Origin of the sequence: Mesorhizobium sp. Root554 (genome assembly GCF_001427025.1) — a bacterium.
Classification (GTDB): domain Bacteria; phylum Pseudomonadota; class Alphaproteobacteria; order Rhizobiales; family Rhizobiaceae; genus Mesorhizobium.
Genome location: NZ_LMGA01000001.1, coordinates 1,726,361 through 1,841,703 on the forward strand (window position 1 = coordinate 1,726,361; position 115,343 = coordinate 1,841,703).

Below are 115,343 nucleotides of genomic sequence, written 5' to 3' on the forward strand. Positions count from 1 at the left end.
CGCACTCTTGCCGCGATGGCCAGAAACTCCGGCGTCTCGCGGATATCCAGCGGGCGTTCCTTCGGCAGCGTCGATTCGATCACGTCGGTCACCCGGCCCGGCCGCGGTGACATCACCACGATGCGGGTGGAGAGATAGACGGCTTCCGGAATCGAATGGGTGACGAAGCAGATCGTCTTGTTCGTGCGCGCCCACAATTCCAGCAGCTGCTCGTTGAGGTGATCGCGCACGATCTCGTCCAGCGCCCCGAACGGCTCGTCCATCAAAAGAAGGTCCGCATCGAAGGCGAGCGCGCGCGCGATCGAAGCGCGCTGTTGCATGCCGCCGGAAAGCTGCCAGGGATATTTCTTCTCGAAACCGGCAAGGTTGACCAGCTCCAGCGTGCGGCGGATGCGCTCTTTCTGCTCGGCCTTGGGCAGCCCCATGATCTCCAGCGGCAGCGCGACATTGGCGTCGATGGTGCGCCAGGGAAACAGCGCCGCCGCCTGGAACACATAGCCGTAGGCCCGCGCCTCGCGCGCCTGCTCCGGCGTCATGCCGTTCACGGCAATCGTGCCGGAGGTGGGCTTTTCCAGATCGGCGATGACGCGCAGCAAAGTGGTCTTGCCGCAGCCGGACGGGCCGATGAAGGAGACGAACTCGCCCTTGCCAATGGTGAGATCGACATCGGCGAGCGCCTGCACGGGGCCGTCATTGGTCTGGAAGGTGAGGCCGAGCTTGCTTGCCGCAACCACGGCTGGCGATGCTGTTGTCATGGGCGGCTTCTATCCTGCCATGCCCATGGGCAATCACCGGTCATTTCAGCAGTCATGGGATCGGCCTTGTTCATCGGGCTCGTCACTTGCATAGCGATACTTCGCCCATGGTGAAGCCCGTATCGTCCGAGATCACAAGGATTTTTGGGTTCTTGGGGCTCTGCTTGATGACGAAGGTCGCCGGCGAGGTTCCTTCCTCGCCTTCGCTTTCGCAATCCGCCCCCACCTTGAGCGAGCCATCGGCTTGCGGTTCCTTGGCCGTGAAGGTGCAGGCGCTTGTGATGGTGACAAGGGACTCGCCGGTCAGGAGCAGCATGTCCTCGGCATAGACCTCCTGCCCATCCTTGTTGATGCAGCCGGACTTGTTTCCGTGCGGCCTGGACAGGTCCACGGACGCGGCCAGGGCAGAACTGGCAACCAGTAGCGACAGCGCAGCAGCGAGAACCGTCAGACAGCGCACCGTCAAACCCCGCTCGCCGGGATGCCGCTGCGCTCGACCTTGCGCGGCGCGACCAGTTCCTTCCAGGTCGAAAGCGCCCGGTTGACCGCCTGGTGCGGCTGGCGGGCGACGAACTCGCCATGGCCGGGCTTCGTCTTCACCTCGTTCTCCTGGATCGCCAGTTCGCCGCGCGTGAACACGAAGCGCGGCAGGCCGGTGACTTCGACACCCTCGAAGACATTGTAGTCGATCACCGATTGCTGGCCCTTGGCCGAGATCGTCTTCCTGCGCTTCGGGTCCCAGACGATCAGGTCGGCGTCCGCGCCTTCGACCACCGCGCCCTTCTTGGGATACATGTTGAGAATCTTGGCGATGTTGGTGGAGGTCACCGCGACGAACTCCTCCTTGGTCAGCCGCCCGGTGTTGACGCCCTTCGTCCACAACACAGGCAGCCTGTCCTCCAGCCCGCCAGTGCCGTTCGGGATCTTTGTGAAATCGTCGACGCCGGTGCGCTTCTGTTGGGTGGTGAAGGCGCAATGGTCCGTCGCCACCACCTGTAGCGAACCCGCAGAGAGACCGGCCCACAGCGAATCCTGATGCTGCTTGTTGCGGAAGGGCGGGCTCATCACCCGGCGCGCCGCGTGGTCCCAGTCCTTGTTGAAATATTCGGTTTCATCCAGCGTCAGGTGCTGGATCAGCGGCTCGCCATAGACGCGCATCCCCTTCTGCCGCGCCCGGCGGATCGCCTCGTGGCTCTGCTCGCAGGATGTGTGCACGACATAGAGCGGCACGCCGGCCATGTCGGCGATCATGATGGCGCGGTTGGTCGCCTCGCCCTCGACTTCCGGCGGTCGCGAATAGGCGTGGCCTTCCGGCCCGTTATTGCCTTCGGCGAGCAGCTTCTGCGACAGGGCCGCGACCACGTCGCCGTTCTCGGCATGGACGAGCGGCAGCGCGCCCAGTTCGGCGCAGCGCTGGAACGACGCCAGCATCTCGTCGTCATTGACCATCAGCGAGCCCTTGTAGGCCATGAAGTGCTTGAACGAGGTGATGCCCTTGTCGACCACGGTCTTCATCTCGTCGAAGACCTGCTTGTCCCACCAGGTGACCGCCATGTGGAAAGAGTAGTCGCAGGCGGCCTTGGACGTCTTGTTGTCCCACATCTGCAGCGCCTCGAGCAGCGATTGCCGCGGCGCCGGCAGGCAGAAATCCACCACCATCGTCGTGCCGCCGGCCAGCGCGGCGCGCGTGCCGCTCTCGAAATCGTCGGCCGAATAGGTGCCCATGAAAGGCATTTCGAGATGCGTGTGCGGGTCGATGCCGCCCGGCATCACATAGCAGCCGCTGGCGTCGAAACTCTCGTCGCCCGACAGGTTTTGGCCGATCTCGACGATCCTGCCGCCGTCGATCTTCACATCGGCCTTGTAGCTGCGGTCCGCGGTGACGATCGTGCCGTTCCTGATGACCCTGGACATGACTTTCTCCTTACCCCAGGCGCCGTGAGCGCCAGTTCCGCAAATCCTTCATCAACGCATCCAGCGTGCCGAACACCGGCACCGCCACGGCAAGCGTCGCAGGCTTCAGTTCCTTGGTCGGCACGCAATCCATGGCGATCTTGCGCTGGTGCTCCTCGCTGCACCAGATGCGCGAAAACTCGAGAATTTCGGCGATGATGTCCTCGCGCAGCCTGTTGATGCGCTGATGGTTCATGCGGAAGATCGACAGGATCGACAGGAACACGGTGATGATCGCCACCGCGAAGATGATCAGCAGGTAATGCGGGTTGCCGGCATACCGTCCGCTCAGTTCGGCGTAGATCCACATGCCCAGCGAAAACACCACGAACGACTTGGAGATGCGGAATGTCGACAATGTGCCCTGCACCTTGTTCTTGGTGTAGTCGTCGCTGGCGATCTCGATCTCCCGCAGCTTCTTCGAAAAATCGTAGAGCCGCTGGTTTTCTTCCTCGGTGTGCTCCTCGCCGCGCGCCTCGCGCAGCGTCTGGAACGCCTTCCAGGTGATGTCGTCGATCGCCGTCCAGCCGGAGAGCGGGATGATCGCCGGCGGCAGGTAGAAACCCACACGCTCGAACGCGACATAGACCAGGTGGATCGTCGTCAGGAAGATGAACAGGATGAGCAGGATGGCGAAATCGGACACGCCGAGCGTGTCGAAGATGTTCTGGTAGTTCTGCACCACGCCGTTCAACAGGTCGATGCTGGGCAGGAAGCCGTCCGTCGTGTTGCCGATCGGGATGAACCCGGAAATGACGTAGAACACGACGCCCGCCACCAAAAGGCGCGACGTCATGAAGTTCGAGAACCGGATGACGCCCTGGAGGAGGAGCTCGACGTCCATTCAGGTCCTCAATGTGGCGAGTTTGATGCCGAAGCCAACGAACACCGCGCCGGTCAGCGCCTTGACCGCGCGTTGCACCCTGCCGCTCCGCGCCACCTTCGACAGCCGCTCGAACAAAAGCACCATCGGCCCGAACCAAAGCATATTCAAAAGCGCATGAACGGCGACGAGCATGAACGCGCTGAGAGGCGAACTGCTATGTGGAACGAACTGCGGAAAAGCCGCGATATAGAACATCGCGACTTTCGGGTTGAGTGCGTTGGTCAGGAACCCCTCGCCGAAGGCCTTTGCCAGCGTGCGCGGATTGCGCGCCGGAGCAACTTTCAAAACGTCCGCCGGCCTGCCGCGCAGCGCCTCGATCAGCGCCTTGACGCCGATCCAGATCAGATAGACCGCGCCGACAAGCTTGACGGCCAGGAACAGATTGGCCGACTGCAGCACAAGCACCGACAGGCCGAATATCGCAAACGTGCCGTGCATGAAGAACGCAGTGGCAAAGCCGGCGATATTGGCGAAACCCGCGGCTTTTCCCGATGTCGGCACGGTCTTGGCGATCAGAACGCCATTCGGTCCTGGCGACATGATCAGCAGGGCCGCCATAGCGGCGAAGGCGAGGATCGTGGAAGAGGTCATGTCTTCACCCTACGATCTCCGCCGTTTCCACAACCGCATGGAACAGCACGTCCGTGCCGGCCGCCGCCCACTCCTTGGAAATCTCCTCCGCCTCGTTGTGCGAAAGCCCGTCGACGCAAGGACACATCACCATCGCCGCCGGCGCCACCCGGTTGACCCAGCAGGCGTCGTGCCCGGCGCCGGACACGATGTTGCGGTGCGTATAGCCCAGCCGCTCGGCCGCCTCGCGCACCGCGCGCACGCAATTCTCGTCGAACGTCACCGGGTCGAAATGGCCGACCTGCTCGACTTCGAAACCGATATCCAGCGCCTCGCAGATCAGCGCGATGCCGCTGCGGATGCGCTCATCCATCTCGTCCAGCACCTCCTTGTTCGGCGAGCGGATGTCGATGGTGAAGACGGTGCGGCCGGCGATGATGTTTCGGGAGTTCGGATAGACCTCCATGTGGCCGATCGCGCCGACCGCGTCCGGCTGGTAGTCCATCGCCACCTCGTGCACCAGTTCGGTCACCCGCGCCATGCCGAGCCCGGCGTTGCGCCGCTTCGGCATCGGCGTCGAGCCGGTGTGGCTTTCCTTGCCGGTCAGGGTCACCTGCAGCCATTTGAGGCCCTGGCCGTGGGTGACGACGCCGATCTCGATGTCCTCGTCCTCGAGGATCGGACCCTGCTCGATATGCAGTTCGAAATAGGCGTGCATCTTGCGTGCGCCGACCTCCTCGTCGCCCTTCCAGCCGATGCGCGCCAGCTCCTCGCCGAAGCGCTTGCCGTCCTTGTCCTTGCGGTCGTAGGCCCAGTCCTGCTCATGCACGCCGGCGAACACGCCGGACGCCAGCATCGCCGGTGCAAAGCGCGCGCCTTCTTCGTTGGTCCAGTTCACGACGACGATCGGATGCTTCGTCCTGATGCCGAGATCGTCGAGCGTGCGGATGACCTCCAGCCCGCCCAGCACGCCCAGCACGCCGTCATACTTGCCGCCGGTCGGCTGCGTATCGAGATGGCTGCCGACATAGACCGGCAGCGCCTCCGGATCGGTTCCCTCGCGCCGCGCGAACATGGTGCCCATCCGGTCGAGGCCCATGGTGAGCCCGGCCTTCTCGCACCAGCTCTTGAACAAATGCCGGCCCTCGCCGTCCTCGTCGGTCAGCGTCTGGCGGTTGTTGCCGCCGGCGACGCCCGGGCCGATCTTCGCCATCTCCATGAGGGAATCCCACAAACGATCTGGATTGATTCGAAGATTTTCGCCCGGTGCCGCCATGTAGTCTCCTATTTCAGTTCGACCTCGATGAACGCCATCGGCTCGGTTCCGCCATTGACGACGTTATGCTCGACGCCCTCCTCGCGACGGTATGCGAGCCCCGCCGCCATGTCGACGGTCCGCGTTCCGCCGCCCGGCTCTTCCAGCAGGAAGGTGCACGGCGTCAGCGTCGTCACGACGTAATCCATGCCGTGACGGTGCCAACCGGTTTCCGCGCCCGGCGCGAAGTCCCAACGCGTGACCTTGACGCGGTCGTCGTCAACCAGGACCGTCGGATTGGCGACTTCCCGCGCGCGCAGCATAGGGTCAGGACCTGTCAATCTGGTCGAAATGGTGTGCGGCCATCTGGCCGGATACGCGGAGCGAAGACGCAGGAAGCCAAATGGCTTTCAAGTTCTTCGCGACAAAGTCGCGGGCCAGATGGAACACGTCCGAAGGACGCCGAAACGGCTTCGAGCTGCCGCGTCGAAGCCCTCGGCCGATGGAACCACATCGACCCTCGGTCCTCTCTTTGCATCTCTTTGCCGTTTCCGGCGCCATTTCGATCATATTAGCAGATCCTGACCCTAGTCCACCGCCCTCAGCACCTCGCGGACGTGATCGATCAATTCATCGATCTGTCCCTTGCTGATGATGAGCGGCGGCGACAGCGCGATGATGTCGCCGGTGGTGCGGATCAGCGCGCCGCGCTCGAACGCCTTCACGAAGGCCGAGAAGGCCCGCTTGGTCGGCTGTCCGGCGATCGGCGAAAGCTCGATGGCGCCAATCAGGCCGATGTTGCGAATATCGATGACGTGCGGCTCGCCCTTCAGCGAATGCAGCGCATCCTCCCAATAGGGCGCGAGCTCGGCGCCGCGCGTCAGCAGCCCCTCTTCCTTGTAGGTGTCGAGCGTGGCGAGCGCCGCGGCGCAGGCGATCGGGTTGCCGGAATAGGTATAGCCGTGGAAGAACTCGATCATGTGCTCGGGGCCGTTCATGAACGTGTCGTGGATTTCCCTGGTGGCGAACACCGCGCCCATCGGGATGACGCCGTTGGAGACACCCTTGGCGGTGGTGATGATGTCGGGCGTGACGCCGAAATAGTCGGCGGCAAACGGTGTGCCGAGCCGGCCGAAGCCGGTGATGACCTCATCGAAGATCAGCAATATGCCATGCTTGGTGCAGATGTCGCGCAGCCGCTTGAGATAGCCCTTCGGCGGCAGGATGACGCCGGTCGATCCCGCCACCGGCTCGACGATGACGGCGGCGATGGTCGAGGCGTCGTGCAGCGCGACGATGCGCTCCAGCTCGTCCGCCAGCTCGGCGCCGTGCTCGGGCACGCCGCGGGTGAAGGCGTTCTTTGCCGGCAGATGCGTGTGCGGCATGTGATCCACGCCGGCCAGCAGCGTGCCGAACATCTTGCGGTTGGTGACGATGCCGCCGACCGAGATGCCACCGAAGTTGACGCCGTGATAGCCGCGCTCGCGGCCGATCAGCCGGGTACGCGACCCCTCCCCGCGCGCCCGGTGGTAGGCAAGCGCCATCTTGAGCGCCGTATCGACCGATTCCGATCCGGAATTGGTGAAGAACACATGGTCCATGCCTTCCGGCGCGACGTCGACCAGACGGTTCGCCAGTTCGAACACGATCGGATGCCCCATCTGGAACGCCGGCGCATAGTCAAGCTCTGCCGCCTGCGTCTGGATCGCCTCGGTGATCTTGGGCCGGCAATGGCCGGCATTGACGCACCACAGGCCGGCCGTGCCGTCGAGAATCTTGCGGCCGTCGCTGGCGGTGTAGTGCATGTCCTTCGCGGCGACCAGCATGCGCGGCGCCTGCTTGAACTGCCGGTTCGCCGTGAAAGGCATCCAGAATGCGCTGAGATCGTTCGGCGTGACCTTGAGCCGGTTTGACATGACCAAGCTTCCCTTTTCCGTACCTGTTTCGCTGCTGCCAACGCTTGGTCTTCGGCGCGTTTTCGTGCTACGAAAATTTTGACCGGATGGACAAACGTTAGCACCGCCATGACGGCGGTCAAGGGATTACTAGCGGAAATGCAGGAACCTCAAAGCGCTCCACAGGCTGGCAAAAACTGGTCCAGAACATTGGTCCAGATAGATCGCCGGAACCGGATCGACAGGCAATGACCACGACCGTCAAGGCGGCCGCGCCCCGCCGCACCCGCATCCAGACGGAAAAGCGCGAACTCATCCTCGAAGCCGCGCTCGAAGTGTTCTCGGCCAACGGTTTTCGCGGCGCCACCATCGACCAGATCGCCGAGGCCGCCGGCATGTCGAAGCCGAACCTGCTGTATTATTTCCACCGCAAGGAAGACATCCACGAGACGCTGATCCAGCGCCTGCTCGACACCTGGCTGGCGCCCTTGCGCGAACTCGACGACATCGGCGACCCGCTGACGGAATTGCGCAGCTATATCCGCCGCAAGCTGGAGATGGCGCGCGATTTTCCGCGCGAAAGCCGGCTCTTCGCCAACGAGATCCTGCAGGGCGCGCCGCGCATCATGCCGCTGATCGAGGGCGAGCTGAAAACCCTGGTCGACGACAAGGTAGCGGTCATCAAGGGCTGGATGCGCGCCGGCAGGATCATGCACACCGACCCCTATCACCTGATCTTCTCGATCTGGGCGACGACCCAGCACTACGCCGATTTCGACGTGCAGGTGCGCGCCGTGCTCGGTCCCGACCGGGGCAGCGACGGCCGCTTCGAGGACGCGGCGCGGTTCCTCGAGCAGCTTTTCATCGAGGGTCTGAGACCGAAGCCTGAATAGACGAGCGATGGAGGAGATGACAGCAGGCTGGGCATTGCGAGTTGACAAGCAATCCACCCCTGCAACATGCTGTCTTCTTTGAGTGAAAACAGGGAGGCTTATGATGACGTTCTCAATCACCCGCCGCACATTCTCCGCCGGCGTCGGCGCTTTGGCGCTGGCAGCGGCGACAGGCGCAGCGAGGGCGCAGCAGGCGTTCTTCCGCATCGGCACCGGGGGAACCTCCGGCACCTACTATCCGATCGGCGGCCTCATCGCGAACGCCATCTCGGCCACCAGCGGCAGCGGTGTCGAAGGCCTCGTGGCCAGCGCCGTCGCCTCCAACGGATCGGTCGCCAACATCAGCGCCATCCAGTCCGGCGCTTCCGAATCCGGCTTCACGCAGTCGGACGTCGCCTACTGGGCCTATTCCGGCACCGGCCTCTATGAGGGCAAGCCCAAGGTCGAGGATTTGCGGCTCGTCGCAACGCTCTACCCGGAAACCATCCACCTCGTCGCCCGCGCCGACGCCGGCATCAAGTCGGTCGCCGACCTCAAGGGCAAGCGCGTCTCGATGGACGAACCCGGTTCCGGCACGATCGTCGATGCGCGCCTCGTCCTGTCCGCCTACGGCATCACCGAAAAGGACATCCAGCCGGAATATCTGAAGCCCGGCCCGGCCGGCGAAAGGCTGCAGGATGGCGCGATGGATGCCTATTTCTTCGTCGGCGGCTATCCGACCGGCGCTATCGTCGAACTGGCGGCGACCAACAACATCACCTTGGTGCCAATCACCGGGCCGGAGGCGGACAAGCTGCTTTCCGAGCAGAAATTCTTCTCGACCGACACCGTGCCCGCCAACACCTACAAGAACGTCGGCGAAACCAAGACGATCTCGGTCGCGGCACAGTGGGTCACCAGCGCCAAGCAGACCGACGATCTCGTCTACAACATCGTCAAGGCGCTCTATAGCGAAGCCAACCAGAAGTCGCTGCAGGCCGGCCATGCCAAGGGCAAGCTGATAACGCTGGAAAACGCCACCACCAGCGCCGGCATTCCCTTCCATCCGGGCGCCGAGCGCTTCTACAAGGAAGCCGGCGCGCTGAAATAAGCTGTCGCCTGCCGAACGCGAGAAAAACGATGAGGCGGAAGGCAAACCTTCCGCCTCATTCATGAAAGGGGAGCGGCCGCAGCGATGAGCAACGAAGACAACCAGAAGATCCGTCTCGAGGCGTTGGATATCGACGTGGAAAAGACGCGCGAGCTGGAAGAGAAATTCGATTCCGAAATCCGCTTCCGCACCCTGACGACAAACGCCGGATATCTCGTCGGCTTCCTTCTTCTCGCGCTGTCGATCTTCCACTACTACACCGCCGGCTTCGGCCTGCTGCAGGAGATGGTGCATCGAGGCATCCACCTTTCCATGGTGCTGGCGCTGGTCTTCCTGGTTTTTCCGCTGACCAAGACCGGCTACGACCGGCATCCGAAATCGACGCTGCTCAGTCCCCTCGGCATTCCGCTCTACGACTGGCTGCTGGCCATCGCCGCGGTCATTGCCGTCGCCCACGTCCCGCTCATTCCGCTCGACGACCTCGCCTTCCGCGTCGGCAATCCGACGACGCTCGATGTCGGGCTGGGCCTCACGCTGATCGTGCTTCTGCTGGAGGCGACGCGCCGCTCGGTCGGCATCCCGCTGCCGATCATCGCCGTCGTCTTCATGCTCTATGCCCTGTTCGGCCAGTACATGCCGAGCATCCTGATCCATCCCGGCAACAGCATCTCGCAGCTGGTCAACCATCTCTACCTGACGACGCAAGGCATATACGGCATCGCCCTGGGCGTCGTGGCGACCTACGTCTTCCACTTCGTCCTGTTCGGCGTCTTCGCCAATCGCATCGGCCTTGGTCAGCTGTTCCTCGACTGCGCCGCGTGGGTGGCGGGGCGATATGCCGGTGGACCGGCCAAGGTTTCGATCTTCGGCTCGGCGCTGTTCGGCATGATTTCCGGCTCGTCGGTGGCGAACACCGTCACCGTCGGTTCGCTGACCATCCCGGCGATGATCAAGCTCGGCTACAAGCGCAACTTCGCCGCCGCCGTCGAAGCCGCCTCCTCGACCGGCGGCCAGGTGACGCCGCCGATCATGGGCGCGGCGGCCTTCCTGATGATCGAGTTCCTCGAACTGCCCTATACGACGATCATCGTCGCGGCGATCATCCCGGCCTTCATGCACTTCTTCGGCGTGCTGATGCAGGTGCATTTCGAGGCCAAGCGCACCGGCCTGCGCGGGTTGCGGCCCGATGAAATGCCAGACATCAAGGAGGCGCTGAAACGGGACTGGCCGACGATCATCCCGCTGGTCGTGCTGATCGGCGTGCTTTTGTCCGGCTATACGCCCTATCTGGCCGCGTTTTGGGGCATCACGCTCTGTATCGTCGTCGGCCTGCTCAACCCCAGGCGGCGCATGTCCGTCTCCGATATCGTCGTCTGCCTGCGCGACGGCGCGAAATACGCGCTCGCCGTCGGCGCGGCCGCGGCGACCGTCGGCATCGTCGTCGGCATTGTCACGCTGACCGGCGTCGGCTTCAAGCTCTCCTACATCGTGACGTCTACCGCGGCACAACTGGCCACCCAGTTCGGCGATATCCTGCCAGCCTCGATCGTGGCTCCCACGACGCTGACCCTGCTGTTCACGCTCATCATGACCGGCGCCGTCTGCATCCTGATGGGCTGCGGCATTCCGACAACGGCGAACTACATCATCATGGTGACCATCGCCGCGCCGGCGCTTGTCCTGCTCGGCACCGAACCGATCGTGGCGCACTTCTTCGTCTTCTATTACGGGTTGCTCGCGGACATCACACCGCCTGTTGCGCTTGCCGCCTACGCGGCGGCCGGCATGGCGGGCGCCGACCCCTTCAAGACCGGCAACACGGCCTTCCGGCTAGGCCTCGGCAAGGTGCTGGTGCCCTTCGTCTTCGTCTTTTCGCCGTCGCTGCTGCTGGTGACGAAAGACTTCAACTGGCCGGATTTCTTCCTCGCCTTCTTCGGCTGTGCCTATGGCATCACCTGTCTCGGCGCGGCGCTGTCACGCTTCATGCTGGTGCGCACGAAGCCATGGGAAAACGTCTTGCTGGTGGTGGCCGCATTCCTGATGGTTGCGCCGGAACTCTATTCCACCTTGATCGGCGTGGCGCTGACGATACCGGTCCTCATACGCCAGATCATCGAAAACCGGGCACAGGCGGCGATTGCCTCCTGATGCTGGAGGTTGCCGGCCGCGAGCGTTCGCGGCCGGCGCTTGCTTCATGAATCTGCAAGCAGCACCAGCAGACCGCCCAGCAAGGCGATGTTGCCGACGACGCCATTGATCTTGGCGCCGCGCTCGGCGCCCTGATAGTTCCAGAAATTGTGGAAGATCGGCGTCGCGACGATCAGGAACGCGATCAATCCAAGGGTTGCATAGCCGGTCCGGACCCCGGCAATCATGAGCGCTCCCGCCGCCACCTGCAGAACGATGCCGAGCCACAGGACGGTGCCTCCCAGTGGCACGTCGCGCGCTGTCATCAGCCCGGTCAGCAGGGCGCGGTTCTGGATGTTGCGGAGGCCGGCAAAGACGAAGGCACCGCCAATCAGCAGACGCCCGGCAAACTGAATCAAATCGGTAAAATCCGAAAACATGTCCTTGTTCCCAAATGAAAAGCCGGGGCGCTGACAGGCCGCGCCCCGGCGACGCATTTACGCAGCCTTGGCCGCCGCCACCGGATGAATGGCGTGGAACGGCACGCACAGCCGGTTCCAGACATTGATCGTGCCGATCGCCACGCTGAGCTTGACCAGCTCTTCTTCCGAAAAGTGCTTCAGTGTCGCCTCGTAGAGCGCGTCCGGCACGCCGGCGTTCGAGATCAGCGTCACCGCTTCGGTATAGGCGAGCGCGGCGCGCTCGCGCTCCGAAAACAGCGGCGATTCCTTCCACGCTGAAACCATGATGACGCGCTGCAGGGTATCGCCGTCGGCCAGCGCTTCCTTGCTGTGCATGTCGACGCAGAAGGAACAGCCATTGATCTGCGAGGCGCGCAGCTTGACCAGATGCAGCAGGCTCTTTTCGAGGCCGCTTTCCTCAACCGCCTTGTTGAGCGCCTGCACCTGCTTCATCAGCTCGGGCGCCTTGGCGAAGAATTGCAATCTCTGTTTCATCATCTTTCCTTTCTTACGGCTTGGATGGTTGGGGTTTTTGCGGTCGCTGATGACGCGCGACGAAGGCGCATCCGGCGGCGACCGAACGGGGATCGGCGTCGGTCATGAAGTCATGCACGATGCCGGAAAGCTTCTCGCCGGCAAGCGCGGCGCGGTAGGCCTTCTCGGCCCGCAGCATGGCGGCATTGATGCCGCAGGGTTTTACATAGGCCGAGGCCGGCAGCTTCACCGGCCCGTTGCGGCGGATCTCGCCGCAGCGGAACGCCGGCTGCGGTCCATCCACCGCCAGCACGATGTCGAGCAGCGAGATCGTCTCCGCCGGCCGCGCCAGGCGATAGCCGCCTGCCGGGCCGGGCACGGATTCGAGAATGCGCGCCGCGGTCAACGCGTTGAGGTGCTTGAGCAGATAGCTCGGCGACAGGCTGAACTGTTCGGCAAGCGCTGCGCCGGGAATGGTCGCGCCGGCTTCGACGCCGGCCAGTGTCGCCGCGCAGTGGATGGCCGCTTCTACGCCTTCGCTGAGCTTCATTGCTTTCGTCCCTTAATCATGGATTCAATATATCCTGGATATTTTTTATCGTCAATAGGCGCAAAGAAAAACTCCTGCCCCAGCAGACGAAACCGCCCATACGCAACGCGGCGATTTCGTCTGCTTCGGGAGGAGTCCCTATTCCGCCGGTTCCGGCATCTTTGGCTTGGCCATCGGATTGTTGGGATGCGTCGTCCAGTTGGCGTAGACGGGCGACACCGGCTTGCCGGTGCGCTGGTCCATCACGCCGGCGGCGAGCGGCTCCATGGTGATGCAGCCATCGACCGGGCAGACATTGACGCACAGATTGCAGCCGACGCACTCGTCTTCCATGACTTCGAAATGGCGGACGCCATCGACCATCGAGGTGATGGCCTGGTGCGAAGTGTCCTCGCAGGCGATGTGGCAGCGGCCGCACTGGATGCAGGCGTCCTGGTCGATATGGGCCTTGGCCACATAGTTGAGGTTGAGATACTGCCAGTCGGTGACGTTGGGCGTGGCGCGGCCGACGATGTCGCCCAGCGAACGGTGGCCCTTCTCGTCCATCCAGCTTTCCAAACCGGAGATCATCTCCTGCACGATCTTGAAACCGTAGGTCATGGCGGCGGTGCAAACCTGCACATTGCCGGCCCCCAGCGCCATGAATTCGGCCGCGTCGCGCCATGTGGTGATGCCACCGATTCCGGAGATCGGCAGGCCGCGCGTCTCGGGATCGCGGGCGATCTCGGCCACCATGTTCATGGCGATCGGCTTCACCGCCGGGCCGCAATAGCCGCCATGCGTGCCCTTGCCGTCGATCATCGGCTCCGGTGAGAATGAATCCAGATTGACGCCGGTGATCGAATTGATGGTGTTGATCAGCGACACCGCGTCCGTTCCGCCGGCCTTCGCCGCGCGCGCCGGCTTGCGGATGTCGGTGATGTTCGGCGTCAGCTTGGTGATGACCGGCATTCGGGTGTACTGCTTGCACCAGCGCACGACCATTTCGATATATTCCGGCACCTGGCCGACGGCGGCGCCCATGCCGCGCTCGCTCATGCCGTGCGGACAGCCGAAATTCAGCTCGATGCCGTCAGCCCCGGTTTCCTCGACCAGTGGCAGGATCGCTTTCCAGGCGTTTTCTTCGCACGGAACCATGATCGAGGCGACCAGCGCCCGGTCCGGCCACTCCATCTTGACCTGCTTCATCTCGCGCAGGTTGGTCTGCAGATCGCGGTCGGTGATCAGTTCGATGTTGTTGAGGCCGAGCAGACGACGGTCGGCGCCCCAGATCGCGCCGTAGCGCGGGCCGTTGACGTTGACGACCGGCGGGCCTTCCTCGCCCAGCGTCTTCCACACCACGCCGCCCCACCCTGCCTTGAAGGCGCGGATGACATTGTAGGCCTTGTCGGTCGGCGGCGCCGACGCCAGCCAGAACGGATTGGGCGACTTGATGCCGACGAAATCGTTGCGGATGTCTGCCATGCTCATGCCCTCCCGTTCGAGGTGAGTGCCCGGTGAATGCTCTCCGCCGCATCGCGGCCGGCGGCGACCGCCGAGACAGTCAGATCCTCGCGGCCATCGACGACGCAGTCGCCTCCCGCCCAGACCTTGGCCATGGAGGTGCGGCCTTCGGCGTCAACCTTGATGCGCCCGCCGTCCAGTTCGATTGCGGCGCCCGAGCCGTTCAGCGCCCCAGGCACGAAGGACTGGCCGATCGCCTTGAACACCTGGTCGGCGATCAGCGTAATCGTTTCGCCTGTTCCAGCCAGCGTCTCGCCCGTCAGCGCGGTGTATTCGAGTTCGATACCCGAAACCTTGCCGCCATCGGCGATGACGCGCTTCGGCTGCAGCCAATGGCGGATGGTGACGCCGTTGGCCGCGGCCAGATCCTGCTCGAACTCGGAGGCGTTCATATGCTCCTGGCCGCGACGGTAGCAGATCGTCACTTCCTCCGCGCCCAGCAGCTTCGATTGCACGGCGGCGTCGATAGCGGTCATGCCGCCGCCGATGACGACGACGCGGCGGCCGACCGGCAATGAACCGAGATCGCTCGCCTGACGCAGTTCCGCGATGAAATCCACGGCGTTGGCGACGCCGTCGGCCCCCTCGCCTTCCGCCCGCAGCGCGTTGACGCCGCCGAGGCCCATGCCGAGGAACACGGCGTCATAGTCCCTCACCAGATCGGCGAGTTGATAATCGACGCCGAGCGCCTTGCCGTTCTGGATGTCGATGCCGCCAATGGCCGTCACGTAGTCGACCTCCGCCTGGGCGAAATCGTCGACGCTCTTGTAGGCGGCGATGCCGTATTCATTGAGGCCACCCGCCTTCGCCCTTGCATCGAGCACCGTCACGTCGTGACCATGGCGCGCCAGCCGGTGCGCTGCGGCGAGCCCTGCCGGCCCTGCCCCGACGACAGCGACCGTCCTGCCGGTCGACGCCGCGCGCGGATAGAACTGCTTGTTTTCCTCCATGGCGATATCGGTGGCATAGCGCTGCAGCCGGCCGATCTGCACCGGCTTGCCTTCGGCGATCTCGCGCACGCAGACCTCCTCGCACAGCGTCTCGGTCGGGCAGACGCGGGCGCACATGCCGCCAAGGATGTTCTGGTCGAAGATCGTCTTGGCCGAACCGAGCGGATTGCCGGTCGAAATCTGGCGGATGAACAGCGGAATGTCGATCGAGGTCGGACACGCATTCATGCAGGGCGCGTCGTAGCAGAAATAGCAGCGGTCGGATTCGACCAGCGCCTCGTGATGATCGAGCGGCGGATGCAGGTCGGAGAAATTGTCCGCATATTCCGCAGGGGAAAGCCGTTCCCCGGCAATGCCTTCCTTGAAATGAGCAGTCGCCATGCAGGTCCCCATTTCCTTTCCAGTCGGCAAAGGCTAGCACGTTTTATTTTTTTATCAATTGGTCAACTTTCAGCGCAACGCAATGTTTTCATTGTAAAAAAATATGACAGTTATAGTCATGTTTCCCGCCTCTGCTGGTCAAAGAATCTCCAATTCAAATGTCGGATTCCTGTTGGCGGTTTCGTCCTAGGGTGACGTCCACCGTCGGACGGATACAAGGAGACTATCCATGCCGAAAACCCCTTCATTTTTCTGGTACGAACTGATGACGAGCTACATCGACGTGGCCCGGGATTTCTATGCGGGCGTCGTCGGCTGGCATCCTGAGCCGTGGCCCGCTAACGACATGTCCGGCAGACCCTACATCGTCATGAATTCGGCTGAGCGCGGCGTCGCCGGCATCATGAACCTGCCCGATGGCGCCAGGGGTATGCCGCCCGCATGGGTTGGGTACATCTATTCCGCCGACACCGATGCGTCGGCCAACGCGTTGAAGAAGGCCGGCGGTATGGTGCATCGCGGGCCGGCTAATATCCCCGATGTCGGGCGCTTCGCCGTTGTCTCCGATCCGCAGGGCGCGATGTTCATGTTCCTGAAGCCCGAGGGTCCCGACCAGCCGGAAATACCGATGGACACTCAGGGGCATATCGGCTGGCACGACCTCTACACGGACGACTGGCAGGCCGCGTTCGATTTCTATTCCGACCAGTTCGGCTGGACTAGGGATGAGGCGATGGATATGGGGCCGATGGGCACCTACCAGATTTTCGCCGTCGACGGCGTCCCCGTCGGCGGCATGATGAACAAGAGCGACAAGAGTGCGCCGAACGGCTGGCTGTTCTACACCAATGTCCCCGACATCGACGCGGCGGTGAAGAAGACGCGCGACCGTGGCGGCAAGACGCTGATGGAGCCGATGGAAGTGCCCGGCGGCCAGTGGGTCGCGCAATGCCTCGACCCCCAGGGCGCCCGCTTCGCCATGGTCGCGCCCGGCCGCGCCGGCGCCTGACATACAGGACCGCTGCGATTTCATCGTCTTGGGCCGTTGTCCGGATTCTCCGCGGCAACGGCCTGATTCAACGTCTCAGGAGTGCCGGCCAAAGCCCGTTAAGGAATCGCGAAAGATTCCTTTTATGATTCAGGACTATTGCTCGGCGCATGGTTGCGTACAGGTTTAGTCGAGTTTTAGCGGTTTGCGCGGTGCTGGCCCTTTCGGCCTGCGCCACGGCGCCCAGCCATATCAACGATGTCTGCGCCGTTTTCGACCAGCAGGACGGCTGGTTCAACAACTGGCAAAGCCACGCGCAGAAGGCCGAGCGCAAATACGGCGTGCCGGTTCCGGTGCTGATGGCGACACTGCGCAAGGAATCCGGTTTCAAGAGCAACGCCCGCCCGCCGCGCACCAAGCTGCTCGGCTTCATCCCCTGGAAGCACCAGTCCAGCGCCTATGGCTATTCGCAGGCGCTTGACGGCACATGGTCGCAATATCAGATGGAAAGCGGCAACTGGTCGGCCCGCCGCACAAACTTCAGCGACGCGGTGGACTTCGTCGGCTGGTATCACTCCAAGACCGCCGACACGCTCGGCGTCGCCAAGAACGATACCTACAATCTCTACCTGGCCTATTACATGGGCTGGACCGCCTACAAGCGCGGCGAGTGGCGCAGCAACGCCAGCCTGCAGCGCTATGCGCGGGATACCGATGCGATGGCTCGGAAGTATGAGGCGCAGTTGCGCCAATGCGGCAGCTGAGGCAGCTGAGGCAGCCCTGGTCAGGCCAGCGAGACCGCCGATCCTATTTCCGACGCGGCTTCCCGTTTTCCTTTTCCGTCGGCTCGAAAGCTGACGGTGCGTCCGGATCTACCGCCTGGCGGCCGCTGCCGGCCTCGGCCTGTTTGAACGGCGCCACCGTTGAATTTTCGGTTCGCCGCGGCGCACCCGCCTTCTGACCGCCGCTTTCGTCGCGCGTCTCCTGGCGGCGAGTGCGGCCACGGCTTTCCGCTTCCTCCGCCGCGTCCCCCAGCCTGCCCGCCGCGGGCGCGGCGCGCTTGCCGCGAGGCCGCTTGGGCGGCGGTGCGGCAAATCCCGGATCGCCGCCAGGAACCGAACGCTCCCGATGCGGAACAACGTCCTCCGGCTCACCTTCATGAGCCGCATGGTCGCGGTCGAAGCTGATGACCGGCTCCATCTCGGCCAGCACATCGTCTGCGAGCCAGCAAAGACTGGCGTGACCGTTGCCGAGGTCCTTCAACGGCGGAAGCTGCGTTTCGCACAGATTGTCCGGCACCAGGCTCTTGTAGCGGCAGCGGGTCTGGAACGGGCAGCCGCTGGGCGGGTTCATCGCCGAGGGAATGTCGCCTTCCAGCACGATGTGCTTCTTCACCACCGACGTGTCGGCAATCGGGATCGCCGACAGCAGCGCCTCCGTATAGGGATGATAGGGCGGCGCGAATATCTGGTCGGTCGTGCCCTGCTCGACGATATGGCCGAGATACATCACCACCACGCGGTCGGCGATGTAGCGCACCACCGACAGATCGTGGCTGATGAACAGCATCGTCGTCTTGTTCTTGCGCTGGATGTCCATCAACAGTTCGGTGACGGCCGCCTGCACCGAGACGTCCAGCGCCGAGACCGGCTCGTCCGCCACCACCACCTTCGCCGCGCCGGAAAAGGCCCGCGCCACGCCGATGCGCTGCTTCTGGCCGCCGGAAAGCTGGCGCGGCTTGCGTTCGGCGAAGGCGCGCGGAAGCTTGACGAGGTCCAGCAGTTCCAGCATGCGCTGGCGCCGTTCGGCGGTGTTCTTGCCGACCTTGAATTTCTCCAGCGTGCGGATGATCTGCGAGCCGACGCTGTGGCTGGGATTGAGCGTGTCGAACGGATTCTGGAACACCATCTGGATCGCCGAAACGGTTCCGACGCTGCGGTTCTCGATCCCGGTCGACTGGATCTCGTCATTGCCGAGCGTAACCGAGCCGGCGCTGGCCGTCTCCAGGCCGAGCAGGACCTTGGCGAGCGTGGACTTGCCGCAGCCGGACTCGCCGACGATGGCGACGGTCTCACTCTCGCGCGCCATGAAGCTGATGGTCTCGTTGGCCTTGACGGTGCGCCCCGCGCCGCCGCCAAACATGCCGCCGCCGCCGACATTGTAGTATTTCCGCATATCGGTCACCTTGAGCACCGGCGCTCCGGGCTTGACCGGCTCGCTGGATTTCTTGGCGCCTGGCGGCATGGCCGCCCAGTCGATCTCGTTGAAGCGCACGCAGCGCGAGAAATGCCCTTCGTGTCCGTCCACCGGGATCATCGGAATTTCGGCGGCGTTGCAGACCCCCTCCACGAAGTGGTGGCAGCGCGGACCGAAATTGCAGCCCTTGGGCCTGTCCTGCGGCAGCGGCAGCTGACCGGGGATGGCAACCAGCGGACGCTCGTTCTTGTCGGCCCCCGGCAGCGGGATCGAGCGGAACAATCCTTGCGTATAGGGATGCCGCATCCTGTCGAACACGTCCTTGATCTTGCCTGTTTCCACCGCCTCACCGGAATACATCACCGTTATCCGGTCACATGTCTCCAGGATCAGGCCGAGATTGTGCGACACGAAGATCATCGACGTGCCGAATTCCTTGCCCAGTCCCTTGACCAGTTGGACGATGCCGGCCTCCACTGTCACATCGAGCGCGGTCGTCGGCTCGTCGAGCAGCAGCAGCGCCGGCTTCGACAACAGCGCCATGGCGATGACGATGCGCTGCTGCTGGCCGCCCGAAAGCTGATGCGGGTAGGAGCGCATGATCCGCTCCGGGTCCGGAAGCTTGACCGAGGCAATCATGTCCCGCGCCCGCTTGTAGGCCTCGTCGTTCGAAACCTTGTCGTGGATCAGCGGCACTTCCATCAACTGCTGGCCGATCTTCATCGCAGGGTTGAGGCTCGCCATCGGCTCCTGGTAGATCATGGCGATCTTGTTGCCACGGATGGCGCGCAGCTCCTCCTCGGACATGTCGCCCATGTCCCGGCCCCGGAACTTGATGCGGCCGCCGACGATCTTACCGATATTGGACAGGTCGCGCATGATGCCGAGCGACACGGTCGACTTGCCGCAGCCGCTCTCGCCGACGATGCCCATGGCCTCGCCCGGCATCACCGTGCAGGAGAAATCCATCACCGCCGGTATCTCGCCCTTGCGGGTGAAGAAGGAAATGGAGAGATTCTCGATCTCGATGATCGGCTCTTCGGGATTTCGAACTGCCTCGTTCATGGGTCGTTCCAATCCTTGATGGTCAGTCTTTCATCGATTGCTCGCGCAGCGAATCCGCGAGCAGGTTGAGGCCCAGCACGAAGGACATCAGCGCGATGGTGGGCGGCAGCGCCGGATGGATGAAGGAGCGCAGCAGCCGGCTGGCGTCCTTGATCGCGGTGCCCCAGTCCGGGCTTTCCGGCGCGAGACCGAGGCCGAAATAGCCGAGCGTGCCAAGCAGGATGGTGGTGTAGCCGATGCGCAGGCAGGCATCGACGATCAGCGGGCCGCGAGCATTGGGCAGTATTTCCCACAACATGATGTACCACGGGCTTTCGCCGCGCGTCTGCGCCGCCGCCACATAGTCGCGCGTCTTGATGTCCATGGTCAGGCCGCGCACGATGCGGAACACGCCGGGCGACGAGGCGAACACCACCGCCGCGAAGATGTTCAGCTGGTTCGGCGTCAGCGACAGGATGCGGAACGGGTCGGCGTTGAAGACCAGCGAAGCATAGATCCAGCCGCCGATGACGATCGTCAGGCCCATATAAAGCCAGATACGGTCCGGCCTGTTCTTGAAGCGAGTCCAGAACAGCGTCAGGAAGAACACGATCGGAAACAGGAAGAATACCCCCGCCATCCAGCGCGGGATGCCCATCTCCACGATCGCCGGCGTCACCAGCAGGTAGAACAGCAGGATCACCGGGAAGGCGAGCACAAGGTTGGCGAGGAACGACAGCAGGGCGTCGATCCTGCCGCCATAGTAGCCCGCCGGAAGGCCGAGCGTGATGCCGACCATCAGCGCGAACAGCGTCGCTGCCGGCGCGATGATCAGCACGATCTGGCTGCCGAAGACCATGCGCGAGAACACGTCGCGGGCAAGGTTGTCTCCGCCCAGCAGATAAACCCCGCCGCCGGACGTTTCCGGCGCGATGGCGCCGGGCATCGCGTTCTTCAGCACGGCGACCTGCGCCAGCGGATCGAAGGTGGCGATGCGCGAGGCGAAGATCGCGGTGAAGAGCCAGAAGAAGCATATCGCCAGGCCGGCAATGCCGACGCCGGTCGAGAACAATTGCCCGTAGAGGCCGAGCTTCTTGCGGTAAAAATAGCTGGCGCCGAGCACGATGGCGAGCGACAGCCACACCGGCCAGAAGCGGGCGAGAATGCCGAGGACGATCTGCGTGGCGCCGACAAATTCGAGGTTCATGTGGCGATCCCCGTCAGGCGACCAGTGTCGGCATTGGACCGGGAAAGAGGCGTCAGACCCATCACTGCACCCTGATGCGTGGATTGAGATAGGCGTAGCCGATGTCCGACAGGAGTTGCGTGAATAGCACCACGAACACCGACACCAGCGAGCAGCCAAGCAGGAGATCGATATCGTTGTTGCTGGCCGCTTCCACCAGCGTGTAGCCGAACCCCTGGTAGCGGAACATCGTCTCGACGATGACGACGCCGGTCAAAAGCCATGGGAATTGCAGCATGATGACGGTGAAGGGCGCGATCAATGCGTTGCGCAGCGCGTGCTTCACCACCACCGTGCCGAAGGAAAGCCCCTTCAGCCGCGCGGTGCGGATATATTGCTGCGTCATCACCTCGACCATCGAGGCGCGCGTCATGCGGGCGATGTAGCCGATGCCGTAGATCGCCATCGTCAACACCGGCAGGGTGAAGTTGTAGAAACTGATGCCCTGCATGGTCGCGCTCGCCGCCGAGCCGTTCAGCCAGCCGAGCCACGAGGCGAAGATGACCGCGAAGATGACGCCCGAGACATATTCGGGCGTTGCAGTCGTTGCGATAGACAGGACCGAGAGGGTGCGGTCGGTGCGCGAACCTTCCCGCATGCCGGCCAGAATGCCAATCAGCAGCGAGATCGGCACCATGGTCACCATCACCCAGAACATCAGGATGCCGGTCGCCCCCAGCGCCGGAAACAGCTTGTTCGCGACCGGCACGCGGAACTTGGTCGAGCAGCCGAAATCGCCCTGCAGAACGCCCGAATAGGTGGCGACCGCCGGCTCGTCGCAGAACTGGAAGCGCGGCACCGCCTTGCCGGTGGCGTCGATGTTCGGCTGCTTCTTGACCAGGCCGAGCCACTGGCCATAGCGCACGAAGAAGTTCTGCCGGTAGCCGTTGCGCTGCAGCCAGCTGTCGAGCTGCTCCTGCGTGGCGCGCGTCTCGGTCTGGCTGATCGCCAGCTTTTTCAGATTGGGTTCGAGGCTGATGAGGAAGAAAACGACCAGCGTCAGGCAGAACATGGTCAGCACCATGAGGCCCAGCCTGCGCGCTATGAATCCCAGCATTGCGTCCCCTGCCGTTGTTCAAGGTTGGGGTTCCGCGGCCTCAAATCGATTGAAGGGCCGCGCGAAGCGAAAGCATCCGCCGCCCCTCCGGCAGCGGAAACCTGGCAGAGCGTCACGCGCTCCGCCAGGGTAGCCCGTCATGCTTCCTCGAGCCAGACCTTGCCGAGGTTCAACTGCTGCATCGGGTGCTGGAAGTAGCCCTTCACCTCCGGCTTGTGGTGGTTGTAGACCTTGCGCCAGTACGGCTGGATGATGATGCCGGACTGCTGCAGGATCGTCTCGATATCCTTCATCACGACCTTGCGCTTTTCCGGGTCGTTGATGGAAAGCGCTTCGGCCAGCTTCTTGTCGAAGTCCGGATTGGACCAGCCGGTCTCGTTCCAGGCTTCGCCGGTGCGATAGGCCAGCGCCAGCACCTGCACGCCCAATGGCCGCATCGTCCAGTTGGTCAGCGAATAAGGATACTTCGTCCAGTCGTTCCAGAAGGTCGAGCCGGGAAGCACCGTCCGCTTGACCTTGATGCCGGCCTCGCGAAGCTGGGCGGCGATGGCGTCGCCGGTGTTCTTGTGCCAGTCCTCGTCGGACGAGATCAGCTCGTGCTCGAAGTCCGCCTGGCCGGCCTCGGCCATCATCGCCTTGGCCTTCTCGATGTCGCGGGCGATCTTCGGCAGCTCGACATATTCGGGATGGATCGGCGCTACGTGGTGGTTTTCCGCCGGCACGCCGGCATTCGACTGGCCGAGCTGGAGCACGACAGCATTGTCCACGGCCAACTGCAGCGCGTTGCGCACTTTCTGGTCGTCATACGGCTTGTTGTTGACGTTTGTGCGCGCCACGATGGTGATCGACGTGACCGCTTCCGACTTCTCCAGGCCGAGATCGTCGAGGACCTTGAGATAGTCCGGCGTCGTCTCGTAGTTGGCGTGGACTTCGCCGGATTCGAAGGCGCTGACCATGGCCGACGGGTCGGTTCCGTAGTCGATGAACTCCATGCCATCCAGCATCACGTCGCCGCCCCACCAGGCTCCCTTCTCGCGACGCTTGTAGACGACGCGCTGGCCGACATCGAAGGAAACCAGCTCGAACGGGCCGGTGCCGATCTTGTTCTTGGTGAAGTCGGAACCGTCCTTGTCGAAGCTCGGGTGAACGACGAGCGCCGGATAGTCGGCGAAGTTCGGCACGAAGGAGATGTCCGGCTCGGTCAGCACGATCTTGATCGTGTGGTCATCCACCTTGGTGGCGCCGCCCTCGCGAATCTTCTTGCTGTCCTTGTCCGCCAGCGTCCCCATCCGCGCGACCATGGAATTGCCTTCCACGCTCGCATCGCACCAGCGCTCCAGATTGTACATCAGATCGTCGGCGACGAAGGGGTCGCCATTCGTCCAGGTCACGTTCTTGCGCAGCTTCAGGACATATTCGGTGGCATTGTCGTTCACTTCCCAGCCTTCCAGCAGGTAAGGCTCGAACGTGTATTCGGGCGTGTAGAGCACCAGCGCCTCCAGCGACTGGCGCATGGTGTTGGCGATTTCGGTCCAGTCGGCCAGGCGCGGGTCCTTCGGCGCCTTGATGAACATCTGCACCTTCAGCACGCCGCCCTTCTTGGGCGCGGCATCCTGCGCGCGGGCAGGCACCGGCATTCCGAGAAGCCCATAGGCCATCGCCGTCGAGGCGCCGAACACGCTGGCCAGCGCAAGAAATTCACGGCGGTCCACACGGCCTGCCTTGGCCTCCTCGGCCATGGCCAGAATGTGATCCGGAACGAAATCGCCATTGCTCTTGTAATTTGTCATCACTAGCTCCCATTGGTGGCGTTCTGCCGTTTAGCATTCCGCATCCGACGGGTGATGTCAAAAACCGCCCATGGATGCCCCTACGGCAAATGTGCAACTTTGACGGCAAGGCGGTTGGCGCGATTACGACAACCCTGACGCAAAATCGCTATTGCGGCCGGTTTCCTGTCACAACCGCGACAGATTTTGGTTCGGCGGCGGCATTGGTGTCGCAAGCAATCCCGAGCTCGGCCCGACTGGATCGCCCGCTTCCCGCTCCCGCTTGACGGCTTGTCGCTGAGCACCATGTACGTTTGCACGAGCACTATGATAGGGACAGAACCATGAAGTTTGTTCTTGCGGCGGCACTAACCCTATCCCTGACAACAATCGCATCGGCACAGGACTACCTTGGCTCTTCTCTTCAGTCCGAGAGCTTCGGACGGCAACTCGAGCGTTCTCAAGGCAACGCCGGCGTCAATCGGCCGAAATATCGAAAACATCATCAAACGGCGCAGCCATCTCAGGCACAGATGAATGAAGTGATGCGCGCCTTAAGCCAGAATACGAGCGTCGCGTGCAACGCGAAGGCAGAGCAAGCGCGAACAGATGGCTCAAGCGCACTGCTTATCGCCTTGGCCAGGAAGCAGGTCGCAGCGCACGCCGATAGCGCGCGATCTGAACTTCTGGTGCATCACCGTTGAAGGACCTTCGCCTCGTCCGTCCGCGCCTCGCCTCCCGCTGGAGCCCGATCTTCGCTGCCAGGAGCATACGCCCCGCGAAAGCAAGCGTGGCCTCAATACTCCTTCTCGTAAAATATCCCGCCCTTGGCCTCGCCGGCGTCCGACGCCTCGCCGCGCAGCTTGACGCCCTTGCCGACATTGAGGTCGATGCGGGCCTTGCCGGAACCGGGCTTTTCGCCCTTCTGGATCGTCACATAGGTGCGGTCGTTGAGGTACTTGCCGGCTGAGACGGCGGTGCCGCCCTGTTCGTCCGTGGTCACGTCGAGATCGTCGACGCCGAGGCCGTTGCGCAGTTTTTCGAGCAGCGAGGTCGAGCCGCCGACACCGGCAAGCTGGGCGGCCGCTTCGGCCAGCTGGGCGATCTGCAACGGCGACAGGTTCGACATCGACCGCCCGAAGATGAGCCGCGCCAGCACCTCGTCCTCCGGCAGGGATGGGATCGAGCCGAAGGCAAACTTGGGATTGTTCGCTTCGCCGGTCACCTTGATGGTGACGGTGGTATCGGTGGCCGAGGACGTGGCTGTCAGGTTCAGATACGGGACCAGCGAGCCGGAAAAAGTCAGCGTGCCTTCCGTGAAGGTCAGCCGCTTGCCGAGGATGGACAGCCGCCCCCGCACCAGTTCGAACTGGCCGACCGCCTCGGGCGCCGATGCCTGTCCCCGCAGCCGCAGCGAACCGCCAAGTTCGGCGTCGATGCCGCGGCCCTGGATGAATATCTGGTTGGGCGCATTCACCGTCACGTCGAGCGCAAGTCCGCCGCCGCTGCTTTTCGAGGCGCCGCCCGGGTTGAGCGCCCTGTCCTGCGCACGCACATCCGCCGGCGCGTTCTTGTGCTTTACATCCAGCGCCGACAGCGAGGCCGGCAGCTTTTCCGGCACGGTGATCACCGTGCGGCCGAGATTGACTGTACCCGAAATCACCGGCGCCGAGACCAGCGGGCCTTTGACCGTCAGATCGCCGGACAGGTTCGCCGTCACCACGCGGCCGTCCGTATAGCGGCCATCAACCAGCTTTATGCTGAGGTCGGCGGGAAAGCCGCCGGCCGGATCGATGCCCACCGTACCGCTGGCCGAAAGGCTGCCGCGCGTCGACAGCGTGCCGGTCAGGCTGTTGATCCGGGCGACGCTGTTGCCCAGCGCGACATCGGCGCTGATGTTGTTGACCGCCAATCCCGATTTCGCATCGACGAATCGCGCGCCGGAGGTTCGCACCGAACCGCCGATGACCGGCTTGCTCGCCGGGCCGGTCACCTGAACCGACACGTCGGCGGTGCCGGTCAGCGAAAGCCCCTGCGCGGCCAGCCGGCTGGCCAGGAACCCAAACGGCACCTTGCCGGAGAAATCGAGCGAAAGGTTCGGCGTGCCGCCGGTCGTCACCGTTCCCCCGCCCCGCAGGCCAAGGCCCGAAGCGCCGCCGATGTCGGCGTCGAAATTCAGCCGGTTGCCGCTGAAGGTGCCCGACGAGGTGACATTCAGCGCGCCAATCCCCGCGCCGCGCGTCTGCGATGTCTGCACGCCGCTGGTCTTGACGGTGTAGTTGATTGAAGGGCTGGAGGGCGCGCCTGTCACCTTCACCGTACCCGAGGCGGTGCCCGCCGCATCCAGGCCGGGTGCGAAATTGTTGGCGACCGACAGCGGCACGCCGGCAAGCGCCACGTCGAGATCGAGCGCCTGCCCAGCGGTGCCCGTCACGGTGGCCGTCCCGCCACCGAGGCCGACCGTCAGTTGCTGCAGCCGGGTGACGCCGTCCGCGATCGCGATGGTCGAGGGGCGCGCAATCGTCGCCTTGAGTCCCTTGAAAGTGGCCTCGCCCGTCGCCAGCTCCACCGTGGTGGCGCCATCGGCGACCTTGACCCTGCCTGTGGCCCTGGCAGGAATATCCTTCACCGTGGCGCCGCCGGAAAAGCCGGTCCACTCGCCGTCGCGCTTGAGATCGACATCGATGCCGCGGATGACGGTCGTGCCCGAGGTGACGCTGTCGGCCCTGATTTTCCCGGATACCACTGGCTTCGCCATATAGTCCGCGACCAGCGCATCGACCGTCGCCTTGCTGACGGAGAGATCGCCACGCATGATGCGGTTCGCATTGGCCTTCACCGCCACCTGCGGCGCCGCGCCCTGCTTCGAGAACACGATGGTTCCCTTTGCATCGCCTTCCGCCTTTTCCAGCGCCAGCGCCGCCAGCGGGCCGATGTCCGGCAGTTCGAACGTGACGGTCCCCTCCGGCACGAAGGCGTCGTCGAGCAGAAGATCCCCGGAAATGCGGTTGTTGCCAAGCGACAGCGATAGACCGTTGATCTCGCGCCGGCCCTGCGAGGTTTTCAGCACCGCCTTGCCGTCGAGCTTCTCGCCGGCGACCATGCCCGCAAGCGTCACGTCTGCGGCGGGATTGGCAATGTCGGCCTTGCCGGTGGCCGTCAGCCGCAGCCCGGTGATGTCGCGGTCGGCGACGGTCAGTTGCGAGCTTCGCACGGTCACCAGCACGTCCGGCGATTTTGGCGCGCCCTTGGCGCTGACGGCCAGCTCGACTGCCCCTTTCGCCTGAGGTGAAAGTCGCGAAATGTCGCTCAGCGCGCCCTTGAGGTCGGCCTCTATTTGCCCGTCGACAAAGCTGGCGCTGCCGCTGGCGGTCACCGGACCGGACAAAAGCTCGATCGCGTTCGCCGAGACATTGCCGTTGGTGTCGCGGTTGAGGCGGGTCGAAAGGGTTGTGCGTTCGCCGAGAATCGGCCGCGCCGCCGCAGGCAGGGCGGCCGACGCGGCGTCGGCCTTCACATTGAGTTCTATGGAACCGTCGGCAAGCGAGACCTGACCATCGAAAGCACCCTTCAGCGCGTCGCTGAGGATCGATCCGCTGTCGACGACGATCGTGTCGGCATCGATCCGTCCGGCCACTTCCGCCCTGATCTTGCCGGCGATCAACGGCGCGATGGTCGGATTGTCGAGGCCAAGCTTGTCGGCGGTGACGGTGCCGGAGATCGGACCGGTGCGGGTCGCCACGTCGAACGCATCCGAATGCAGGGCAAGCGCGATGTTATCGACCTTGGTGGTGTTGGTGGAAACCTTGGCCAGCGAGGCGGCAACATCGACGGCCGGCTGTTGGCCATCGCCCAGTGCGCGCAGCGACACCGATTTCAGTTCGATGTCGATCGGGCTTTCCTCGCTGCCGAGCGATAGCGGCACGGTTGGGCCGGCCGACGTGAATTCGAGGGCAAAATCGCTGGCGCCGGCCGGGTTGATCGTGCCCTTGGCGACACCGTGGATAGCGGCGCTGTCGACATTGGCGCGTTCGATCTCGATGCCGCCCGTTTCAGTCTTCGTTCCGGCGAGGTCGAAATTCACGGCGCCGGACAGCAGCGGCTTCAGCCTATCCGGCACGAAGCGGGCGAAATCGCCGTCGCCCTTGGCCTCGACGCGGCTGCCCTTGTCGGTCAGTTGGTGGCGGCCTGAAAGTCGTGTGACCACCTGCCCGTCGACGCTGAAGGTTCCTGTGCCGTTCCAGTCCGCCAGCGGGCCGTTGCCGGAAATGGCGAGATCGACGGGCGGTGCGCCGGGCAGCTTGAGCAGGTTGGCGATGATGCCGCCGGCCGGCTCCGCCGCCTTGACGTCGAGGTCGAGCTTGTTGTCGGCGGGCGCGAAATTGATCGCCGCGTCGATGCTGCCCTGCTTGCCGTCGCTGCGCGCCACATTCAAAACCGTCTCGACGGCGAGCGGCGAGGCATCCGCCTTGAGCGAACCCCTGGCGGCCAGCTCGGCGATGCCTGCGCCGGCCAGGTCCTGGCCGAGCGCGATTTCGGGCAGGTCGATCTGCTTGATGTCGACCGATACGGGCAGCGTCGTCTCGCCGCTGTTCTTCTTTTCCGTCCCGGCAACAGGAAGCCGCGCCACCTCGATGCGGCCCGCGGCGACGCGTTCGGCGCTGAAGGTCCTGGACAGCAGCGCCAGCGGCGACCAGTCGACGGCCACGTCGCGCAGCACCAGCCACGGCCCCTTGCCGTCCTCCAGCACGACGTGGTCGAGCCTGAGCGCGCCGGACCATATGCCTTCGATGCCGCTGACCTGAACCTTGCTGTCGGCCGACGACGCCATGGTCGAAATCATGCCGGCAAGGTTTTCCTTGCCGCGTTCCGTCGTCGTCAGAACGACAAGCGCGCCGAGGCCGGCGGCCACGACGATGACCACCAGATAAAACAGCACCCGCATTACGCGTTTGATGATTTTCATCATGCCGTCAGAACGCCTGGCCAATGCCTGCATAGATGCCGAAACTTGGATCGCCCTTGTCCCCGTTGAGCGGAACCGCGGCGTCGATCCGGAGCGGCCCGAATGGCGTCAGATAGCGCAGGCCGATACCTGCGCCCACCTTCACGTCAGAGAAATCCGGAAACTGCTTGGTTGAAACCGTGCCGGCATCGATGAAGGGTACGATGCCGATCGTGTCGGTGACGGCGACGCGCAGTTCGGCCGATGTCTCGAAGAAGGACAGGCCGCCGATCGGCTGGTCGTTGATGTCCTTGGGGCCGATGCCCTGGTAGGCATAGCCGCGCACCGAGCCGCCGCCGCCGGCGTAGAAGCGGCGGTCCGCCGGCACCTCCTGCAGCGAAGCCCCGAAGATCGAACCCATGTTGATGCGGCCGGCGACAATGTATTTGCCGGCCGAATCGATCGCCTGATAGGCCGAGCCCTCGCCCCTGAGCTTGACGAAGGCGGCGCCGTTCAGGATGTCGTAGCTCGGCTCGGCGTATGCCAGGAAACGGACGCCCGTCGTCGGATTGAGGCGGTTGTCGCGGTTGTCATAGACATATTGCAGCGGAATGCTGGCGATCAGGTACTTATGATGCCCGAAACTGTCCTCGATTTTCGAATAATCGAGGGAAAATTCGGCCGAAACCGTCTGGTTCTTGCTCAATTCATAGGAAATTCCGACCTCGCCCTTGACCGAGAAATGGTCGAAGGCGTCCGGATGCTCGTAGACGGTCTTGAGATTGGTGAAGAATTTCGATGCCGGTCCGAGCACGCCCGGTTTCTCGAACATGATGCCGGCATTGTAGTTCAGCTTCGAGATGTCGTTGCTGCCGATGCCGCTGATTTTCCCGTCGATACGCAGCTTCTCCGCCCGGCCGAACAAATTGCGGTGGCCCCAGTAGCCCTCGATGCCGAGGCCTTCCGTGTTGGAAACCGTTCCGCCCAGCCCGAAATAACGCGGCTTACGCTCGCTGACCTCGACATCGATGGGAATATTGCCATCGGCGTCGAGCGCCTCGCCTTCCTTCAGCGTGACGGAATTGAAGACTTCCAGCCCCAGCAGCCGCTCGCGCGCGTCGTCGATCTCCTCGGGCGAATATTGCCGGCCGCGTTTCAGGCCGGTCATGTATTCGGTGAAATCGCGGTCCACCGCCTCGGTGCCCTCGACAGTCGTGTCGCCGTAGCCTGCCACCGGACCGGCAGCCACGGTCAGCGTCACGTCGAGCGTCGAGGTGCTGTGGTCGGCGACGATTTCGCGCCCGGTGACCGCCGCCAGCGGCCTGCCTTCTTCCTTCAGGGCCCGCACGATGGCTGCCTCGCCCTTGAGCACGGCCCCGGACCCGGCATCGCCGCCGGCGATCAGGCCGAAATCGGCGCTGGCCAGACCGGCCGCGTCGCCCTTGAGGACGATGTCACCCAGCGTGAATTTCGGCCCCGGTTCGATGGTGATCGTCACCGGAACGGGTTGCGGCCCGGTGAATTCGGCATCCGGCGGCAGGTCGTCGACGGACTGGCCGGCGATGGCGATCGTCACCACGCCTTCGTAGTGCGCATTCTTGTAGAGCGCCGCCACGAGCTGTTCGCGGTCGCCGCGCGCCTTGGTCAGCAGGCCGAGCGAGCCGGAAACCGGCCGTTCCTCGTCGCCTTTCAACACCGAGGCGTTTTCAAGCTGCTCCTTGAGATCGTCGTCGGCGCCCGGCGCCTCGATGGTGACCGCATAGCGAAGCGGATCGATGATGTCCTGATCCTGATCGTCGTCCGAACCCCACAGCTTGAGGCCGAATATCTCGAAAGCGGCCGCCGGACGGTTGTCGGCCAGCAGCACGGTCGAGCAGAGAAGCGCGGAAATCAGGGCGCGCGAAAGCTTGCGCCCCGGCGCACCGCTCCCGAAAAACCTGTTCTTCTGCGCCGGCATCACTCTAGAACCTAGTCCGCAATCCTAAAATTGGAATGAACTTCTGAAGCGCTCGTAAAGGAGCCACAATCCAATTGTCTGAATTGCGGCGGGCCTGGAATTCACACCTTCTGCACTTTGGCAAGAAAGCGTGATTGTCCTCCGGCGACTTCGTGGCGCCACCGGCCGCGGCTCGTACCTTGGGGCAGTACCTGCCTGATCCTGGATTGACAAGCGCAAGCTGAGCTTGAACATGCTGGGAGCACGGCAACATCAGGAGGGTGTGATGTTTTTGCGCGCGGTCCGTTTTCTTTCCGTTTTCCTGTTTGTCCTTTCCGGCCTTGCCGGCGCGGCAATGGCCGCCGATGGCAAGAGGATCGTCACGACCGAGAATTCGGATTACTTCGGCTTCGACCTCCGGTCTTCGCAGAACGTCACGCTGGATCAGTGCAAGACCACTTGCCTGGGCGACTCCGCCTGCCGCGCTTTCACCTACAACGTCAAGGCGAAGTGGTGCTTCCTGAAATCGGACTTCAACAGGCTGAACCCGTTCAATGGCGCGGTCGCCGGCAAGGTCGTGCCCATTGACGGCGATCCCGACATCGGCGCGCCGCCCGAACTCGCCTTCTTTCCGGCCTGGATGGCCGATCAGGCGCAGCAGTACCGCAACTACCTCGCCGGCCCGACCTTCACCAAGCCGACCGAGGGCCTCTCCGCCCTGACGGAAGCCGCCGAACAGGCCGCGCTGACGGGCGACCACCGCACCGCGATGCAGAAATACGAGGCTGCGGTTTCCGCCATGCCGCAAGACGGCAACCTTTGGCTGCGGCTTACGCGCGAAACGTTGGCGGTACAGCCGACAGACAGTCAGGACACCTCGCGCCTGCAGTCTAACGCCACCTCCGCCGGCATCAGCGCCTACAATCTCCTGCGCACCACCAGAACCCGCGCCGAGGCGCTGTCGCTGATCGCCGCCGGCCTCGACAAGCGCGACCTCTACCGCCCTGCCCTGCAGGCCTATGAAGCCAGCCTGGCGCTGGTCAATTCCGCCGCCGTGCAGGCGGAGTATGACGACCTCAAGGCGCGCAAAGGCTTCCGCGTCATCGACCATACGGTCGAGGCCGACACCAGCGCGCCGCGTGTCTGCGCCCAGTTCTCCGAGGATCTGGTCAAGACCGGCATCGACTACGCCCAGTTCGTCACCGTCGACGGAGCCGCGCCCAAGGGCATCGAGGCCAAGGACAAGCAGATCTGCGTCGAAGGCCTCGAACACGGCCAGAACTACGACGTAACGTTCCGTTCCGGCCTGCCCGCCGCGATCGGCGAGGTCATCACCGCGCCCGTCGTGCTGTCGGTCTATGTCCAGGACCGTGCGCCGTCGGCGCGCTTCACCGGCGACGCTTTCGTGCTGCCGGCCGGCGCGCGGCGCGGCATTCCTGTCGTCACCGTCAACATGAACGCCGCCGACATGAAGCTCTACCGCATCGGCGACCGCTCGCTGGCCCAGCTCCTGTCGGGCTACCAGTTCCTGCGCCAGCTCGACGGCTACGACATCGATAGCATATCCGACCAGATGGGCGCGCCGGTCTGGGAAGGCCGCATGGACATCGCCGGCGATTTGAACAAGGAGGTCACCACCTCCTTCCCGGTGGACGAGGCTCTGCCGCGGCGCAAGCCCGGCGTCTATGTCCTGACGGCGCAGGCGGTCGACGACACCAGCGACACCTATGACTCGCGCGCCACGCAATGGTTCGTCGTCTCCGACATCGGCCTGTCGACCTATACCGGGCAGGACGGCCTGAGCGTCTTTGCCCGTTCGCTCGGCACCGCCAAGCCGATTGCAGGCGTCGAACTGACCCTGCTTGCCCGCAACAACGAGATCCTCGGCACCGCCACCACGGATGCCGAAGGCCGCGCCGTCTTCAACCCCGGCCTGAGCCGCGGCGAAGGCGGCATGGTGCCCGCCGTCCTGACGGCGAAACAGGGCGACGAGGATTTCGTCTTCCTCGACATGACCAAGGCCGGTTTCGATCTGTCCGACCGTGGCGTCGAGGGCCGGCCCGCGCCCGGCGCGCTCGACGTCTATGCCTGGACCGAGCGCGGCATCTACCGCGCCGGTGAGGACGTTCATGTGACGGCGCTTGCCCGCGACGGCGCCGCCAAGGCGGTCGAGAACCTGCCGCTCACCTTCATCTTCACCCGCCCCGACGGTGTCGAGGCGCGCCGCGTCATCAGCGACGGCGTGTCGGCCGGCGGTCACGCGGTCGATCTGCCGCTGGAGCCGAATGCCATGCGCGGCACCTGGACGGTGGCCATCCACACCGATCCGAAGCAGGCCGCCATCGCCAGCCAGATGTTCCTGGTCGAGGATTTCGTGCCCGACCGCATCGAGTTCGACCTGAGCAGCGACAAGACGGAGATCGCCCAGGGCGAAACCGCCAACGTCACAGTAGACGGCCGTTTCCTCTATGGCGCGCCGGCCGCCGGCCTGGCGCTCGAGGGCGAGACGACGCTTTCGGCAACGAGCACCTGGGACCGCTTCAAGGGCTATTCCTTCGGTCTCGCCGACGAAGAGGCCACCCAGCCTTCGGTGACGCCGCTGGCAGGCCTGCCGCTGGTGGGTGACGACGGCAAGGCGACCTTCCCGGTCTCCGCTGACCAGTTGCCCTCGACGACCAAGCTCGTCAACGCCAAGGTGACGGTGCGCATGCGCGAAACGGGCGGCCGCGCCGTCGAGCGCTCGCTCGACATCGGCATCCGTCCGCAGGGCAGCATGATCGGCATCCGGCCCGATTTCACCGACGAGGTGCCGCAGGGCGGCACGGCCAAGTTCTCGATCATCGCCGCCGCCTCAGATGGCAGCCGCGAGGATTTGAAGGGGGCCTTGTGGTCGCTCGTCAAGGTCGAGCGCAATTACCAATGGTACCGCAATGGCGGCTCCTGGAACTATGAGCCCGTCACCTTCACCAAATCCGTGGCCGACGGCCAGGTCGACATAGCCGCCAATGGCGAGGCGACGGTTTCAGTGCCGGTGGATTGGGGCCGCTACCGCCTGCAGGTCGAAACCGCCGATCCGGACGGCCCCGCCAGCAGCTACGAATTCGATGCCGGCTGGTACGTGGCGGCGTCCTCCACCGAAACGCCCGACGCGCTGGAAATCGCTCTGGACAAGGACGCCTATGTGCCGGGCGACGTCGCCAAGCTGCAGGTTTCGCCGCATTTCGCCGGCGAGCTTCTGGTGACGGTCGGCGCCGACAGGCTGCTCAAGACGATGTCGGCGACCATCCCGGCTGGCGGCGGCACCGTCGATATCCCCGTCGGCGAGGACTGGGGTGGCGGCGCCTATGTGACCGCGACCCTCTATCGTCCTGGCGACGCGCAGGAAACGCGTATGCCGGCCCGCGCCATCGGCGTGCACTGGCTCAAGATCGATCCAGGATCGCAGAAGCTCGCCGTTGCCCTGACGCCGCCAGAAAAGACCGAGCCGCGCCGCACCCTTTCGATTCCCGTATCCGTCGAGGGCGCGGGGAATGAACCCGCCTATGTCACGGTAGCGGCGGTCGATGTCGGCATTCTCAACCTGACCAACTACAAGGTTCCCGACCCCGAGGACTGGTATTTCGGCCAGCGCATGATGGGGCTGGAACTGCGTGACATCTATGGGCGGCTGATCGACGGTTCGCTGGGCGCGGCCGGGCGGCTGCGCACCGGCGGCGACGGCGCCAACATGCAGTCGCAGGGCAGCGCGCCGAAGGAAAAGCTGGTCGCGTTCTTCTCCGGCCCGGTGCAGCTCGATGCCGATGGCAAGACGACGGTCGATTTCGACATACCGCAGTTCAACGGCACGGTGCGGGTCATGGCGGTCGCCTGGACGAAGAAGGCCGTGGGCCATGCCGACACCGACGTCATCGTCCGCGACCCGGTGGTGATCACCGCCGGCCTGCCGCGTTTCCTTGCGCCGGGCGACGCCGCCACCATGCGGCTCGATGTCGCCAACACGGACGGGCCGGAAGGCGACTATGCCGTGTCGATCGATTCGACGGGCGGGCTTTCGATCGGCGACGACGGCGTGCCGGAAAAGCTGACGCTCGCCGCCGGCAAGCGCCAGACGTTCGCGGTGCCGCTGATCGGGGTCACTGCCGGTGACGCCTCGATCACCGTCAGGCTTGCCCATGAAGGCGGCCCTGACATCGAGCAGACACTCTATCTTCCGATCCGGCCTTCGCAATTGCCGGTCACCAACCGGATGGTGGTGGACCTGAAAGGCAATGGCGGGTCGCTGCGCATCGACCGCGAGCTTCTCGCCGCCAGCATCCTGGAAGGCGCGTCCGTCAGCGTCGGCGTCTCGCAGACCTCGGCCTTCGACGTGCCGTCGCTGCTGCTCTCGCTCTACAAATACCCCTATGGCTGCGCCGAGCAGACAACCAGCACGGCCATGCCGCTGCTCTACGTCAACGAGATGTCGGGGCCGTATGGCATCACCATCGATCCCGAACTGCGTGACCGCGTGCAGAAGGCGATCTACCGCGTGCTGAGCTATCAGGCTTCCGGCGGCAGCTTCGGCCTATGGTCGCCGGGTTCCGGCGACCTGTGGCTGGACTCGTATGTCACGGATTTCCTCACCCGCGCCCGCGAACAGAAATATGAGGTGCCGGCGGCGGCGTTCACGCAGGCGCTCAACAATCTGCAGAACTCCGTTGGCTACGATCAGGACGTGCAGGACCGCGGCAGCGAGATCGCCTACGCGCTCTATGTTCTGGCCCGCAACAAGAAGGCATCCATCGGCGATCTGCGCTACTATGCCGACACCAAGCTCGAAGCCTTCACCAGCCCGATGGCGGTGGCGCAGCTTGGCGCGGCGCTCGCCCTCTACGGCGATGCGCAGCGTTCGGAGGCGACGTTCCAGTCCGCGCTGCGGCTGGCGAAATCGACCCCCGACTACAACTACTACCGCTCCGACTACGGCTCGCGGCTGCGCGACGGCGCCGCCATGCTGGCGCTGGCGGCGGAATCGAATCCGGTGCCGTCCGTCGTGCCGGAACTGGTCAGCTACACGACCAGGGCCCGCGCCGACATGCGTTGGACCAGCACGCAGGACAACGCCTGGATGCTGCTCGCCGCCCGCGCACTGAAGGAAGGCAACGACTCGATCAAGCTCACCATCAATGGCCAGGCGCACAAGGGCGCGTATTCTTCCGACATCGCCGGCAGCAACCTTGTCGACAGCCCGCTGACGGTGGCGAACACCGGCAAGGATCCGCTGCAGGCGGTGGTGACCACGGTGGCGGCGCCCACCCAGCCGCTGCCTGCCAGCGGCGACGGCTACACGATCGAGCGCACCTACTACCGGCTCGACGGTTCGGAAGCCAACGTCACCGAGGCGATGCAGAACGAGCGCTATGTCGTGGTGCTCAAGGTCTACCAGCAGAACGACTGGCCGCAGCGCATCCTCGTCACCGATCTTTTGCCGGCCGGTTTCGAGATCGACAATCCGGGCCTCGTCTCCAGCGCCAACCTGACCAGCTTCCCCTGGCTGGCGCAGACCAACGCCGCGCATCTGGAGTTCCGCAACGACCGCTTCGTCGCCGCCTTCGATCCGGAAGCCGACGACGGCGACCGCTCCAAGACATTGGCCTATGTGGTGCGGGCGGTGACGCCGGGCGTCTACGCGCATCCGGCGGCGAGCGTCGAGGACATGTACCGGCCGCAATATTCGGCCCGTACAGCCATGGGGATGATGGAAGTGAAGGCGCCGTGAGGCGCTGTCGCCGATAGCCAATGATCCAATTCTCAGTGGCAGCGCACCCCCACCCCTATCCCCTCCCCACAAGGGGGAGGGAGACGCCGACGCGACCGCTTCAGCCGAAATCTCCATGGCAGACCGATAGTGGCGCTGCCGCAGAATCCCCCTCCCCCTCGTGGGGAGGGGACAGGGGTGGGGGTGCGCTGCCCTTCGCGACAAACCTGCCGCCTGCAGAGGGAAGGTAAGGATGAGGAGCAGCGCCATGCTTTCTCAAAAAGCCCTTCGCTACGTCGCCTGGAGCAGCACCACCGGCGTCGCCGTCCTCGCCCTCGCCGCCGTCACCCTCTGGCAGCTCGACCGGGCCTTTCCGCCGCCCCTCCCCGCCAAGCCCATCGTCTCCGCCGAAGTGCTCGACCGCGACGGACAGCTCCTGCGAGCCTTCGCCACGCCGGACGGTTACTGGCGGCTGGCAACAAGCCCCGGTCAGGTGGACCGGCAGTTCGTCGACATGCTGGTTGCCTATGAAGACAAGCGCTTCTGGGATCATTCAGGCGTCGACCTGCTGGCGCTCGGCCGCGCCGCGCTGCAATTCGCCGGCAATGGCCGAATCGTCTCCGGCGGCTCGACGCTGTCGATGCAGCTCGCCCGGCTGATCGAGCCGCGCGAAAGCCGCAGCGTCTGGGCGAAGCTGCGCCAGATGGCCCGAGCCATCCAGATCGAACGGCGGCTGTCCAAGACCGAAATCCTCGAGCGTTACCTGACGCTCGCGCCCTATGGCGGCAATCTGGAAGGCGTGCGCGCCGCGTCGTTGGCCTATTTCGGCAAGGAGCCGAAACGGCTCACCGTCTCCGAGGCGGCCCTGCTGGTGGCGCTGCCACAACTGCCGGAAAAACGCCGGCCGGACCGCAATCTGCGAATCGCACAGGCCGCGCGCGACCGCGTGCTTGACCGCATGGTTTCGGCCAATCTTCTGGGCGAACGCGAAGCCCAGCGCGCCGCGCTCGAAGCGGTGCCGGAAGTCCGCCGCGCCCTGCCCGCTCTGGCGGCTCACGCGGCCAACGCCGCGGTCGCAAAAGCAGCCACCGGCGAGCCACCCCGCCTGACGATCAGGAAGAGCGCGCAGCAAGGGCTTGAGGCCGTGGCGCGAGACGCCGCCCGCAAGCTCGGCCCGAAACTGTCCGTCGCCATGGTGCTGGCCGACGCCCGCACCGGCGAGATCCTTGGCGAAGTCGGCTCTGCCGATTTCTTCGATTCCAGCCGTTCGGGCTGGATCGACATGACGAAGGTGCTGCGCTCGCCCGGCTCGACCCTGAAGCCGTTCATCTACGGTCTCGCCTTCGAGCAAGGCATGATCGCCCAGGAAACCATGATCGAGGACCGCCCCGCCGATTTCAGCGGCTACCGGCCGAAGAACTTCGACATGGGCTATCAGGGCGACGTCACCATCCGCCAGGCGCTGCAATTGTCGCTGAACGTGCCGGCCGTCCGCGTGCTCGACGCCGTCGGGCCGGCGCGGCTGGCCGCGCGGTTCCGGCAGGCCGGCGTCAATCCCGCCCTGCCCCTCAACGAGCCCCCCGGTCTCGCCATCGGGCTCGGCGGCGTCGGCATTTCGCTGCGCGATCTCGTCCAGCTCTATACCGGTCTCGCCAATGGCGGGAAGGTGCATCCGCTGCGCGACGGGGCCGAGACGACGCGGCCGGCGGACTTCACCGCCACCATCCTTGACGGGCAGGCGAACTGGCAGATCGCCGACATCCTGTCCGGCGTGAAGCCGCCGCAGGGCGCGTTGCAACGCGGCATCGCCTACAAGACCGGCACCTCCTATGGCTACCGGGACGCCTGGTCAGTCGGCTTCGACGGACGCTATGTGCTGGGCGTCTGGGTCGGCCGCGCCGACGCCAGCGCCATACCCGGCCTTTCCGGATATGTCTCGGCGGCGCCCATCCTTTTCGAGGGATTCGAGCGGTCCGGCCTGGCGTCGGTGGCGCTGCCCTCACGGCCGCCCGGCGTCTTCCTGCCGAAACGCGACCAGTTGCCGGTCACGCTTGCCCGTTTCGGCAGCGATGCCGCGAACGCCATCGGCCCGGCCGAGCCGGCGCCAAAAATCGTCTTTCCGCCTGACGGCGCGCGCGTCGATCTGGGTGCTGCCACCGCCAGCGCCACGCCGCTGGTCCTGAAGCTTCAGGACGGGCGCGCGCCCTTCCGCTGGCTGGCCAACGGCAAGCCGCTGACCGGCCGCGACCGCACCCGCACGACGACCTGGCTGCCGGACGGCGCCGGTTATTCGACGCTGACCGTCATCGATGCCGCCGGCCGCGCCGCCAGCGTCAAGGTCTTCGTCGAATAGGCGTCGTGTTCTCAGGTTCAGGAAGCACGAGAGCCTGCATCCGATCACCAGCAGTCCTGCCAAATGAGTAAAATATTTTCTTATCCTGCAAAGAAGGACCGGGAATTTTCTCCCGAGCGCCAAACTTGGCAAGCTTCATTGCATCCAATTTCTACAATTTCGATAGAGTAAAAGCAGTTCCGCACGGAGGCTTTTATGACCAACCTTCCTATCAAGACGCTGCTCGCTGCGTTCGTCGCAGGTTCCGTTCAGTTCGGCGCCCTCGGTTTTGCCTTTGCAGACTCGACGCTGCTCAATGTTTCCTACGATCCAACCCGTGAGCTTTACAAGCAGTTCGACGAGGTGTTCAGCGCCCACTGGAAGGCCGAAACGGGAGAGACCGTTACCATCCAGCAATCCCATGGCGGCTCCGGCGCGCAGGCCCGTTCCGTCATCGATGGGCTGGAGGCCGACGTGGTGACGCTGGCTCTGGAAAGCGACATCAACGCCATCGCTGACAAGACCAGGAAGATAAAGCCCGACTGGCGCGGCCAGTTCGAGAACAATTCGGCGCCCTACACCTCGACCATCATCTTCCTTGTCCGCAAGGGCAATCCGAAAGCCATCAAGGACTGGGGCGATCTGGTCAAGGACGGCGTCCAGGTCATCACCCCCAATCCCAAGACCTCGGGCGGCGCCCGCTGGAACTACCTGGCGGCATGGGCCTACGCCAATGCGCAGGACGGGAATGACGAGGCCAAGACCAGGGAATTCATCGCCAAGCTTTTCTCCAACGTGCCCGTGCTCGACACCGGCGCGCGCGGCTCGACCGTGACCTTCGCCCAGAAGGGCTTGGGCGACGTGCTGCTGGCATGGGAGAACGAAGCCTTCCTGGCGCTCGACGAGTTCGGCGCCGACAATTTCGACATCGTCTATCCGTCGAGTTCCATTTTAGCCGAACCGCCTGTCGCCATCGTCGACGCCAATGTCGACGCCAAGGGCACGCGCAAGGTGGCCGAGGCCTATCTGCAGTACCTCTATTCCAAGGAAGGACAGGCGCTGATCGCGAAGAACCACTATCGTCCCGCCAAGCCCGACCTCGTTCCGGCCGAAGATCTGGCCTGGCAAAAGGACCTCAAGCTGGTGACGATCGACGACCCCCAGTTCGGCGGCTGGAAGAAGGCCCAGCCCTACCATTTTGGTGACGGCGGCATATTCGACCAGGTCTACAAGCCCGCCCAGTGACGCGCGGCGCGCGTGGTTCGACACCCGAGATCAACTTTCTGGGTTGGATTTCGAACCGAGTTGTTGCAAGCAGGCCATGAAAGAAGGGACCCTCTTTAAGCCATGACCCCAGCACCCGCCCAGGCGGGGTGGAAATTCAGGCAGCCGAGCGTCATTCCCGGTTTCGGGTTGACGCTCGGCTTCTCGCTTGTCTACCTCACGCTCATCATCCTGATCCCCTTGTCCGGTCTGGCATGGCGCTCCGCCGCGCTCGGCTGGTCTGATTTCTGGCGCATCATCACCGACGACCGTACGCTGAAGGCACTGGAGATCAGCTTCGGTACCGCGTTGATCGCGGCGGCGATCAATGTCGTCTTCGGCACCCTCGTGGCGTGGATCCTGGTGCGCTACCGCTTTCCGGGCCGCCGCATCATCGACGCGATGGTCGACCTGCCCTTCGCCCTGCCAACTGCGGTAGCGGGCATCGCGCTCACCACGCTCTACGCGCCGAACGGACTGCTAGGCAAGCCGCTGATGGCACTTGGCATCAAGGTGGCCTACACGCCGCTCGGCATCGTCATCGCGCTTGTCTTTATCGGTCTTCCCTTCGTCGTGCGCACCGTGCAGCCGATCATGGAAGAAATCGACAAGGAGGTCGAAGAGGCCGCGGCGACGCTCGGCGCCAGCCGCTTCCAGACCATTACCCGCGTCCTGTTTCCCGGGCTTGCGCCGGCCATCGTCACCGGCTTCGCTCTCGCATTCGCGCGCGGTGTCGGCGAATACGGGTCGGTCATCTTCATCGCCGGCAATTTGCCCAAGGTTTCCGAGATCGCGCCGCTGCTGATCATCATTCGCCTCGAGGAGTATAACTACGCCGCCGCGACCGCGATCGCCGCGGTGATGCTGGCCATCGCCTTCGCGATGTTGCTGGTCATCAACCTCCTGCAGTCATGGAGCCGCAAGCGTTATGGCTGATCCCTCAATCCAGACATATGCTCCGCCGTCGGAAGCTGCGACCGCCGCCGTCACGGAAAGCCCGGTGGCGCGGGCCGTCCTGATGACGGTCGCCTTCCTTTTCCTCGGCTTCTTCCTCGTCCTGCCGCTCATCATCGTCTTCCAGCAGGCTTTTGCCAAAGGCATGGGCACCTATCTGTCGTCGCTCAACGATCACGATACGCTCGCCGCCATCCGCCTCACCTTGCTGGTGGCGGCCATCGCCGTGCCACTCAATCTGGTCTACGGCGTCGCCGCGGCCTGGGCGATCGCCAAGTTCGAGTTCAAGGGCAAGGCATTCCTGACCACGCTGATCGACCTGCCCTTTTCGGTGTCACCCGTCATTTCGGGCCTTGTCTACGTCCTTTTGTTCGGCGCCCAGAGCATGCTCGGGCCATGGCTGAAGGCCAACGGCATCGAAATCCTGTTTGCCGTGCCCGGCATCGTCCTGGCGACCGTCTTCGTCACCTTCCCTTTCGTGGCGCGCGAACTGATCCCGCTGATGCAGGAGCAGGGCACCGGTGACGAGGAAGCCGCGCTTTCGCTGGGCGCCAATGGCTGGCAGACCTTCTGGTATGTCACGCTGCCCAACATCAAATGGGGGCTTCTCTACGGCGTGCTCCTTTGCAACGCCCGCGCCATGGGCGAGTTCGGCGCGGTCTCGGTGGTGTCCGGCCACATACGCGGCGTGACCAACACCATGCCGCTGCATATCGAAATTCTCTACAACGAGTACAACGCCGCCGCCGCGTTCGCCGTGGCGTCGCTGCTGGCGGGCCTCGCCCTCGTCACGCTTGTCTTGAAAACCATTCTCGAGCTGCGCTACGGCGCCGAGCTCGCCGCGACGCGCGGGCATTAAGAAGGTAGGAAGTCATGGAAGTTCGCGCTGTCAACGTGCGCAAGGAGTTCGACCGGTTCCCGGCGCTGCACGATGTTTCGCTCGACATCCGGTCGGGCGAGCTGATCGCCCTGCTCGGCCCCTCCGGTTCCGGCAAGACGACGCTGCTCAGGCTGATCGCCGGGCTGGAGCGCCCGACCCGAGGCGCGATCTTCTTCGGCGACGAGGACGCCTCGCACCGCTCCATCCAGGAGCGCAATGTCGGCTTCGTCTTCCAGCACTACGCGCTTTTCCGGCATATGACGGTGGCCGACAATATCGGCTTCGGCCTCAAGGTCCGCCACGGCGCCGACAGGCCTCCGGCCAGGGAAATCCGCCGCCGCGCTTCCGAGCTGCTCGATCTCGTCCAGCTCTCCGGCCTGGAAAACCGCTATCCGGCGCAGCTTTCCGGCGGCCAGCGCCAGCGCGTCGCACTGGCCCGCGCCATGGCGATCGAACCGAAAGTCCTGCTGCTGGACGAACCGTTCGGCGCGCTCGACGCGCAGGTCCGCCGCGAACTGCGCCGCTGGCTGCGCGACATCCACGACGCCACCGGCCACACCACCGTTTTCGTCACCCACGATCAGGAAGAAGCGCTCGAGCTGGCCGACCGCGTCGTCGTCATGAGCCAGGGCCGCATCGAGCAGGTCGGCACCGCGGACGACGTCTATGACACCCCTAACTCACCCTTCGTCTACGGCTTCATCGGCGATTCCTCGACGCTTCCGGTCAAGGTCGAGGACGACCAGATCTGGCTGGCCGACCGTCCGATCGGCATCAGCGCCCAGGGTTTCGCCGCCGGTCCGGCCACCCTGTTCTTCCGCCCGCACGATATCGAACTGCTGGACGGATGCAGCGGCTGCATCGCCGGCACCGTCGTCAGCAGCCGCCGTGTCGCGGGCACGCGCCGCGTCGAACTGGAGGTCGGCGGCGAACAGCATCGCGTCGAAATCGAGCTGCCCGTCGATCACCCCGCGGCGCAGAAGAGCCGGGTCGCGTTTCGCCCGCGTAAGTGGAAACTGTTTCCTACAGAAACGGCATCCTAGTAACGAGGCACAGGGCGGATCGGGTTTTGTGGAATACAATTCCTGGAACGCCTCATTAAAAACAACGAAGTTCCACTGGCGGCGACTCTATCAGTCCGCCATTGCTCGCCTTGTCGGGGCCGGCCGCTATGGTGCTAGCCATCTCAGCACCGTTCCCTATGGAGTCCCCGATGAAACGCCTCGCCCTCGCCGGCACCATTCTTGCCGGCTTCCTGTTCGCGACCGGAGCCGCCTCGGCCGCCGACAAGCTGCTGAACGCGTCGTATGACGTCGGCCGCGAATTGTTCGTCCAGATCAACGAGGCATTCGTCGCCAAACACCCCGGCGTGACCGTCGATCAGTCGCATGCCGGCACGTCGAAGCAGGCGCGTTCCATCGTCGAAGGGCTTGGCGCCGACGTCGTCACCTTCAACCAGGTTCCGGACATCGATTTTCTCGTCAAGAACGGCTACGTGAACGCCGATTGGCAAAAGGCGTTCCCGAGCAACGCCTCGCCCTTCTATTCGCTGCCGTCCTTCCTCGTGCGTGCCGGCAATCCGAAAAACATCAAGGACTGGGACGATCTCGCCCGCGACGACGTCCAGGTGATCTTCCCCAATCCCAAGACCTCGGGCAATGCCCGCTACACCTATCTCGCCGCCTACGCCTATGGGCTGGAGAAGTTCAACGGCGATGCCGCCAAGGTGAACGAGTTCATCGGCAAGATCTTCAGCCATGTGCCGGTGTTCGACACTGGCGGCCGCGCCTCGACCACCACCTTTGCCGAGCGCGGCATCGGCGACGTGCTCATTACCTTCGAGTGCGAGACGCAGGGCATCGCCCGCGAATATGGCACCGACAAATACCAGCAGGTCGTGCCGTCGGTCAGCCTTCTGGCTGAGTTTCCTGTGGCCGTCGTCGAAAAGGTGGTAAAGGATCACGGCACCGGTGACGTGGCCAAGAGCTATCTCGAATTCCTCTACACACCCGACGGCCAGGAGATCGAAGCCGAGAACGGCATGCGTGTTCGCGACGAAACGGTCGCCGCCAAGTTCAAGGACAAGTTCCCGAATGTCCGGCTGGTCACCGTCGAGGACGTGTTCGGTGGCTGGAAGAAGGTCCAGACCGACCACTTCGCCGAGGGCGCCCTGCTCGACCAGATTTACGGCAGCCGCTGATCCGGCCCTCGGCAGACAAAACAGCCGGCGCAAGCCGGCTTTTTTGTCTTGGCCGAACGGACACGCGATTTCCGGACCCCTTGCCCGCGCTATTCATAACGCACGAAAAATAAACGTCTTTTCTATTGTATCTGTTGCTGGGCGATTTTATTGCTGTTGGAAGCTGCGGCGTTCACGTCATCATTTGCACACAAACAAAAGCGAAACGCGGCTTTTCGGGATCGGACTGTTTCTGGAATGCTGACCAAAAAGGGTAAGTACGGGCTCAAGGCCCTGGTTCATCTGTCCAAGATGCCAGCCGGACAGCTTGCCTTCGTGGGCGACATCGCTGCCTCCAACAACATCCCGAAAAAATTTCTCGACGCCATTCTGGGCGAGTTGCGCAATGCCGGTTTCGTCCAGAGCCGCAAGGGCAAGGACGGCGGCTATCGGCTCGCCCGCCCCGCCGCCGAGATCAAGATCGGTCACGTGGTGCGCGTGCTGGACGGCCCGCTGGCGCCGCTCTCCTGCGCCAGCCGCACGCAATACCAGCGTTGCGAGGATTGCAACGAGGCGAACTGCGAGGTCCGGCACATGATGCTGGAAGTCCGCCACGCCATCGCCGAGGTGCTCGACAACCGCAGCCTCGCCGCCATGCGCGATGCCGACAATGACGACTTTCCGCCGGAAGTCATCTCGCAGATCTGACCGCCACGCGCCCGGCCCGGCCCGCTCCAGCGATCACAACAGGCCGATCAGCCACCACCAGGCGGCGTTGATCGGCACGACGATGAGCAAACCCAGGGATCCCGTGACAAGACAATATTTGGCCACGACGGAACGATTGAGACCTGCAAGTTCCCCGCCGAACAGGATCGGTGGCGACTGATAAGCCAGAAACGTCGTGGAATAACCCATGACCTGGCTCAGAAGACCCATCTTCAGCAAACTGCCACCGGCCAGCAAATTGGCCGCGAATGGCGTGAAAAGGGCCGGCGCGGCATTCGACGTGACGACGAAGCAGATCACGATCGAGACGGCGACCAGGACGATATACGCCACCAGCGGATTCTGGGCCCATCCACCCTCACCGAGCGCCGCCAACGGCGTCAGGTCGACATGTCGCACAAGCGCAGTCAGCCCGATGATGGCGGCAATGAACCACAGGAGGTCCATTTTCTGACCGTTGCCGAACGCAACCATTTTGTCGGCATGCGAGGTCAGCAGGTAGGCCAGCGAAAAGCCGAGCCCTACCCAGCCCGGCGCGATGTGATGCAGGGAATCCGTGAACCAGAAACCCAAAGTCGCCAGCAGCAACACGGAAACTCTCATCTCTTCCCGCGACAGGGATGTAGGCTTCGATTGCGGCGGCTCCGCAGAGACGGTGTCGGCGAACATCAGGAAGGATGTGCCGACGAGGACCGCGCCCCGCGCCAGCACGCCGGCCGGAAAGAAGGTATAGAGATATTCCGAGAAGCTGAGGTGCAAGCCAAGGCTCTGTTCCAGAACACCGGCCATGATGATGTTCGGGAGATTTGCCGGCAGGACCGCGCCGGCGAGTTCGAAAGACCCGACGATGACCAGGAGCAGGATGCCGTCGCGGCCGCGCCGGGAGCCATCCAGCCCCGCCACCGAGCAGTAACCTGCCGCTATCGGCACCAGAATCGCGATCCGGCCGAAGGTCGACGGCATCACGAGCGACAAGGCGAAGCTGATGACCGCGAAGGCAAAAAGCGCGCGCAGATAGGATCGTCCTATCAAACCGGCCAAGATCGTGCCCAGCCGCCTGCTGAGGCCGCTTTCCTTCAGGGCAAAACCGATGACGCCGCCGCTGAAGACAAGCCAGAAGGCACTGGATGCAAAGCCGGAGAAGATTTCTGCAACCGGCACCGTCGTGAGGGTAACGGCGAGAAAGAAAAACGTCAGCGATACGATATAGCCCGGAACGATCTGCGTCGCCCAAAGCATGATGCAGACATAGACGATGCCAAGAATACGCGCTTCCTGGCTGGAGATGATGCCGGAGGCCGCAAGCAGGAGTACTCCGAATACCCCCGCCAGCAGAGACACGCCGACGGCCACTTTCATATGTTTGGCCATTGGACGTCCATCCGCGAACCATCTCCAGTTCCTGCCAGGATCGGAGCTTCATGACTTACGGCTTCGCGTCGTCTCATACTCGATGCTTTCTCCCGCCCGTAAGGTTGCCCCTCCGTTGCTCCATTCGCGTCGGGATGGACGCGCGGGGAGGATGAGCATCCAGGGAAAATCGGCACAATTCCAAATTGATCTTGCAGCACTCTCATAATCGTATATCATATAGAAAAATTGTATATCATATATCAAGCTACTTTCCTGGAGATTGTGATGTCAGACGGAGGAAATCCGCTGCGGGGATCGTCAGTTTACGTACTGGAGCAATTGCGTGATGCCATCACCAGCGGCACTCTGCGGCCCGGGTCGCCAATCCGGCAAAGGCAGATCGCTGACCAGTTCAAACTCAGTCATATTCCGGTTCGGGAAGCACTCTGGCAGCTGGAGTCCGAAGGGCTGGTCGTCGCTAGCCACAACCGCGGCATGACCGTGGCCTCGCTGACCGAAGCGGAGGCTTTGGAACTGACTGAGTTCCGCGCCCTCCTTGAAGAATATCTGGCAAGACGATGTGTTCCCCGCCTCTCCGACACCGACCTGGCACAGGCTGAGCAAGCCATCGCCGCGATCGATCGTGCCCAGAACACCACCGAAATCGTCGAGTTCAACTCGGCCTTCCACCGGATCTTGTATCAGCGGGCCGATGCTCCGCATTTCCTGCGGGCCGTCGAGCAGGCCCGCGTCAATCTGGGCCGCTATCTGCTGATGACCTGGAGGAGAGAGGGCCAGACAGACAGGTCACAGGAAGAGCACCGTCAAATTCTGGAAGCATGCCGCCGGGGCGATGCAGAAGAGGCGGGTCGCATCATGGCCACCCACGTGCGGGCTGTAGGCGAATCCGTCGTCCGGCTTATTCGGGAGCAAGCTCAGACCCTATGAGCCTGTTCCGACATCGGCGTGCGCCCGAGCACATCGCCATCTCCACCACCCCGGTCGCCGGCGCCTGGAAGGGCACGGTCCGCGTCGCCGAACATTGGCCTGGCGATGACGAGCGACCGTAACGGCGCGCTCGGCATACATTCTCTCGGCATACATTCTTTTGAGTGACGGCATTCGCCGCCGCGATCATCGCTTGGCGCCAACGACCTTGTCCGTATTGGCCAGGAGTCTGCGCACGGCATCCCGCGCCGCGTCGGGCTGCCGCAGGCGAATGTGCTTCTCGATCCGCTCATGCAATTGCTGCGCCTGCTCGATGTCGTCGCCGGCGCGCGTTGCATAGACGAAAAGATGGTTGAGCGCGGACTCGATCAGCACGCCAAGCGGCACCAGCAGATCGTTTCCGGCGGCCCGCAAGATCGCCAGATGAAAGCGCGTATCGGCATGGGTGCGCATCTCCAGCGATGCGGCCTGGCGCATGTCACGGCACGCCTGGCTGATTTCCGCCATCTGCTCGTCGCTGCGGCGCAGCGCGGCATAGGCCGTGGCCTCCGGTTCGATGATGTGGCGAAACTCCTGCACCGTGCGCAGAAATGTCTCGCTGCCGGGCGACGTCGCGTACCAGGCCAGCACATCGCGATCCAGAAGGTTCCAGCGCTCGCGTGGCTCGACCCGGCTGCCGACCTTCGGCCGTGACGCCAGCAGCCCCTTGGCCATCAGCATTTTGATCGCTTCACGAACGGCCGAGCGACTGACATCGAAGATTTGCGCCCATTGCGCTTCGTTGGGAAGGACCGCGCCAGGCGCATAGTCGCCGCGCACAATCCGCGATCCGATTTCGTTGGCCACGGTCGCATGTACGCTGGTGCCCCGCTCTCCCATGGAAGCGAGCGGTTTGAGACCGCCCGTCCTGGTCGATGCCGCCGTTGGTTTTCTGCCTGCCATGCTTCCCCCATTGGCCGCGCCGGGTGGATCCATTCTAGCGGCTTGCGATGGCGGCGCTATCCCATCGCCGCTTCCTGCGAGCATCGAAGTACGTTCGTTCGATTGAAACGAACGATTCCACACATAAATTGCGTTGGAATTGGCCGGGATAGAATGTCATTCCGATATACTGAAAATCAGAGTACGTCTTTCCATGACTTCAAGCGCCGCCAGCAACACGCTCCTCCCGCAAGCGCTCATTCTGCCGGATCGGCAGTCTCCGAAGACATTGCTGTCGGGCGTCCTGCTGGCATTGATCGTCTCCGGCGCGGCCTTTACCGCCCGCAATCTGCCGGGTCTCGGCTTCCTCAGCCCGATGATCCTGGCTGTGATCATCGGAGCCTTGTTCTCCAACATCGCCGGCCTGCCGGCGCATCTCAAACCCGGTGTGGGCTTCTGCCAGCGCAGCCTGCTGCGCCTTGCCATCGTGCTTCTGGGGTTTCAGCTCACTGTCGGCCAACTCGTCTCCGTCGGTGGCAAGGGCGTCGCCATCATCGCGGCGGCGCTGGTAGGGACATTCCTGTTCACCAGAACGCTCGGCCGGCTGCTCGGCGTCGACCGCAGGCTGGCCGAACTGATCGCCGCCGGCACCTCCATCTGCGGCGCCTCAGCCATCGTCGCCACCAACACCGTCACCAGAGGCTCGGAGGACGAGGTCGCCTATGCCGTCGCAGCCATCACACTCTTCGGCACGCTGGCGATGCTTCTGTTCCCGCTGCTCGGCCCCCATCTCGGACTGGACCAGCATCGGTTCGGCCTGTGGGCCGGCGCGTCGATCCACGAGATCGCGCAGGTGATCGGCGCCAGCTTCCAGAATGGCGCGCAATCCGGCGAGATCGGCACCGTCGCCAAGCTGGCCAGGGTGGCGATGCTGGCGCCGGTGGTGATCCTGCTTGGCCTGTTTTCCCGGCGCGGCACCAAGGACGGCGTGACGGCCCGCCCGCCGGTGCCGTGGTTCATCTTCGCTTTCATCGCCGTCGTGGCCCTGAACAGCGCGGTGGAAATCCCAGCCAGCCTGACGACGGCAATCGCGCCGATAACCACCTTGATGTTGACCATGGGCCTCGCCGCCATGGGCCTGCAGACACGGTTCTCGCAGATCCGCGCCCTTGGCTTTCGTCCCTTGCTGCTTGCATTTTCCGCATCCGTCTTTATCGCAGGGTTCAGCCTCTTGCTGCTGAAGCTCGTGTGATCAAGGGAACAGGATGACGCTGGAGCAGTTGCGGATCTTCGTCGCCGTCGCCGAGCGCGAGCATGTCACCCAGGCGGCGCGCGACCTCAACCTGACGCAGTCGGCGACCAGCGCAGCCGTCGCAGCACTCGAAGCGCGCTACGCCACCAAGCTCTTCGACCGGGTCGGACGGCGCATCTCGCTGACGGATGCCGGCCGGCTCTTCCTTGTCGAGGCTAGGGCCGTGTTGGCCCGCGCCTCGGCTGCGGAACTTGTCCTTGCCGATCTGGCCGGGTTGCGGATCGGCTCGCTGGCGCTGGCCGCCAGCCAGACAGTGGGCAATTACTGGCTACCCAAATTCATCCACCGGTTCCAGTCCGCCTATCCTGCCCTCTCGGTCACGCTCGCCATGGGCAACACCGAAACCGTCGCCGAACTGGTGCGGGATGGCGCCGCGACACTCGGTTTCGTCGAAGGAAAGGTCGAGGAGCCGGCGCTGACCGCCACCTCGGTTGGCGAAGACGAGATGCTGCTGATGGTGCCGACAACCCATTCATGGGCAAAGGCGAAAGCGTCCGACATCGATTTGCGCGACGCACGCTGGGTGTTGCGCGAACACGGCTCCGGCACGCGCGCCATCCTGGAAGGCATGTTCAGGCAGGCCGGAATTGCCTTGTCCGAGATGGACGACGCGCTTGTCCTGCCGACCAACGAAGCTGTGCGAACAGCGGTTGAAGCCGGCGCCGGCGTTGCCGTCCTGTCGAAACTGGTCGCCACCAATGCTTTGCAGGCGGGCAATCTGGTTGCCGTGGACTTTCCCGTTCCGCGCCGCGAGTTCTTCATGCTGCGCCACAAGCAGCACTACGTCACCGCCGTGGAACGCGAATTCGTCGCCATGGTCGGCCAGCAGCGCCCGGCGGGTGCGTAGCCCTCAGGCGATCAGGACGCGGGGATCGAGCCGGCCGTTGAACGGCATATCGACCAGGAAGGTTTTACCGCCATCCGGATCGGCGGCCCGCTCCGCCTCGTTCATGCCTTTCCAGGCGGACGTGACGGCGAGGCGGCTGGCATCCTTGCCGAAGAATGCCGGGCATGAGGTCTGGCGGGCTGGAATGGCGATCGAGCGCAGCAACTTGCCCTCGGGCGAATAGGCGTTGACCGCATTGCCGCCCCAGGCAGCGTTCCAGACGACGCCGTCGCGGTCCACGACGGACCCGTCGATATATCCGGCGACTTCACCTTTGCGATTGTCGACGAACACCTGCGGCTCGCCGACCGGCAGGCCATTTTCCGGATCGCACGCCACGCGCATCAGAAGCGCCGTCTCGGTATCGGTATAGTAGGCTGTCCGGCCGTCTTCGGTAAAACAGATCGAGTTCGGGATGCTGATCCGGTCGTACAGCTTGCGGACCTCGCCTTTGAAGAACCAGTATATCGCCCCCCTGCCCTTGGCCTCGGTCTTGGCCATGGTGCTGAACCAGAGTGCCCCGCTCGGGTGTACGCGCGCATCGTTCGAGCGGGTTTCCCGGTTCTCCGCCTCGACCGCCGTGTGCAGCGTCATCTTGCCGGTCGCCGCGTCGCGGACATGAAGCCCGGTCTCGGTGGCGATCAGCTGGCGCTTGTCGTCGATGATGGCGATGGCGCTGGCCATCAGGCCAAGGTCATGAACCTGCGTCTCGCCGCCGTCGCGCTGCGCAAGCATCCGGCTGTTGACGATATCGAACCAGAACAGCGTGTCGCTGCCCGGATCATAGCTCGGCCCCTCGCCAAGCTGGCAAACCTGCTGCGAAAGAACGGAGACCGTATAGCTCATGCCGCTCCCCCGAATGCCGCATCCCAGGCTGCGACGGCGGCCTCGGCGCGGGCCTTGACCTGCGCCACCGTCATGCCGGGCTTGAACAGGCTGCTGCCGAGACCGAACACCGAAACGCCGGCGGCCTTGTAGCCGGCGAAATCAGGCTCGGAGACGCCACCGACGGCGCCGACGATCGCATCCTTCGGCAGCACGGCGCGCATGGCGTTGATGCCGGCGGGACCCAGCACGCTGGCCGGGAAGAATTTCAGCGCCGAAGCGCCGAGCCGTATGGCCTGGAAGGCTTCGCTGGGTGTGAAGACGCCGGGCATCGTCACAAGCCCATGCTTGGCGGCCTGCGTCATCACCTCGGCATCGATGTTCGGGCTGACGAGCAAGCGACCGCCGGCCTTGGCCAGATTGTCGACGTCGGCTGCCGTCAGCACCGTGCCGGCGCCGACAAGCGCGCTGTCCGGCAGCGCCTCGACGATCCGGCCGATGGAAACGAACGGCTCCGGCGAATTCAGCGGCACCTCGATTGCCTCGATGCCGGCAGCGTGGATGGCGTGCGCCATGGCGACAGCCTCGTCCGGCGTCAAGCCGCGCAAAATGGCGACGAGCCCGCGCCGCAACTTGGGGAATTCGGCTGTCTTGGTCATGCGCTCGCTCCTGCGATCATTCCATTCTGACGCGCCGCTTCGAACAGGCCGGCGCGCACGGCATCGTCGGCATCGACGGGATTGATGGCAATGCCGGCAAGGCCCAGTGCTGCACCGTAGAGAACGCCGAGCGGACCGGAGGCGACAAGCGTGACCTCGCTTCCCTCGATCCTATAACGCTGCCGCGCCGAAGCGATTTCGGCGCCGATCAGCAGCCCCGACAGGGTGGCAGCGGCATCGGCAGCCCCAAGCCCGTGCAGCAGGCCGCCGGCGCGGATGCCAAACAGCCGGGAAAGGATGTCGCCGCCCTCCGAGAACGCGATCTCGCAGGATTTACGGAACACGGGATCGTCGGCGGCAACGCTCGCCGGCTTTTCGCCGAGCGAATGGCGCAGGATCGAATGTTCGGCAAGCACCGAATAAAGTTCACCGGTCGGCCAAGTGCCGAAACCCGCCACAGTGCCGTCCCTCACCGACACCCATTTGGAATGGGTGCCCGGCATGCAGACGGTGTGCGTCCCGGTGGCCGGCAGTCCAGCGCCCGCAAGCTGCGTTTCCTCGCCGCGCATGACGTCCGGCCGGTCGGCCAGGCGCTGCGCCAGGCCGGGCACGATGCGGATATCCCGGCTCTCGCCCGGGATGCGGGCCGCGCCTTTCAGGATCGCCTTGATGGAAGACGGCACGTCGACATAGGGCGCTTCGATCCAGCCTTGCCGGGACCCGGCCATGCCGCAAATGACCACCGGCAGGTCGCCCGGCGCCTGCAACTGCGCGAGATGGCCTTCCAGTACATTGGAAAAGCCTGCCTTCTGCGCCGTGATCAGGCCATCGTCGCCGCGCCTTTCGGCCAGCGGCGCGCCCGATCGATCGAGCAGCCAGACGCGCAGGCGCGTCGTGCCCCAGTCGACAGCTGCGACCGCAACATTTCCGCTCAATCCAACTCTCCCTGCGACAGCTCGACCAGCCGCTGTTGACCCTATTCTTCAGACAATTGCAAGGATCATGAAAAGGGACCGCGTCCGGGCGCCGCCCACCGTCGCGCCTTCGAAGCCGCAAAAAGAAAGGGGCGCCTGGGCGCCCCTTTCCGTGTCGACTCAAAGCCGGATCAGAACGGCGAATCCGGGAAATAGAAGCTCTCGGCGTTTTCCTTGGTCACCAGCGTGGCGTCCAGGATGTAGGTGCCACTAACCGGAACCTGATCATAGAAATTGGAGGCAGTGAGCTGCATGGCGGTGCCGATCATTGCCGGCGGATAGAGAACGTCCACCGGGATCAGCTTGTCGCCGTCCATGACCTTCTTGACCATGTCCTTCGAGCCGGCGCCGGCGACGACATACTGGATGTCGGTGCGCTTGGCCTGCTCGATGGCCTGCAGCACGCCGACGGCCATGTCGTCGTCCTGGCACCAGACCACGTCGATCTTCGGATATTTGGTCAAATAGTCCTGCATGACCTTGAAGGCGTCGTCGCGGTTCCAGTTGCCGAACTGGCGGTCGAGAATCTTGACGTTCGAGCCTTCGATGCCCTTGTCGAAGCCGTCCTGGCGCTGCTGGTCGATCGGGATCGGCAGGCCACGGATGACGACGACCTGCGCGTCCGGCGTATTTTCCTTGATGTACTTGCCGGCGACTTCGCCAAGCGCCGGATTGTTGCCGGCGATATAGATGTCACGGACGCTGTCGTCATTGGTGCTTGGCGCACGGTCGACCAGCGCGACGAACTTGCCCTTGCCCTTGACTTCCTTGATCGCGTTGACCAGCGGGTCCGGATCGGAAGGAAGGATGACGAGGGCGTCGATGCCCTGCGTCGCCAGGTCCTGCACCGCATTCGCCTGGCTGGCGGCATCCGGCGAGGTCTTGACGATGACATTGAGGCCCGGATGCTCCGCCATGAGCAGCTTGGCCACGCGCTCGGCGTGATAGACGACGCCCGCCGTCCAGCCATGGTCGGCGGCCGGAATGGAAACGCCGATCGTTACTTTCTTGTCCTGAGCGCTTGCCACGCCCATCAGCGCCGCCATCGCGACAGCGGTTAAACCCAATATTGCCTTGCGCATTTAATTCCTCCCAGTGGTTGGGTCTGACTGACGTGAAGCCGGGCGACCCGGAAATTACCGGCCTCTATGATTTTCGCACCAGTGAACGTTGCACCAGCATCGCGATGATGATGATCGCGCCCTGTATGGCGCCGATCAGATATTCGCTGACGAAGTTCGACAGCAGCATGATGTTGCCGACAATCTCCAGAATGAAAGCGCCGCAGATGGTGCCCCATATCCGGCCGACGCCGCCGCGCAGCGCCGTACCGCCGACAACGACGGCTGTAATGGCCTGCAACTCCCACATCAGCCCTGTCGTGGCCGATGTCGAGCCCAACCTTGGTATGTAGAGCAGGCACGCGACCGCGACGCAAAGCCCCTGGATGACATAGGTGATGGTGCGGACGCGGTTGACGGGAATGCCGGAATAGCGGGCAACGTCCTCGTTGGAGCCCACCGCCAGAACGTGTCGCCCGTAGCGCGTGCGGTATAGCACGAAGGCCGCCAGCGCCCCTGTTATGAAAATGGCGATGATGGGGAACGGCACGCCGAAAATCTCGCCGAAATAGACCGGCCGATAGAGCGACTGCACGTCTGGCGAGCGCAGCGTGATCGCCCCGCCCTGCGACAGCCACGTCGTCAGGCCGCGATAGATGCCCATCGTGCCAAGCGTGGCGATGAAGGGTTCTATGCGCCCGACCGTGGTGATCAGCCCGTTGGCGAGACCGCAGGCCGCGCCGATGGCGAGCGCCAGCACCATGGCGGCGACCAGCGTCATCATCGGGTCGGCCAGGGCGCCGCTGTTCATGAACATGATCGTCAGGCTGGCGACAAACGCCACCATGGAGCCGACCGAAAGGTCCAGCCCGCCAGCCGAGATGACGAAGGTTGCGCCGACCGCGATGATGGCGATGAACGCGCTGCGGGTAATGACGTTGAGCAGATTGTCGATGCTGATGAAATTGGGATTGGCGAAGGCGCCAAGGATCAAAAGCAGCGCCAGCGCCACGAACGGCGCGACCGCTCTCAGATCGACGTCTTTCCACGACCGGCGGACCTTCGGACTTGCTGCTGCCGTGTCGGCCATCATTCCTCCCCAGATCGCATGTTCAAGCCGCTTCGCCGGTCTTTACGCCGGTCGCCAGCACCACGATTTCATCTTCGGTCATGTGTTCGCCCGCCACCTCGCCGACGATCCGCCCCCCGCGCATGACGATGATGCGGTCGCAGATACCGATGAGTTCCGGCATTTCGGAGGACACGACGATGGTGGAGCGTCCCTCCTGCGCCAGCTTGGCGATGAATTTGTATATCTGCTCCTTCGTGCCGATGTCGATGCCGCGCGTCGGCTCGTCGATGATGACGATGCCGGGATCGAGCATCATCATCTTGGCCAGCAGGAGCTTTTGCTGGTTGCCGCCGGAAAGCTGCCCGGCCAGCAGATCCTTGCGCCCGGTGCGGATATCGAACTCGCTGATGGCCTGATCCAGCGCCGCGCGCTCGCGCGCCCGATCGACCTGCAGCCCCCGCACGAACTTGCCGAGCGAGGCCAGTGTGAGATTCTCGCGCAGGTCCTTCGCCAGCAGAAGGCCTTTGCCTTTGCGGTCTTCGCTGATGTAGGCGATGCCGGCCTTGAGGCTGGCATGGACATCGGAGAAATGCACCGGCTTGCCGGCCAGTCGCAAGGCGCCGCGCCCCGGCCGCAAACCGACGATGCCCTCCATCAGTTCGGTGCGCCCTGCCCCGACCAGCCCGGCAAAGCCGAGGATCTCGCCCTTCTTGAGCTGGAAGGAGGCGTGCTGCGCGTAGCCGGGGACGGAAAAATCATCGACCTCCAGCACGGTTTCGCGCGCCGCCACCGCTTCGCGGTCGGGATAGAGCTTGGCGACATCGCGCCCGACCATCAGCCGGGCCATATCGACCGGCTCGAGTTCACTGGCGGGCCGCGTCGCCACCAGCTTGCCGTCGCGCAGGACAGTGACCTTGTCGGCGATCTCCTTCACCTCCTGCAGGCGATGGGAAATGTAGAGCACGCCCGTGCCCTTGGCGCGGATATCGGCGATGACCTTCAGCAACGCGTCGGTTTCGACCGGCGTCAGCGATGCCGTCGGCTCGTCGAAGATGACGACGCGGTGGGGAACCAGCAGCACCCTGGCGATCTGCACCAGCTGGCGCTGGGCAATGGAGAGCCTGCCGACGACAACATCGGGAGCGATGTCGCCGCCGAGATCGCGAACCGCCTGCCGCGCACCCTCGTTCATGGCGCGGTCGTCGACGACCAGACCCTTGCGAAGCTCGCGCCCGAGATAGATGTTCTGCGCTACCGTCAAATCAGGCGCGAGCAGGATTTCCTGGTGGACGAGCACGATGCCGCGGCGCTCGGCGTCCACAGGTCCGGAAAAATGCACGGGCTCGCCGTCGATCCGCAGTTCGCCGCGTGTCGGCTGCAGATGCCCCGACAGCACCTTCATCAAGGTCGACTTGCCGGCGCCGTTCTCGCCGATGATGGCGTGGACTTCACCGGCGTTCACGCCAAGCGCAATATCCTTCAGAACCTCCACCGGGCCGAAAGACTTCGACAGGCCGATGGCCTGCAGAACCGGGCTGCCGGAGCTGACCGAAGCGGGCGTCGCGTCAGGGTTCATCCCTTCGCGGTCCACGCAGAAACGGTATGAGCGCACCGGTATGGAATACCGGCTGGTTCATGGTTCATCGTCCGATATCTCCTCCGCACGGACCGTGCAGCGCCGCTTTCGGCGTTCGCTGACACGAAAACTTATGCAAGGCGGAGGCGTTAGCCAAGTCCGTTGAGGGAAATTGGCAATAATTATTTTTGGTCTCGGAAAAAAGCCTGCGCCGATCAGTCCTTGGCGCGCTCGACATAGGAGCCATCCGCGGTCATGACGACGACGCGCGTGCCCACGGTGATGTGCGGCGGCACCGCCGACTTGACGCCGTTGGAAAGCAGCGCCGGCTTGTAGGAAGAAGAGGCTGTCTGCCCCTTGGTGACCGGCTCGGTATCGACCACTTCGAACGTGGCGCGCTGCGGCAGCACCAGTGCGATGCCGACGCCTTCATAGACCGACAGCGAAACCGACATGCCTTCTTGCAGATAGGGCGCCTGGTCGCCGACCACATCGGTGGAAACAGCGATCTGGTCGTAGCTTTCCGGGTTCATGAAGTGGAACCCCTCGCCGTCGCTGTAGAGGAAGGTGTGCTCGCGGTCCTCGACATGGGCGCGCTCGACCTGCTCGGTTGTGCGGTAGCGTTCCGATACCTTCACCCCGTCGGAGATACGGCGCATGTCCAGTTGCGTGACCGGAGTGCCCTTTCCGGGATGGATGTTCTCGGCGAACAGGATCACGTAGAGCTTGCCGTCCTTCTCGACGACGTTGCCTTTGCGGAGGGAACTGGCGATGACTTTCACGGGCTGATTCCTGAAGCGAGCGTTGCGGCTCTCGATTGCAAAACGGTTTGGAAGCGCTCTATCTCATCTTTCACGCAACCGCCAGTCGCCTAAGCAAAGTGATCCATATGACTGAAGCCTCACCCTGGTGGACCCCGCATGTTCATGCCGACCGCCGGCCGCGCCTCCTGCTGCGCAATAGGATCACGGCGGCGACGCGCGAATGGTTCGGCCGCCGCGATTTCGTCGAGGTGGAGGCAGCGGCGTTGCAGATTTCGCCGGGCAACGAGACGCATCTGTCCGCTTTCGCCACCGAAGCGATCCTGCCGGACGGCGAGCGGAAGCCGCTCTATCTGCACACCTCACCGGAATTCGCCTGCAAGAAGCTGATCGCGGCGGGCGAACAGCGGATTTTCTCCTTCGGCGCCGTCTATCGCAACCGCGAGCGGGGTCCGCTGCATCATCCCGAATTCCGGATGCTGGAATGGTACAGGGTCGGTGAAACATACGACCGGCTGATGGACGATTGCGCCGCGCTGCTTACGCTGGCGGCGGAGAAAGCCGGCGCGAGGCGCTTCACTTTTCGAGACGGCGAGGCCGACCCGTTTGCCGAGCCGGAGCGCCTGACGGTGGCGGATGCCTTCCTCCGTTATGCCGATATCGACCTGCTCGCCACTGTCGCAGCGGACGGAACGACCGACCGCGACGCTCTCCACGCCGCGCTTGTCGAGACCGGCCTGCGCACCGCACCCGACGACAGTTGGACCGACCTGTTCAGCCGCGTGATGGTTGAAAAGATCGAGCCGGTTCTGGGCGCCGGCCGCGCCACCATCCTCTACGAATATCCGGTTTCTGAAGCGGCGCTCGCCCGCCCCAGCCCGCGCGATCCGCGCGTGGCCGAACGCTTCGAACTTTACTGCTGCGGCGTGGAACTGGCGAACGCCTTCGGCGAACTGACCGACCCGGTCGAGCAGCGGCGGCGCTTCGAGGCCGACATGGAGGAGAAGCAGCGCATTTACGGCGAGCGCTATCCGATCGACGAGGATTTCCTGCGGGCTCTGGCCATCATGCCGGAAACCAGCGGCGTCGCGCTTGGCTTCGACCGGCTTGTCATGCTCGCTGCCGGCGCGCAGAAACTGGACGATATTTTGTGGACGCCCGTGGCTTAGTGCGCCCTTCCAGTGTCGAGGCACTTTCCAGTCGCTGAACCGGTCTCCGGTTCAGTCGCATAGTCTTGCGTACCGGAACCATATAGGCCCTTCTCGTCCTGCACCCGCCAGACCGCGTCGGCCTCCTCGGGCGCGGGCGTATGCGTCGCGCCAGTATGCTCCCACCGGCTCCGCCGAGGCCGCTTCAACCACTGGGGCGACAATTCGTTCAACAGTTTTCCGAACATCGTTCGTTCTCGTTCTTTATGCGTCAAGTTGACGGTTCAGCCAGACTATCGCCTCGCCCACATTCGCCAGCGTATAAGACGCCTCTGTCGCCCCGTTGGGCTTGATCCGTATCGACATGCCGCCGGCTTCATTTATCGCGGTGAAGCCGTTTTCGTCGGCGGTGTCGTCACCGAGGAAGACCGCACGCCGGCCTTGGAAATCTGGCGTTTCCATGAAGCGGCGGATGGCCGCGCTCTTGGCGGCCTCGAGCGGCATCAGTTCGACGCCGGCATTGCCGGGTAGCACGCGATAGCCTGCGGGAAGACGGGCGAGCGCCTGCTCGACCATTTCGGTCGCCCGCGCCAGCAGATGCGGAGCGGCGCGTGTATGGATTGCCAGGATCGGCCCTTTGCGCTCGACATAGACCTTGTCCCTGGAAAGCTCGCTTTCGATCTCGTCGGCGAGCGCGGTCATGTCGGCCGGCGTGCCGGCCGCCTCGACCGGGCCATTCGCCTCCATCCGGTGCTCGAGCCCGTAGAGGCCCGCGGCGCGCAGCCGCAAAGGCTCGAACAAGGTATCGGCCGCGGCGATGGAACGACCGGTGATGAAGGCCAGCGCGCCGTCGAGCTTGCGTTCAAGCGCCACCAGCAGATCGCGCAGTTCGGCACTGACCACCACGGCATCAGGATGATCGGCATGTTCCAGCAGGGTGCCGTCTATATCGAGGAACAGCGCCCACTTTTCGTCGGTCACATCCGGCGCGGTTTTGCGAAACATATCATTCATAAGGCAGCGACTCCCTTGCGGTCGAAAATGCGCACGACATTGCCTTCGACGGGCGGGTCATAGTCGGACGCGTCATCGGGGACGGCGCGCTTGCGCAGCCGTGCCGCGTCGAGCAGCATCGAACCGGCCCAGCGATAGACATTGTTGTCGCGCACGATTTCTCGCATGCGCCGCATGCGGTTGGACTGTTCCTGTTCAGACATGGTCAACGCCTGCAGCAGGGAATCGCTGGTTGAGGCGGCATCGTAGGGATTGACGATCAGCGCTTCCAGAAGCTCCTTCGAAGCGCCGGCGAACGTCGACAGCAGGAGCACGCCTTGCTCGTCGTCGCGCGCCGCGACAAACTCCTTCGCCACCAGATTCATGCCGTCGTGGAGGCTGGTGACGAGGCAGACGTCGGCTGCGCGGTAGATTTCATAGACCTGACGCTGGGTATGATGCTCCGCCACCATCAGCACAGGCTTATAACCGTCGCGGCCGAAGCGCCGATTCAGCTCATCCGCGTAGCTGTGGCATTCCTCGTAGAGTTGCCGGTAGGCCGGAAGCGCCCCCCGGCTTGGCGCGGCGATCTGCAGGAACGTCACCCGTCCGATCCACTCCGGATGATTTATGAACAACTCTTCGATGGCCTGGAACCTGTCGACGATGCCCTTGGTGTAATCCAGCCGCTCGACGCCGACGCAGAGCTTCACCTCGTCGGACAGACCATGTTTACGGCGTATCTTGGACCGACATTCGGCCACGCCGGGCATCGTCTCGAGCAGGGCAGACGGCCACTCGATCGAAATCGGGTAAGCGTGAACAAGGCTGGTCTCGCCGCCGTAGGAAATGGATGAATCCTCGCGCTCGATCCGGGTTTCCAGAAACCGGTCGACGCTTTCGATGAAATTGTTGCAGTGAAACTGCGTGTGGAACCCGATGATGGAGCTGCCGAGCAGCCCGTCGAGGATCTTCTCTCGCCACGGGCAGATGCTGAACACTTCGGAATTCGGCCACGGAATGTGCCAGAACGTGATGATGATCGCGCCTGGCAGGCGTTCGCGGATCATGCGCGGCAGAAGTGCGAAATGATAGTCCTGCACCAGCACGATTGGCCGGTCGTTGGTCGCTTCCGCCACCACGGTGTCGGCGAACTTGCGGTTGACGGCCTCGTAGGTCTCCCAGTCGGAAGCCCGAAACGCGGGCCGGGTGAACGCGATATGGCAGAGCGGCCACAGCCCTTCATTGGCGAAGCCGAGATAGTAGCCTTGATGCTCCTCATCGCTCAACCAGACACGCCGCAGCGTGTAGGAAGGATCGTCGGGGGGAACGGCAACGCGATCATTTTCGTCCACGGTCTGGCGGTCTGCCGATCCGCCGCCATAGGCGATCCAGGTGCCGCCGCAGGCTCGCGTGATCGGCTCCAGCGCCGAGACCAGCCCGCTCGCCGGAACGACAAGCTCCACCTCGTCATTGTCGTCCAGATTGTGGATGTACGGTTCACGGTTGGAGACGACGATGACCTGCGCGCCCGGCATTTCGTCCGTGAGGATTTTCTTCAGCGTTCCCGACGTCCAGTTGACCATGCTGGCATTGGCGGATTGTCCGTTCTTCTCGAATTCCCGCAACAGTTTCCGGGCGGTTTCCGAAAGATCGGTGGGCGGGCTCACAGGCGCATGTTTTCGCGACCGCATGAGGGAGACCGCAACCGCAACAACTGAAAGGATCAGGCTTGCCAGGATCAGGAGCCAAATGGCGGGAAGGGAATTCAGGACGTCCAAGCTGCCGCTTGTCATGGAAGAAAAATGCTCCTCAGCCGTCAAAGCGGCTGTTCACCTCGTTTTTTTCTCGAAATCGGGCGCGGAATTCATCCGGTCCGGATTTGTGCAACGCACAAGCGTGGGATCGGTTCCGGCTTTTTTAGCTGAGCACGCTCAAGGGCGCCAAGCCTTCATGTTCGTCGGCCAGATAGGCGACGACCCTGTCGCCAATCCGCTGGAAGGTAATATCCACCGTCACCGTTCCCACCTGAAGATGCCGTATTGTCAGCTTGTCGATGCCGATCGGAAGGCCGGGGCGCCTGACGCTGATCTCGCCTTTCCAGCCGTCTATCTCCAGGCCGAGGCAACCCTGCAACAGCATGAAGGCGGCGCCCGCCGACCATGCCTGCGGCAGGCAGGCGACCGGATAGGCGATCGGCGCCTCGCCGGGCGAACGGGTGAAACCGCAGAACAGCTCGGGCAGGCGCATGTTGAAATGGACCGCCGCCTCGAACATCGCGCTGGTCAGGCGCACGACATGGTCGTGCGCTCCATAGCGCGCAAGGCCGGCGGTGCAGATGGAAGTGTCATGCGGCCAGATCGAGCCGTTGTGATAGGACATCGGATTGAAGAAAATGGCATCGTCCGCGAGCGTCCGGATACCCCAGCCGGACTGGAACGACGCCGACAGCAACTGATCGGCCACCAGCTTCGCGCGTTCCGGCGCGGCGAGCCCGACATAGAGAAGATGGCCGGCATTCGAGGTGCGCACGTCGCACGGCTTGTCCTCGCCGTCTATGGCAAGGGCGTAAGTGCCAAGCTCCTCGCGCCAGAACCTGTCTTCGACGCGCTGCCGCATGGCTTCGGCCAAACGCTCCCAGTGCCTGGCGCGCTCGTCATCGCCGCGCCGCTTCGCCAGCTTCGCCAGCCCGCTGAAAGCCGCGAACACATAGCCCTGAACCTCGACCAGGGCGATCGGCCCCTTGGGGATGCGCCCGTCGGCATGAAAGACGGAATCGGAACTGTCCTTCCAGCCCTGATTGGAGAGACCTGAATCCGCCGCCCGCTGGTAGGTCACGAATCCCGTGGCCCGGCTGGTCTCCTCGATCCACTGCGCCGCCGCGCAAAGCGAACCCCACAACCCGTCTATGAAAGCCATGTCTCCGGTGCGGTCGGCATAGGCGCAGGCGAGATGGATATAGAGTGGCGTCGTGTCAACGCCGCCGTAATAGCGGCCGAAGGGAAGCTCGGCCAAAGCCACCATTTCGCCCTTGCGCGTCTCATGCATGATCTTGCCAGGCTCGGCGTCGCTGAACGGGGAAGTCTCGGTCGCCTGGTGCTGCGCCAGGAATGAGAGCACGCCGCGCGCCAGACCGGGATTCAGCCACAGCATCTGCAGGGCCGAAATGACGCCGTCGCGGCCGAACGCCGTGGAGAACCACGGTATCCCGGCATAGGGATAGGGCCCCGTCTCCAGTTCGGTGGTCAACAGCGCCACGTCGGCCCGCGCCCGTTCGATCCAGTCGTTGAACACCCGGCCGGAACTGTGCAGCGTCGCGCCGTGCCGGCGCTTTGCCCGCATGGCGAAGCGCGCGCGGGCATTGGCCGCGCGAAAGCGTTCGCGGTCCGGCCGGTCGGCGACTTCCGCCCCCACTTCGATGTAGAGCGTCCGGCTGCTGCGCTTGGTTATGGCGATATGGAAATCGGCGCGGTCGGACAGCATCTCGTCCGGCGCCTGCGAGAAGGAAAGCACCGAGGTCCGCACCAGCTCGTCCAACCCCTGATAGCGCAGGACGGCCGAATGGTCGTCCGTCTCGACTGCCCGGACGACGCCGCGCTTGGCACGCGTCGAGCCGCGCACCTCGAACATGTCGCGGAAATCGGCGGCGAACTGGAGCGACACCAGCACCGTCGAATGTACCTGACTGTAATTGGACAACGTGATGCGCTCATAGAGCCTGTCCTCCCACAACAGCCGCACCCGTTCGATGTGGATCGCCCCTTGCGGGATATCGCGGCCGCCTAGGCTCTTGATCGGCAGGTTCGTCAGATTGGCGGTGAACAGCACATTGTCCCGGCTGAGCGACGCGCCGAGCAATGAAGTGGCGCGCCCGCCGATGCTCAATCGGTACTCGGACAGCACGCGCGTATCGTCGCGGAAGAAACCGTCGCCGGCGCCGCGGATATCGCCATAGGCGTCGGCGACCGCGAAACAGTCGCCATGCTTGAGCGCAAAGAGGCGATGCGGTTCGCGCGGCGCCGTATCGTCGAGCGACGCCAGCGCGACCGCCGGATCGAGTGTGCGCTCATCGAGGGGGACAATGTTCAACGGTGTCTCCTTGTGATGGCAAGGGCCGGCTAGGAAGCCTGAACCTCGGGGGTTCCACCCAGCATCCGGGCGTAGGCGGCGAGATAGTCTCGAGCCATGCGTTGCGCCGAGAACCGCGCTTCGAAAGTCGAGCGAACCGCCCGCCGGTCAAGTTGCAGCATGTCGGGCACCCGCGCGACCGCCTCATCGACACTGTCGACGACGAAACCGGTCACACCGTTGTCAATGACTTCCGGAACCGCCCCACAATTCCAACCGATCACCGGCGTGCCGAAGGCCATGGCTTCGATCACCACCAGCCCGAACGGTTCGGGCCAGTCGATGGGAAACAGCAAACCGGCTGCATTGCCAAGGAACACCGCCTTTTCGCCTTCCGCGATCTCCCCGACATATTCGACGTTTTCACCGTCGAGCAGCGGTTCGACCACCTCGTGAAAATAAGCCTTGTCCGCATCGCCGATCTTCGCGGCGAGCTTGAGCTTCAGCCCGGTTCGCCTGGCGATCTCGATGGCGCGGTCGGGGCGCTTGTCACGCGAGAACCGTCCGAGGAAGGCCAGATAACCGCCCTGCCCCGGCTGGCTGAATTCCGGCTGGTACAAGCCGGCAGGCAAACCATGGTGGACCGTGCCAACCCAGTTGGCGTCGGGCAGCCGCGCCTTCTGGCTTCGCGAAATCGAGATCATCGGGAAGCGCGGAAAGCGCGCATAGGCTGAAGCGAGGTCGGCATAGTCGAGCCGTCCGTGCGGCGTCGTGACGGTCTTGCCGGCCATCTGCTCGAAGAACGGGAAATGCAGGAAATGGCTGAGATGGAAATGGACGACATCGAAATCGGCGGCCCGCTGCCGCACCTCGTCGAGCATCGAAAGATGCGCCGCTATCTCCGACTTCAGCGGCTGCGGGTCGAGCCGCAGGGCGCGCTCACGGCACGCCACCAGCTTGGCCGATGTCTCGGTGTCGCCGCTGGCAAACAGCGTCACGTCATGGCCGAGGTCGACAAGGGCTTCGGTCAGATAGGAAACGATGCGTTCGGTGCCGCCATACATCCGCGGCGGTACGGATTCGTAGAGCGGCGCGACATGCGCGATTTTCATTGTATCCCTCATATTGGCTTATGAGGGCGAAAATGCGTGGGGCGCGGTATCGTTCCGACCGAACCGGAGCGGCAGTTTCCATTCGAGACCCGAAACCCCTACAAAGTGTAGCGGATCGCCTGGCTCGCCGCCTTCAGCACCGGCAGGAAGCGCTCCACCATTTCGGTTGCTTCGAAACGCGCCGCCTGGGTGCCGACATTGATGGCGATCCGCACGGATCCATTCTCCTGCTGGACCGGGACAGCGATGGAGCGCAGGCCGATTTCCAGCTCCTCGTTGATGGCCGCGTAGCCCTGTTCGTGAACCTCGCGCAGCGCCGCCAGCAATTCTTGCTTGCCGGTGATGGTGAAACGCGTTCGGGCATCGAGATGAACCCGTTCGAGATAAGCTTCGATGTCGGCCTGCGGCTGGTAGGCGAGAATGGCGCGGCCGAGCGAGGTGCAGTAGGCAGGCAGCCGCGTTCCGACGCCGAGCCCTACCGACATGATACGCCGGGTCGCGGAACGGGCGATATAGATGATCTCATCGCCGTCCAGCATCGCCGCCGAACTCGATTCCCCCGTTTCCTCCGATATCTTTTCCAAAAAGGGTTGCAGCCGCGCGGGCATCGGGGCCGAAGCGAGATAGGCATAGCCCAGTCGCAGGATGCGGGGCGTCAGGCTGAAGAAGCGGCCGTCAAACTCGGCGTAGCCAAGCTTGACCAGCGTGCGCAGGTAGCGCCGCGCGCCTGCCCGCGTCGTCCCGGTGAGCTTGGCAACATCCGTCAGCGTCAGCCGCGAACGGTCGGCGTCGAAGGCCTCGATCACCGCCAGTCCCTTTTCAAGACTGCCGACGAAATCCCGATCCTCTCCCGCCCGTTCCGGCGATGCAGGAATTTGACTGCTCATTCGGCACGCTCCAAGCCGCCAAGCCCCACTCCGGCGCTTGACTCGACAGGTCACCATAGTACAACATGTTCGTATTGGCTATCAATGTTCACAATACGAACATTTCGGCAGCCGAAATGGGGAAGAACGAACAATCCAGTTGCCGCTCTTGTGGCAGCCTGTGGGAGGTAACGACAATGAATGTAAGGAAGCTGCTCGGCGCCGCGCTCGGCGCGCTGCTACTGGGATCCGGCGCTGCCGCTGCCGATACCGTGAAGGTCGGCATCATCGGCCCGTTTTCGGGTCCGTTCGCCCTACAGGGCAAGAATTTCCAGGCCGGCGTCGAGGCTTACATGGCCCTCAACGGCAAGACGGTGAAGGGCAACGATGTCGAGGTGATCTACCGCGACCTGCCGGCCGCCAACCCCGCACAGGCCCGCGCCCTGGCGCAGGAACTGGTCGTCAAGGACAAGGTCCAGTATCTCGGCGGCGTCTATTTCACGCCGGACGCCATGGCCATCACGCCGCTGCTCGAGCAGGCGAACACGCCGCTCGTCATCTTCAACGCCGCCACTTCGGCCATCATGAAGACCTCGCCGCTGGTGGTGCGCACCTCCTTCACCACGGCGCAGACCACGACGCCGCTTGGGAAGGTCGTCATCGACAACGGCGTGAAGAAGGTCATCTCCGTCGTCAGCGACTACGGTCCGGGCATCGACGCCGAGGGCGCCTTCAAGAAGGCCTTCGAGGCAGCCGGCGGCCAGGTCGTCGATGCGATCCGCATGCCGATGAACACCAATGATTTCAGCCCGATCATGCAGCGCGTCAAGGATTCCGGCGCCGAGGCGGTGTTCGCTTTCCTGCCCTCCGGACCGACGACGCTGGGTTTCGTCAAGGCCTTCAACGAGACCGGCCTGAAGAAAGCCGGCACCAAATTGTTCGCGCCTGGCGACCTGACGCAGGAATCGGACCTTCCGGCGCTGGGCGACGCGGCGGCCGGCATGTTGACGACCTTCCATTACGCGGTCTCGCACGACTCGCCTGAGAACAAGACCTTCGTCGAAGCCGCGAGCAAAGCCATCGGCAATCCGGCCGAGCTTTCCTTCCCATCGGTTGGCGCCTTCGACGGCATGCATGTCATCTACAAGATGATCGAGGCGACCGAAGGCAAGCAGGACGCGGCGAAAGCCGTCGATGCGGTCAAGGGCCTGTCATGGACGAGCCCGCGCGGCCCGGTCTCCATCGATGCCGACACCCGTCATATCACCGAAAACATCTACCTGCGCGAAGTGACCAAGCAGGCCGACGGTACCTACATCAACAAGGAAATACAGACCTTCGAGAACCAGAAGGATCCGGGGCTGGCTGCCAAGTAGCCGGTAACGGACGGAGTATGCGGTCGGGGGGCCGCATACTCCAACCCAGGGATTTCACCTAGTCATGCAGACGATCCTCAGTGTCGCGACCGATGCCTTTGCCTACGGCATGGTGCTGTTCATCATCTCGATCGGCCTGTCGATGACGATGGGGCTGATGCGGGTGGTGAACCTCGCCCACGGCGCCTTCGCCATGATCGGCGGTTACATCGCCTCCTATGTGGCGCGTGACCTTGGCTGGGGCTATGCGCCTGCGATCGTGCTGGCCGTTGCCGGCACCATCCTGCTCTGTGCCCCGCTGGAGCGGTTCCTGTACCGCCGCATCTATGGAAAACCCGAGCTTCTGCAGGTCCTCCTGACCATCGGCATCACCTTCTGCGTCATCGGCATCACCAACTACTTCTTCGGTCCGACGCTGAAGACCATCCCGCTGCCCTCGGTGCTGGCGCAGCCCGTGGATATCGGTTTCCGCACGCTGGCCGGGCACCGCATCTTCGTCATCGCCTGCGGCATCGCGGTGGCAGCGGCGCTGTGGTTCCTCATCGAGCGCACCGCCTTCGGCATCAAGCTGCGCGCCACGGTCGACAACGCCGCCATGACCGATGCACTCGGCGTCCGCACGCCGACCATCTACGCGGTCGCCTTCTCCATAGCCGTCGGCCTCGCAGCTTTCGGCGGCGTGATCGGCGCTGAATTCCTGCCGGTCGAGCCTTACTACGCGCTGCGCTACATGGTGCTGTTCCTGGTCGTCGTGACGGTGGGCGGCGCCGGCTCCATCCTTGGTACGGTCGTCGCCTGTCTGGCTCTCGGCGCCATCGACACGGTCGGCCGCTACCTGATGCCGGAGTTCGGCAATTTCTTCTTCTACGCGGCGGTGATCGCCATCGTCAGTGCATTTCCGCGCGGCTTCTTCGGGAGGGCGCAATGACACAATCCGCCCCCCTGCCCGCCACCGTTGCCGCCTCGTTCGGCAAACGCCATCCCTTGCGCGATCTTGCAGGCTTCGCCGCCATTATTCTCGCCGGCGCGGCGGGCTATTTCCTGTTTCCCGACAATCTCGCTTTGCTGACCCGCATCATCGCGGTCGCGCTGCTGGTGCTGTCGCTCGATCTCGTCACCGGCTATTGCGGCGTCGCATCGCTCGGCCAGGCGACCATGTTCGGCGCCGGCGCCTATGCGGCGGGCTTCGCCTGCGTTCATGGCGGCGTCACCGAACCGCTGACGCTGGTGCTGGTCGGGGCTATCGCCGGGGCCGCGGCCGGTCTGGTGATGGGCGCGATCATGCTGCGCGCCCATGGACTGGCGCAGCTGGTGCTCTCCATCGCCATCGTCCAGCTCGGCCACGAGGCGGCCAATAAATTCTCGAGCTATACCGGCGGCAGCGACGGTCTCGCCGGCCTCTCGGTCAGCCCCCTGTTCGGGGTCTTCGAATTCGACCTGTGGGGACGCACCGCCTATCTGTTCGGGCTGGTGCTGCTTGTCGTCGTCTTCGCGCTGCTTCGCTTTGTCGTCTCCTCGCCTTTCGGCGTGCTGTGCCGAGGCATCCGCCAGGACCCGGTGCGGGTGAAGGCCATGGGCGCATCGGTCTTTCCGGTCATGTTGAAGATGTTCGTCATCTCCGGAGCCGTGGCCGGCGTCGGCGGCGCGCTCGCGGCCATCTCCACGCAGGTTGTCGGGCTGGACAGCATCAGTTTCGAACTATCCGCCAACGCGCTTGTCATGCTCGTGCTGGGCGGGCTCGGCTCGCTTTACGGCGCGCTCATCGGAGCGGTCATCTTCATGGGCTTCGAACACACCGTCTCGGCCTACAACCCGTTCCACTGGCTGACCATGGTGGGGGCCTTGCTCGTCGCCGTCGTGCTGGTGGCGCCGGGCGGGCTCGCCAGCCTTCTGGACAAGGTGCCCGGCCTCGGTCGCCGCGAGGGAGGCAAGCCATGAGCGATCTCTTTCGCGTCGAGGGCCTCGTCAAATCCTTCGGTGGCCTTGCCGTCAGCAACAACATCACGCTTGCCATGAAGCCCGGCGAGCGGCTGGCCCTGATCGGACCGAACGGCGCCGGCAAGACGACCTTCGTCAATCTGGTGACCGGACTGCTCAAGCCGGATGCCGGCCGTGTTCATCTGGGCAGCGAAGACGTTACCCAGCTTGGCTCGGTCCGGCGCGTCCGCAAGGGGCTGGTGCGGACCTTTCAGGTGACGCGCCTGTTCCAGGAGATGACCCCGGAAGAGCATGTCACGCTCGCCATCCTGCAGCGCGAGGGAAAGGCCACCGCAATCCTGGCGCGCTTCCTCGGCAACCCGACCGTGTCCGACGAAGTCGAGGATGTGCTGACCGTACTCGGACTGAGCGAAGTGGCCCGCCGCCCCGTCAGCGAAATCGCCTACGGCCAGCAGCGGCTGCTCGAAATCGCCATTGCGCTGGCGCTTAAACCCAATGTGCTTCTGCTCGACGAGCCCGCCGCCGGCGTGCCTTCAGCCGACACGCCGCGCATCGAACAGGCGCTGGCGCGCCTGCCGGAAGATCTCTCCGTGCTGATGATCGAGCACGACATGGATTTGGTCTTCCGCTTCGCCCGCCGCGTCGTCGTGCTGGCGGCCGGCGAGATCATTTTCGAAGGCCTGCCTTCGGCCGTCGCCGCCGACGCCAGGGTGCGCGAAGCCTATCTGGGGAGCTATGCCGATGCCCGCCGCGTCGCTTGAGGTGAAGGGGCTGAGCGCCGGCTACGGGCCGACGGTCGTTCTGGAGGACGTGTCCTTCGCCGTGCCATCGGGTTCGCGCATGGCGGTGCTGGGTCGCAACGGCATGGGCAAGACGACGCTGCTGGCAAGCCTCATGGGCATGAACCGGCGCTATGGCGGCGCCATCCTGCTCGAAGGCGACGACGTCGCTGCATTGCGCAGTTCCGAACGCGCGCGGCGCGGTCTCGGGCTGGTGCCGCAGACGCGCGACATTTTCAGGTCGCTGACCGTCGAGGAGAACCTCCTCGTCGGCATCAAGGACAGGCCGCGCAGCGCTATCGCCGAAGCCTACAAAATGTTTCCGAGGCTCAGGGAGCGCCGCCGCAATCTCGGCTGGCAGCTTTCAGGCGGCGAACAGCAGATGCTGTCGGTCGCCCGCACCATTCTCGGCCGTCCCTCGGTCCTACTGCTCGACGAGCCGCTGGAAGGGCTGGCGCCGGTGATCTGCGAGGAGCTGATGGCGGCATTCACGCAGCTGGCCGCCGGCGGCGAGATGACGATCCTGCTGGTCGAGCAGCGGCTGGAAAGCGCGCTGGAGTTTGCGCAGACCGTTCTCATTCTCGAGCGCGGAACCATCGCCTGGCAAGGCAGGGCCGAAACATTGCGCGCCGATCCCACGCTGGTCGAGCGCTATATCGGCGTAGGTGAGCTGCATTGATGGCCAAAACGCAATTCATACGCGCCAACGGCATCGTGCTCCACACCCGCCTCATCGGCGCGGCTGACGGACCGGCACTGGTCTTCTCCAACTCGCTGGGCAGCGATTTCCGCATCTGGGCAGAGGTGGCTGCCCGGCTCGCCGGCCGCTACCGCATCCTGCTCTACGACAAGCGCGGCCATGGCCTGTCGGACGCACCGCCTGGGCCTTACACGATCGACGACCATGCCGACGACTTGCTGGCGCTGCTCGACCATTTCGGCATCGCCAGCGCCGCGATCGTTGGCCTCTCCGTTGGCGGCATGGTCGCGCAGCGTCTTGCCGTGCGCGCGCCGGAACGCGTCGCGGCAATGGTTCTCTGCGGCACCGCCGCCCGCATCGGCACGCCGGAAAGCTGGGCCAATCGGATCGGCGCGGTCGAACGCGGCGGCATCGCCTCCGTGGCGGAGTCCATTCTCGAACTCTGGTTCACGGCGGACTTCCGCCAGCGCCGCGCCAACGAGTTCGCCGGCTGGCGCAACATGCTGGTGCGGATGCCGGCGGACGGCTATGTCGCAACCTGCGCCACGGTGCGCGACACGGATTTGCGGGCCGACGCCGCCAGGATCGCTACGCCTGTCCTGTGCGTGGCGGGCGATCAGGACGGCTCGACGCCGCCGGACCTCGTGCGGGCCACGTCCAGGCTCATCCCCGGCTCGCGCTTCGCCCTCATCAAGGACGCCGGCCACATCCCCTGCGTGGAGCAGCCGGAAGTCCTGGCGAACCTTGTCCGGGAACATCTCGAAGGATCGTCGCATGGCTGAAGAGAGCGACCGCTACCGGACCGGCATGAAGGTTCGCCGCAAGGTGCTGGGCGACGCCCATGTCGATCGCGCCAGCGCCGCCATCGGCGACCTCGACCGCGATTTCCAGACCTTCATCACCGAAGGCGCCTGGGGCTCGGTGTGGTCACGGCCGCATTTCTCCGCCCGCGAACGGTCCATCGTCACCCTCGCTCTGCTGGCGGCGCTCGGTCAGGATGAGGAACTCGCCATGCATATCCGCGCCACCCGCAACACCGGCGCGACGATGGAGGATGTGCGTGAGCTTTTGATGCATGTGGCCGTCTACGCCGGCGTTCCGGCGGCCAACCACGCCTTCAAGATCGCCAAGAAAACCTATGCGGACATGCAGTCCGCACCGAAGGAATGAGAGGCGGGGTACACCCGTCCGAACAAGGAAACGATATGTCCGACCAACCGACCTTTACGCCGCGCGACAGGAGCTGGCACCCGCCGGCGCTGACGCCGCAGTACAAATCCTCGGTGCTGCGTTCCCCGAACCAGCGGCTGCTGTCGCTCGACACGACATTGTCCGAAATGACCGGCCCCCGCTTCGGCCACGACCTGATCGGCCCGCTCGATAACGACCTGATCCGCAATTACGCTCAAACCGGCGATGCGATCGGGCAGCGTATCATTGTCTATGGCCGCGTGCTGGACGAGGACGCACGCCCCGTCCCCAACGTGCTGCTGGAGTTCTGGCAAGCCAATGCCGGCGGACGCTACCGGCACCGCAACGAAGGCTATGTCGCCGCGCTCGACCCCAATTTCGGCGGCTGCGGCCGCACCGTCACCGGCGCCGACGGCGGCTACCGCTTCCGCACCATCAAGCCCGGCGCCTATCCCTGGCCCAACGGCCCCAACGACTGGCGCCCGGCCCACATCCATTTCTCGGTGTTCGGATATGCCTTCGCGCAACGGCTGGTCACCCAGATGTACTTCGAGGGCGACCCGATGATCTGGCAATGCCCGATCGTCTCGGCCATCCCCGACCGCGCCGCCATCGAACAGCTCGTCGCCGCGCTCGACCGCGACAACACGCTGCCGATGGATGCGCTGGCCTACCGCTTTGACATCGTGCTGCGCGGTCGCCACTCGACCCTGTTCGAGAATCGTCTGGAGGGCAACTGATGACAAGGCCCAATACGCTGGAGGAAACGCCGTCGCAGACCGCCGGGCCATACGTGCATATCGGCCTGACGCCCAACTGGTGCGACATCGAAGGCGTATACCCCGAGGACCTTGGCCGCACCATGGTCGACGCCGAAACGGCCGGCGAGCGCATCATTGTCAGCGGGCGCATCTTCGACGGCAGCGGCGTGCCGTTGAAGGATGCGCTGATCGAGATCTGGCAGGCCGACGCGAACGGCCTGTACAACAGCCCGCTGGAAAAGCGCGGTGAGGCCGATCCGCATTTCACCGGCTGGGGACGGCAGGCGACAGACGGCACGACCGGCGAATACCGCTTCGAGACGATCAAGCCCGGCCGCGTTCCCTGTCGGGATGGCCGCCTGATGGCGCCCCACATCTCCTTCTGGATCGTCGCGCGCGGCATCAATCTCGGCCTCCATACCCGGATGTATTTCGCCGACGAGGACGCCGCCAATGGCGAATGCCCGGTGCTCTCGGGCATCGGGTCGAAGGCGCGCGCCGCGACGCTCATCGCCTCGCGCGGCGAGGTAGACGGCGCCGCCACCTACACGTTCGACATTCACCTGCAGGGCGACGGGGAAACGATCTTCTTCGACGTCTGACCACAACAAGAGAGAACCGAAAGCAGACCATGGCCAAGTTCCAGAGCCTCCGCGAGGCCGTTGCCGAAAACCTCCGCGACGGCGATACCGTTGCCTTCGAGGGGTTCACCCATCTCATTCCGCACGCGGCGGCGCATGAGGCGATCCGCCAGGGCCGCAAGGATTTGACGCTGATCCGCATGACGCCGGACATCATCTACGACCAGATGATCGGCATGGGCCTGGCCAAAAAGGTGGTGTTTTCCTTCGCCGGCAACCCGGGCGTCGGCCTGCTGCGGCGGATGCGCGACGCCATCGAAAACAGCTGGCCGCGGTCCATCGAGATCCTGGAGCACAGCCATTCCGCCATGGCCAATGCCTATGCGGCCGGCGCCGCCGGCCTGCCCTGCGCCATTTTCCGGGGCTATGTCGGCTCGGACCTGCCCAAGGTGAACCCAGACATCAAAAGCATCATCTGCCCGTTCACCGGCGAGAAGTTGGCGGCCATCCCGGCGCATCGGCCCGATGTCGCCTTCATCCATGCCCAGAAGGCGAGCCGGCGCGGCGACATCCTGATCGAGGGCATCGTCGGCGTGCAGAAGGAAGTGGTGCTGGCGGCCAGGCGCGCGGTGGTGACCGTCGAGGAAATCGTCGATGATTTCAACGATCTGCACCCCAATCTTTGCGTGCTGCCGCATTGGGCGGTGACGTCCGTCGTCCATGTGCAGGGCGGCGCGCATCCCTCCTACACGCACGGCTACTATGCCCGCGACAACGCCGCCTATCTCGACTGGGACAAGGTCTCCGCCGACCGGGCGCTGTTCACCGAATGGATGCAGAAAAACGTGCTCGATGTCGGGCCGGAAGTGTTCGCAGCGCGCGTGGAAGGACTTTAAGCCATGACCGTTTCCGATTTCACGCCCAACGAGATGATGACGATCGCCGCCTCGCGCGCGCTGTCCAACGACGATGTCTGCTTCGTCGGCATCGGCGCGCCGTCGGCCGCCTGCAACGTCGCGCGTCTCACTCACGCGCCGGACATCACGCTGATCTATGAAAGCGGCACCATCGGCACCGCCCCGGAGGTGCTGCCACTCTCCATCGGCGACGGCGAACTGTGCGAGACGGCATTGACCACGGTTCCGGTGCCGGAGATGTTCCGCTACTGGCTGCAGGGCGGGCGCATATCGATCGGTTTCCTCGGCGCGGCCCAGCTCGACCGCTTCGGTAATCTCAACACCACCGTCATCGGCGACTACCAAAAGCCGAAGGTGCGGCTGCCCGGCGGCGGCGGCGCCCCCGAGATCGCCACCTCCTGCGGCGAAATCTTCCTCACCATGAAGCAGGCTCCACGCGGCTTCGTGGACAAGCTCGACTTCTACACATCCTTCGGCCACGGCGATGGCGGCGACCACCGGCAGCGGCTCGGTCTCACCACCAAGGGACCGACCCTGCTCATCACCGATCTTGCCGTCTGGAAACCGGACCCGGAAACGAAGGAGTTCACCGTGGTCTCCATGCATCGCGGCGTCACCCGCCAGATGGTGCAGGAGACCTGCGGCTGGCCGGTCCGCTTCTCCGACAAGGTGGATGAAACCCCTGCCCCGACCGAGCTTGAACTGACCACCCTGCGCGACCTGCAACGGCGCACCGAACTCGCCCACGGCAGCAAGAAGGGAAATTGAATTGAACGAGGCTTTCATCTGCGGCTTCGTCCGCACGCCCATCGGCCGCTATGGCGGCGCGCTCTCCTCCGTCAGGCCCGACGATCTCGCGGCGGTCCCGCTGAAAGCGCTTGCCGAGCGTCACCCCCGGGTGGATTTCGAGGCTGTGGACGACGTGATCCTCGGCTGCGCCAACCAGGCCGGGGAGGACAACCGCAACGTCGCCCGCATGGCGCTGCTGCTGGCCGGCCTGCCGCACACGATCTCCGGCACGACGATCAACCGGCTGTGCGGCTCCGGCATGGATGCGGTCATCACCGCCGCCCGCGCGATCCGCGCCGGCGAGGCCGAACTGATGATCGCCGGCGGCGTCGAGTCGATGTCGCGCGCGCCCTTCGTCATGCCCAAGGCGGAAACCGCCTTTTCGCGCTCGGCCGAAATCTTCGACACCACAATCGGCTGGCGGTTCGTCAACCCGCTGATGAAGCAACAATATGGCGTCGATTCCATGCCGGAAACGGGCGAGAACGTCGCCGAGGATTTCCAGATTTCGCGCGCCGACCAGGACGCTTTTGCGCTGCGCTCGCAGCAGAAGGCCGTGGCAGCGCAGGAGAATGGCAGGCTCGCCCGCGAGATCGTCCCGGTGACGATCCCGCGCCGCAAGGGCGATCCGATCGTGGTCGACAAGGACGAGCACCCGCGCGGCGACACCTCGCTCGAAGCGCTGGCCAGGCTGCCGACGCCGTTCCGCGCCCGCGGCACCGTCACGGCCGGCAACGCGTCCGGCGTCAATGACGGCGCGGCGGCGTTGATCGTCGCCTCGGAAGCGGCGATGCGCAAATACGGGCTGGAGCCGCTGGCCCGCGTGACCGGCGGCGCCGCGGCCGGCGTGCCGCCGCGCATCATGGGCTTCGGACCTTCGCCGGCCACGAAGAAGCTCTGCGCGCGGCTCGGCATCAAGCCATCGGACTTCGACGTGGTCGAACTCAACGAGGCCTTCGCCAGCCAGGGCATCGCCGTGCTGCGCGATCTCGGCATCCCGGAAGACGCCGACTATATCAACCCGAATGGCGGCGCCATCGCGCTCGGCCACCCGCTCGGCATGTCGGGCGCCCGCATCACCGGCACCGCCGCGCTGGAGCTGAAGCTGACCGGCAGGCGGCGCGCGCTCGCCACCATGTGCATCGGCGTCGGCCAGGGCATTTCCGTCGCACTTGAGGCCGTCTAAGGTGGCAGCATGACCAACGCGCCGTCCAGACCGCTGCTTTCCGCCCTTACCAGCAGCAGGGCGGTCGAAGCCCTGTTCTCGAACGAGGCCGAGCTCGCCGCCCTGCTGCAGGTGGAGGCCGCGCTGGCGGATGCTGAAGCGAAGGCGGGGCTCATTACAGCGGATGCGGCGATGCGGATCGGTGAAGCCTGCCGCGGTTTCCAACCCGACTGGGAGAGCCTGGCCGAGGGTCTGGCGAAGGACGGCGTCATCGTGCCGGAACTCGTGCGCCAGTTGCGTGATCAGACGGAGGAGCCCCATCGCAAACTTGTCCACCTGGGAGCAACCAGCCAGGACATCATCGACACCGCGCTGATGCTGCGCCTCAAGCAGGCGGCTGCCATTCTGGCTGAACATTTCGACGCTCTGGCCGGTGTGTTCCCGCGCCTCGCGGAACGCTACGGCGCGACACCGCTGATGGCGCACACCCGCATGCAGCAGGCGCTTGCCTTCACCGCCGCTGACAAGCTGGAAACATGGTCGGCCCCGCTGCGAAGACAGGCGCAAACGCTGGCGGAACTGGCGCCTCATCTGTTCGCGCTGCAACTCGGCGGGGCCGTCGGCACACGGGCGGCGTTCGAGGGCAAGGGCAACGCCATCGCCGCCGAGATGGCGAAAACGCTAAAGCTTTCTGATGCGCCCTGTTGGCATTCGCAGCGCGATCGCATCGCCGAATTCGGCTCCTGGCTGTCGCTGACCTCGGGTCTGCTGGGCAAGATCGGCAAGGACATCGCGCTGATGGCGCAGACCGAGCTCGCCGAGGTGAGCCTGGAAGGCGGCGGCGGTTCCTCGGCCATGCCGCATAAATCGAATCCGGTGCAGGCCGAGATGCTGGTGACGCTGGCGCGCTTCAATGCCGGACTGCTCGGCACGCTGCATCAGGCTCTGGTGCATGAGAACGAGCGTTCCGGCGCGGCGTGGACGCTGGAGTGGATGGTGTTGCCACAGATGGTGGTCGCCACCGCCGCCGGACTGGAAAAGGCGCACGCCTTGTTGGCCGGGCTGCACTTCCGCCCCTCCAAAGTTTTGGGCTAGCGGCCATGCGGACCCATGTCGTCATCATCGGCGCCGGCCCGGCAGGCTTGCTGCTCGGTCGCCTGCTGGAACTGCAGGGCATCGAAACCGTCATCCTGGAACGCAAGAGCCGCGACTATGTGCTCGGCCGCATCCGCGCCGGGGTGCTCGAGGAAGGCACGGTCGAGCTCCTGGAACGCGCCGGCGCCGCGCAGCGCCTTCATGCCGAAGGGCTTGTTCATGACGGCGTCGAATTGAGCTTCGGCGGCGAACGGCACCGCTTCGACTTCAAGAAGCTGATCGGCCGCACGGTCACCGTCTACGGCCAGACTGAAGTGACGCACGATCTCATGGACGCGCGCGACGCTTCGGGCGCGCACAGCATCTACGAGGTCGACGACGTTTCGCTCCAAGGCTTCGACGGCGCATCGCCGACCGTCCGTTACGTCAAGGACGGCGTCGGCCACGAGATCGCCTGCGACTTCATCGCCGGCTGCGACGGCTTTCACGGCGTCTCGCGCGCCAGCGTTCCGGCCACGGCGCTGACGACATACGAGCGCGCCTATCCTTTCGGCTGGCTCGGCGTGCTGGTCGAAAAGCCGCCGGTATCGGACGAACTGATCTACGCCAACCACGAGCGCGGTTTTGCATTGTGCTCCCAGCGTTCACATACGCGCAGCCGCTACTATGTGCAGGTGCCGGTCGAGGAACGCGCGCAGGACTGGTCGGACGACCGCTTCTGGGACGAACTGCGCCAGCGGCTGGATCCCGAAACCGCCGAGAAATTGCAGACCGGACCCTCAATCGAAAAGTCGGTCGCGGCGTTGCGTTCCTTCGTCGCCGAACCGCTGCGCTTCGGCCGGTTGTTCCTGGCCGGCGATGCCGCGCACATCGTGCCTCCCACGGGGGCCAAGGGCCTCAACCTCGCCGTCCACGATGTCGGGCTGCTCGCCGATGCGCTGATCGAATTCTACCGCGAGCGCTCGGAGACCGGCATCGCGCATTATTCCGCCCGCGCGCTCCTGCACATCTGGAACGCGGAACGGTTTTCCTGGTGGATGACCTCGATCCTGCACCGGCTTCCCGAGCTGGATGATTTCGGACGCCGGCTGCAGCGCGCCGAGTTTGATCATTTGCGGCAGTCGGATGCCGCGGCCTCCGCTTTCGCCGAGAACTACACCGGCAAGTCCGGTTCACGCCTGCAACTCGGCCCAGCGTAGGAACATCGCTTCATGCCGGACGTTAGGCCTTCTCATCAGGAGAAGACCATGCCCGACAACAAAGAGTTCGAAACGAAGTTCTGGAAATCGATCCGCTCAGACATGACAGCGATGGTCGGCCTGTCCGACGTCCACCCGCGCCCGCTGACGGCGCAGTTCGACGGCGACGCCAAGGTGATCTACTTCTTCACCGCCAGCGATACGGAGCTTGCCGAAAGCCTGTCACAGGCGAAGGAAGCGACACTGGTTTACGCCGCGAAGGGCCACGATCTGTTCGCTACCGTCCAGGGCACTTTGGCGGTCGACAACGATCGCGCCTTGATCGACCGGCTGTGGAACCGCTTTGTCGCGGCCTGGTTCGAAGGCGGCAAGGACGACCCAAAGCTCCGCCTGTTGCGCTTCGATCCGGCCGAAGCCGAAATCTGGCTGGACGCCTCCAGCCTCGTCGCCGGCGTCAAGATGTTCCTCGGCATGGGTGATCCGAAAAAGGACTATGAAGACCACGTGGCGACCGTCGATCTGAAATAGGCGATCAACTTCAGGCCGGCAGGCAGGCAGGGGCTTCGTTCCTGCCGCCTGCTGGCTGGCCCGACGCGCGGGGCATTGCCTACCGCCGACAAGTCTGCTGTTGTGGCCGACATTGTTCAGGAGCGGCGGAATGCGCATCGCCTTATCAATCCTGTTTGCCGCCACAGCGGTGTTTCCATCCCATGCCGAGGACCGGCTGCAGGTCCGGCCGGGCATGTCGCTGGCCGAGGTTACCGAACTCCTCAAGCCGAAATGCCGGGAGTATATCGTCGACGGCAAGGGCGAAAAGTATGTGACCTGCATCCTGGGCGAGGGTCATGTCCCGTCGGTCATAACGGCGACGATCACCCGCAAGGATCGGACCGAATACGTCCAGTGGCGTGACCTGCTGGCCGACCTTCCGGCAAAAGATCATGCCGACAAGGCCGCCGCCGATCTGGGATTTACGTCGGCCAGTTCCACTTGCACCCTGTTTGAGAAAGAGCTGCCTTGCTGGGCGGGCGAAGCGGGGACGATCCTGTACGACGGCGGCTACGATGCCGGGTCCGGCATCTACACGCTTTATCTGGACAATGACGAAATCCGCAAAGACGGCGCGCAATAGCGCTCCGCCGGTCTTCGAAATCCGCTACGCTCCATCTCCAACCGGCAGGCCTTTCAGCAAGCCGCGCGTGATGCTGCCATCGGCCGGCAGGAGCGGGATCAGGCACGCCTGAAGCGCGTGGTAGAGGTCGGGCTTGCCGCGGAACACCCGATTGACCGGCTTCAGGTCGGAGTCGAGCTCCGGGAACCAGCCCCCATTGTCGTGGTCGATCAGATGATTGGCCGAAAAATCCCAGATCCGCCGGTACCATTCCTCGAAGCGTGGGTCGGGATCGACGGCGCCGAGAACCGCGGCAGCGCCTATGCCCTCCGCGCAGGGCCACCAGAAGCGGTCCGAGCGCGCCGGACGGTCCTGCCAGTCGAGCGTGTAGTAGAAGCCGCCGGCGGCCTTGTCCCAGCCGATCGAAACCGTCTTGAAGAAGAGTTGCCGCGCGGCGTCGATCAGCCAGTCATGCTTGCGGTTGCCGAGGCTCCAGAGTTGCACCAGCAGCCGGCTCCATTCGAGCGCATGGCCGGGCGTCGTGCCCGCCGGACGAAAGGTCGGATCGCCCTCATAGTCCAGGTCGACCTGCCAGCCTTCGGTGAAATGCTCGGCGACGCGCCAATCCTGCTCGCGCGCATGGCGGCCGATGATCAGCGAGGCGATGCTTTCGGCCATGGCCAGATAGGCCCGGTCGTCGGTCGCTTCATAGGCGGCCATCAGCGCTTCGGTCAGGTGCATATTGGAGTTCTGGCCGCGATAATTTCCGAGCGGCGACCAGTCGGCCGCGTATTCCTCACTCGTTGCTCCGACGTCCGCCTCCCAGAACCGGTTGTTGAGCACATCCGAAACATCCGCCAGCAGCCGGTCGGCGTCCGGATGGCCGACCACCTTGGCTGAAGATGCGGCAAGCAGGACGAAAGCGTGTCCATAGGCCTGCTTGGTCGGATTGGTCGCCCTGTCATCGTCAACGCCCCAGAAGTAGCCACCCCTGTCCGCATCGCGGTGACGCTTCCACAGAAAATCCATGCCGTGGTCGATCATCCGGTCAGCGCCCGGCAGGCCGAGCAGATGAGCAATGGCAAAGCAGTGAACGGTGCGGGTGGTGTCGTGGATCTGCCGCTCGACGCCGCGTCCGTCCTTGGCGGGAAACGGCAAACCGACATCGTCCAGCGGCGAAAACCCGCCAGCCGGGTTGAAGGCGCGGTAGTGGAAGAAATCGAGCAGGCCCATCGCCTGGCCGAGCAGCCAGCGCCGATGCGCCGGGCGTTGGACGAAGCGCGGGCCTCCCGTGCCGACCCAGCTCTGCTGGCTTCCTTGACTTGCCATGAATCCCGTTCCCGATTTCTAGCGCACACCGATGCCGGCGATCAGCCCGCCATCGATGACATGATCCGAACCCGTAATGAAGCCGGCGCGCGGCGACGCCAGGAAAGCGACCAGTTCCGCCACCTCCTCCGGTTCGCCGATGCGCCCCAGCGGGTGCGCCGCGCCGAAGCGCGCGAAGGCGGCGTCGATATCGGCATCCGGCCCGTCGAATGTACGCGCGGCGATCTCGAGGATCGGCGTTCGCACCGAGCCGGGGCTGACCGAGACGACGCGGATTTTATCGCCGGCGAAATCGAGCGCCATCGCCCGCGTCAGCGCATGGATCGCGCCCTTCGAGGCGACATAGGCCGCGACGCCCGGCTGGCAGGCGTGACCCTGCACGCTTGAGATGTTGACGATAGCGCCGCCGCCGCGCGCTCGCATCAGCGGCACGCCCCAATGCGCGGTCAGGTGGATAGAGCCGACATTGACGGCGAGGCAGCGCAGGAAGGTTGCCGGATCGGTGGAAACCGCGTCGCCATAGGGATGGATCGCTGCCGAATTGACGATCACGTCGAGGCCGCCGAACCGGCGCTCGATCTCCCGGAAGGCCGCCTCGACCTGCGAGGGATCGGCGACATCGGTCTTGCGCACATGGATGGCACCGTTCGCGTCCGCCAGCGCGGCGTTTCCAGCATCGTCGATGCCGAGCGCCATGACCGACGCTCCACCCTGCGCGAGCCGCAACGCGGCGGCCCGGCCGATGCCCGTCGTTCCGGTGACGAGCGCTACCTTGCCGGTGAAATCCGCCATGCCATCCTCCTCTCAGGCTGCCTTGGCGACGGCCTTGTCAGCCGCCCTGATCAGGTCCGCGCCCTTTTCCGCCAGGCAATAGGTCGCGCCCACCGTGTTGCCGGAAACGATCGTCGGCATGATCGAGGCATCGACCACGCGCAATCCATCGACGCCATGCACCCGCAGCGTCTCCGGATCGACCACCGCCTGCTCGCCGCGACCCATCGCACAGGTGCCGACAGGATGGAACAGGGTGCCGACGCGCTCGCGGATGAAGGCGTCCAGCGCGCCGTCGCCCTGCGCTTCGGGGCCGGGATCGATCTCGGCGTCGAGATGCGGTTCGAACGGCTTCTGCGCCATGATCTTGCGGGCAAGCCTGATGCCGTTGCGCAGCACGTCCATGCTGCTGTCGCCGCGAAAGAAATTGTAGAGGATCGACGGCTTGTCGTTCGCGTCGGCGCTTTTCAGCGTCAGGCGGCCGATGCTGCCGGGGCGCAACTGGCAGACATGCATGAGGAAGCCGTGGCCCCCGAAACCGGAGGCGGCCTGCGTGTTGGCGCGCCCGGTGCAGAAAAAGAGCTGGATGTCAGGCCGCTCGCTTGCCGGGTCGGTCGAGACGAACCCGCCCCCCTCGCCCGTCGTCGAGGAAAACAGGCCGCGCCGGCGAAACAGCCAGTCGGCGAGATGGAGGGCGTTGCGCGGCATCGCCTTCAGCGACAGGCCATAGGGCGCGATCGATTTCGACCGGTACTCCAGGGTGACGTCGAGATGGTCCTGCAGGTTTTCGCCGACGCCCGGAAGGTCGCGGATGACGGCGATGCCATGACGGACAAGTTCGCGCGCCTTGCCGACGCCGGAAAGCATGAGCAGGTGTGGCGACACGAACGAACCGGCCGCGAGAATGACCTCCCGCGCCTTCAGTTCGCCGGTCTCGCTGCCTCGGCGCCACGCGATCCCGGTTGCAGTGCGGCCTTCGAACAGAACCCTGGTGACCTGCGTTTCCGCAATCACGGTCAGGTTCGGCCGGTGACGCACGGGATCGAGATAGGCGCCCTCGCCGGTAACGCGCTCGCCGTTCTTCTGCGTGAAAGTGTATAGCCCGACGCCGTTCTGACGCTCGCCGTTGAAGTCGGGATTGAGCGTGTAACCGGCAAGCTGCGCCGCCTCCAGATAGGCGAACGCCATCGGGTTGACGCTGCGCAGCGGCGCGATGTTCAGCGGTCCGTCGATGCCATGATAGGCTGAATCGACGCTTTCGTAGAACGAGCGGCCTCCCACTCGTATCCGCCGGGCGGTGGCAGGGTCGGCCAGCGGCTCAAACCGCTCCAGCTTGCGGAAATAGGGCAGCAGGTCGTCGAAACCCCAGCCAGGATTGCCAATGTCGCGCCAACCGTCGAAATCCTCGCGCTGGCCGCGAATGAAAATCTGCCCGTTGACATTGGTGCTGCCGCCCGTGCCCCTGCCCCGCGGCAGCGCCATCGAACGCCCCTGCAGGCCGGGCTCCGGCTCGGTTTCGAACCACGACATGAATTTCGGTCCACCGAGAAAGGCCAGCGCCGGCGCCATGAAGGTGACCATCGCCAGCGGGATGCGCACGATCGCCTTGCGCGCATTGCGGTCGGATCCGGCCTCCACCAGCGCGACCCGCACAGACGGGTCTTCGCTGAGGCGATTGGCAAGCACGCAACCTGCGGCGCCCGCTCCGACGATCACATAGTCGAATGGCGCGTGGTCGGGCGGTCTCACGGCTCAGATATCCTGGTTCTGCGGCAGGATGACGAGATCGCGGATGGTGACGTTGGCCGGCCGCGTCAGCATGTAGAGCACGGCGTCGGCGACATCCTCCGAGCGCAGCCCCTCGCGCGTTTCCACCTTGGCGGAGATAGCGGCGGGGTCGTTGTAGCCCCACAATTCGTTGAGTACGACGCCGGGCGCGACCTCGCCGACGCGGATGTTGTGCCTCGCCACCTGCCGCCTCAGCCCATGTACGAAAGACTGGATCGCATGCTTGGAGGCCGAGTAGATCGGCTCCCAGTGGATCGCCTGATGGCCGGAGACCGACGAGGTGATGACGATGTGCCCTCCGGCGCGCTCGATCATGCCCGGCAGCACGGCGCGCGCCAGCCGGAACACGCTGTTGACGTTGATCGCCATGAGTTCGTCCCATGCATCGGGATCGCCCTCGGCGACCTCGCCCGGAATGTAAAGCCCGGCATTGGGAAGAAGAATGTCGATCCGGCCAAAGCGCGCAACCGTCTCGGAAACAACCCGGTCGACTTCACCCGGTTTGGTCAAGTCCGCGGCAAGGGCAAGGGCATCCTCACCGATATCCGAAGCGACGGCCTGAAGCCGCTCATCCGACCGGCCGACGAGCGCGACTTGCGCTCCGGCGGCCGCCACGGCGCGGGCCATCGCCCGCCCGATGCCGGAGCTGGCCCCGGTGACAAGCACGACCTTGCCTGAAAGCTGCTCCCCCATCGCATTCCTCCTCTACGATGCCTGCCATAATTGGCTTCGATCAGACTATGAACAAGGCTTCTGCTCGTCAACGAAGATATTGTCTCGCGTAAAAATTATCACGCGTGATCGTCTCGTTTTACACGGCGTGCAGCCAGCGCATGCGGGCAGTGAGATCGTCGGCGCCGAACGCCAGCGATCCCATCACGACCGTCTCCGCGCCGGCGGCGCGCAACAGCGGCACGGTGTTCTCGCGGATGCCGCCATCGGCGGCGAGGACGATGCGCCGCCCGCTTGCCGCGATCAGCGACGCAGCCTGGCGCAGCCGGTCGCCGGCTGTGGCATCGAGCCCCTGCCCTTTCACGCCAATGGCGGTGCCGAGCAGGGTCAGGAAATCGACCCGGTCGAGATAGGGCCGGCAAGCCGCGACCTCCGTTTCGACGCGCAGCACGATTCCCGCCGCGACGTTGCGGCTTCGGATCAGCGCCAGCGCCTCGTCGGCAACGGCCGCGTTCTCGGCATGGATGCTGATGAGATCGGCGCCGGCATCGGCGAACTGCGCTGCCTGCTCGACCAGCACCGCATCGGCGACCATGAGATGGACGTGGATCGGCAGCGTGCTGGCGCTCCGCATCCGGGCGACGAGGTCCGGGAAGAACAGCAGCGCCGGGGCGAAATGTCCGTCCGCGACATCGACATGCAAGACGTCCGCATGACCTTCGATGCGGGCAAGGTCTTCGGCCAGGCGAAGGAGATCGGCCGACCACATCGAATATTCGGCAATCAGCCGGTTGCGTGGAAGCTCGGCGAGCCAGTTCGGGCTTGGCATTTTCAGAATCCTTTCAGGAAGGCGCGCAGCGCCGCTTGGAAATCCGCCAGATAGGCGGATTTGTCCGCGCCCTTCGGCGTGATTTCCGTCAAAGTTGCGCCCGGGATCAGGCGCGCCAGCCGTTCGGCATGAACGAGCGGATGGATGAAATCCTGCCGGGTCGCCAGAATGGAGACAGGCATCTCAAGCCCGGCCAACTCAGCTTCGGAAACGCCCGGGCTGTCGGCCGAGATGGCGGTCAGCAATCCGGCCGTCACGGCAATCGGCTCGCGCTCGAAGAAACCGAGAAGGGACTTCAGATTGTCCGGCGCTTCGCGGGCGAGCAGCGCGTGCGTTTGGCTCGCCAGGAATTCGGCGCGCGCTTCGGCCGGCGGCAGGCGCGACAGCAGCGCCCCGATCTCGGCATTGGGGCGGATGTTGTCGGGACCGGGAGCAGAAACCCACGCCGGCCGCGCGAGCACCAGCCCGCGCACGAGGTCCGGCCGGCGCACCGCGATGCGGCTCGAAATGGCCGCCCCCATCGAAATGCCGGCCAGCACCCCCGGAACGCCAAGATGTTCGATCAGGGCGACGACGTCGTCGGCAAACATCGGGATGGAAAAGGCGGAGCCGGCTTCGGATGCACCGTGCGCCCGGCACTCCAGTCCGATCAACCTGAACCTGCCGTCATCCGGAAAGGCTTCCGCCACCTGGCCGATATCGCCGCACAGCCCGTGCTGGAACACCACGGGCAGGCCAGCGCCGCCGGAATCGTAGGCCGCCAGCGAAAGACCGTCTCGTTCCAAAAGACGACGTTTGAGATCGGCGAGGTTCATTGCAGATGGCCGCGCAGGAAATCGGCGACGCCTTTCGCCTCGCCCGCCGCCAGCCCGTGGGCGACGAGATCGCCGTCGAAACCGGCACGCCGCAGGCAGGCGAGATAATGCGCATAATCCAGCACGCCCTTGCCCGCCGTCGCGAAGGAGCCGTCCGCCGCGCGGTCCTTGGCATGACCCATGGCGATGTCCGGTCCGAGAAGGTCTATCGCCTCGGCGACGATCCGGCGCTGGGTGGACGGGTCAACTTTCTCGAAAAGATTGGCCGGGTCGAGCACGATCGCCAGCCTGTCGCTGCCCATCTCGTCGAGCAGCCGCCGCGCCTTGGCGGCGGAATCGACGATGTTGGCCAGTTCCGGTTCGATGCCGAGGCGGATGCCATGGCGCATGGCAACCGCCACGGCCTTCTCCATTTCGGCGCGCATGTCGCGCCATGCCTCGGAAGAACCGTTGTCGGGATGATGCCGCCACTGATCGTCCCGATCCCGCGTGCCGGTGCACAACGTGACAAGGCGGGTGCCAATGGTAGCGCAGGAGCCGGCGATCACCTCCAGCCGCTGCAAGCCGTCTGCACGAACCGCCGGGTCGGGATGCGCCATGTTGTAGGTGCCGGAAACCGCGCAGAGCGGTACGCCCTCGGATGTCGATGCCCGCGCAATCGCAGCGGCCGCCTCAGACGGGATGCTGTCCGGCATTGCCGGCAGGCCGGAACAGGCGAAATTGTACTGCGCGGTGTCGAACCCGGCTGCTGCGACTTCCGACAGGATGGAAGCGGGATCGGTTCCGGGAAAGGTCTTGGCGAAGATTCCAAGCCGCATCACACTTCCCCGCAGACCTGATCGAGCCGGACCGGCTTGCCGGTCTCGGCCGAACGCGCGATCGCCACCATCACCCGCACGCAGGCGATGCCGTCATCGATGTCCGCGCCGGTCATCGGGGCGCCGTCGAGGATGACCGAAGCAAAACCTTCGAGCTGGCGCCGGTAGAAATGACCGTCGGCGCCGAGCACGCGGCGCGACGCGCCTTCCGCCTCGTCGAAAATATCGACCTCGCTCGATTTGTAATACCAGGGATTATAGGTCTTGCCGACGACCGAGCCGTTGGCGCCGTAGATCTGGAAACCCTCGTGCCAGTCCATCCGCACCGCCACGGTGAGGTCGAGATGGCCGAGCACGCCATTGGCGAATTCCACGTCGACGAACCAGCAGCGCATGCCGCCGCGGTGGCTGAGCCGGGCGTCGACAGCGACGATGTCACCCGCGAAGAAGCGAGCTGTGTCGACCAGATGGCTGCCATGGGCGAGCATGTAATAGCGTTCGAGGTTGGCCTTCGGGTCTTCCGCCGGCTTCCGCGCGCGGGCGCTGGTCACCATCAGCGGCTGAACAGCGTCGGTCATCGGGTAGCGGTGGGTGGAATCGCAATACCACGCTTTCAGCGCCACCATCTCGCCCATGCCGTCGTCGATGAAGGCGCGCGCCGCCTGCAGCCCGGCATCGAAGCGCTTCATGTGCCCGACCTGCAGGACCTTGCCGCTGGCGGCCACGGCGGCTTTCAGCTCGTCAACCGCCTCGACGCTGGTCGCCACCGGCTTCTCGCACAGGACATGCTTGCCCGCCTCCAGCGCACGGATGGCGGCGGGAACATGGAAGGCGTCGGAGGTCGCGATGATCACCGCCTCAAGGTCCGGATCGGCCAGCATGGCGTCGTAGTCGGCAAAGGATTTTGCCGGCGCATGGGTCGCCGCCATCCGCTCGCGCAGATCGTCGGCCACGTCGCAGATTGCATAGAGATCGGCATTCGCTGCCTTGTTGCAGCTTTCGAAATGCGCCGCCTGCGCGATCGGTCCGCATCCCAGCACGCCGACGCGCAGTCTCCGATCGGCTTTCTTCGGCATTCTCATACTCCTTCACCGGACGCCGCCGGCGATCAACGGTCGTTGGTGACTACTCGCCCGCCGCCGCGCGATATTTCCGCACGACGTCGCCCACCATGCGGCGGACGATGCGGTCGGACAGGTCGGCGGAGGCAGGCACGGGATCGACCAGGCCTCCAACCGCCTGCGCGACAATTCCCGGTTCAGGCTTTGCCGCCCTGACATTGGCATAGAGGTTCGCCAGCGCCGCCTGCACCGCCGGTCGCGGCCAGTAATAGCGAACCCGGTCGGAGAGGCCGTAGAGCATCATCTCCCGCTCGCGCGGCCCGGGCGCAACATAGGCGCGCCAGTCGCCATGGTTCGCCCGCATCTCCGACAACAGCACATCAACGATGTTGGAAGGGTTGGCGACATTCATCAGGGATTCGATCTCAGCCAGCGCCATGACCGCCTGCCGGAAGGCAAATGTCAGCTCAGGCCCGACCTTGAGGATGGCGAAATGGCCCTGAACGAGATCGCTCAGCGCTTGCTGGCTCTGGTAGTCCGTGGAATGCGCCTCGAATACCATGCCGGGCAGCCGGGTCACGGCGGCGGAGAGGTCTGTGGCCTTCGATGCGTCGAAGGCAAAAACCGTATCGTTGCCGAAATCGACGCCGGGTTGCACGACGATGCCGATGACACGCGTCAGCGCGTCCGCCAGGCCACGCGCGACGAAGGCGCGCTCGTGCAAGGCCCAGGTCTCGGCCACCGATGCCGGATCGGTCAGCGCCAGTGCGTCGAGCGCTTCCGTCTCGCCACCGGGGATCGGCACTTCGGTTCCGATGACATAGACCAGATCGGCGCGGCCCCGGCTTTCGGCTACCGCGCAAAGCTCGGCGGCTCGTTCGGCGATTTGCCCTTCCGAGAGGTGGCCGTCATCGGCACAAGCCATCGAGGCATCGAGATGGATCTTGGTGAAACCGGCATCGACAAACGCCGCGACCAGGTCCCGCGCCTTGGCCATGGCGGCCTCGGCCGGTTCCGACTTCCACGGGTTGGGGCCGAGATGGTCGCCGCCGAGGATCAGCCGCGCCGGTTCGACGCCCTCGGCCTTGGCCAGGTCCTCGACGAAGGCGCGGAAACCGGCAGGGGTCATGCCGGTATAGCCGCCGAACTGGTTGACCTGGTTGCACGTCGCCTCGATCAGGATCGGCGCTGTGTCGTCCCGGTATGCGGCGAGGATCGCCCGCAGCGTCTGCGGGTGCGCCGTGCAATAGGACGGGATGCCCTGCCCCTTGCCGGCTTGATTGGCCGCGACGATGTCAAGCAGCGCGCTCATGCCTGTCGCTCCAGAAAAGCCTCTATGTCCGCCAGCGAGGAATTGCCTTCCATCGGCCCGACCTTGCCGACCGCCAGCGCCCCGGCGGCGTTGGCGAGGCGCATGGCCTCGCTGAAGGAAAAGCGGCCGGCCAGCGCGACGAAAGTGGCGCAGAAACAATCGCCGGCGCCGGTCGGGTCGATGACCTCGACCTTGTGCGCGTCGAAACTTTCGACCTGCCCGTCGGATGCCGCGCCGATGCAGCCCGCATCGCCGCGTTTGAGCACGACATAGCGCGCGCCGGCGCCGAGCAGACGTTGCGCGAAAGCCTCGAACGGCTCGCCCGGAAACAACACCTCGGCATCCTCCGTGCTGGGGAGGATGAAGGAAGCGATATCGAGAAGCGCGCGCACCGTCTCCATGTAGGACGGGTCGGCGACGAGCTCCTTGCGGATGTTGGGGTCGAAGGAGATCGCCACGCTCTTTTCATGCAGCGCCCGGCAGACCTGCAGCGCCGCCGCCGCCATTTTCGGGTCGCCCAGCGTCGATCCCGAAATGTGAAAAGCGTCGAGGTCGAACCCCGCGAACTCTTCGATGGCGGCGTCGCCCACGGGAAGCTGAGCAGCCGCTGAATGGGCGATGTTGAAGACGAAATCGCGGCTGCCGTCGGAATTGTAGGAAACGAAGGCAGATCCGGTCGGGATGCCCGCCACGGTGCGCACCAGCGCATCGGAGACGCCGACCGCCGCGAAACGGTCGAGCAACACCTCGCCGAACGCGTCGCTGCCTACCGCGCCGGAGAAGATCGTGCTTGCGCCGACCCGCGCGGCCTGATCAATGAAGATGCCCGGCGCTCCGGAAGGATAAGGCCCGGCATAGGTCGAGGCGCGCCGGTTGCCGCCATCCTTGTCGGCGCAGATGAACTCGACCAGAAGTTCTCCCATCGAGCCGATCCGGCCGGCTTTTGGCTCCGCCGCGTTCACAGGGAGAAGCTCCTATATTTTATGTGCGGCAAGATTTTCCTTGTCCCGCGATAATTTGATTGATCCGAACGGATCGCGATGGCACTTTGCCGCCGGACCGGGCGATTGCGCCCCGGGCGGCATGAGCGGCGGTGACAGTGAAACAGATCCGGACGATGGAGGAATTTGCCGAGGCGATCGGACTGTCGCGGCCGACCGTCTCCAAATATTTCCAGAATCCGGACTCCGTCCGCCCCAAGCTGCGCGAGAAGATCGAGATCGGCCTCAAGGAAACCGGCTTTCGCCCGAACCTGTTTGCCGTCAACCTCAACCGCCGGCGCACCAAGATCATCGGGTTGATCTTCCCGAACTCGCTCGACCCCTTCTATATGGGCCTGCGGCGTCGCATCGAATCGCAAGCGACGGCGCTGGGCTACCTGCCCTTCGTCTTTTCCTCGGACGGCAAGGCCGAACTCGAGGCCGAGGCGCTCGAAACCCTGTCCTCGATGAACGCCGCCGGCGTCATCATGGCCCCGGTCGGCGGCGACGCCAGCCACCGCAAGAAGGTCAAGGCGCTGGCGCGGAACATTCCGGTCGTCTTCATCGACGCCCCGTTCGACGAGGAGGAGGACTTCGTCGGCACCAACAACGGCCAGTCCATGGCGCTGATCACCGACTATCTCACCCGCTTCGACGACCCGCCCTGCTATTTCGACATGCCCTGGGTCAACTCCAACGCACCCGACCGGCGCGACGCCTATGTCGCGACGATGCAGCGGCGCGGGCTTACGCCTATCATCATACCGCTGACGCCATCCAGCGATTGGGATTTCGAACGCTACGCCTTCGGCGAGGCCACGCGAATCCTGAATGAAGGCGGCTTCCCGACCCGCGTCGTGCTGTGCGGCAACGACCGCGTCGCCTTCGGCGTTCTGGCGGCGCTGCATCAGGCCGGCCGAAAGGTCGGCATCGGCCCGGATTGCGACCTGCGCGTCGCGGGCCACGACAACCAGCCGCTGTCGGAATACATCTGTCCGCCGCTGACGACGGTCCAGCAGAACACCGCCGAAATGGGCCGGCGGGCGCTCGACATGCTGCTGGCGCGCATCGACATGGCCCATGGCGCGAAGAAGCCGCGGCCGCGTGGCGAGCATGTGCTGGTCGATGGCGATTTGATCCTGCGCTCCTCCGCCTGACGACGAGGCGTCCGGCGTCAGAGCAGACCGCGGGCTGAACCCCGCCGAGCGATAGGACTGTCCGGCGCGCAAGGCCTCAACCGCCGACCATGAGCTTGACCACTTCGTCATGGGTCGTTTCGGAAATCTTGCGCTCGCCGGCGGTGACGCCCCGGCGCAGCACGATGATGCGGTCGGACACGGCAAAAATGTCCTGCAGATTGTGCGAGATGAAAATGACGCCTCGCCCCTGCGCCTTGAGCTGGTGGATCAGCGAGATGACCTTGCGCTGCTCGGGCACGCCGAGCGCCGCCGTAGGCTCATCCATGATGAGGATTTGCGCGTTCCAGTAGACGGCCCGGCCGATGGCCACCGCCTGCCGCTGGCCGCCGGAGAAGTTGGACACCGGCGCTTCCATGCGCGAGACATGGAAATCCAGCATCGCCATGGTCTGCCGCGCCGCCTGGGCCATCTTCTTGCGGTCGAGCACCGGCAGGAAGCCGAACGCCCGCCGCATCGGCTCCCGGCCAAGGAAGATGTTGCCGCCGATGGTCAGATTGTCGGCCAGCGCGAGATCCTGGTAGATCGTCTCGATGCCCTTGTCGCGGGCTTCCTGCGGCGTGCCGAAACTGACCGGTTCACCCTTCAGCTTCACTTCGCCGGAGGTCGGGCGGAACACGCCGGAGATAGCCTTGATCAGCGTCGTCTTGCCGGCTCCGTTGTCGCCGGCAAGCGCCACGACCTCGCCGGGGCGCACCACCAGCGACACGTCGCTGAGCGCACGGACGGCGCCGAAATATTTGGAAAGATTGCTGACTTCCAGAAGCGGGGCGGTATCATTCATCCTGGCGGCCTCCACTGAACCGGCGCTGTGCCTGATCGATCAGCACCGAAATGATGATGACGACGCCGACGCTGATGAACTGCCAGAACGGCTCCACATTGACGAACACCAGCCCGTACTGGATCACCGCGATGACGAACGCGCCGGCGACGGTGCCGATGATGGTGCCGGAGCCGCCGAACAGGCTGGCGCCGCCGATCACCACCGCCGCCACGCAGTCGAGCAGCAGCGGCTCGCCGGCCTGGGCAGCGCCGGCATTGAAGCGCGCCGAATAGAGCACGCCGGCCAGGCCCGCGCAGCAGGCTGAGAGAATGTAGAGGCGCAGCAGATGCGACCTGATGTCGATGCCGGCGCGCCGCGCCGCCTGGACATTGGCGCCGATGGCGTAATTGTGCTGGCCGAAACGCGTCTGGCTGAGCAGGTAGTGCATGGCCAGCACGAAGATGGCGGCAATGATGACGATGTACGGCACGTTCATGATGCGGCCGTTGCCGATGGTGGCGAAGAAGGAGTTGTTGACCGGAACCGTGGTGCCGCCGGCGAGCAGGAAGGCGACGCCGCGCGCCACGCCGAACATGCCGAGCGTGCCGATGAACGGCGGAACCCGCAGGCGCGATACCAGCAGGCCGTTGATGATGCCGGGAACGGCGGCCACCAGCACGGCAATCAGGAAGCCCAGCAGCACCGCCATCGGCATGCCGAGGCCGGGCGTGAAGGCGTTGATGGCATGGGCCGCGACGACCGCAGCCAGCCCCATGATGAAGCCCAGCGACAAATCGATGCCGCCGGAGATGATGACGAAGGTCTGCCCGGTGGCAAGCAGCAGCGGCGCCACGGCGAAGATCGTGATCGATTGCAGGTTGAACGGATTGAGGATGAACGTGCCGCCGAAGCTGATCCGCGCCCAGGCCTCGAAGCCGAGGATCAGCGCCAGCAGGAACAGCCAGGCCCGCAGGTCGGCTATGCGTTGAACCAGTGTCTTGGCGCGATCGGCATGATCCGCCTGTGGCCGGCCATTGGTGTCGGCGCTCGCTGCGCCGGCCGCCGGGCCATGGCTATCGGAAGTTGTCATGGGCGCGCCTCTTCGAGGTGCCTGCGGTCAGGGCCGCAGGAAGACCATAGATCGGGGAAGAAACGGCCCCCCGCTTTTGCGCGGGGAGCCTGTCTCGCAATTATTCCGAATAGATGTATTTCGCGACGTTCGGGTCCGCGACATTGGTCTTGTCGATGACCGTGAAGCCGGTGCCGATCGAAACCGGGATCGACTGGCCGGTCAGGTGCGCAAAGGCCGAAACCACGCCGTAATAGCCGATTTCCGCCGGATGCTGGGCGATGGCCACATCGACCAGGCCGGACTTGATGTTGTCGACGATCGAGCCCGGCGCATCGAACGCAACGACCTTGATGTTGCCCGTCTGGCCGGCCTGCTGCACGCCGTTGCCGGCGCCGAGCGCCGAGAACAGATTGGCGCCGAACACGCCCTTCAGGTCGGAATTGCGTGCGAACACCGCCTGAAGCTGGCTCGCCGCCTTGTTGGCGTCGTTTTCGTTGAACTGGGTTTCGAGCACGGCGACCTTCGGGAAGGCCTCTTTCATCTCGGCCTTGAAGCCTTCCTCGCGCTGGTCTGTGGTGGAAATGCCCGGCTTGACGTTGGACACATAGACCTTGCCTTCACCGCCCATCGCATTGGCGAGCGCGCGGGCCGCCATGCGGCCGCCAAGCACGTTGTCCGAAGCGATATAGGAAAGCGGGAAGTCGGCATCACCGGCGCCGGTCTGGTATTTGCCGGTGCCGATGAAGGTATCGACGGTGATCACCGGAATGCCGGCGTCGTTGGCCTTGCGCAGCGGCTGGACCAGCTGGGTCGTGTCGGTCGGCGCGATCAGGATAGCGGAAGGCTTGCGCGCGATGATCGCGTCCAGCACCGGCACCTGGACGACGGGGTTGAACTCCGGCCCGCCCTGGAAGACCAGTTCGACGCCGAGAGCATCGGCCGCGGCCTGGGCGCCCTTGCGCATGGTGATGTAGAAGGCATCGGTGGTGAGGCCCGGAATCAGCGCGATGGAATATTTCTTCTCCTGCGCGAAAGCCGTGCTGGCCGGTATCCCGACCGCTGCGACGGCAGCCATTGCCATCGCGGATTTGAGAACTGAACGACGCTCCATGGAACTCCTCCCTTTCGTGAGTTTTGTGCCGACCGGCGGTCGGCCCATTTATCGAACCTGGCGATTGGCCAAGGTCCTCCCGGCCACTAATTTCGTCTGAAACGATTCCTCATCATGCGTGTCCGCGAGTCCGAGGTGGATGCGCGGGGTTGTGGACGATGATTGTCGTTTTCCTCTTCCCGCACCCTCCGGCGCGGACGTCTCAGCATCCTCCGCTCGACGTCTTCGAATTAAGACGCAGACCCGCCATCCCTGTCAATAGATTAGTGCGAGCAAATAACAAAATTTCCGCGCCGAAAAATTGATGAACTGTCATGCGGGCAGCTCCAGCAGGATTTCCGCCGTGCGCGCGTCGGTGACGAGCGCCGAGATCAAACCGGCCTTTGCGGCGCCGCGGATCGCCCGCGCCTTCGCCTCTCCCACCGCCACGCCGATCACCAGCGACGCGCGACGCAACTGCTCCACCGACATGGCGATCATGCTTTTCGCATCTTCGGGATCGAGCAATGCGCCCTCCGCATCGAAATAGTGGCGCATGACGTCGCCCGCGGCGTCGGGATGATGTTCCGTACCGGCGTCGGCGGTCTCATGGGGAAGGCCTATGCCGACGATCGCGGCCTCGACCCGGTCCCAGAGCGCTACATGGTCGGCCACGACGGGATCGGCCAGAAAAGCCTGGCGTGATGCCGGCGACGGCAGATACGGGGCATGGACGAAACGCGGCGAGCCGCCGAACTGCAGTGCCGCCAGCCGCACGAATTCATTGATCTGGAAATGCGGCTGGTGCTGTTGCATACCGCCCGTCGCCGGAACGGTCAGCACGCCGGAGATTTCCGGCAGCCCCGCTTCGATAACGGCCCGCACGGCGCGCCCCCAGCCGATCGCCACCACCGACCCTTCGGACAATCCGGCCTTTTGCAGAAGACTGCCTACGGGCGGCCCGAGGAAAGCCAGAGCGCCCACGCCGGTGGCTTCCACGACCGCAGCGCTCTTCAGGGAAAGCCTCTCCGCCAGCGCCGCCGCCAGTTCCTCCGGCGCCGCCAGATCCCGCACCTCGATGCGGACAATGCCTTCGGCGCGCGCCCGCTGCAGCAGCCGCGAGATGGTCGCCGTCGACAGGCCAACCTGCCGGGCGACATCGACCTGGCTCATGTCGTTCTCGTAGTGCAGCTTCGCGACCGTATGCAGAAGAGCACGCGACACGGCCGGGGTTGGAGACGATGGCGACGACAGCTTGCAAGTCCTTTCAGAAATATGTTACATCCTAGACCGAAATTTGCTGGCGCGCAATCACTTCCATCCAGATACGTATCAGGCCAGCATGGTGCGCAGGAGACCTTGACCAATGGCACGCATGACCACAGCCGAACGCCGCGGCTATCAGCAGATTTGCGGCGACAACGGCGCCATGATGGTGATCGCCTGCGACCAGCGCGGCGGTATGCGCACGCTGCTGGCCGCCGATCCGGCTGAACAGGCCAGGATCGGCAACGATGTTCTGGGGCTTACCAAGGCCGACATCGCAAAATACCTCGCCCGCCACGCTTCCTGCGTGCTGGTCGATCCGGTCTGCGCCGTTCCGCAGCTGGTGGATGACGGCACGCTCGACCGCGGCACCGCGCTTCTGATCGGGCTGGACGCTTCCGGGTGGGACACGTCCCCCGAAGGCTACCGCATTTCCAAGCTGGTCGAAGGCATCGGCGCGCGGCAGGTGCGCGCCTTTGGCGGCAATGGCGGCAAGATCATGGTCTACCTTCGCTCCGACACGCCGGCTGCGAATGACCGGAACATCGCGACGCTGAAAAAGGTCATCGACGATTTCGCCCGGGAAGATCTGCTGCTGGTGGTCGAATTCCTCACCTACCGGCTGGAGAACGAAAGCCCGGAGGCCTACCAGGCCAAGATACCGGAACTGATCCAGGGCGGAACGCAGATCTGCCTGGATGTCGGTTCGAAAGTGCTGAAGCTGCCTTATCCCGGCTCGGCCGAGTCCTGTGCGGCGGTCACCAAACTCGCCGGGGACGTTCCCTGGGCTGTGCTGTCGGCCGGCGTCGATCATGAAACCTTCCTTGGACAGGTCGAGACCGCTATGGCCAATGGCGCGTCAGGCGTCATCGCCGGCCGCTCCCTGTGGAAGGACTGCATCTCCCTCGACCGCGACGTGACGCGCCAGCGCCTCGAGACGATCGCCGTTCCGAGGCTGCGCGAAATACAGGCGATCATCGCCCGGCACTGGGCACCGGCGAAAGCCGCCTGATTGAAGCCGCTCGACATGATCCGCACCACCGTCGGCGTCGACATCGGCGGCACTAATATACGCGCCGCGCGCGTAGGAGCCGATGGTAAAATCCTTGCTCGGGCACGCGCCGCCAGTTCGACCGACCCGACGGTGGTCATCGAACGGGTCGAGGCGCTTGTTGCCGGGATCGATGACGAAACGGTGCAAGGCATCGGCATTGGCGTGCCGGGTCAGGTGCATTTCGCCAGCGGACGCGTCCTCTCGGGCGGGTATGTCGACTTATCCGCGGTTCCCGTGCGCGAACGGCTCGAAGCGCGCTTCGGTCGCAACGTCGTCATCGACAATGACGGCAACATGGCGCTGGTGGCCGAAGCGCGATGCGGAGCCGCGGTCGGCCGTTCTCATGCCGCGATGCTGACCATCGGCACCGGCATCGGCGGCGCGATCCTTGTGGACGGGAGCATCTTCCGGGGCGCCGGCGCCGCTGGACAACTCGGCCACATCGTCGTCGATCCTCAGGGTCTGCCCTGCAAATGCGGCCGCAATGGCTGCGTCGAAACCATGAGTTCGGGCACGGCGCTCGGCCGGCATATCGCGGAGGCCGGTCTTCCGGCAGCGACCACGGCGGCCAGCCTGCTGGAACGGCGCGCTTCCGGCGACGCGCTGGCGGACAAGGTGCTGCGTTCATGGGCGCAGCCGCTGCGTGCCGCAATCGACAGTCTTGCCGCGACGCTTCATCCACAGACGATCGTCCTCGGCGGCGGGCTGGGCAGCGAGGCCGTCGCCGCGCTGTCGCCCTATCCGGACAAGTCGTCCTGGTTCAGCTACGAACTCGTCGCGGCCAGTCTCGGCGACGATGCCGGCGTCATTGGCGCCGCCCTGACGGCCCTGCCCTCCAGGCGGGCAGGAAAACGCCTCGTCATGGTCAATGGCGTCCCGGCCAGCGGCAAGAGCAGCGTTGCCGCCGGCTTGGCCAAGGCAACAGGCTGGCCGGTGCTGTCGCTCGATACGATCAAGAACCCGTTCCTTGAAGAGATCGAAACCGTCGATCGACCGTTCAACCGCAAGCTCGGCCGCGCCAGCCTCAAGGCGATGTTCGCGGTGCTGGGCGAGGCGCCTGACGGAGCCACATTCATCATGGATGCATGGTTCGGCTTCCAGCCGCGCGAATTCGTACAGGACCTGATTGACGCCGCCGGCATCGACACGATCGCCGAAATCTGGTGCTCGGCGCCGCCGGAGCTCATCGGCGACCGTTACAGCACCCGGACGGCCAGCCGGCTACCGGGGCACCCCGGCCCCGAATACGTCCCGGAACTCGTCGCGCTCGCATCCCGCGCCGAGCCTTCCCGCTTCGGTCCCGTTCACGAGGTCGACACGACGGCTGCCTTGGATACGATCACTATCCGCAAGTTTCTCGAACAGGTTTTCGACGGCCCGCGAGCTTGCGGCCCTTGATTGACATGCCTTCGCACAGCCCAATCCAGTTCTGCCGATAAGGCGTCGCTTCTACAGCTTTCAGCTTTAGGGAACGCCGAACAGACTTCGCACCACCGCCGCCGCCGCCGCGCAACGGTCCGGAATCGGTCAGCACACCGATCGTCGAGGCCTGTCACATGAAGGACCCCAGAAACTTAAATCCTTGATAAAACAGCCGCTTGTAGTCGTCTCCCGATTCACTTTCGAAAGCTGCAGCCGCATACCCTCAAAGATTCCCCAATGGATATTTCGCATCCGCTTGACCGCTTCGTAATTACTTTCTAAGGTTTAGAAATTAATTAGGGAGAAAGCATTGGGCGCGCATCACGGCCAGATTCTGCGCATCCTGCGCGATGAAGGCCCGCAATCGCGGGCGGCGCTGGCGCGGCGCTCCAAACTGTCCGCAACCACCCTCACCCATGTCACGGCGCATCTCCTGCGCGACGGGTCTGTCCTCGAGAGCGAGACGAGCGGCTCGATCGGCGTCGGCCGGCCGGCGCAGGCCGTGCGCCTGGTGCCCGACGCGCACAGCGTCGCCGGCGTGCATATCGGCGCCGGCCATGTCCAGGTCGCGATTACCGACCTGAAGGCGGCCCCCAAAGCGACCGCATCCTTCGAGTTCGATGTCCACGGGGCCGATCCTGACCGCGTGGTCAGCGACGTCGCGGCCATGGTCATGAAACTGGCAGCCGAGGTGCAGATCGACACCGGCAAATTGCTCGGCATCGGCGTCGGCGTGCCAGGCCCGGTGGATTTCGAGCGGCGCACCGCGCTGGCCTCGATCAATGTCGGCTGGCGCAATGTCCCCATTGCCGGCAAGCTGGAGCGCGCCATCCGCCTGCCGACCGTGGTCGAACACAACGTGACGGCAATGGCGTTGGCCGAAAGCTGCTACGGCATCGGCAGGCAAGTGCCGGCGCTGCTGTTTGTCTATCTGAAGACCGGCCTTGGCGCTGGGCTGGTGGTGGACGGCGTGCCGTTCCGTCCCGGCGGCCACGGCGCCGTCGAACTTGGCCATATCCAGATTACGCCTGACGGTGCGCGCTGCGCCTGCGGCAACCGCGGTTGCCTGGAAACATTCCTTTGCGAAAAAGCGCTCATGGCGGCGGCGGGCGTTATAGGTTCCGCGCCTGCCGATCTCATGGCGAGGGTCGAGCAGAACGGTCCGGCCTGGGATACCGTCATCGAGCATCTCACCACCGCCCTCGCCAGCGCGGTCAATCTCTTGACGCCCGATCTCATCGTCTTCGGCGGCTATCTCGGCCAGGCACCGGAAAGCCTGTTCGAGCGCCTTCGCGCCGACGTGCCGCCGCGTGTCATGCCGCATATGCGCGAAATCCTGAAATTCGAACGCACCAGCTTCGGCGCGCAGAGCGGCGCTATCGGCGGCGCTGCCGTGGCGCTGGATCATTTCTTCTATTCGGGGGCACTGCATTGAGCACCGCTGCGACGCCGCCCGAGACCGAATTGCGGGAACGGCCATCCAACCGGCTGCTGCCGCTGGCGTTGAACATCTTCGCCTTCGCTGTCGGCATCGCCGTCTGGTGGGCCATCACCGCCACCGGCGCGGTCGTCCTGCCGGGGCCGCAGGAGGTGTTCTGGAAAGCCCTCGAGCTGATCCGGAGCGGTCAGCTCTTCATCGACATCTTTGCCAGCCTGCGCCGCGTGCTGACCGGCTTTGTGCTGGGCGCCGCGCTGGCGATACCGGTCGGCTTCCTGATGGGCTGGTACAAGGTCGCCCGCGCGCTGATCGAACCCTATGTGCAGTTCTTCCGCATGATCCCGCCGCTGGCGGTGATCCCGCTCGCCATCGTCACCATGGGCATCGACGAAGCGCCGAAGATCTTCGTCATTTTCCTCGCCTCGTTCCTGTCCTGCGTCGTCGCCACCTATCAGGGCGTCATCAGCGTCGACCGAACCCTGATCAACGCCGCCCGGGTTCTCGGCGCGAAGGATTCGACCATCTTCCCGCGCGTCATCATCCCGGCCTCGATCCCCTTCATTCTGGTCGGCGTACGCATCGGCCTTGGCTCCGCCTGGGCGACGGTCGTCGCCGCCGAACTGATCGCGGCGCAATCCGGCCTCGGTTTCCGCATGCAGCAGGCGCAGCTCTACTACGACCTGCCCATCATCTTCGTCAGCCTCATCACCATCGGCATCCTCGGTCTCCTCATGGATCGCCTGTTGCAGGCGACCGAACGCCGCCTCACCCAATGGCAGGAACGCGCGCAATGACGGCCGGGACGCAACCGAAAATCTCGTTCCAGAACGTCACCCGCCGCTTCGGCGAGGGCGACAAGTCGTTTCTGGCGCTGGACCGGCTCAACCTCGACATCGCCGACGGCGAATTCGTCACCGTCGTGGGCCCTTCCGGCTGCGGCAAGTCGACGGCAATGAACATCGCCGCCGGCCTGACCGACGCATCCGACGGCAAGGTGCTGGTCGATGGCAGATCCGTTTCCGGTCCCGGACCGGAGCGCGGCGTGATCTTCCAGCAATATGCGCTGTTTCCCTGGCTGACGGTGCGCCAGAACGTCGAGTTCGGCCTGCGCATCAAAGGCATGCCGAGGGCCGAGCGTCGCCGCGTCTCCGACCATTTCATCGATCTCGTCGGCTTGAAGGATTTCGCCGACGCGCTGCCCAAGACGCTATCCGGCGGCATGAAGCAGCGCTGCGCCATCGCCCGCGCCTATGCCGTCAACCCGACCATGCTTTTGATGGACGAGCCGTTCGGCGCGCTCGACGCGCTCACCCGCGTCAACATGCAGGACCAGCTTCTGGACACATGGAGCCGCGAGCGCCGCACCGTCATCTTCATCACCCACGATGTCGACGAGGCGGTCTACCTCGCCAACCGGGTCATCGTCATGGCCGCGCGTCCCGGACGCCTGCACAAGATCATCCCGGTCGACCTGCCCTATCCGCGCACCGAGGAAATGCGGCTGTCGCCCGAGTTCGCGGCGATCCGCAATCAGGTCTGGCACGCCGTCTATCACCAGAAACCACAAGTCGAAGCAAAACACTGACAGGGAGGAATTTTTGAGATGAACGTCACGAGAAGAAGCTTTCTCGCGCTCTCGGCAGCCGCCGGCGTAGCCGTTCCGGCTGTGCTGTCCGCAACGAGCCCGGTATTCGCGCAGGCAAAGCCGGTGCGGGTCGGCTATATCGCCGATTATTTCGGCACCAGCCTGACCGCCATCGCCAGCGACCAGGACCTCTGGGCCAAGCACGGGCTGGAGCCGGAGCTGAAAGTCTTCACCAACGGCCCGATCCAGATCCAGGCGCTCGGCGCCGGGTCGCTGGATTTCGGCTATGTCGGTCCGGGCGCCCTGTGGCTGCCCGCGTCGGGCAAGGCGAAGCTGATCGCCATGAACGCGCTTGGCCTGTCCGACCGCGTCATCGCCCAGGCCGGCTTCAGCACGATGGCGGACCTGAAAGGCAAGAAGATCGGCGTCCCGGAAGGCACGTCGGGCGACATGCTGCTGCGTCTGGCGTTGGCCAAGGCCGGAATGCAGATCGGCGATGTGGAAGTGATCAAGATGGATCCGCCGACCGTCGTTTCCGCCTTCGCTTCGAAACAGATCGACGGCGCCGGCATCTGGTATCCGCTGGTCGGCGTCATCAAGAAGACCGTCCCGGACCTCGTCGAAGTGGCCAAGAGCGCCGATTTCTATCCCCAGAACTCTTTCCCGTCGGCCTTCGTCACCCGCAACGATGTGGCCGAGAAGGACCCTGACCTCGTCAAACGCATGATTGCGGTGCTGAAGGACGCCAACGACTACCGCGCCGCCGACGTGCCGCGCTCGGTCGAGATCACCGCCAAATTCCTCGGCGTGCCGGCCGACCCGCTGGTCACCGAAAGCCAGAACGGCAAATTCCTGACATCGGCCGAGTTCGTCGCCGCGACTAAGGACGGTTCGGTGGCCGGCTGGCTCAAGGGCCTGAACGACCAGTTCGTCGGCTTCGGCAAGCTGAAGGATCCGCTCGATCCCAAGGACTACTATCTCGGCGACCTCTACGCCGGCGGCTGATGCCCGATGACGCAAAGACCGCGTCGGCCCATGCGGCCGGCGCGGCTCTCCGGATTTGAAAAGCGCGCCCCCCATGCCGCGTCGATGGACCAGAATTGCACATGACCAAGCGACCCAACATCCTCTTCATCATGTCCGACGACCACGCCGCGCGGGCGATCTCATGCTATGGCGCCGGTCTGAACCGGACACCGAACCTCGACCGTATCGCCAGGCAGGGAATGCGGCTCGACAAGTGCTATGTGACCAATTCGATCTGCACGCCGAGCCGCGCCGCGATCCTGACCGGCACCTACAACCACGTGAACCAGGTGACGACGCTGGACACGCATATCGACAACCGGCTGCCCAACGTCGCCAGGCACCTGCGCGCTTCCGGCTACCAGACCGCCATCTTCGGCAAGTGGCACCTCGGCGAAGGCAAGGCGCATGAGCCGACCGGCTTCGACGAATGGGCGGTGGTGCCGGGACAAGGCGAATATTTCGATCCGATCATGATCGACCGCGAAGGCGCGCACGGCGAACAGGGCTACGCCACCGATATCATTACCGATAAATGCCTGGATTTCCTGCAGCGCCGCGACACCGGCCGCCCTTTCTTCCTGATGTGCCACCACAAGGCGCCGCACCGCAGTTTCGAGCCGCACCCGCGCCATCGCCACCTCTATGCGGATGGCAAGCTGCCGGTGCCGGAAACCTTCGATGACGACTATTCCAACCGCGCCGCGGCGGCAGCCGCCGCAAAAATGCGGATCAAATCCGACATGACCTACCGCGACCTCGGCCTCGTCCAGCCGGAAGGCGGCCAGGAAATCGGCGAACTGCTCATCCCCGGCATGACCGTCCGCAGGGTCCCGGAAATCGTGGAGGGCGAGGCGCTGACGCTGATCGACGCGCTGACCGGCGAGAACTACGTTTTCACCGACCCCGACAAGCTCGCGCATTTCAAATACCAGCGCTACATGATGCGCTACCTGCAGACGATCCAGTGCGTCGACGACAATGTCGGACGCCTGCTGGACTATCTCGACGCCGAAGGCATCGCCGAAAACACCATCGTCATCTACACCTCCGACCAGGGTTTCTTCCTTGGCGAGCATGGCTGGTTCGACAAGCGGTTCATGTATGAGGAATCGCTGCAGATGCCATTCCTGGTCCGCTATCCCGAAGCGATCGAGGCGGGAACGGTCAGCGACCGCATCGCCACCAATGTCGACTTCGCGCCCACCTTCCTCGACTATGCCGGACTGACAACCCCCAGCTACATGCAGGGAACGAGCCTGCGCCCGCTGCTCGAACGGTCCGCGGACGAAAACTGGCAGGACGTCGCCTACCACCGCTACTGGATGCACAAGGACGAATTCCACAACGCCTTCGCCCACTACGGCGTACGTGACAGCCGCTACAAGCTGATCTACTGGTACAACGACCCGCTCGACCAGCTCGGCGCCCATCCCGGCGACGAGCCGCCGGAGTGGGAGCTTTTCGATTGCGATCAGGACCCGTTCGAACTGCACAACCGAGCCGGCGATCCGGAATACGCAAAGGTATTTGCCAGCATGCTCGACAGACTGGACCGCAAGATGGCCGAGATCGGCGACATTCCCCAGCACGACAGCAAGGCCGTCCTGGCGGGGCTGAAATCGCTGGCGGCGGCCTGAGGCGCGCGTGAGCTGCTGCACGATATCGCGCGGCGACGAACTGCCGGCTGCCGCCCCCCGGGCCGGCGACGCGCCGGCACCGGCTGGGGCGGTCGCAACGGTGCCGAGGGTTCGTTTCGACCCGGCCCGGACATTCGTGGGCACCAACGAACCCTTCATCGCCGGTGACGGCGAAGGCCCACGACGCCCGGTCCGGCTTCGCGCCTTTGAGTTGGAAACGACGACCGTCACCAACGCCAGGTTCGCGGCCTTCGTCGCCGCCACAGGATATGTGACGGAAGCCGAACGGTTCGGCTGGTCGCCTGTGTTCAGGCTTCTGCTGCCGCAAGGCGCGCGCTATATGCCGACCACCGGCCCGACGCCATGGTGGGTCCGCGTCGACGGCGCATTCTGGAAGGCACCGGAAGGTCCCGGCAGCGACCTCTCCGGGCGCGAGGATCACCCGGTCGTGCAGGTCTCGTGGAACGATGCCAACGCCTTTGCGAAGTGGTGCGGCGGCAGACTGCCCGGCGAAGCGGAATGGGAACATGCCGCGCGTGGCGGCCTGCCCGACCCCCGCTTTCCCTGGGGCGACGACGAACCCGGCGACGACAATGTTTTGTGCAATATCTGGCAGGGCAGCTTCCCCCGCTTCAACACGCTGGCCGACGGCTATCTCGGCACCAGCCCCGTCACTGCCTTCCAGCCCAACGGCTCGGGACTTTACGGCATGGCCGGCAATGTCTGGGAGTGGACGGTCGACGCCTACCGCATCCACTCAGTTGGGCGGGAAGCCAAGGAGCGTAACGAACAGGCCCTTCGCGATGGTGACAAAGTGGTCAAGGGCGGGTCGTTCCTCTGCCACAAAAGCTACTGCTACCGCTACCGGATCGCCGCGCGCTCCTTCATGAGCGCCGACTCCTCCACCAGCAATGCAGGCTTTCGCGTCGCGTATGACGGGTAAGCCACACTACGCCTTGCCTTGGCCAGAACCCTGTTTGCGGTCGTGGGCCGGACCCGGGCCACGCATATAATACCGTTCCGGATGGTAGCGATCTTTGTGGATCGCGTTGACCAAGCGAGACAGGCGGCGCGCGATGATGATCCTGATCGAGCGTTTCATCTCGGCACCGCCCTCTCCTTCTCAGTTCTTGACCGCGTCGACGTCACGTTCCTGATCCTTGAAGCCAAGCAGGTCGGTTGCCTTCAGACGGTACTGGCGCGAATAGCGCGGGGCAGCGTCAAGCACGGTTGGCGTTGCGCCCTCGATCTCGTCGATCCAGGCTAGCAGCCGCGCCTTGAGCCCATCGGCGACTTCGCGGAAGGCATCCATGCCGACGAGATTGACCATCTCGTAGGGATCGTTGTCGAGATCGTAGAGGTAGCTCTCGCGGTAGACGTCCGAACTGGCCAGATCCTTGTCATATTCGGAGGTGACGCCGTATTTCCAGCGGTGCGTGCGCAACGCCCGCCCCGTCTCGGTCTCGCTGATCTGGAAGAAGACATCCTGCCGCCAGGGGAGCCGCGCGTCGCGGACCACCGGCATAATCGACTGACCCGTCATCGAATCGGGTACCTCCAGCCCCGCCGCATCGATCAGGGTCGGCGCGACATCGATGGTGCTGAACAGCGCCTTCACCTGGCCGCCGGCCATGAAGCCCGGACCGGTGATCATCGTCGGCACGCGCACAGCGCTTTCGTGGCAGGAGCGCTTGTACTCGCTGTTGCGCGTCTTGAAGTGGCAGGCATGGTCGGAGGTGAACATGACGATCGTGTTGTCGAGCATGTCGAGGCTCTTCAGCGCGTCGATCAGCCGGCCGAATGCTTCGTCCAGACGCTTCACCATCCCGTAATAGCCGCCCAGATGCCAGCTGCTGGTCCCCTTCAGCGTCGCAAGGTCCGGCGGCGTCCACTGCGTGGCCGTCATCGCCTCGCGATAGCCGTCCGGTGGCGGATAATCATCGACATGGTTCTGGTGATGCGGCTCAAGGAACGACAGGAACAGGAAGAACGGGTCCTCCTGATGCTGGTCGCAATAGCGGATCGCCGCGTCTGTCAGCGCGTCGACCCGGTAGCCCGGCAGCTTCTTTTTGTTATCGTTGTCGTCGAACAGCACGGCATCATAGGAATCCGAGACGAACTCGGCCAGATTGGCGCCGAGCCAGCTTTGATAGCCGCCGCGCTGGTGCTTGCGCACCGGATCCTCGCTGCCGAGATGCCACTTGCCGATATAGCCGGTTGAGTAGCCGTTGCGCGCGAACACCTTGGCGATCGTCTCGGCATCGTCCGCCAGCGGGATGCCGTTGCGGAACACGCCGGTCTGCGTGGCGAACTGGCCGGTCTGCATGGACGAGCGCGCCGGGCCGCAGAGCGGCTGGCTGGTGAAGGAATGGAACAGATGCGTGCCGCCACGCGCCAGCCGGTCGAAATTCGGCGTCAGCCCCATGGGATTGCCATGCACCCCGGTGGTGTCGTGCCGCTGCTGATCGGTGAAGAAGACGATGACGTTGGGTTTTTTCATGGCTTGCGTCCTGGCACATCGCGGTGCGGACGCCTGTCCGCCGCCTTTATGCGGGCCACCATAATCGGACGGGTCGGGCAGAAAAAATGATATTAATTCCGGTCCGCCATTCCTGCCAGGAATAGTCAATCGATCTCGGCGCTGGCGATCTTTGGCAAAAGCTCGAGTGCGCGCCGCATGATGGGGATGCGCTGCGAGGACTGCCGGAACCATGCCCCTGAGGTGAAGTTCCAGATCGGCTGGCTCAGCGTCAGCCTTTCGATCCCCACCTTCGCCGCCACGCTCTTGAGCGAGGTCGGCGCCAAGGCCAGAAGATTGGATTTGCGGATGATGGAGAAGCTGGAATCGACATCGTCAACCGCCGCCACGATGCGCGGCGTGGCCAGTTTGAAACGGCCGAAATAGGCATCCAGATACTGGGTGACCAGCGCATCACGCTTGAAGATCACCCACGGCTTCCCCTCCAGCGCGGCAGGCGGCACGACGCCTTTGCCGGCAAGCGGGTTGGTGGCGCAGCAATAGGCCGTCAGTTCCACTTCGAACACCTCGCGCCTGTCGATGCCCTCCGGCGGGTTGCTATGGAAGGCGCCCAGCATCAGGTCGACCTCGCCATCGACGAGCTTCGCCAGCGTCGAGCCGGCGACATCGAAGTCGAGCGTGAAGGCGGTCTCGGGAAATTCGGCAATCAAATGCCGGACCAATGAGGGAGCGACGAGCATGTGATAGGCCGCCCCGGCGCTGATATGGAAATTCGAGACCGAGCCGGCGCTGATCGCCTGCGCCTCCTCATGCGCTTGACGGTAGTGCATCTCGATCGTCTGCGCCCTTGCGAACAGGGCCTGCCCTACCTCCGTCAGCACCATGCCCTTGGTGCTTCTTTCGAAGAGAGTGGCCTTGAAGGTCTGCTCCAGCCTGCGGATGGTTTTGGTCAGGGCCGGCTGCGTCAGCCCGATTCGGCCGGCGGCTGAGGTGAGGTTTCCAGCCCGGGCAACAGCCAGGAACGCGCGCAGTTCTCTATCCAAAATAATATTCCCCCCGGTTATCGCAATGTAGAATTAATATCATTTCTAATCGCGAACGTAAGCCGGTAGCCTTGCGGTTTCATGGGAGGAGAAACACACAATGGCCTGGAAATCCAAGCTCGCTTTAGCAGCCACGACTGCCCTGATCATATCCGCCTGCCCGGCCTCGGCGCAGGACAGTTTCGCCGATGTCGGCAAGCAGGAGCCGATCACCATCCTGATCAACGCCTCACCCTGGTACAACGGTTTCGAAAAGGTTGTCGGCCTCTATGAGGAGCAGACCGGCAACAAGGTCAATCTCGAGGTGACACCTTTCAACGGCATGCTGGAAAAGGCGCGATCGGCGGTCCGCAGCGGCACCAGCCCGCTCGACCTGATCAACGTCAACGCCACCAACTCGACCGAATTCTACCAGGCCGGCTACATCGAGCCGATGAAGGAGATCGACCCGTCCTTCGAAGTGCCGAAAGAGGTTCTCGGACTGGACGACGCCGGCTGCTGGGACGAAGCCAAGAAATACCGCATCTGCTCGAGCGGCAAGCTGATGGGCTATACGCCCAACGGTAATGTGCAGCTGTTCTACTACCGCAAGGATGTGCTGGATGAAAAAGGCCTGAAGGTGCCCGTCACCTTCGATGACATCATCAAGAACTGCGCCGTTTTGCAGAACCCGCCGGAAAGCTATGGCTATCTGCAGCGCGGCGAGCGCGGCGATTCCATCCAGTACGACTTCATGGCCTACCTGCTCGCCTATGGCGCCAAGCCGGTCGCCGATCCCGCCAACGGCGACTATACCGTGACGATCAACAGCCCCGAAGCCAAGGCAGCGCTCGACAAGTTCATCGAAGTCGCCAAGAAGTGCAGCCCGCAGAACTATGGCACGCTCGGCCAGGGTGAACTGATCCAGCTCCTGCAGACCGGCAAGGGAATGCAGGCGCACGCCGTCGTGGCCGCTTTCCCCAATTTCGACAATCCGCAGAAGTCCGCCGTGGTCGGCAAGATAAACGCCGCGCCGCTGCCGCGTGCCACGCCTGAGGGGAAGCCCGGCGTTGCGATCGGAAGCTGGGTCTTCATGATCCCCAAGAACGCTTCCGATGCGGGCAAGAAAGGCGCTGTCGCCTTCTCAAAATGGTTCCTGACCTACAAGGCGCAGTATGAATATGCCCTTGGCGGCGGCATCCCGGTGCGCACCGACGTCTTCACCTCGGATCTGAAGGACAAGCCGGAATTCCGCTGGATGCCGGCCTATCTGGACGAGATCGAATATGGCGTGCAGGTCTATGGCTATGTCGAGGCGCCGGCGGTCAGCGAGGCTGTTGGCCTTCGGCTCAACCAGGCCCTGGTCGGCGAGATGACTCCCGCCGTCGCCTTGAATACGCTGGCCGAGGACATGAAGGCGATCTTCGAAAAGGGCGGCCGCAAGACAGGCACCTTGCCGCCTCTGGCCGACTGATCTCTCCCGGTGGCCGCCGCGCGGCGGCCACCCTCTCATTCCAGCTTTGCGGAGGGTCCCGTCATGAGTCTATCGACGCCATCTGCCCGCAGACAGGGCCTCAGCGATTTCATCGATCGCCATTTCAAGCTGCTGACACTGGCGCCCGCGCTGATCGTGCTGGTCGCCCTGACCCTCTACCCGATCGCCAACCTGTTCGTCATGGCGGTCTCGACGATCCGTTTCGAGTCCGGCGGTGAGATCTGGGCCTTTACCCCGCTGATCAATTTCAAGCAGTTGCTGAACGACCAGATCTTCCGCATCGCCTTGTGGAATACGCTCCTGTTCGCCATCGCGTCGGTGGCCATCGAGATGGTTCTCGGTCTCGGCCTTGCCATCCTGGTCGGCTCGATGACGGCCTTCAAGGGCGTCATGCGGACCGCGCTCATCATCCCCATCCTGATGCCGCCGGTCGCCATCGGCTCGATGTGGAAGCTGATGTACAGTTTCGATTTCGGCGTCCTCAACCAGATCGTCACCGGCATCGGCTTCGCGCCCGTCAACTGGACAGGATCGCCGTCGCTGGCGCTGTGGTCCGTCGTCATCGTCGATGTCTGGCACTGGACGCCGTTCGTTTTCCTCATTCTTTTCGCGGCCGTCGAGGGGCTGCCCAAGGAAGTCATCGAAGCGGCGCGCATCGACGGCGCCAGCAACCGCGACCTGATCTTCAAGATCATCATACCGCTGATGATGCCGGCTATCGTCGTGGCGCTGCTGTTCCGCACCATCCTCGCCTTCAAGGTCTTCGACGAGGTGTTCCTGCTCACCTCCGGCGGGCCGGGCACGTCGACCGAGGTCGTCAGCCTGCATTTGAACAAGGTGTTCTTCCAGCAGAACGACCTCGGCTACGGCGCCATGCTGTCGCTCGCCATCATCGCCGCCACCATCGCTTTCCTGTGGGTGGCGCGCAGCGCCAGCGCCGCGCTGGAGAAACGCTGATGCTGGTTCTGCGCGGTTATTCGCGGCTGGCCGGCATCGCCCTGCTCAGCCTTGGCGTCTTCGTCATCCTGGCGCCGTTCCTGTGGGTGGCGCTGCAATCGTTCAAGTACGAGATCCAGATCCTGCAGGGATCGTGGAATTTCGAACCGACGATGTTCAACTATGTTGACGTGCTCTACTCGCGCCGTTCCGACTTCCTGAGCAACATCTGGAACAGCCTGATCGTCGCCGGCGTCTCGACCCTGTGCGTGCTGGTGGTGGGAACGCTCGCCGCCTATTCGCTGAGCCGGCTCGCCTGGAGCGGCTGGATACGCAACCTCTTCCTCGGCTGGACGCTGATCTTCAACATGATCCCGCCGCTGACGCTGGTTGGCCCCTGGTATCTCATCTTCCGCCAGATCGGCATGTTCGAAACGCTGGGCTCGCTCATCCTCACGCACATCACCCTGCATCTGCCGATGACGGTGTGGATGATGATGGCCTACTTCAAGGAATTGCCGAAGGAGATCGAGGAAGCCGCGATGGTCGATGGCTGCCGCCGCATCGATGCCTTCTGGCGCATCTCGCTGCCGCTGGTGACGCCGGGCCTCATCGCCGCCGGCGTGCTGGCGTTCGTCTTCTCGTGGAACGAGTTCTCCGTGGCGCTCAACCTCACCGGCCGCGACACCGCGACGGTTCCGGTCGCCATCGCCCGGTTCGCCCAACAGTACGAGGTACAGTACGGCCAGATGGCCGCCGCCTCGATCCTGTCCACCATCCCCGCGCTGCTGCTGATGTTCTTCGGCCAGCGTTTCGTCGTCCAGGGCCTGACCATGGGCGCGGTCAAATAGGAGGAAAGCGCAGATGGCCGAAGTCCAGCTGAGGAATGTGCAGAAGCGCTATGGCACCGTCGATGTGATCCGCGGCGTCGATCTGACCATCGCCGATGGCGAGTTCGTCGTGCTGGTGGGTCCCTCCGGCTGCGGCAAGTCGACCCTGCTGCGGATGATCGCCGGGCTGGAGGAAATCTCCGGCGGCGAGATCGCCATCGGCGGGCGCGTCGTCAACGACCTCGAGCCGCGTGAGCGCGACATCGCCATGGTGTTCCAGAGCTACGCGCTCTATCCGCACATGAACGTGGAGAAGAACATGGGCTTCTCCATGGCGCTGCGGAAGGAAAGCACAGACAGCACCCGCGCCGCCGTCGAGGACGCGGCCACTTCACTGGCGCTGAAGCCTTACCTCGACCGCCTTCCGCGCGCTCTCTCCGGCGGCCAGCGCCAGCGCGTCGCCATGGGACGCGCCATCGTGCGGCGGCCTAAGGTGTTCCTGTTCGACGAGCCGCTGTCGAACCTCGACGCACAGCTTCGCGTGAAGATGCGCACGGAAGTGCGCAAGCTGCACCAGCGCCTCGAGGCGACCTCGGTCTACGTCACCCACGACCAGGTCGAAGCCATGACCATGGCCGACCGCATCGTCATCCTCGACAAGGGCAAGATCGCGCAGGTCGGTTCGCCGCTGGAACTTTACGACAGGCCGGCCAACCGCTTCGTCGCCGAGTTCATCGGCTCGCCCGCCATCAACGTCATCCCGGCCGAGACCGACGGCAACCGCGCCGCCATCTCTTCGGGCGACGAGCGCTTCGAGATCAGGCTGCCCTCTGCGCCGTCCGAAAAGGCAATCGATGTCTGCATCCGCCCCGAACATCTGCGGCGGGTGGACAGCGGCGGTATGCCGGTCACCGTGCAGGTTATCGAGAATCTGGGGGCCGAAACCTATGTCTTCGTCGATGTCGACGGCCTCGATGTCTGCTGGCGCATCGCCGGCCGGCCCGATGTGGCGATCGGCGACCGGATAAGGCTCGGTTTCGATCCGGAGCGCGTGCATCTGTTCAGCCGCGAAACCGGCGCGCGGCTGTAAACCGCTTCCCCCGGCAGAGCGGGCCTGGGCGCGGCAGGGCCATTCTTCTCAGCCGTGCCGCGGCTAGCCATCCACCAACGCGCCTCCCATAAATTCCCGGCGGGCGCTCCCGGCCTCCGTCTTGATGAAGTCAATCAGCGCGCGGATACGCGCCGCTGACGACAGGTCCCGATGGCAGACGCACCAGTAATCCCGCTCGAGACAGATATCCTTCGCCAGCACCGGCACGAGTTCAGGGTGCGCGGACGCCATGAAGTGCGGCAACACACATAATCCAATTCCGCGCAGCACGGCATGAAGCTGCGCATGTATGCTCGAGCTTTGGTAGGTTGCGCGCAGGCCCGGCAGAATTTCCCGGTGATAGTCGAGCCCCGGCGTGAAGATCATGTCTTCGATGTAGCCGATCATGCGATGCGCCAGGAGATGCTCGCGTTTCAGGATCGGCGTATGCTGCTCCAGGTAGCTCCGCGTCCCATAGACGAACAGCCGATAGGTCGCGATCTTTTCATAGTGGTAGAAATCCGCCCGTGGCGAGGTCAGGGTGATGGACATGTCCGCCTCGCGGCGCGACAGCGACACGATCTGCTGGATCGTCACGAGTTCGATCGACAGGTTGGAATGAAGTTGCGCGAAACGCGGCAGCCTGTCTGCGAGAAAGAAATTGCCGAAGCCTTCCAGCGTCGAGAGGCGAACGACGCCGGTGACGGGAGAAGCTCCGCTGGAGGCTTCGTTGCGAAAATTACCGGCTTCGCGTTCGATCTGCTCGGCCGACTGCACCAGCCTCTCACCGACGCCAGTGAGCATGTAGCCACGAGGATTGCGCTCGAAAAGCCTCGCCGAAAGCGCCTGTTCCAATCTGTCGATGCGACGCGACACGGTGGCATGGTTGGTGCGGAGTTGGCGCGCCGCGCTGGCCAGCTGCCCGGTGCGCGCCACGGCGAGAAAGAATTGCAGATCGTCCCAGGTGAAGCGCCGCATCAGAAGGCGCCGCCGTCTTTGTTGCCGGGCATCATGTCCCTCCTCGGACGGCAAGAAACGTCCGGTCCTATCCGTGCATTTTTGTACGGAACTTGTACGAAAATAAGTGTTCTCGCAATCCGTGCTCGATGTTACGCTCACTGCCGTGCATATTTCGATGCGATTGCTATCGTGCGATTTTTGCACTCAAGACTATGGGACGCGGAGGAGCGGCCCATGATCTGAGGAAAGTCCATCGGGCCATTTTAGAGCCGACGCAGTCAGTCTCCGGCCATGCCGCGGACTGACCGTCAGGGGAGGAACAGCAGTGAAATTTTTGCATCTCGTATCGGCGGCCCTGTTGGCCGCGACAGCGATCCCGGCAACAGCGGCCGAGATATCCGACGGCAAGGTCAAGATCGGCATCCTGAACGACCAATCCGGCGTCTATGCCGATTTCGGCGGCAAGTGGTCGGTCGAGGCCGCCAAGATGGCGGTCGAGGATTTCGGCGGCAAGGTCCAGGGCGCGCCCGTCGAGGTGATCAATGCCGACCATCAGAACAAGCCCGACATCGCCTCCAACATCGCCCGCCAGTGGTACGACACCGAACAGGTCGATGCGATCATGGAGCTGACCACCTCGTCGGTGGCGCTGGCCGTTCAGGGCTTGTCGCAGGAAAAGAAGAAGATCGATATCGTCACCGGCGCCGCGACCAGCGACCTGACCGGCAAGAACTGCTCGCCCTACGGATTCCACTGGGCCTACGACACGCACGCTTTGGCGGTTGGCACCGGCGGCGCGCTGGTCAAGCAGGGCGGCGACACATGGTTCTTCCTCACCGCCGACTACGCCTTCGGCTACTCGCTCGAGGAACAGACCGGCAATTTCGTCAAATCGCAGGGCGGCAAGGTTCTGGGTTCCGTCCGCCATCCGCTGGCGACAACGGATTATTCGTCCTTCCTGCTCCAGGCTCAATCGTCGGGCGCCAAGGTGGTCGGCTTCGCCAATGCCGGGCTGGACACTGCCAACTCGATCAAGCAGGCGGCGGAATTCGGATTGGTCTCCGGCGGACAGCGGCTCGCTGCCCTCCTGTTCACCATCGCGGAAGTGCATGGGCTTGGCCTCGAGGCCGCCCAGGGCCTGTCGCTGACGGAAGGCTTCTACTGGGACCGCAACGACGAATCGCGCGCCTTCGGCAAGCGCTTCTTCGATCGCACCGGACGCATGCCGAACATGATCCAGGTCGGCACCTATTCGGCGGTGTCGCAATATCTCAAGGCGATCGACAAAGCCGGCACCGACGAGACCGAGGCCGTGTCCAAGGAGTTGCACTCCATGCCGGTCGATGACGTGTTCACGCACAATGGCAAGGTCGGCGCCAACGGACGCATGATCTACGACATGTATCTGATGGAAGTGAAGAAGCCTTCGGAAAGCAAGCAGCTCTGGGACTACTACAAGGTGCTGGCGACGATCCCTGGCGACGAAGCCTACATCAAGCCAGAAGAAAGCGGCTGCCCGCTGGTCAAGTGACGGTGCAGGCAACTGAGCAAGCCGACAAGGCGGACAGCGGGTCGCGCGTGGTTCTTTCCGCGCGCGGCCTGCGCCGCGATTTCGCCGGCTTCGTCGCTGTCAAGAATGTCGATCTCGATATCGAACATGGCAAGATCCACGCCCTGATCGGACCGAATGGCGCCGGCAAGACGACGGTCTTCAACCTGCTGACGCGGATGATGCCGAGCAGTGCCGGGACGATCTCTTTTCTCGGCCGTGACATCACCCATATGTCTCCGGCCGCGGTCGCGCGGCTGGGGGTTGTCCGCTCCTTCCAGATCTCCGCGATCTTCCCGCACCTGACGGTGCTCGACAATGTACGCGTCGCCCTGCAACGCCCGAACGGGCTGGCGATCCAGTTCTGGCGCAGCCTTTCGGCGCTCGATGCACTGACCCCGAGGGCCGACGAACTGCTGGCGCTGGTCGGCCTCTCCGACGCCCGCGACCGGCTTGCCGGCGATCTTTCCTATGGCCGCAAGCGCATCCTGGAGATCGCCACGACGCTGGCGCTGGACCCCAAGGCGCTGCTTCTCGACGAGCCGATGGCCGGCATGGGCCATGAGGACGTCGGCGCGGTCGCCGAGATCATCCGCTCCATCGCGAAAGACCGCGCGGTGCTGATGGTCGAGCACAATCTCGCCGTCGTCGCCGATCTTTGCGACCGGATCACCGTGCTTCAGCGCGGCGAAATCCTCGCCGCCGGCGACTACGCCACGGTCAGCCAGGATGAGCGTGTCAGGGTCGCCTATATGGGGACCACGGATGACTAGAGCGTTTCATGGCTCGAGCGCGGAGCCCCTTCTCGAGGTCCGGGACCTCAATGCCTGGTACGCCGAAAGCCATGCGCTGCATGGCGTCAGCCTCTCGGTGGACCGCGGCGAAACCATAACGCTGGTCGGCCGCAACGGTGTCGGCAAGACGACAACGCTGCGGGCGATCATAGGCCTGATCCGCAAACGCACCGGCACGATCCGTTTCGACGGCAAGGACATGATGGGCGTTCCGCTGCATGGGGCCGCCCGCGCCGGCATTGGCTTCGTGCCGGAAGAACGCGGCATCTTCGCCACGCTGACGGTCGACGAGAACCTTGTCCTGCCGCCGGTGGTCGCGGAAGGCGGCATGAGCCTCGACGAAATCTTCACGCTGTTTCCCAATCTCAAGGAGCGCCGCAACAGCCAGGGCACCCGGCTCTCGGGGGGCGAGCAGCAGATGCTGGCCATGGCCCGTATGCTGCGCACCGGGGTCAAGCTGCTCCTGCTTGATGAGCCAACCGAAGGACTGGCGCCGGTGATCGTCCAGCGCATCGGCGAAGTGCTCGCCGAACTGAAGAAACGTGGCATGACCATCTTGCTGGTCGAGCAGAACTTCCGCTTCGCCAGCCGGATCGCCGACCGCTTCTACCTGATTGACCGTGGCCGGGTGACGTCGCAGTTTCCCGTGGCTGAACTCGCGTCCAGGATGGACGAGATGCATGAGGTGCTTGGAGTATGAGGCGGCCATGACGATGGTTTTCGGCATACCGATCCAGGCGCTGCTCGGCCAGTTGCTTGTCGGCCTGATCAACGGCTCGTTCTACGCCATGCTGAGCCTCGGGCTGGCTATCATCTTCGGGCTGCTCAGGGTCATCAATTTCGCCCATGGCGCGCAATACATGCTGGGCGCCTTCGCCGGCTATCTGATGCTCGCCTGGTTCGGCATCGGCTACTGGCCCGCGCTCATCCTGGCGCCGCTGGTTGTGGCCGTGGTCGGGATCGTGGTCGAACGGTTCGCGTTGTCGCGTCTCTACGACCTCGATCCGCTCTACGGGCTGCTGTTCACATTCGGGTTGGCGCTCGTCATCGAAGGGGTGTTCCGCTACTACTACGGCGTTTCCGGAAACCCCTACCCCGTTCCCGCCCTGCTGGCCGGCGGAGA

102 protein-coding genes (2 of these 102 running past the window's edge) are annotated in these 115,343 nt (G+C 64.2%); 52 read left to right on the top strand and 50 right to left on the bottom strand.

Annotated features, from left to right (window positions below):
* The 8 genes from ASD44_RS08330 to ASD44_RS08365 all read right to left on the bottom strand — a co-directional run.
* On the bottom strand, positions 1 to 755 hold the 5' portion of the coding sequence (locus ASD44_RS08330) for an ABC transporter ATP-binding protein (RefSeq protein WP_056110603.1). Its footprint begins 37 nt before the window's first position; only the first 755 of its 792 coding nucleotides appear in the window; it begins with the start codon at positions 753 to 755; the stop codon falls past the left edge of the window.
* A gap of 82 nt (positions 756 to 837) precedes the next feature.
* Positions 838 to 1,215, bottom strand: coding sequence for a hypothetical protein (locus ASD44_RS08335; RefSeq protein WP_056115716.1), 378 nt, complete (start codon positions 1,213 to 1,215; stop codon positions 838 to 840).
* A gap of 2 nt (positions 1,216 to 1,217) precedes the next feature.
* The gene (hydA, locus tag ASD44_RS08340; RefSeq protein WP_056110605.1) at positions 1,218 to 2,669 is read right to left on the bottom strand and encodes a dihydropyrimidinase; all 1,452 of its coding nucleotides are present in this window, start codon (positions 2,667 to 2,669) and stop codon (positions 1,218 to 1,220) included.
* Positions 2,670 to 2,679: 10 nt separating this feature from the next.
* Complete coding sequence (locus tag ASD44_RS08345) at positions 2,680 to 3,552, bottom strand: hypothetical protein (protein WP_056110607.1); 873 nt, start codon at positions 3,550 to 3,552, stop codon at positions 2,680 to 2,682.
* Positions 3,553 to 4,185 (bottom strand): LysE family translocator, encoded by a 633-nt coding sequence (locus ASD44_RS08350; protein WP_056110609.1) that lies wholly within the window; start codon positions 4,183 to 4,185, stop codon positions 3,553 to 3,555.
* A 4-nt stretch (positions 4,186 to 4,189) separates the two neighbouring features.
* Entirely contained in the window at positions 4,190 to 5,440 is a 1,251-nt protein-coding gene (locus ASD44_RS08355) for a Zn-dependent hydrolase (protein ID WP_056110611.1), read from the bottom strand.
* An 8-nt stretch (positions 5,441 to 5,448) separates the two neighbouring features.
* Positions 5,449 to 5,742, bottom strand: a complete 294-nt coding sequence (locus tag ASD44_RS08360; protein ID WP_056110613.1) for a cupin domain-containing protein — start codon at positions 5,740 to 5,742, stop codon at positions 5,449 to 5,451.
* 264 nt (positions 5,743 to 6,006) lie between these two features.
* Positions 6,007 to 7,335 (bottom strand): aspartate aminotransferase family protein, encoded by a 1,329-nt coding sequence (locus tag ASD44_RS08365; RefSeq protein WP_056110615.1) that lies wholly within the window; start codon positions 7,333 to 7,335, stop codon positions 6,007 to 6,009.
* 227 nt (positions 7,336 to 7,562) lie between these two features.
* On the opposite strand from ASD44_RS08365, the gene ASD44_RS08370 reads away from it, so the two are divergent.
* The 3 genes from ASD44_RS08370 (at position 7,563) to ASD44_RS08380 (ending at position 11,445) form a co-directional block, all read left to right on the top strand.
* Entirely contained in the window at positions 7,563 to 8,207 is a 645-nt protein-coding gene (locus ASD44_RS08370; protein ID WP_056110617.1) for a TetR family transcriptional regulator C-terminal domain-containing protein, read from the top strand.
* Positions 8,208 to 8,310: 103 nt separating this feature from the next.
* Positions 8,311 to 9,297 carry a TAXI family TRAP transporter solute-binding subunit gene (locus ASD44_RS08375; RefSeq protein ID WP_056115719.1) on the top strand — a complete coding sequence of 329 codons (987 nt, stop codon included), beginning with the start codon at positions 8,311 to 8,313 and terminating at the stop codon, positions 9,295 to 9,297.
* A gap of 84 nt (positions 9,298 to 9,381) precedes the next feature.
* Entirely contained in the window at positions 9,382 to 11,445 is a 2,064-nt protein-coding gene (locus tag ASD44_RS08380; RefSeq protein WP_056110619.1) for a TRAP transporter permease, read from the top strand.
* Positions 11,446 to 11,489: 44 nt separating this feature from the next.
* Here the strand turns inward: ASD44_RS08380 and ASD44_RS08385 are convergent, their stop codons facing one another.
* The 5 genes from ASD44_RS08385 to ASD44_RS08405 form a co-directional block, all read right to left on the bottom strand.
* Entirely contained in the window at positions 11,490 to 11,864 is a 375-nt protein-coding gene (locus ASD44_RS08385) for a DoxX family protein (protein ID WP_056110620.1), read from the bottom strand.
* A 57-nt stretch (positions 11,865 to 11,921) separates the two neighbouring features.
* Positions 11,922 to 12,380: a carboxymuconolactone decarboxylase family protein gene (locus ASD44_RS08390; protein ID WP_056115723.1), complete on the bottom strand. Its 459-nt coding sequence runs from the start codon at positions 12,378 to 12,380 to the stop codon at positions 11,922 to 11,924.
* Between the two features lie 13 nt (positions 12,381 to 12,393).
* Complete coding sequence (locus ASD44_RS08395) at positions 12,394 to 12,909, bottom strand: Rrf2 family transcriptional regulator (protein WP_056110622.1); 516 nt, start codon at positions 12,907 to 12,909, stop codon at positions 12,394 to 12,396.
* 138 nt (positions 12,910 to 13,047) lie between these two features.
* Positions 13,048 to 14,373 (bottom strand): NAD-dependent dihydropyrimidine dehydrogenase subunit PreA, encoded by a 1,326-nt coding sequence (gene preA / locus ASD44_RS08400; RefSeq protein WP_056110624.1) that lies wholly within the window; start codon positions 14,371 to 14,373, stop codon positions 13,048 to 13,050.
* A gap of 2 nt (positions 14,374 to 14,375) precedes the next feature.
* Complete coding sequence (locus tag ASD44_RS08405; RefSeq protein WP_056110626.1) at positions 14,376 to 15,743, bottom strand: NAD(P)-dependent oxidoreductase; 1,368 nt, start codon at positions 15,741 to 15,743, stop codon at positions 14,376 to 14,378.
* Between the two features lie 229 nt (positions 15,744 to 15,972).
* Between ASD44_RS08405 and ASD44_RS08410 the strand changes: the two genes are divergently transcribed.
* Entirely contained in the window at positions 15,973 to 16,752 is a 780-nt protein-coding gene (locus tag ASD44_RS08410; RefSeq protein ID WP_056110628.1) for a VOC family protein, read from the top strand.
* Between the two features lie 149 nt (positions 16,753 to 16,901).
* Positions 16,902 to 17,495, top strand: a complete 594-nt coding sequence (locus ASD44_RS08415; protein ID WP_056110630.1) for a transglycosylase SLT domain-containing protein — start codon at positions 16,902 to 16,904, stop codon at positions 17,493 to 17,495.
* A gap of 43 nt (positions 17,496 to 17,538) precedes the next feature.
* On the opposite strand, the gene ASD44_RS08420 is transcribed toward ASD44_RS08415, so the two are convergent.
* From ASD44_RS08420 to ASD44_RS08435, 4 genes are all read right to left on the bottom strand, one after another.
* Positions 17,539 to 19,992: a dipeptide ABC transporter ATP-binding protein gene (locus tag ASD44_RS08420; RefSeq protein WP_082542414.1), complete on the bottom strand. Its 2,454-nt coding sequence runs from the start codon at positions 19,990 to 19,992 to the stop codon at positions 17,539 to 17,541.
* Positions 19,993 to 20,014: 22 nt separating this feature from the next.
* Positions 20,015 to 21,178: an ABC transporter permease gene (locus tag ASD44_RS08425; protein ID WP_056110632.1), complete on the bottom strand. Its 1,164-nt coding sequence runs from the start codon at positions 21,176 to 21,178 to the stop codon at positions 20,015 to 20,017.
* Between the two features lie 61 nt (positions 21,179 to 21,239).
* Entirely contained in the window at positions 21,240 to 22,274 is a 1,035-nt protein-coding gene (locus tag ASD44_RS08430; protein WP_156459811.1) for an ABC transporter permease, read from the bottom strand.
* Positions 22,275 to 22,411: 137 nt separating this feature from the next.
* Entirely contained in the window at positions 22,412 to 24,064 is a 1,653-nt protein-coding gene (locus ASD44_RS08435; RefSeq protein WP_056110634.1) for an ABC transporter substrate-binding protein, read from the bottom strand.
* A gap of 323 nt (positions 24,065 to 24,387) precedes the next feature.
* On the opposite strand from ASD44_RS08435, the gene ASD44_RS18360 reads away from it, so the two are divergent.
* Positions 24,388 to 24,747 carry a hypothetical protein gene (locus ASD44_RS18360; RefSeq protein WP_156459812.1) on the top strand — a complete coding sequence of 120 codons (360 nt, stop codon included), beginning with the start codon at positions 24,388 to 24,390 and terminating at the stop codon, positions 24,745 to 24,747.
* A gap of 92 nt (positions 24,748 to 24,839) precedes the next feature.
* Here ASD44_RS18360 and ASD44_RS08440 read toward each other — a convergent pair whose 3' ends face one another.
* Both ASD44_RS08440 and ASD44_RS08445 read right to left on the bottom strand, forming a co-directional pair.
* Entirely contained in the window at positions 24,840 to 29,012 is a 4,173-nt protein-coding gene (locus tag ASD44_RS08440) for a translocation/assembly module TamB domain-containing protein (protein WP_320409830.1), read from the bottom strand.
* Positions 29,013 to 29,016: 4 nt separating this feature from the next.
* Positions 29,017 to 30,945: an autotransporter assembly complex family protein gene (locus tag ASD44_RS08445; protein ID WP_056110638.1), complete on the bottom strand. Its 1,929-nt coding sequence runs from the start codon at positions 30,943 to 30,945 to the stop codon at positions 29,017 to 29,019.
* Between the two features lie 265 nt (positions 30,946 to 31,210).
* Between ASD44_RS08445 and ASD44_RS08450 the strand changes: the two genes are divergently transcribed.
* The 8 genes from ASD44_RS08450 (at position 31,211) to ASD44_RS08485 (ending at position 44,977) form a co-directional block, all read left to right on the top strand.
* Positions 31,211 to 36,682, top strand: coding sequence for an alpha-2-macroglobulin family protein (locus tag ASD44_RS08450; RefSeq protein ID WP_056110640.1), 5,472 nt, complete (start codon positions 31,211 to 31,213; stop codon positions 36,680 to 36,682).
* A 247-nt stretch (positions 36,683 to 36,929) separates the two neighbouring features.
* Entirely contained in the window at positions 36,930 to 39,014 is a 2,085-nt protein-coding gene (gene pbpC, locus ASD44_RS08455) for a penicillin-binding protein 1C (RefSeq protein WP_244478737.1), read from the top strand.
* 195 nt (positions 39,015 to 39,209) lie between these two features.
* Positions 39,210 to 40,238: a sulfate ABC transporter substrate-binding protein gene (locus ASD44_RS08460; RefSeq protein ID WP_056110644.1), complete on the top strand. Its 1,029-nt coding sequence runs from the start codon at positions 39,210 to 39,212 to the stop codon at positions 40,236 to 40,238.
* A gap of 102 nt (positions 40,239 to 40,340) precedes the next feature.
* On the top strand, positions 40,341 to 41,192 hold the full coding sequence (cysT, locus tag ASD44_RS08465; RefSeq protein ID WP_056110646.1) for a sulfate ABC transporter permease subunit CysT: 852 nt from the start codon (positions 40,341 to 40,343) through the stop codon (positions 41,190 to 41,192).
* Positions 41,185 to 42,069 carry a sulfate ABC transporter permease subunit CysW gene (gene cysW, locus ASD44_RS08470; RefSeq protein WP_056110648.1) on the top strand — a complete coding sequence of 295 codons (885 nt, stop codon included), beginning with the start codon at positions 41,185 to 41,187 and terminating at the stop codon, positions 42,067 to 42,069. Before cysT ends, cysW begins: the two co-directional genes overlap by 8 nt.
* 14 nt (positions 42,070 to 42,083) lie before the next feature.
* Entirely contained in the window at positions 42,084 to 43,133 is a 1,050-nt protein-coding gene (locus ASD44_RS08475; protein WP_056110650.1) for a sulfate/molybdate ABC transporter ATP-binding protein, read from the top strand.
* Between the two features lie 170 nt (positions 43,134 to 43,303).
* Entirely contained in the window at positions 43,304 to 44,290 is a 987-nt protein-coding gene (locus ASD44_RS08480; protein WP_056110652.1) for a sulfate ABC transporter substrate-binding protein, read from the top strand.
* Between the two features lie 237 nt (positions 44,291 to 44,527).
* Positions 44,528 to 44,977 carry an Rrf2 family transcriptional regulator gene (locus ASD44_RS08485; RefSeq protein ID WP_056110654.1) on the top strand — a complete coding sequence of 150 codons (450 nt, stop codon included), beginning with the start codon at positions 44,528 to 44,530 and terminating at the stop codon, positions 44,975 to 44,977.
* A 33-nt stretch (positions 44,978 to 45,010) separates the two neighbouring features.
* On the opposite strand, the gene ASD44_RS08490 is transcribed toward ASD44_RS08485, so the two are convergent.
* On the bottom strand, positions 45,011 to 46,369 hold the full coding sequence (locus ASD44_RS08490; protein ID WP_156459813.1) for an SLC13 family permease: 1,359 nt from the start codon (positions 46,367 to 46,369) through the stop codon (positions 45,011 to 45,013).
* A gap of 267 nt (positions 46,370 to 46,636) precedes the next feature.
* Between ASD44_RS08490 and ASD44_RS08495 the strand changes: the two genes are divergently transcribed.
* Both ASD44_RS08495 and ASD44_RS18865 read left to right on the top strand, forming a co-directional pair.
* A complete protein-coding gene (locus ASD44_RS08495; RefSeq protein ID WP_056206764.1) occupies positions 46,637 to 47,299 on the top strand; it encodes a GntR family transcriptional regulator in 663 nt (220 codons plus the stop codon).
* Positions 47,296 to 47,421 carry a hypothetical protein gene (locus tag ASD44_RS18865; RefSeq protein WP_274533094.1) on the top strand — a complete coding sequence of 42 codons (126 nt, stop codon included), beginning with the start codon at positions 47,296 to 47,298 and terminating at the stop codon, positions 47,419 to 47,421. The genes ASD44_RS08495 and ASD44_RS18865 overlap by 4 nt, the downstream gene beginning before the upstream one ends.
* A gap of 64 nt (positions 47,422 to 47,485) precedes the next feature.
* On the opposite strand, the gene ASD44_RS08500 is transcribed toward ASD44_RS18865, so the two are convergent.
* Positions 47,486 to 48,178, bottom strand: coding sequence for a FadR/GntR family transcriptional regulator (locus ASD44_RS08500; RefSeq protein ID WP_244478826.1), 693 nt, complete (start codon positions 48,176 to 48,178; stop codon positions 47,486 to 47,488).
* Positions 48,179 to 48,434: 256 nt separating this feature from the next.
* Here ASD44_RS08500 and ASD44_RS08505 point away from each other — a divergent pair, with 256 nt between their 5' ends.
* Complete coding sequence (locus ASD44_RS08505; protein ID WP_156459814.1) at positions 48,435 to 49,472, top strand: YeiH family protein; 1,038 nt, start codon at positions 48,435 to 48,437, stop codon at positions 49,470 to 49,472.
* Between the two features lie 13 nt (positions 49,473 to 49,485).
* Positions 49,486 to 50,379, top strand: a complete 894-nt coding sequence (locus ASD44_RS08510; RefSeq protein ID WP_056110660.1) for a LysR family transcriptional regulator — start codon at positions 49,486 to 49,488, stop codon at positions 50,377 to 50,379.
* A 3-nt stretch (positions 50,380 to 50,382) separates the two neighbouring features.
* Here ASD44_RS08510 and ASD44_RS08515 read toward each other — a convergent pair whose 3' ends face one another.
* The 7 genes from ASD44_RS08515 to efp all read right to left on the bottom strand — a co-directional run bounded on the left by ASD44_RS08515 (position 50,383) and on the right by efp (position 57,367).
* On the bottom strand, positions 50,383 to 51,264 hold the full coding sequence (locus ASD44_RS08515; RefSeq protein ID WP_056110662.1) for an SMP-30/gluconolactonase/LRE family protein: 882 nt from the start codon (positions 51,262 to 51,264) through the stop codon (positions 50,383 to 50,385).
* The gene (locus ASD44_RS08520) at positions 51,261 to 51,902 is read right to left on the bottom strand and encodes a 2-dehydro-3-deoxy-6-phosphogalactonate aldolase (protein WP_056110664.1); all 642 of its coding nucleotides are present in this window, start codon (positions 51,900 to 51,902) and stop codon (positions 51,261 to 51,263) included. The genes ASD44_RS08515 and ASD44_RS08520 overlap by 4 nt, the downstream gene beginning before the upstream one ends.
* Positions 51,899 to 52,837, bottom strand: coding sequence for a 2-dehydro-3-deoxygalactonokinase (locus ASD44_RS08525; protein ID WP_056110666.1), 939 nt, complete (start codon positions 52,835 to 52,837; stop codon positions 51,899 to 51,901). Before ASD44_RS08525 ends, ASD44_RS08520 begins: the two co-directional genes overlap by 4 nt.
* A 170-nt stretch (positions 52,838 to 53,007) precedes the next feature.
* Positions 53,008 to 53,958, bottom strand: coding sequence for a substrate-binding domain-containing protein (locus ASD44_RS08530; protein WP_056110668.1), 951 nt, complete (start codon positions 53,956 to 53,958; stop codon positions 53,008 to 53,010).
* Positions 53,959 to 54,022: 64 nt separating this feature from the next.
* On the bottom strand, positions 54,023 to 55,027 hold the full coding sequence (locus tag ASD44_RS08535; protein ID WP_056115734.1) for an ABC transporter permease: 1,005 nt from the start codon (positions 55,025 to 55,027) through the stop codon (positions 54,023 to 54,025).
* 22 nt (positions 55,028 to 55,049) lie between these two features.
* Positions 55,050 to 56,585, bottom strand: a complete 1,536-nt coding sequence (locus tag ASD44_RS08540) for a sugar ABC transporter ATP-binding protein (protein WP_056110670.1) — start codon at positions 56,583 to 56,585, stop codon at positions 55,050 to 55,052.
* Positions 56,586 to 56,800: 215 nt separating this feature from the next.
* Positions 56,801 to 57,367 carry an elongation factor P gene (efp, locus tag ASD44_RS08545; RefSeq protein WP_056110672.1) on the bottom strand — a complete coding sequence of 189 codons (567 nt, stop codon included), beginning with the start codon at positions 57,365 to 57,367 and terminating at the stop codon, positions 56,801 to 56,803.
* Positions 57,368 to 57,474: 107 nt separating this feature from the next.
* Between efp and epmA the strand changes: the two genes are divergently transcribed.
* Entirely contained in the window at positions 57,475 to 58,515 is a 1,041-nt protein-coding gene (gene epmA, locus ASD44_RS08550) for an EF-P lysine aminoacylase EpmA (RefSeq protein ID WP_056115737.1), read from the top strand.
* 243 nt (positions 58,516 to 58,758) lie between these two features.
* Here epmA and otsB read toward each other — a convergent pair whose 3' ends face one another.
* The 5 genes from otsB to ASD44_RS08580 form a co-directional block, all read right to left on the bottom strand.
* Positions 58,759 to 59,508, bottom strand: coding sequence for a trehalose-phosphatase (gene otsB, locus ASD44_RS08560; RefSeq protein ID WP_056110676.1), 750 nt, complete (start codon positions 59,506 to 59,508; stop codon positions 58,759 to 58,761).
* Positions 59,505 to 61,283, bottom strand: a complete 1,779-nt coding sequence (locus tag ASD44_RS08565; RefSeq protein ID WP_056110678.1) for a trehalose-6-phosphate synthase — start codon at positions 61,281 to 61,283, stop codon at positions 59,505 to 59,507. Before ASD44_RS08565 ends, otsB begins: the two co-directional genes overlap by 4 nt.
* A 124-nt stretch (positions 61,284 to 61,407) precedes the next feature.
* Complete coding sequence (locus ASD44_RS08570) at positions 61,408 to 63,570, bottom strand: amylo-alpha-1,6-glucosidase (RefSeq protein ID WP_156459908.1); 2,163 nt, start codon at positions 63,568 to 63,570, stop codon at positions 61,408 to 61,410.
* Between the two features lie 35 nt (positions 63,571 to 63,605).
* The gene (locus ASD44_RS08575; RefSeq protein WP_056110685.1) at positions 63,606 to 64,667 is read right to left on the bottom strand and encodes a glycosyltransferase family 4 protein; all 1,062 of its coding nucleotides are present in this window, start codon (positions 64,665 to 64,667) and stop codon (positions 63,606 to 63,608) included.
* Between the two features lie 98 nt (positions 64,668 to 64,765).
* Entirely contained in the window at positions 64,766 to 65,554 is a 789-nt protein-coding gene (locus tag ASD44_RS08580; protein ID WP_056110687.1) for an IclR family transcriptional regulator C-terminal domain-containing protein, read from the bottom strand.
* A gap of 176 nt (positions 65,555 to 65,730) precedes the next feature.
* Here ASD44_RS08580 and ASD44_RS08585 point away from each other — a divergent pair, with 176 nt between their 5' ends.
* From ASD44_RS08585 to ASD44_RS08660, 16 genes are all read left to right on the top strand, one after another.
* On the top strand, positions 65,731 to 66,909 hold the full coding sequence (locus ASD44_RS08585; protein WP_056110689.1) for an ABC transporter substrate-binding protein: 1,179 nt from the start codon (positions 65,731 to 65,733) through the stop codon (positions 66,907 to 66,909).
* 64 nt (positions 66,910 to 66,973) lie between these two features.
* Positions 66,974 to 67,837 (top strand): branched-chain amino acid ABC transporter permease, encoded by an 864-nt coding sequence (locus tag ASD44_RS08590; RefSeq protein ID WP_056110691.1) that lies wholly within the window; start codon positions 66,974 to 66,976, stop codon positions 67,835 to 67,837.
* Positions 67,834 to 68,847: a branched-chain amino acid ABC transporter permease gene (locus ASD44_RS08595; RefSeq protein WP_056110693.1), complete on the top strand. Its 1,014-nt coding sequence runs from the start codon at positions 67,834 to 67,836 to the stop codon at positions 68,845 to 68,847. Before ASD44_RS08590 ends, ASD44_RS08595 begins: the two co-directional genes overlap by 4 nt.
* Positions 68,844 to 69,608: an ABC transporter ATP-binding protein gene (locus ASD44_RS08600; RefSeq protein WP_056110694.1), complete on the top strand. Its 765-nt coding sequence runs from the start codon at positions 68,844 to 68,846 to the stop codon at positions 69,606 to 69,608. The genes ASD44_RS08595 and ASD44_RS08600 overlap by 4 nt, the downstream gene beginning before the upstream one ends.
* The gene (locus ASD44_RS08605; protein ID WP_056115740.1) at positions 69,589 to 70,305 is read left to right on the top strand and encodes an ABC transporter ATP-binding protein; all 717 of its coding nucleotides are present in this window, start codon (positions 69,589 to 69,591) and stop codon (positions 70,303 to 70,305) included. The genes ASD44_RS08600 and ASD44_RS08605 overlap by 20 nt, the downstream gene beginning before the upstream one ends.
* Complete coding sequence (gene pcaD / locus ASD44_RS08610) at positions 70,305 to 71,108, top strand: 3-oxoadipate enol-lactonase (RefSeq protein WP_056110697.1); 804 nt, start codon at positions 70,305 to 70,307, stop codon at positions 71,106 to 71,108. The genes ASD44_RS08605 and pcaD overlap by 1 nt, the downstream gene beginning before the upstream one ends.
* Entirely contained in the window at positions 71,101 to 71,496 is a 396-nt protein-coding gene (gene pcaC / locus ASD44_RS08615; RefSeq protein ID WP_056110699.1) for a 4-carboxymuconolactone decarboxylase, read from the top strand. The genes pcaD and pcaC overlap by 8 nt, the downstream gene beginning before the upstream one ends.
* Positions 71,497 to 71,531: 35 nt before the next feature.
* Entirely contained in the window at positions 71,532 to 72,257 is a 726-nt protein-coding gene (gene pcaH / locus ASD44_RS08620) for a protocatechuate 3,4-dioxygenase subunit beta (protein ID WP_056110701.1), read from the top strand.
* Positions 72,254 to 72,880 carry a protocatechuate 3,4-dioxygenase subunit alpha gene (pcaG, locus tag ASD44_RS08625; RefSeq protein ID WP_200946458.1) on the top strand — a complete coding sequence of 209 codons (627 nt, stop codon included), beginning with the start codon at positions 72,254 to 72,256 and terminating at the stop codon, positions 72,878 to 72,880. The genes pcaH and pcaG overlap by 4 nt, the downstream gene beginning before the upstream one ends.
* Positions 72,881 to 72,909: 29 nt before the next feature.
* Entirely contained in the window at positions 72,910 to 73,755 is an 846-nt protein-coding gene (locus ASD44_RS08630) for a CoA-transferase (protein ID WP_056110705.1), read from the top strand.
* Positions 73,756 to 73,758: 3 nt separating this feature from the next.
* On the top strand, positions 73,759 to 74,544 hold the full coding sequence (locus tag ASD44_RS08635) for a CoA-transferase subunit beta (RefSeq protein WP_056110707.1): 786 nt from the start codon (positions 73,759 to 73,761) through the stop codon (positions 74,542 to 74,544).
* A gap of 1 nt (position 74,545) precedes the next feature.
* The gene (gene pcaF, locus ASD44_RS08640; protein WP_056110709.1) at positions 74,546 to 75,751 is read left to right on the top strand and encodes a 3-oxoadipyl-CoA thiolase; all 1,206 of its coding nucleotides are present in this window, start codon (positions 74,546 to 74,548) and stop codon (positions 75,749 to 75,751) included.
* Positions 75,752 to 75,760: 9 nt separating this feature from the next.
* Entirely contained in the window at positions 75,761 to 76,825 is a 1,065-nt protein-coding gene (locus ASD44_RS08645; RefSeq protein WP_056110710.1) for a 3-carboxy-cis,cis-muconate cycloisomerase, read from the top strand.
* A gap of 5 nt (positions 76,826 to 76,830) precedes the next feature.
* Complete coding sequence (gene pobA / locus ASD44_RS08650; protein ID WP_056110712.1) at positions 76,831 to 78,024, top strand: 4-hydroxybenzoate 3-monooxygenase; 1,194 nt, start codon at positions 76,831 to 76,833, stop codon at positions 78,022 to 78,024.
* A gap of 48 nt (positions 78,025 to 78,072) precedes the next feature.
* A complete protein-coding gene (locus ASD44_RS08655) occupies positions 78,073 to 78,552 on the top strand; it encodes a pyridoxamine 5'-phosphate oxidase family protein (RefSeq protein ID WP_056110715.1) in 480 nt (159 codons plus the stop codon).
* Between the two features lie 130 nt (positions 78,553 to 78,682).
* Complete coding sequence (locus tag ASD44_RS08660; RefSeq protein ID WP_056110717.1) at positions 78,683 to 79,156, top strand: hypothetical protein; 474 nt, start codon at positions 78,683 to 78,685, stop codon at positions 79,154 to 79,156.
* 24 nt (positions 79,157 to 79,180) lie between these two features.
* On the opposite strand, the gene ASD44_RS08665 is transcribed toward ASD44_RS08660, so the two are convergent.
* The 10 genes from ASD44_RS08665 to ASD44_RS08710 form a co-directional block, all read right to left on the bottom strand.
* Complete coding sequence (locus ASD44_RS08665; protein ID WP_056110719.1) at positions 79,181 to 80,464, bottom strand: AGE family epimerase/isomerase; 1,284 nt, start codon at positions 80,462 to 80,464, stop codon at positions 79,181 to 79,183.
* 18 nt (positions 80,465 to 80,482) lie between these two features.
* On the bottom strand, positions 80,483 to 81,256 hold the full coding sequence (locus tag ASD44_RS08670; RefSeq protein ID WP_056110721.1) for an SDR family oxidoreductase: 774 nt from the start codon (positions 81,254 to 81,256) through the stop codon (positions 80,483 to 80,485).
* Between the two features lie 12 nt (positions 81,257 to 81,268).
* A complete protein-coding gene (locus ASD44_RS08675; protein ID WP_056110723.1) occupies positions 81,269 to 82,984 on the bottom strand; it encodes a GMC family oxidoreductase N-terminal domain-containing protein in 1,716 nt (571 codons plus the stop codon).
* A 3-nt stretch (positions 82,985 to 82,987) separates the two neighbouring features.
* Positions 82,988 to 83,716: an SDR family oxidoreductase gene (locus ASD44_RS08680; RefSeq protein WP_056110725.1), complete on the bottom strand. Its 729-nt coding sequence runs from the start codon at positions 83,714 to 83,716 to the stop codon at positions 82,988 to 82,990.
* 118 nt (positions 83,717 to 83,834) lie between these two features.
* Entirely contained in the window at positions 83,835 to 84,530 is a 696-nt protein-coding gene (locus ASD44_RS08685) for a ribulose-phosphate 3-epimerase (RefSeq protein WP_156459815.1), read from the bottom strand.
* Positions 84,527 to 85,339: an alpha/beta hydrolase gene (locus ASD44_RS08690; protein ID WP_082542415.1), complete on the bottom strand. Its 813-nt coding sequence runs from the start codon at positions 85,337 to 85,339 to the stop codon at positions 84,527 to 84,529. The genes ASD44_RS08685 and ASD44_RS08690 overlap by 4 nt, the downstream gene beginning before the upstream one ends.
* Complete coding sequence (locus tag ASD44_RS08695; RefSeq protein WP_056110729.1) at positions 85,336 to 86,157, bottom strand: sugar phosphate isomerase/epimerase; 822 nt, start codon at positions 86,155 to 86,157, stop codon at positions 85,336 to 85,338. The genes ASD44_RS08690 and ASD44_RS08695 overlap by 4 nt, the downstream gene beginning before the upstream one ends.
* Positions 86,157 to 87,233 (bottom strand): Gfo/Idh/MocA family oxidoreductase, encoded by a 1,077-nt coding sequence (locus tag ASD44_RS08700; RefSeq protein WP_056110731.1) that lies wholly within the window; start codon positions 87,231 to 87,233, stop codon positions 86,157 to 86,159. The genes ASD44_RS08695 and ASD44_RS08700 overlap by 1 nt, the downstream gene beginning before the upstream one ends.
* A gap of 49 nt (positions 87,234 to 87,282) precedes the next feature.
* Positions 87,283 to 88,530, bottom strand: a complete 1,248-nt coding sequence (locus ASD44_RS08705; protein WP_056110733.1) for a class II D-tagatose-bisphosphate aldolase, non-catalytic subunit — start codon at positions 88,528 to 88,530, stop codon at positions 87,283 to 87,285.
* The gene (locus tag ASD44_RS08710; RefSeq protein ID WP_056115747.1) at positions 88,527 to 89,453 is read right to left on the bottom strand and encodes a sugar kinase; all 927 of its coding nucleotides are present in this window, start codon (positions 89,451 to 89,453) and stop codon (positions 88,527 to 88,529) included. Before ASD44_RS08710 ends, ASD44_RS08705 begins: the two co-directional genes overlap by 4 nt.
* Positions 89,454 to 89,647: 194 nt before the next feature.
* Here ASD44_RS08710 and ASD44_RS08715 point away from each other — a divergent pair, with 194 nt between their 5' ends.
* On the top strand, positions 89,648 to 90,667 hold the full coding sequence (locus tag ASD44_RS08715) for a LacI family DNA-binding transcriptional regulator (protein ID WP_056110735.1): 1,020 nt from the start codon (positions 89,648 to 89,650) through the stop codon (positions 90,665 to 90,667).
* A gap of 76 nt (positions 90,668 to 90,743) precedes the next feature.
* On the opposite strand, the gene ASD44_RS08720 is transcribed toward ASD44_RS08715, so the two are convergent.
* From ASD44_RS08720 to ASD44_RS08735, 4 genes are all read right to left on the bottom strand, one after another.
* Positions 90,744 to 91,490, bottom strand: coding sequence for an ATP-binding cassette domain-containing protein (locus ASD44_RS08720; protein WP_056115750.1), 747 nt, complete (start codon positions 91,488 to 91,490; stop codon positions 90,744 to 90,746).
* Positions 91,483 to 92,562 carry a ribose ABC transporter gene (locus ASD44_RS08725; RefSeq protein ID WP_056110737.1) on the bottom strand — a complete coding sequence of 360 codons (1,080 nt, stop codon included), beginning with the start codon at positions 92,560 to 92,562 and terminating at the stop codon, positions 91,483 to 91,485. Before ASD44_RS08725 ends, ASD44_RS08720 begins: the two co-directional genes overlap by 8 nt.
* A 100-nt stretch (positions 92,563 to 92,662) precedes the next feature.
* Positions 92,663 to 93,655 carry an ABC transporter substrate-binding protein gene (locus ASD44_RS08730; RefSeq protein WP_056110739.1) on the bottom strand — a complete coding sequence of 331 codons (993 nt, stop codon included), beginning with the start codon at positions 93,653 to 93,655 and terminating at the stop codon, positions 92,663 to 92,665.
* Between the two features lie 312 nt (positions 93,656 to 93,967).
* Positions 93,968 to 94,807 carry a sugar-binding domain-containing protein gene (locus ASD44_RS08735; protein WP_082542560.1) on the bottom strand — a complete coding sequence of 280 codons (840 nt, stop codon included), beginning with the start codon at positions 94,805 to 94,807 and terminating at the stop codon, positions 93,968 to 93,970.
* Between the two features lie 193 nt (positions 94,808 to 95,000).
* Between ASD44_RS08735 and ASD44_RS08740 the strand changes: the two genes are divergently transcribed.
* The 8 genes from ASD44_RS08740 (at position 95,001) to ASD44_RS08775 (ending at position 104,008) form a co-directional block, all read left to right on the top strand.
* A complete protein-coding gene (locus tag ASD44_RS08740) occupies positions 95,001 to 95,912 on the top strand; it encodes a tagatose-bisphosphate aldolase (RefSeq protein WP_056110744.1) in 912 nt (303 codons plus the stop codon).
* On the top strand, positions 95,913 to 97,352 hold the full coding sequence (locus tag ASD44_RS08745) for an ROK family protein (protein WP_244478738.1): 1,440 nt from the start codon (positions 95,913 to 95,915) through the stop codon (positions 97,350 to 97,352).
* A gap of 334 nt (positions 97,353 to 97,686) precedes the next feature.
* Positions 97,687 to 98,811, top strand: coding sequence for an ROK family transcriptional regulator (locus ASD44_RS08750; RefSeq protein WP_056110746.1), 1,125 nt, complete (start codon positions 97,687 to 97,689; stop codon positions 98,809 to 98,811).
* Between the two features lie 29 nt (positions 98,812 to 98,840).
* On the top strand, positions 98,841 to 99,608 hold the full coding sequence (locus tag ASD44_RS08755) for an ABC transporter permease (protein ID WP_056115757.1): 768 nt from the start codon (positions 98,841 to 98,843) through the stop codon (positions 99,606 to 99,608).
* Complete coding sequence (locus ASD44_RS08760) at positions 99,605 to 100,399, top strand: ABC transporter ATP-binding protein (protein ID WP_056110749.1); 795 nt, start codon at positions 99,605 to 99,607, stop codon at positions 100,397 to 100,399. Before ASD44_RS08755 ends, ASD44_RS08760 begins: the two co-directional genes overlap by 4 nt.
* Before the next feature lie 18 nt (positions 100,400 to 100,417).
* Positions 100,418 to 101,404, top strand: a complete 987-nt coding sequence (locus tag ASD44_RS08765; protein ID WP_056110751.1) for an aliphatic sulfonate ABC transporter substrate-binding protein — start codon at positions 100,418 to 100,420, stop codon at positions 101,402 to 101,404.
* 101 nt (positions 101,405 to 101,505) lie between these two features.
* Positions 101,506 to 103,065 carry a sulfatase gene (locus ASD44_RS08770; RefSeq protein WP_056110753.1) on the top strand — a complete coding sequence of 520 codons (1,560 nt, stop codon included), beginning with the start codon at positions 101,506 to 101,508 and terminating at the stop codon, positions 103,063 to 103,065.
* Positions 103,066 to 103,201: 136 nt separating this feature from the next.
* Positions 103,202 to 104,008 carry a formylglycine-generating enzyme family protein gene (locus ASD44_RS08775; RefSeq protein ID WP_244480483.1) on the top strand — a complete coding sequence of 269 codons (807 nt, stop codon included), beginning with the start codon at positions 103,202 to 103,204 and terminating at the stop codon, positions 104,006 to 104,008.
* 180 nt (positions 104,009 to 104,188) lie between these two features.
* Here ASD44_RS08775 and ASD44_RS08780 read toward each other — a convergent pair whose 3' ends face one another.
* Positions 104,189 to 105,565, bottom strand: a complete 1,377-nt coding sequence (locus ASD44_RS08780; protein ID WP_056110756.1) for a sulfatase-like hydrolase/transferase — start codon at positions 105,563 to 105,565, stop codon at positions 104,189 to 104,191.
* Positions 105,566 to 105,690: 125 nt separating this feature from the next.
* Positions 105,691 to 106,587, bottom strand: coding sequence for a LysR family transcriptional regulator (locus ASD44_RS08785; protein WP_056110757.1), 897 nt, complete (start codon positions 106,585 to 106,587; stop codon positions 105,691 to 105,693).
* Between the two features lie 100 nt (positions 106,588 to 106,687).
* On the opposite strand from ASD44_RS08785, the gene ASD44_RS08790 reads away from it, so the two are divergent.
* The 4 genes from ASD44_RS08790 (at position 106,688) to ugpC (ending at position 110,917) form a co-directional block, all read left to right on the top strand.
* Positions 106,688 to 108,040: an extracellular solute-binding protein gene (locus ASD44_RS08790; protein WP_056110759.1), complete on the top strand. Its 1,353-nt coding sequence runs from the start codon at positions 106,688 to 106,690 to the stop codon at positions 108,038 to 108,040.
* Positions 108,041 to 108,103: 63 nt separating this feature from the next.
* On the top strand, positions 108,104 to 109,018 hold the full coding sequence (locus ASD44_RS08795) for a sugar ABC transporter permease (protein ID WP_056110762.1): 915 nt from the start codon (positions 108,104 to 108,106) through the stop codon (positions 109,016 to 109,018).
* Positions 109,018 to 109,848, top strand: a complete 831-nt coding sequence (locus ASD44_RS08800; RefSeq protein ID WP_056115762.1) for a carbohydrate ABC transporter permease — start codon at positions 109,018 to 109,020, stop codon at positions 109,846 to 109,848. Before ASD44_RS08795 ends, ASD44_RS08800 begins: the two co-directional genes overlap by 1 nt.
* A 13-nt stretch (positions 109,849 to 109,861) precedes the next feature.
* Positions 109,862 to 110,917, top strand: a complete 1,056-nt coding sequence (gene ugpC, locus ASD44_RS08805) for a sn-glycerol-3-phosphate ABC transporter ATP-binding protein UgpC (protein WP_056110764.1) — start codon at positions 109,862 to 109,864, stop codon at positions 110,915 to 110,917.
* A gap of 63 nt (positions 110,918 to 110,980) precedes the next feature.
* Here ugpC and ASD44_RS08810 read toward each other — a convergent pair whose 3' ends face one another.
* A complete protein-coding gene (locus ASD44_RS08810) occupies positions 110,981 to 111,895 on the bottom strand; it encodes a LysR family transcriptional regulator (RefSeq protein WP_056110766.1) in 915 nt (304 codons plus the stop codon).
* Positions 111,896 to 112,202: 307 nt separating this feature from the next.
* Between ASD44_RS08810 and ASD44_RS08815 the strand changes: the two genes are divergently transcribed.
* The 4 genes in view from ASD44_RS08815 to ASD44_RS08830 are tightly spaced (at most 7 nt apart) and all read left to right on the top strand, a layout consistent with a single transcriptional unit that may run on beyond the window.
* Positions 112,203 to 113,408 (top strand): ABC transporter substrate-binding protein, encoded by a 1,206-nt coding sequence (locus ASD44_RS08815; protein WP_056110768.1) that lies wholly within the window; start codon positions 112,203 to 112,205, stop codon positions 113,406 to 113,408.
* A 2-nt stretch (positions 113,409 to 113,410) separates the two neighbouring features.
* Positions 113,411 to 114,199 carry an ABC transporter ATP-binding protein gene (locus ASD44_RS08820; RefSeq protein WP_056115764.1) on the top strand — a complete coding sequence of 263 codons (789 nt, stop codon included), beginning with the start codon at positions 113,411 to 113,413 and terminating at the stop codon, positions 114,197 to 114,199.
* Positions 114,192 to 114,920, top strand: coding sequence for an ABC transporter ATP-binding protein (locus ASD44_RS08825; RefSeq protein WP_056110769.1), 729 nt, complete (start codon positions 114,192 to 114,194; stop codon positions 114,918 to 114,920). Before ASD44_RS08820 ends, ASD44_RS08825 begins: the two co-directional genes overlap by 8 nt.
* Positions 114,921 to 114,927: 7 nt before the next feature.
* On the top strand, positions 114,928 to 115,343 hold the 5' portion of the coding sequence (locus ASD44_RS08830) for a branched-chain amino acid ABC transporter permease (RefSeq protein ID WP_056110772.1). Its footprint extends 472 nt past the window's final position; only the first 416 of its 888 coding nucleotides appear in the window; its start codon is at positions 114,928 to 114,930; its stop codon lies beyond the right edge, outside the window.

Coding starts and splice junctions, on each gene's coding strand:
- ASD44_RS08405 (WP_056110626.1), bottom strand. CDS start 15,743: ATGGCGACTGCTCATTTCAAGGAAGGCATTGCCGGGGAACGGCTTTCC.
- preA (WP_056110624.1), bottom strand. CDS start 14,373: ATGGCAGACATCCGCAACGATTTCGTCGGCATCAAGTCGCCCAATCCG.
- ASD44_RS08780 (WP_056110756.1), bottom strand. CDS start 105,565: ATGAAAAAACCCAACGTCATCGTCTTCTTCACCGATCAGCAGCGGCAC.
- ASD44_RS08790 (WP_056110759.1), top strand. CDS start 106,688: ATGGCCTGGAAATCCAAGCTCGCTTTAGCAGCCACGACTGCCCTGATC.
- ASD44_RS08740 (WP_056110744.1), top strand. CDS start 95,001: ATGGCACGCATGACCACAGCCGAACGCCGCGGCTATCAGCAGATTTGC.
- ASD44_RS08655 (WP_056110715.1), top strand. CDS start 78,073: ATGCCCGACAACAAAGAGTTCGAAACGAAGTTCTGGAAATCGATCCGC.
- ASD44_RS08355 (WP_056110611.1), bottom strand. CDS start 5,440: ATGGCGGCACCGGGCGAAAATCTTCGAATCAATCCAGATCGTTTGTGG.
- ASD44_RS08520 (WP_056110664.1), bottom strand. CDS start 51,902: ATGACCAAGACAGCCGAATTCCCCAAGTTGCGGCGCGGGCTCGTCGCC.
- ASD44_RS08505 (WP_156459814.1), top strand. CDS start 48,435: ATGACTTCAAGCGCCGCCAGCAACACGCTCCTCCCGCAAGCGCTCATT.
- hydA (WP_056110605.1), bottom strand. CDS start 2,669: ATGTCCAGGGTCATCAGGAACGGCACGATCGTCACCGCGGACCGCAGC.
- ASD44_RS08515 (WP_056110662.1), bottom strand. CDS start 51,264: ATGAGCTATACGGTCTCCGTTCTTTCGCAGCAGGTTTGCCAGCTTGGC.
- ASD44_RS08385 (WP_056110620.1), bottom strand. CDS start 11,864: ATGTTTTCGGATTTTACCGATTTGATTCAGTTTGCCGGGCGTCTGCTG.
- ASD44_RS08800 (WP_056115762.1), top strand. CDS start 109,018: ATGCTGGTTCTGCGCGGTTATTCGCGGCTGGCCGGCATCGCCCTGCTC.
- ASD44_RS08370 (WP_056110617.1), top strand. CDS start 7,563: ATGACCACGACCGTCAAGGCGGCCGCGCCCCGCCGCACCCGCATCCAG.
- ASD44_RS08350 (WP_056110609.1), bottom strand. CDS start 4,185: ATGACCTCTTCCACGATCCTCGCCTTCGCCGCTATGGCGGCCCTGCTG.
- ASD44_RS18360 (WP_156459812.1), top strand. CDS start 24,388: ATGAAGTTTGTTCTTGCGGCGGCACTAACCCTATCCCTGACAACAATC.
- ASD44_RS08460 (WP_056110644.1), top strand. CDS start 39,210: ATGACCAACCTTCCTATCAAGACGCTGCTCGCTGCGTTCGTCGCAGGT.
- ASD44_RS08580 (WP_056110687.1), bottom strand. CDS start 65,554: ATGAGCAGTCAAATTCCTGCATCGCCGGAACGGGCGGGAGAGGATCGG.
- ASD44_RS08445 (WP_056110638.1), bottom strand. CDS start 30,945: ATGCCGGCGCAGAAGAACAGGTTTTTCGGGAGCGGTGCGCCGGGGCGC.
- ASD44_RS08530 (WP_056110668.1), bottom strand. CDS start 53,958: ATGCGCAAGGCAATATTGGGTTTAACCGCTGTCGCGATGGCGGCGCTG.
- ASD44_RS08645 (WP_056110710.1), top strand. CDS start 75,761: ATGACCAACGCGCCGTCCAGACCGCTGCTTTCCGCCCTTACCAGCAGC.
- ASD44_RS08680 (WP_056110725.1), bottom strand. CDS start 83,716: ATGGGGGAGCAGCTTTCAGGCAAGGTCGTGCTTGTCACCGGGGCCAGC.
- ASD44_RS08510 (WP_056110660.1), top strand. CDS start 49,486: ATGACGCTGGAGCAGTTGCGGATCTTCGTCGCCGTCGCCGAGCGCGAG.
- ASD44_RS08630 (WP_056110705.1), top strand. CDS start 72,910: ATGGCCAAGTTCCAGAGCCTCCGCGAGGCCGTTGCCGAAAACCTCCGC.
- ASD44_RS08495 (WP_056206764.1), top strand. CDS start 46,637: ATGTCAGACGGAGGAAATCCGCTGCGGGGATCGTCAGTTTACGTACTG.
- ASD44_RS08540 (WP_056110670.1), bottom strand. CDS start 56,585: ATGAACCCTGACGCGACGCCCGCTTCGGTCAGCTCCGGCAGCCCGGTT.
- ASD44_RS08410 (WP_056110628.1), top strand. CDS start 15,973: ATGCCGAAAACCCCTTCATTTTTCTGGTACGAACTGATGACGAGCTAC.
- otsB (WP_056110676.1), bottom strand. CDS start 59,508: ATGAATGATATGTTTCGCAAAACCGCGCCGGATGTGACCGACGAAAAG.
- pcaH (WP_056110701.1), top strand. CDS start 71,532: ATGTCCGACCAACCGACCTTTACGCCGCGCGACAGGAGCTGGCACCCG.
- ASD44_RS08720 (WP_056115750.1), bottom strand. CDS start 91,490: ATGAATGATACCGCCCCGCTTCTGGAAGTCAGCAATCTTTCCAAATAT.
- ASD44_RS08380 (WP_056110619.1), top strand. CDS start 9,382: ATGAGCAACGAAGACAACCAGAAGATCCGTCTCGAGGCGTTGGATATC.
- epmA (WP_056115737.1), top strand. CDS start 57,475: ATGACTGAAGCCTCACCCTGGTGGACCCCGCATGTTCATGCCGACCGC.
- ASD44_RS08670 (WP_056110721.1), bottom strand. CDS start 81,256: ATGGCGGATTTCACCGGCAAGGTAGCGCTCGTCACCGGAACGACGGGC.
- ASD44_RS08710 (WP_056115747.1), bottom strand. CDS start 89,453: ATGGGAGAACTTCTGGTCGAGTTCATCTGCGCCGACAAGGATGGCGGC.
- ASD44_RS08660 (WP_056110717.1), top strand. CDS start 78,683: ATGCGCATCGCCTTATCAATCCTGTTTGCCGCCACAGCGGTGTTTCCA.
- ASD44_RS08665 (WP_056110719.1), bottom strand. CDS start 80,464: ATGGCAAGTCAAGGAAGCCAGCAGAGCTGGGTCGGCACGGGAGGCCCG.
- ASD44_RS08430 (WP_156459811.1), bottom strand. CDS start 22,274: ATGCTGGGATTCATAGCGCGCAGGCTGGGCCTCATGGTGCTGACCATG.
- ASD44_RS08575 (WP_056110685.1), bottom strand. CDS start 64,667: ATGAAAATCGCGCATGTCGCGCCGCTCTACGAATCCGTACCGCCGCGG.
- ASD44_RS08595 (WP_056110693.1), top strand. CDS start 67,834: ATGACACAATCCGCCCCCCTGCCCGCCACCGTTGCCGCCTCGTTCGGC.
- ASD44_RS08500 (WP_244478826.1), bottom strand. CDS start 48,178: ATGGGAGAGCGGGGCACCAGCGTACATGCGACCGTGGCCAACGAAATC.
- pcaD (WP_056110697.1), top strand. CDS start 70,305: ATGGCCAAAACGCAATTCATACGCGCCAACGGCATCGTGCTCCACACC.
- ASD44_RS08715 (WP_056110735.1), top strand. CDS start 89,648: ATGGAGGAATTTGCCGAGGCGATCGGACTGTCGCGGCCGACCGTCTCC.
- ASD44_RS08425 (WP_056110632.1), bottom strand. CDS start 21,178: ATGAACCTCGAATTTGTCGGCGCCACGCAGATCGTCCTCGGCATTCTC.
- pobA (WP_056110712.1), top strand. CDS start 76,831: ATGCGGACCCATGTCGTCATCATCGGCGCCGGCCCGGCAGGCTTGCTG.
- ASD44_RS08435 (WP_056110634.1), bottom strand. CDS start 24,064: ATGACAAATTACAAGAGCAATGGCGATTTCGTTCCGGATCACATTCTG.
- ASD44_RS08485 (WP_056110654.1), top strand. CDS start 44,528: ATGCTGACCAAAAAGGGTAAGTACGGGCTCAAGGCCCTGGTTCATCTG.
- ASD44_RS08765 (WP_056110751.1), top strand. CDS start 100,418: ATGAACGTCACGAGAAGAAGCTTTCTCGCGCTCTCGGCAGCCGCCGGC.
- ASD44_RS08395 (WP_056110622.1), bottom strand. CDS start 12,909: ATGAAGCTCAGCGAAGGCGTAGAAGCGGCCATCCACTGCGCGGCGACA.
- ASD44_RS08705 (WP_056110733.1), bottom strand. CDS start 88,530: ATGAGCGCGCTGCTTGACATCGTCGCGGCCAATCAAGCCGGCAAGGGG.
- ASD44_RS08390 (WP_056115723.1), bottom strand. CDS start 12,380: ATGAAACAGAGATTGCAATTCTTCGCCAAGGCGCCCGAGCTGATGAAG.
- ASD44_RS08585 (WP_056110689.1), top strand. CDS start 65,731: ATGAATGTAAGGAAGCTGCTCGGCGCCGCGCTCGGCGCGCTGCTACTG.
- ASD44_RS08475 (WP_056110650.1), top strand. CDS start 42,084: ATGGAAGTTCGCGCTGTCAACGTGCGCAAGGAGTTCGACCGGTTCCCG.
- ASD44_RS08360 (WP_056110613.1), bottom strand. CDS start 5,742: ATGCTGCGCGCGCGGGAAGTCGCCAATCCGACGGTCCTGGTTGACGAC.
- ASD44_RS08480 (WP_056110652.1), top strand. CDS start 43,304: ATGAAACGCCTCGCCCTCGCCGGCACCATTCTTGCCGGCTTCCTGTTC.
- ASD44_RS08635 (WP_056110707.1), top strand. CDS start 73,759: ATGACCGTTTCCGATTTCACGCCCAACGAGATGATGACGATCGCCGCC.
- ASD44_RS08735 (WP_082542560.1), bottom strand. CDS start 94,807: ATGAGCCAGGTCGATGTCGCCCGGCAGGTTGGCCTGTCGACGGCGACC.
- ASD44_RS08795 (WP_056110762.1), top strand. CDS start 108,104: ATGAGTCTATCGACGCCATCTGCCCGCAGACAGGGCCTCAGCGATTTC.
- ASD44_RS08420 (WP_082542414.1), bottom strand. CDS start 19,992: ATGAACGAGGCAGTTCGAAATCCCGAAGAGCCGATCATCGAGATCGAG.
- ASD44_RS08770 (WP_056110753.1), top strand. CDS start 101,506: ATGACCAAGCGACCCAACATCCTCTTCATCATGTCCGACGACCACGCC.
- ASD44_RS08600 (WP_056110694.1), top strand. CDS start 68,844: ATGAGCGATCTCTTTCGCGTCGAGGGCCTCGTCAAATCCTTCGGTGGC.
- ASD44_RS08440 (WP_320409830.1), bottom strand. CDS start 29,012: ATGATGAAAATCATCAAACGCGTAATGCGGGTGCTGTTTTATCTGGTG.
- ASD44_RS08565 (WP_056110678.1), bottom strand. CDS start 61,283: ATGACAAGCGGCAGCTTGGACGTCCTGAATTCCCTTCCCGCCATTTGG.
- ASD44_RS08345 (WP_056110607.1), bottom strand. CDS start 3,552: ATGGACGTCGAGCTCCTCCTCCAGGGCGTCATCCGGTTCTCGAACTTC.
- pcaC (WP_056110699.1), top strand. CDS start 71,101: ATGGCTGAAGAGAGCGACCGCTACCGGACCGGCATGAAGGTTCGCCGC.
- ASD44_RS08490 (WP_156459813.1), bottom strand. CDS start 46,369: ATGGCCAAACATATGAAAGTGGCCGTCGGCGTGTCTCTGCTGGCGGGG.
- pbpC (WP_244478737.1), top strand. CDS start 36,930: ATGCTTTCTCAAAAAGCCCTTCGCTACGTCGCCTGGAGCAGCACCACC.
- ASD44_RS08415 (WP_056110630.1), top strand. CDS start 16,902: ATGGTTGCGTACAGGTTTAGTCGAGTTTTAGCGGTTTGCGCGGTGCTG.
- ASD44_RS08535 (WP_056115734.1), bottom strand. CDS start 55,027: ATGGCCGACACGGCAGCAGCAAGTCCGAAGGTCCGCCGGTCGTGGAAA.
- ASD44_RS08700 (WP_056110731.1), bottom strand. CDS start 87,233: ATGCCGAAGAAAGCCGATCGGAGACTGCGCGTCGGCGTGCTGGGATGC.
- ASD44_RS08810 (WP_056110766.1), bottom strand. CDS start 111,895: ATGCGGCGCTTCACCTGGGACGATCTGCAATTCTTTCTCGCCGTGGCG.
- ASD44_RS08590 (WP_056110691.1), top strand. CDS start 66,974: ATGCAGACGATCCTCAGTGTCGCGACCGATGCCTTTGCCTACGGCATG.
- ASD44_RS08725 (WP_056110737.1), bottom strand. CDS start 92,562: ATGACAACTTCCGATAGCCATGGCCCGGCGGCCGGCGCAGCGAGCGCC.
- ASD44_RS18865 (WP_274533094.1), top strand. CDS start 47,296: ATGAGCCTGTTCCGACATCGGCGTGCGCCCGAGCACATCGCCATCTCC.
- ASD44_RS08690 (WP_082542415.1), bottom strand. CDS start 85,339: ATGAACCTCGCCGATCTCAAACGTCGTCTTTTGGAACGAGACGGTCTT.
- ASD44_RS08605 (WP_056115740.1), top strand. CDS start 69,589: ATGCCCGCCGCGTCGCTTGAGGTGAAGGGGCTGAGCGCCGGCTACGGG.
- ASD44_RS08730 (WP_056110739.1), bottom strand. CDS start 93,655: ATGGAGCGTCGTTCAGTTCTCAAATCCGCGATGGCAATGGCTGCCGTC.
- ASD44_RS08695 (WP_056110729.1), bottom strand. CDS start 86,157: ATGCGGCTTGGAATCTTCGCCAAGACCTTTCCCGGAACCGATCCCGCT.
- ASD44_RS08365 (WP_056110615.1), bottom strand. CDS start 7,335: ATGTCAAACCGGCTCAAGGTCACGCCGAACGATCTCAGCGCATTCTGG.
- ASD44_RS08450 (WP_056110640.1), top strand. CDS start 31,211: ATGTTTTTGCGCGCGGTCCGTTTTCTTTCCGTTTTCCTGTTTGTCCTT.
- ASD44_RS08760 (WP_056110749.1), top strand. CDS start 99,605: ATGACGGCCGGGACGCAACCGAAAATCTCGTTCCAGAACGTCACCCGC.
- ugpC (WP_056110764.1), top strand. CDS start 109,862: ATGGCCGAAGTCCAGCTGAGGAATGTGCAGAAGCGCTATGGCACCGTC.
- ASD44_RS08825 (WP_056110769.1), top strand. CDS start 114,192: ATGACTAGAGCGTTTCATGGCTCGAGCGCGGAGCCCCTTCTCGAGGTC.
- cysW (WP_056110648.1), top strand. CDS start 41,185: ATGGCTGATCCCTCAATCCAGACATATGCTCCGCCGTCGGAAGCTGCG.
- ASD44_RS08375 (WP_056115719.1), top strand. CDS start 8,311: ATGACGTTCTCAATCACCCGCCGCACATTCTCCGCCGGCGTCGGCGCT.
- cysT (WP_056110646.1), top strand. CDS start 40,341: ATGACCCCAGCACCCGCCCAGGCGGGGTGGAAATTCAGGCAGCCGAGC.